We start from the raw sequence: 113735 nt of genomic DNA, 5'->3' as shown, positions 1-113735 counted from the left end.
GGTCTCGGCAAACCCCGAGGCGTAACAGATCGCCCCGCCCGCGTCCTTTGCAGCCAGCTCGGCGACGCAGGTCAGGGTCAGTTCACGGTTCGTCGCGATGAACACCGCGTCCGGGCCGCACGGCAGCTCGGCGACGCTGCGCACACACGGCACGCCTTCGAGGCTTTCGTGCTGCGGGTTGACCAGCCACATCTGCCCAAGGTATCCCCCCTCGGCACAGCGGTTGAGTGCCCGGGCCATGCTGCGGCCACCGACAAACGCCAGGTGGCGCGGCGCGAGCAGGCGTTTGAGGTTGTCACGAATCGTCTGCGACATACGTATTCTCCAGGCTGATCAGCGCAGCAACGGCCGCAGCAGTTCGCGGGAAATGATGTGGCGCTGGATCTCCGACGTGCCTTCCCAAACGCGCTCGATCCGTGCGTTACGCCAGATGCGTTCCACCGGGCATTCATCCATCAGGCCCATGCCGCCAAAGATCTGCACCGCTTCATCAGCCACCCGACCGAGCACTTCACTGGCGAACAGTTTGGCCATGCCGGCCTCGCCATCGGTCATGGTGCCCTGGTCCATTTTCCAGGCGGTGTGCAAGGTCAGCAGTTCGGCCGCGCGGATCTGCGTGACCATGTCCGCGAGCTTGAACGAGATGCCTTGATAGGTGCCGATTGGCTGGCCGAACTGCTTGCGATCCGCCGCCCATTGCAGCGATACGTCGAGCGCACGCTGCGCCTGACCGACGCAGTTGGCCGCCACCATGACACGCCCGGCGGTGAGCCAGGCGTTGGCCACTTCCCACCCCTTGCCGACTTCACCCAGCACTTTGGACGTCGGGACACGGCAGTCGTCGAAGAACATTTCGTAGGTGTGATAACCGCGATTGCTCACACACTTCGGACCACGGCGGATGGTCATGCCCGGCGTTTCTCGATCCACCAGGAACGAGGTCACGGCGTTGCGCTTGCGGCCGTTGTGCTCGTAGGTGTCGGTGACCGCGAAGACAATGGCAAAATCGGCGTGCCCGGCATGGCTGATGAAGTGTTTGCTGCCATTCAGAACAAAGTCATCACCCTCGCGCACGGCACGGGTCTTGATCGCGTTGGCATCGGAACCGGCGCCCGGTTCGGTGAGCGCGAAACAATCGATTTTCTCGCCCTGGATGCATGGCAGCAGGTAGTCGTTGATCTGATCCCCTGTGCAGGCCATGAGGATTTTCGACGGCCGCGCGACGAACACATGCAGCGCCCATGACACCTTGGACAGCTCACGTTCGATCAGCGCCTGGGACAGGTAATCCAGACCTCCACCACCCACTTCTTCAGGCATGTTGAAGGCATAGAAACCCGCCGCAATCGCCTTGCCGCGTATCTGCGCGGCCAGCTCCGGGGAGACTTCGTCAGCGCGATCGACCGCTTCCTCATGGGGTAGCAGTTCCTTGGCGACAAAGCTACGTACCGCGTCCACCAACATTTCTTGTTCTTGGGTCAGTTGGAAATTCATGGTGCTACCTGTTGTTCGTTCACGGGTTAGAGGTGCGTGGCAACTGCGGGCTTATTTGCCGACAAACCGTGCCGGGCGTTTTTCGATGGCGGCGCGCAAGGCTTCGGCACCGTCTTCGCTGCGACCGCAGAGCAGACCCGAGGCCAGTTCGGCTTGCAGTTGTACCGGCAGGCTGCGCTCGGCGCCTTCGCGCATGAGTTTCTTGGTCTGGGCGAAGGCGAAAGTCGGGCCGTTGGCCAGGCGCGTGGCCAGTTCAGTGGTCACCTCGAGCAGTTGCTCATCGGCACACACTTCGCCGACAAGGCCAGCGGCCAAGGCCCGGTCCGCGCCCCACAACTCATCGAGAAACAGCAAACGCTTGGCCTGTTCGGTGCCGATCAGCCGTGGCAAATGCCAACTGGCACCGGCATCCGGCGAGTAGGCCATGCTGGTGTAGCCGGCCTTGAATCGTGCCGACTGACCCGCGATGCGCAAGTCGCAGCACAGCGTCAGGTCCATTCCGGCGCCGACGGCGGTGCCGTTGATTGCAGCGAGGGTGGGTTTTTCCAGGCTGTACAAACGGCTCATCAAGGCGTGTGCGGTTTCGGTCCAGCCGTAGGTTTCCAGAGCACCACGGGCTTCGGCTTCGGCCCACTCGGCGAGGTCGGCGCCAGCGCAGAAACTGCGGCCGCTACCGGTCAGCACCACGACCCGAACAGCGGGATCGGCGTTGAGGTCGTCAAGCAAGACGTGAAGGTTTTTCAGGGTCGGGATGTCCAGCGCATTGCGCTGAGCAGTGCGATTGAGGGTGATCCAGGCAACACCGGCTTCAACCTGACTGAGCAGAGAAGATTGAGTAGTCATGCGAATCCTCGAATTATTGTGTTTGGCGTGAGGTGATGCGACTGGAGTCCATACTAAACGAGTGTTCAGTAAGGCGGCAATCGGTGGTCGACAGGGCTGTAACAACTTACAAACAAAGATATGTTGTTGGTTTTAAACGGTTTATTTCTTGATCGAGGAAATGTGAGGGAAAGGCTGTTACAACTTTGAACAACTGGGTACAGGATGGGTTTGGTTTGTTGGGGTTGGAGTTGGGGGCATATCCATTTCTTCGGTAGCGGCCGCTACCAAAAAACGGATATACACCCAATCAAGTCGCCTACCGCTAAATCCGAGACAAACTAGGCGCCAAAGCCGCCTGACGCTTACGATGAATCACGAAATAAGCGCCATAGCACAAGGCAATAAACCCAAACCCCCAATACAGGGAGGGACGCTGAGTCTCATCCAGCGCGAGGAATACAAACAGCGAGCAGCACAACGCAATGCACATTAGCGGCAGCAGCGGAAACCACGGCGCCCGGTATTTCAAATCGCTGAGCTTGCCGCCATCACGCAGGTAAGCCTTGCGGAACTTGTACTGCGCCAATGCGATAACAATCCAGGTCACCGTTCCCGACATCCCGCTCACAGCCATCAACACCATGAACAGCGTGTCCGCCGCGACAAAACTGGTCATCAGCGACACCAGCGCAAAGCACAAGGTGATGCTCAACGCCCGCAATGGAACACCACGCTTGCTCAACGGCGACAGGCTTTTGGGCGCCATGCCCGTCTTTGACATGGCCCACAGAATACGCGTCGAGGCGTACAGCCCGGAGTTACCCACCGACAGAATCGCCGTGAGAATCACGAAGTTCATCAGGTCGGCGGCGTAGGGAATGCCGACCATGTCGAACACTTGCACGAACGGACTTTCCATCAGCCCGGCCTGCTGCCACGGCACGATCGCCGACAGCACAACAATCGCCAGCACATAGAAAATCAACACACGAAACACCACATTGCGAACCGCGCGCGGAATGCTTTTTTCCGGCTGATCGGTTTCGCCAGCCGCCACACCCATGATCTCGCAACCCTGGAAGGCGTAGACCACGGTCATCATCACCGCGAACACCGCCGACAGTCCGTTGGGGAACAACGAGTCGCCGATCAGGTTGCTCATCATCGGCGCCGGCGCACCGCTGTTCAGCGGGATCGCACCGAAAATCACCAAAACTCCGATCACGATGAAACCGAGAATCGCCGCGACCTTGATCCCGGAGAACCAGTATTCCGCTTCACCGAAGGCGCGCGTCGCCAATGCGTTCAGGCCGAACAACACCACCACGAACAGCGCTGACCAATACCAGATAGGAATCGTCGGGAACCATCTCACCATCAACATGCCCGCCGCCGTGAACTCCAGACCCACGGTGGTCGCCCAGCTCATCCAGTACACCCAACCGATCATGAAGCCGGTGGCCGGTCCGATAAATTGGGTGGCATGGGTTTGAAACGAACCGGATACCGGCATCTGCACGGACAGTTCGCCCAGGCAGACCATCACCAGGTACATCAGGAAACCGGCGACCAGGTAGGCCAGAATCGCCCCCACCGGCCCGCCTTGGTTGATCGTCACGCCGGAGCCCATGAACAGCCCGGTGCCGATCACGCCGCCGAGCGACAACATGAAAATGTGCCGGCTTTTCAGGGCGCGGGTAAGTTGGATGCCTTTGCGTTCGGTAGTGTCGTTCATGTCCGCACCTCAGGAGTCAGCGAGGTACGCGGCATGGCGCAGGGAGGGATAAGCTTTACGGCCGTCATTATTATTATCTCCAATAAGCTTCGAAGACCGCGCTTGTGGCGGTTGCATCGATTATTGGAAGACCATGTAAGGTCTCGTTGACCGTAAAGATCGAAGTTGTAAAAAGTCGTAACGAACTTGTACGTCAGGTGTGCAACAGGGACGCCAGCGTCTGTTGCGAACGAAGCAGTTGTTCATGAACCTGCGGCGCCAGAGCCACCAGCGCCGACTCATCGTTGGCCATCGCTGCCTCTTCCAATGCTCTTGACACGTTAGCCAATGCGCGAAAACCCAATGAGTCGCTGCTGCCAGCCAAACGGTGTGCCAGGTGCACGACCTCGGTGCAATCGCCGGCCTCGATCGCTTCGGTGATTGCTTCGCGATGTTGAAGGATCGAGTCGCGCAACACCGCCAGCAATCCTTGAAGTTTCTGTTCACCGAGCAAGGTGCGGTGGGTGTGTAACAGGGGCCAGTCGATCGCCTCGTCATCGTGCTGCGCAGAGGGCATCGCTGATTGTCCAGCCAGCGCCTGTCGCAGAGTGTCGAGCTTCAGGGGTTTGGCAAGAATACCGTCCATTCCGGAGTCCAGATAACCGCGCACCAGTGCCGGCTGCACACTCGCGGTCAGGGCGAATATCCGACTGTGACGGTTCGGGCCCGCGATGCTGCGAATCAGTTTGCACACTTCGACGCCGCTAATGCCCGGCAGATGCACATCCAGCAGGATCAGATCGAAGGTCTGCACCGAACATTGCGTCAGCGCCTGTTCGCCGTCTTCAGCGAGCCAGACCTGATGCCCGTCCCGTTGCAGCAAGCCACTGACCACTTCACGGTTCAGCGCCACGTCCTCGACCACCAGAATACTCAGTGCCCGGCCGGGTTCACTGCTCATCGCCACACCGGGCACACCGGCCACGCCGGTCGCCGATTGCAACGTCAGGTCGAACCAGAAACAACTGCCCCGCCCGACTTCACTTTCCACACCGATCCGCCCATCCAACTGCTCCACCAGATGCTTGCTGATGGCCAGCCCGAGCCCGGTTCCGCCAAAACGTTGCGCCACCTCTTCGCTGGCCTGGGTGAAACGTTCGAAAATCTTTTGCTGCATCTGTGGGGCAATGCCGATGCCATTGTCCTTCACACTCCAGCGCAACCGCTGCCCGGTTTGCCCAGGGGCTTGAACAAGCACAACCACCTCAACACTGACCTGCCCGCCCTCCGTGAACTTGATCGCATTGGCCAGCAGGTTACTCAATACCTGACGCAAGAATTGTTCGGCGCCGTGATGCAGGTCGGCGACCTGCGGATCGATACGACATTGCAACACCGTATCGTTGCCGAGTGCACGCGGCTCCAGCAGCATCAGCACTTCGTCGAGCAATTGGTGAACTGAAAAGTCGACCGGTTCAGGGTGGCTGACACCTTCCTCCAGTCGAGCGAAATACAGCACTTCATTGAGAATCGACAGCAACCCTTCGCCAGCCTTGTACAACGCATCCAGACGTTTGCCGTCGCGCTCATCCAGTCGGGCGTCGCGCAGCAGTTCGGCCATGCCGAGGATGCCGTTGAGCGGCGTGCGCAACTCATGGCTCATGGTCGCCAGGAACCGCGACTTGGCGAGGTTGGCCGCTTCGGCTTCGTCCTTGGCGCGCATCAGGCTGGCGGTGCGGCGCTCGACCATTCGCAGCAGTTCATCGCGATTGTCTTGCAGCGCCAGTCGATCGGTTTCCCTACGGTCAATGTCATTGAGGATCGCCCGGCGCATGTCGTCCAGGGCATGCGCCACGGTGTCGATTTCGTCCTCGTTACTGCTGCGGCTTTTGTCCAGGTGCAAGGGCTCGTGCCAGTCACCGGCGGCGATGCGCCGGGCGAACCCGGCCATGACTTGCAGGTGACGCGTAACCAAGCGGTAAAACAGCCCCGACAACGCCACCGCCAGCCCGCACAGAAACACACTCATCCATAGCAGGCTGGTCAAACCGGTGGCGTACAAGCGTTGATGCACGGCGCCCAGGTCGGTGCTCACTTTCAACTGCCCCAGATGCCGCACGGGACCTGACGGTGGTTGATAGTCCAATTCAAAACGGTCGATGCGCAACGGCCCCACCGGGTCCGGATTACCTTGCATCACATCGAAATCGGGGCTTGTCAGATGAACCCGCGCCACATCGGAGAAGTCCACCAGACCCCGTAATTGCACATTCAATTGTTCCAAATTCAAGTCCCACAGGCTGCGCTCGAGGCTGGCCAGGTAACCGGCGCGAATCAGCTCCATCCGCGAGTCGATGTCGCGCATCTCGCGGCGGTATTCGAAATACAACTGCACGGTGCTCGCCAACACAGTGAAGCACAGGCTGAACAACAGAATGAACAGCAGCAGACGCCGCAACAATCCACCGGGCCGAGCGCGGATCATTGCGTATCCGCCGGCAGGTTGATCATGTCGCGGTAGATGACTTCACTTTCATTGAGCAAACGGTCGACCTCCCCGCTATCGACCATGCGCTTCAACTGCGCATCGATGTCCGGCATGCGGCTAGCCAACGGCGATTTGCGCGAGACTGCAACCCGCAGGTAGTCAACGCTCAAGGAAGTGGGCAACGCGACGATGTCGCGCGCGCCCGGCAGGTTCTCGACGTAAAGCTCCCCGGTGCGTCGCTCCGAGGTGATGAAGTCGATGCGCCCACGAATCAGTTTGCCGAAGTTCTGGCGGCTGTCAGAGACCCATTCGATGTTCTGGTGCTGAGCGACGAAGCGGTCGAAGTCCACACCATAACTTTCACCGAACAACAGCCCACCACGGTAATTGGCCAGGTCCTCCAGACGTTCGAATTTCACCGGACGCTGACGGTTGACGAACAACGCGACCTCCTCACGCAACACCGGTACCGTCGAGAACACCATGCTCTGTTCCCGTTGCGCGGTGCTGTAGGCCAGCACGACATCGACCCGGCCTTCGGCGGTATCCAACAGGCAGCGTTTCCAGTTGCCAAGCACGATGACATCGACCTCGTAGCCCAATCGCCCAAAGAGGTTTTTCACCACGCCCGGGGCCAGACCGCGCACTTGCTTGCCGTCGCTCCAGGAGATCGGCGGGTACACCGGATAGTCGCAATAGCGAATTTTTTCCGCCGCCGTCACGCTGTTCGCGACCAACGCCAACAAAAGTCCGAACACACGCTGCATAGACTTCAGGCCGCCACACTGGCGGTGAACAGATACCCGGCGCCGTGGATGGTGATGATCAACTGAGGCTCGGCGGGGTCGTCGTGCAACTTGCGTCGCAAACGGCCGACCAGTACGTCGATGGAACGATCGTTGGGCACCCATTCGCGATTGCGGATCTGATCCATCAACTGATCGCGGCTTAAGGTGTGGCCGCTGTTGCGCAAGAACACACTGAGCAACTGGTACTCGCCGTGGGTCAGCAGGGTTTCGCTGCCGGCGGGGTCGATCAGGCGTCGACGGTCGGTGTCCAGCGCCCAGTCTGCAAATTGTTTGACAGGCCGGGAGACTGCCGCCACCGGTTGCGGTAACTGCGCGTAACGAACCCGGCGTATCAGGTTTTTCGCCCGGGACACCAGCTCACGTGGATTGAGGGGTTTGATCACGTAGTCATCGGCGCCGCACTCGAGGCCGACGATGCGATCGATTTCATCGTTGCGCCCGGTGATCAGAATGATCCCGACTTCGGAACGGACCCGCAGCTCACGGGTCAGCGTCAGGCCGTCCTTGGCGGGCAAACGGATATCGAGCATCACCAGATCGACTGTTTGGCTCGCCAGAAAGGTTTCGGCCAGCTCCGCCGTGGCGGCGCAATGCACCTCATACCCTTCCTGGGACAAGTAGGCGTGCAGCAGTTCGCGAATCAGCGGATCGTCATCGACGATCAGTACCCGAGGAGTCATCGCTTGGTGTCCCGCGTATGCCCGAAGGCGTGTTTCTTATTAGAGTGATTGACCGCATTGGCGCCAGAGAGTATCGACAGCTGAACGATCGATCAACAGCCCGTCGTCTGGATACAAAACCGTTGGCGACCGCCCGTCTGCAAACCGTCGACCCAGGCTTCGCAAATCTGAATGCCTTGTTCCGGGGTGAAGGTTCCGGGGTTGAGCCCCGACTCCAGCCACAAACCGTCGAGCAACGCGCTGAGGCTGATGGCAGCCAGATCGGCGTCGAAGTTTTCCCAGCCCTCCTCCTGCGCCAACTCGGTCAGCACCTTGCGCAAGATGCCGCGATACTCACCGTAGGAGTGCTCATGCGCGAGATTGATCGACTCCGCTGTCCTCACCGCCCCCCAGAATGCCAGCCAGGCATCGATCAATTGGGGGTCGAGCAATTCGGCGGAAAACGACCCTCGGAAGAATGCCGACAAGCGCTCGCGTGCGTTGGGCGCGGCCTGCTCCATGGCATCGCGCAACAAGCTCATGACCCGACCGGTAATTGACATATAAGCCTCGGCCACCAGTTCATCCTTGCCGGAATAGTGATGGCTGATCAGCCCGACCGACACCCCGGCCTCGGCGGAAATCTTGCGGATCGACGCGCCCTGGAAGCCGTGGCGCCTGAGGCACACCAGCGTGGCCTCGATCAGGTTGGCCTTGCGCAGCTCCGGCTCCATGCGGGAAAAACGGGCTTCCTGACTCATGGGCGACACTCTCCGTGGATCAATCGTTAAGGACGCGGCTGTGAAGTTCGCGAGCTGAACGACTGTACAGCAAGAGTGTGGCAAGTCTCCAGTCAGTCGCACGTTTGAGCAGGCTCCCACAATTGATCTCCAGCGCACACAAAATGTGTGTACGACAGAGATTCCCTGTGGGAGCTGGCTTGCCTGCGAAGGCGCCAGCCCACTCACAGAAAGATTCAGATCAATCCCGATAGCCCGCAGCAACACGATCGAGCAATCGCAACAACGCGGCCCACGCCAGTTGCATACCATCCGGGTCGCTCAACTCGCCTTCGTCCAGCGGTCGGCCGGGGTCGTTGAACTGGCGTTCGGTGTGTTCGCACACCTCGACCGGCGGCAAAACCAGCTCACCGGCAGCTTGCGCAGCCAACTGGATTTCGCAGGCTTTTTCCAGGTAATACATGCGCAAAAACGCCTGGCTCACGGATTCACCGACGGTCAGCAAACCGTGGTTGCGCAGCATCAGTACCGACTTGTCGCCGAGGTCCTGCACCAGGCGCCGCTGCTCACTCATGTCCAGCGCCACGCCTTCATAGTCGTGGTAGGCAACCCGACCGTAGAACTCCATCGAGATCTGGTTCACTGGTAACAATCCGCATTTCAACGCTGCGACCGCGCAACCCGATTTGGTGTGCGTGTGCAGCACGCATTGCGCGTCTTTACGAGCACCGTGAATGGCGCTGTGAATCACGAAACCTGCTGGGTTCACTGGGTACGGCGACGGCTCCACGGCCCGACCGTCCAGGCCGATCTTCACCAGATTGGAGGCAGTGATTTCTTCGAACATCAGCCCGTATGGATTGATCAGGAAGTGATGCTCGGGCCCCGGCAGGCGCACCGAGATGTGGGTGAAGATCAGATCGGTCATGCGAAAGTGCGCGATCAATCGGTAGCAGGCGGCCAATTCTTCACGCAGGCGCTGTTCGGTTACGCTGCGCTGAGGTGTCGCACCAAGGTTCGTGACGATCTCGTTCATTGTTTTGGTTCTCCAGGCTGATCGACTGCGCGTCACAGTAAGGCTGGACGCGTTATTGCGTCCAGCCAATGGCAATTACTTACTGGCCCAGGCGTTGAAACGCTCTTCAAGTTCTTCGCCGTGATCGACCCAGAACGCTACGTCCATCGACAGCGCGCCTTTGAGGTTTTGCGGCGCGGTGGGCACCCATTGGGCGAGTTGGCTGTCCAGTTTGGCGGCGGCTTCGGTATTGGTCGGGCCATACGGGATCTGCTCGACGTACTTGACCTGAGCGTCCGGTTGGTTGGCAAACGCGATAAAACGCTTGGCCTGATCGACATGTTTAGAGCCTTTAATGATCGCCCAGTAATCCATGCCGTACAGGCTACCCGGCCAGACCAGGCCGAGGTGGCTGCCGTTTTGCGCGGCGGCGGCCACACGTCCGCTGTAGGTCGAAGTCATCACCACGTCCCCGGCTGCCAGCCACTGCGCCGGTTGCGCCCCGGCTTCCCACCACTGGATATAGGGTTTGAGTTCAGTCAGTTTGGCGAAGGCACGGTCGACACCCTGCGCAGTGTTCAACACCGAATACACGTCTTCGACCTTCACGCCGTCAGCCAGCAACGCGAATTCCAGGTTGTACACCGCACGTTTACGCAAGCCGCGCTTGCCCGGAATTTTCTTTACGTCCCAAAAGTCGGCCCACGAGGTCGGGGCCTGTGCCAGCTTTTGCGTGTCGTACGCAATCGCCACGCTCCACACCAGCGCCGCCGAGCCGCACGCCTGCGCCGCATCGGGAATCAACTGCTCGGCGCGGCCCAGGGTTTTCCAGTCGAGCTTTTCGTACATGCCTTCGTCGCACCCGCGCATCAGGTCCGGGCCTTCGATCTGCACGACGTCCCAATCGGCGTTGCCGGTGTCGACCATCACTTTGATCCGGGCCATCTCGCCGTTGTATTCACTCTGGATCAGCTTGCTGTGATCCGCGACGCTGAACGGCTGGAAAAATGCCACATCCTGGGCTTTCTGGCCGGCGCCGCCGTAACCCACCACTACCATGTCCGGTGCTGCTTGAGCGCTGCCCAGGCCCATGGCCAGGGACAACAACAAGGGATAAAAACCTTTCTTGAGCGTGTTCGATTTCATCAGGTGGTTCCTCTTGCAGGTGCCACTCGACGAAACGCCGCGTGACCCTTTTTATTGTTGTGAGGTTCGCCCCAGGTTCGGACGCAAAACGAATCTACTGCTAGCACTAGTAAAAAAACAAGTTGATTTTTTACTAATGGTAAATTTCTATAGGGAAATAATAACAACGCCGAAAACCCGGTCTTTCGGTGTCAGCCTGCCTGGAGTACCCGTACCATGCCGACCTCGTCCCCCGCTTTTGCACACCTGTTCGAACCCTTGCAGCTGCGAGGCAAACGGCTGAAAAACCGCATTATGTCCAGTGGTCACGACACCTCGATGCCCACTGACAACCTGGTCAACGACCCATTGATCGCCTATCACACCGCGCGGGCCGAAGGCGGTGTCGGACTGATCGTGCTGCAAGTGGCCGGGGTGCATGACAGCGCGCGGTACACCTCCCATGTGCTGATGGCCACCGACGACGCCTGCATCGAGGGTTACCAGAAAATCGCGCAAAGCTGCCACGCTCACGGCACGGTGGTGTTGTCGCAGATCTTCCATCCGGGGCGGGAAATCATGGAGTCCAGCGATGGTCTGCTGGCCGTCGCCTACTCGCCGTCGGCGGTGCCCAACGAACGTTTTCGGGTGATGCCGCGTGCGTTGGATCAAGCGATGATTGATGAGATCGTCGCCGGTTATGGCGCCGCAGCCCGGCGTTTGCATCAGGCCGGGATCGACGGCGTGGAAGTGGTCGCCAGCCACGGTTACCTGCCGGCGCAATTCATCAACCCGCGCGTCAACCGTCGCACCGACGGCTACAACGGTGACCTGGAGAAACGCCTGCGCTTCTTGCGCGAAGTGATCGCGGCCGTGCGCGCCAGCACCGATGAACACTTCATCATCGGCCTGCGCATTTCCGCCGATGAGCGCGACCCCGAAGGCCTGACCGAGGACGACTCCCTGCAAGCGGTCCAGTCATTGCAGACGCAGCTGGATTACGTGCACATCGTCGCAGGAACCTCGGCATCGTTGGGCGGCGCGGTGCATATCGTGCCGCCGATGGCGATCGAGGCCGCCTACTTGGCCAAGGAAGCCGGGACCTTCAAGGCCAGCCTGTCGATTCCGCTGTTCGTCACCGGGCGCATCAACCAGCCGCAAGAAGCCGAGTTGATTCTGGCGCGCGGCCAGGCGGATGTCTGCGGCATGACCCGCGCCCTGATTTGCGACCCGCAAATGCCCAACAAAACCGACACTGGGCACGTCGAAGATGTGCGGGCCTGCATCGCCTGCAATCAGGCGTGCATCGGCCACTTCCACAAAGGCTTGCCGATTTCCTGCATCCAGCACCCGGAAACCGGCCGCGAGCTGATCTTCGGTCAGCGGCAACCGACAGGGCAACGCAAACGCATCATGATCGCCGGCGGCGGCCCAGCCGGAATGAAAGCCGCTGCCGTCGCCGCCCAGCGCGGACATGACGTGACTCTCTACGAGGCCAGCTCACAACTCGGCGGCCAAGTGTTGCTCGCGCAACTGTTACCCCGACGCAGCGAGTTCGGCGGTGCCAGCACCAACCTGCAACGCGAGATGGAACTGGCCGGCGTGCGCGTCGTGCGCAACACCCGCGTCGACCGGGCGCTGGTCGAACGCGAGCGCCCGGACAGCGTGATCGTCGCCACGGGTGCCGAGCCTTATTGGCCGGCGTTCGAACGCGGAGGTGAATTGCAGGTTGTAGACGCCTGGCAAGTACTGCGCGATGAGGTGCAGATCGGCCGTTCAGTGGTGGTAGTCGACTGGCGCTGCGACTGGATCGGCCCCGGCATTGCCGAACGTCTGGTGCGCGCCGGGCATCAAGTGCAACTGGCGGTCAACGGCACCCATTGCGGGGAAAACCTGCCGCTGTACGTGCGCGATCAACTGGCCGGCGAACTGCACAAACTCGGCATACCGATCACGCCATACGCCCGGCTGTATGGTTGCGACGACAACACCGTCTACCTGCAACACACCGCCAGCGGCGAACCGATGCTGTTCGAAAACATCGACACGCTGGTGCTCTGCCAGGGCCATCAACCGGTCGACACCCTGGGCGCAGAACTGCAAGGCCTGGTGGAGTTTCGGCGCATCGGCGACTGCCTCGCACCGCGTACCGCCGAGGAAGCGATTTACGAAGGGCTGAAAGTCGCCTGGGAGCTTTGAGGCTGTTTTATACTCCGGGGCTTTTACGCACTGGCTTGAGCGAAATGAAGCGCTCGAGCCTCACCCCGGTTCGGAGCACGCCATGAGCAACAGCAGCAAGATGCCGCCTGCCACCAGCGCGCCCACACAGGACAGCGCCACAGCGGAACCGCATTTTCTCGGCACCCGCATTCGTGGCCTGCGCAAACGTCGGGGCATGACCCTGGCGGAACTGGCGCAGATGAGCGAACTGACGGCGGGCTACATCAGCCAGCTGGAACGTAACCTCGCTTACCCCTCCATTCCCGCGCTATTCAACATCGCCCGTAGTCTTGGCGTGACCATTCAGTGGTTTTTCGCCAGCGAAGCGAATACCGCGCCTGAAGATAACGGCGTTGTGGTGCGTAAGAACACTCGGATGAGCGTGCATTACGAAGACGGGATTGTGGATCAATTGCTGACGCCGCAGCCGAATCGGCAACTGGAGATGCTTCACTCGCGGTTTCCTCCGGGGACTTACAGCCAACAGAGTTACAGCCATGAGGGGGAAGAGGCTGGGTATTTGCTGTCGGGGAGTTTTGAGTTGTGGGTGGGGGATCGGTATTTTCAGCTGGGTGAAGGGGATAGCTTTAGTTTTTCGAGCCAGGAGCCGCATCGGTATGGGAATCCTGGGGATGTGGATGCGGTGGTGATTTGGGTGATTACGCCGCCTACGTTTTGAGGGGCTGGCATCCGATTCATTGGTCAGTAGGTAGGGTCCCACACTGCACAAAAAAACCGACACCTGGCCAAATGCCGGTCAGTTAAGCAATTTCAGCAGCAACGCATACCTTGTAGATACCGTCTTGAACCTCACCGGGCAAGCGCAAGTTTCGGGTCATAGGGTTGACCCGACTTGAGCACGCCGTAAACAAAGTGCAGCAGCTTGCGCATCGCTGCACAGATGATCTGCTTGGGGGCCTTGCCGTTGGCCTTCAAGCGGTCCTTCATGGCTTTGATCGCCTTGTTATGCTGCAACGTTCAGTTACTTGTTCAACCGCGAAGTCATTACTAACGCCTCCGCGGCAACTCGAACATACCTCCGATCAATTTCGGACATATCTGCGTACGAAGTAAGAAGATTCGCATCTTTGTGGATCAGTTCAGAGTTTTCCCTGTGGGATCCGTCCATGCGGTTTTTTCGAAGCTGACTAACGTCAGTTCACTGCGGTTTCTGCTGAGCTGAATCGTCAGCAGGCAAAATGAGTGGCTGTTCCGCTGCTAGCCCCGCATCGGTCTCAAGTTCTGCTTGAGGTTGGGGGATGACCGGGTCAGGAGGAGCCAAGAAAACCCGTACAACCCTTTCAATCAGTGAAAGGAATGCATAGATGATGAAGCCAAAGGTCAGCCCGACAACCACAATGCTCAACGGGTGAATCTGTGCTGCGTCGGGGCTTTCCAGCATGTAGAGAAAAGCCTGAACAGCAGCGGTCACGCAGGCCGCAACGGCTGCCATCAGCTTCAAAAACAACCAAAGCCGTCGCCATCTGTTCATGCGTTTCCCCGTCATCCGGTGATTTGCTCTGTATTGCATAATAGCTAATGACCTGGATGCGTCTTACTTTCTGAATCCGTCCGCGCTACCCCGACCGCTCATCGAGATGAAAAACTAAAACTCCAGAAACGAAAAAGCCCCGTAACTTTTCAGCTACGGGGCTTTTTCTATGTAATGGCGGAGAGATAGGGATTCGAACCCTAGGTACCGGTGAAGGTACAACGGATTTCGAATCCGTCCCATTCGGCCACTCTGGCATCTCTCCAACGGCGCGCATCATAACAACACTTTTGCCGGAAGCGAACCCCCTAAGCGAAATTTTTCCGTGCTATCAGATGCTTGCGTCGATTAAAGCGGTACGCCCAAACGATTGGCGACTTCTTCGTAGGCTTCGATGACGTCACCGAGGCCCTGACGGAAGCGGTCTTTGTCCATTTTCTTGCCGGTGGCTTTGTCCCACAGACGGCAGCCGTCCGGGCTGAACTCGTCGCCCAGGACGATGGTGCCGTCGGAGAATACGCCGAATTCAAGTTTGAAGTCGACCAGCAGCAGGCCAGCGTCGTCGAACAGTTTGCTCAGGACTTCGTTGACCTTGAGCGACAGTTCTTTCATGCGGACCAGTTGCTCGGCGGTGCCCCAACCGAAGGCCACGACGTGGGATTCGTTGATGAACGGGTCGCCCTTGGCGTCGTCCTTCAGGAACAGTTCGAAGGTGTAAGGGTTAAGCTTCATGCCTTCTTCGACGCCCAGGCGCTTGACCAGGCTGCCGGCGGCGTAGTTACGCACGACGCACTCGACCGGGATCATGTCGAGTTTTTTCACCAGGCATTCGTTGTCGCCCAGCAGTTTGTCGAATTGGGTCGGCACGCCGGCTGCTTCGAGTTTCTGCATGATGAAGGCGTTGAACTTGTTGTTCACCATGCCTTTGCGGTCGAGCTGCTCGATGCGCTTGCCGTCGAACGCCGAGGTGTCGTTGCGAAACAGCAGGATCAAGCGGTCAGCGTCGTCGGTCTTGAAAACCGATTTGGCTTTGCCGCGGTAGAGTTCTTCACGTTTTTCCATGATGGGCTCCGCTTGCTAAGTAGGTGGGCTAGGCGATGTGTCGCCAGTCGAGCCCTGAATCTTGATCGGCCAGTTGCAGCCAGTCCGGGTCGCACCCGAGGGTGTCGACAAAACATTGCCGGGCCAGCTGCGGCAGGTTGTTTTTGCTGCTCAGATGGGCCAGGACCAGGTGTTGCAGGCCTTGCCAGCCCAACTCAGACACCAGGAATGCCGCCTGATGGTTGTTCAAATGTCCCAATTCACCGCCCACCCGCTGCTTGAGAAAGTACGGGTAGTGACCGCGAGCCAGCATGTCACGGCAATGATTGGACTCGATCATCAACGCATCGAGGTCCCGATAGCCGTCCAGCACCTTGTTGCAATACGAGCCCAGGTCGGTCAACAGGCCGAAACGCCGCTCACCGTCACTGAATACGTATTGCGTCGGCTCCTGTGCATCGTGTGCCACGGCAATAACGCCGATGCTCAGTGCGCCGATCTGCAGTTGCTCGCCGCCGGCCAGAAGGCCAGCCGGTTCAATTGGTTTGCGCATCCCGCGCAGGGTGCCGCGACTGAGGTAGACAGGCAGATTGTAGCGCCGAGACAGCAAACCCACGCCATGCACGTGGTCGGCATGTTCGTGGGTCACGAGTATCGCGCTCAGCTGCGCAGGGCTCACACCCAGGCGCAGCAAGCGTTTTTCGGTTTCCCGCAGGGAGAAACCACAATCCACCAGCACATACGTGTCAGCGCTGGCTATCAGCGTGCCGTTCCCTTGGCTACCGCTGCCGAGAACGGCAAAACGCATGTGATCAGCCCAGGTTGTCCTGAATCACGCTCAACACTTTGCGCGCCACATCTGCCGGCGCCACGGTATTGATGTTTTTCTCGACGGTGACCTGGACGTTCTCGCCAACCTTGCTCAGGCGAACCTGATAACGCTCGGCACGGGATTCAACTTCTTCCTTGCTCGGCGCGCTGCCAAACAGGCTACTGAAGAAACCAGGCTTCTCGTCTTTCTTCTCGGCTTTTTCAGCGAGGTTGATGTAGTACAAGCCCAGGCTACGGTTGATGTCTTCAACACGCCATTCGCCCTGTTCCAGCGCACGACCGACGCTCGACCAGGCACGATCCAGGTCGGTGCCGACGTTCAGAACCGGGTTGCCGCTGCCGTCTTCGCTCAGGCTGACACGGCTTGGCGTATCGGAATCACGTGAAGCCAGCATGGAGACCGAACCGCCCTTCTCCGAGGTGCGGCTCATGCTCGCGAGCATGTCGTCGACCAGTGCCGCGTCCAGGCCCGTGTTGACCGAACGGTTGGTGAAGGCCACGTCGGAGGTGCTACCGGCAGGACGCTCGGCGCTGACCACGTAGACTTCACTGGTGTTGCGCTGCACGCCTGGCTCGATGCGGACCCGCACGCGGGTTTCGCTGTCAGCGCCGACACCGGCCGCGCTCAGGCGCTTGGCCATGGCGGCGGACAGTTCGTCGGAATGTTGCCAGGTGGTGGTGAATTCGCCGGTTTGCGGGCGCTGTTCGTCCAGACGGAAACCGTTGTCCTGGAAGAACTGCACGGCCACTGGCCAGACTTCGGCCGGCGGGTTCTGGGCGACGATCCAACGCGAATCACCGGTCTTTTGCAGGGAGTAGGCGCTGGCGTCAGCCGCTGCCGACAACGGCTGCGGACGAGGAACGATGTACTCGCCCTTGACGGTGTCATCGGCCACATTGCGCGGGATCGGCAACAGCGGATCCAGACGTTTGGCGGTGCTGACATCCGGCGGCAATTGCATGGGTGCAGTCTGTTGCGCTTCCAGGTAATCGCTACCACGGTCACGGAAATAACCTTCCGGGCCCCAAACCCATCCGCAGCCACTGGTGCTGGAGATGATCAAGGCAAGTGCGGAAAGTCCGGCCAATCGCTTCATGCGTAGTACTTCCTCAATTAAACCAGGACGCCGGACTGGCGCATGGCCTGCCGCAGCGGTTCGTGACAGGCAGCGCTGAGCCAGGTGAGCGGCAGACGGATACCGTCCGGCATCAAGCCCATTTCATGCAGTGCCCATTTCACGGGGATAGGGTTGGATTCGATAAACAGGGTTTTATTGAGCGGCATCAGCTTTTCGTGAATCGCGCGGGCCGTAACGGCATCGCCCTTGAGAGCGGCGTTGCACAGGTCGCTCATGTCGCGCGGCGCAACGTTGGCGGTCACCGAGATGTTGCCCTTGCCGCCGAGCAGGATCAGCTCGACTGCGGTGGCGTCGTCACCGGAGAACACCAGGAAGTCCTTGCTGACGCCATCGATGATGGCTTTGGCACGCGCCAGGTCGCCGGTGGCTTCCTTGATGCCGATGATGTTTTTCACGGTCGACAGGCGGATCACGGTTTCGGCCAGCATGTCGCACGCCGTGCGGCCGGGCACATTATAAAGGATCTGCGGGATGTCGACGGCTTCGGCGATGGCTTTGAAGTGCTGGTACAAGCCTTCCTGGGTCGGCTTGTTGTAATACGGCGTCACCAGCAGGCAAGCATCGGCGCCGGCAGTCTTCGCATTGGTGGTCAGCTCGATGGCTTCGCGAGTCGAGTTGGCGCCGGTACCGGCGATCACCGGGATGCGCCCTGCAACCTGCTTCACCACGTAACGAATCACTTCGATGTGCTCGTTCACGTCAAGGGTGGCCGATTCACCTGTGGTGCCGACCGCCACGATGGCGTGGGTGCCGTTTTGCAGGTGAAAGTCCACCAGTTTGCTCAGGCTGTCCCAGTCGAGACGACCTTGTGCATCCATGGGTGTGACCAGTGCCACCATACTGCCCGCAATCATGCAACCGCTCCTGCCGGAAAAAGAGAGCGGTAATGGTACTGGCGCCAAGATGCTTGTACAAGCGAAGTACTGCGCTGCTGCCATTCCCCTTGGCGCTGCTTTTCGCTACCCTTCAGACTTTGATCGGTACTGATAAGCTCGTACGCCGGGTTCCAGCCTCCTTTTTCGGCATCACAAGCCCCGATCCAGCGTTGCCACCCCTCGCTCTTGCCACACTGGAGCACGTTGCAACCTTGCGGCTCGGGTATTCTGAATTCGCATCCGCAGGCTCGCTCCCGGTAAAAAAAGCCCGTAGAAGTATCGACCGCTCATCGCTTTAGGAATGCTGCATGTCCACCCCCACAGTTCGCGAACAATTCCTTGTCATCAGTGCCCTCGGCGCCAACCCCATGGAGCTGACTAACGTCCTGTGCCGCGCCAGCCATGAAAACCGCTGCGCCGTGGTCACCTCTCGCCTGACGCGTCATGGCGAGTGCAGTGCGCTGATTCTCGAGATCTCCGGCAGCTGGGACGCCCTGGCGCGCCTCGAAGGCAGCCTGTCGAGCCTTGCCAAGAAGCACGCCTTTACGGTCAACGTGGTGCGCAGCGCGGCATTGGAGAATCGTCCTCAGGCCCTGCCGTACGTCGCCTATGTCAGCTCGGCTTACCGCTCGGACATCATTAACGAGCTGTGCCAGTTCTTCATGGACCACAACGTCGAGCTGGAAAACCTGACCTGCGACACCTATCAGGCTCCGCAAACCGGCGGCACCATGCTCAATGCCACGTTTACCGTGACCTTGCCGGCCGGTGTGCAGATCAGCTGGCTGCGCGATCAGTTCCTGGATTTCGCCGACGCGCTGAACCTGGATGCCCTAATCGAACCGTGGCGCCCACAAAACCCAATGTAAGGAAGCTTTCATGGCCGTTGCCATCGACCAACCGGTTGCCGACTTCGAAGCACCCGCCACCAGCGGGCAGACCGTCAGCCTCGCGAGCCTCAAAGGCAAGCAGGTGGTGATTTACTTCTATCCGAAGGACAGCACGCCAGGCTGCACCACCCAGGGTCAGGGCTTTCGCGATCAGCTGGACGCTTTTAAAGCCGCCAACACCGAAGTCTTCGGTGTGTCCCGCGACAGCCTCAAATCCCACGAAAACTTCAAGGCCAAGCAAGCGTTCACCTTCGAGCTGATCAGCGACAAGGAAGAGGCGCTGTGCCAGTTGTTCGATGTGATCAAGCTGAAAAAGCTCTACGGCAAGGAATACATGGGCGTTGATCGCAGCACATTCCTGATCGACAAGGACGGTGTGCTGCGTCAGGAATGGCGTGGTGTGAAGGTGCCGGGGCATGTGGATGCGGTGTTGGCTGCGGCTCAAGCGCTGAACAAGGCCTGAATAGTTGAATTCTGTGGGAGCCCGCTCCCACAGACTGCTTACAACAGCGGCGCCACCACTGGCTCCTTGCGCGGCCACGCGTCCAGCACGGCCTTGAATAGCGTCGCCAGGGGAATCGCAAAGAACACCCCCCAAAAGCCCCACAGCCCGCCAAACAACAATACCGCGCAGATGATCGCCACCGGATGCAGATTGACCGCTTCCGAGAACAACAGCGGCACCAGCACGTTGCCGTCCAGTGTCTGGATGATCCCGTAAACCGCCATCAAATAGATGAACTGATCGCTCCAGCCCCACTGGAACAGCGCAATCAGCAGCACCGGCACGGTCACCACCACCGCCCCGACATAGGGCACCACCACCGACACGCCCACCAGCAACGCCAGCAGCGCCGCGTAGTTCAGCCCCAGGGCGACGAAAGCGATGTAAGTCACGCCACCGCAAATGAAGATTTCGATGACCTTGCCGCGAATGTAATTGGCGATCTGCCGATTCATTTCCTGCGCGACGCGGGTGATCAGCGCCCGCTCACGGGGCAAGTAACCACGCACCCACTGACCGATCATCTCCCGGTCCTTGAGAAAGAAAAACACCAGGATCGGCACCAGCACCAGGTAGATCATGATGTTCACCAGCAGCGGCAGACTCGACAGAGAGAACGTCAGCGCCCACTGACCGAACTTGCCGATCTCGCCCCGCGCCACTTCGATGGCCTGCAGCACCTGCTCGTCGGATACCAGATGCGGGTAGCGCTCGGGCAGCAGCAATAACAGCGACTGCCACTTGGCGAGCATCCCGGGTAACTCGTTGAACAAGGTGATCAATTGATGCCAGAGCAACGGCACCACGACAATAATGAATACCAGCAAAACCCCCATGAACAATGCGAAGACCAGCCCCACCGCAACCCCACCGGGCATGCGCAGGCGTTCGAGAGTTACTACCAACCCTTGCATCAGATACGCCAGCACCATCCCGGCCAGCACTGGCGCGAGCATGCCGCCCAGCGTAAGCACGGCGGTAAACGCCAGAAACAGCAGGACAGCCAGCACCACGGCTTCTTCATCGGAGAAGTAGCGCTGAATCCAGTCGCGTAACACCTTGAACATCAATAATCCCTTAGAACGAACGCTGCAGAATTCAGGCTTTTTTCAACCAGTAGCGGTAAACGCCCGCTTCATCTTCTTCACGAAGCAGCGTATGACCGGCCAATCGGGCAAAGGTGCGGAAATCGCGCTGTGAGCCCGCATCGGTGGCGATCACCTTGAGCACTGCGCCGCTGGCCAGTCGATTGAGTTCCAGCTTGGCCTTGAGCAACGGCAACGGGCAATTCAAGCCGCTGGCGTCGAGTTCGGCGTCATGGGCTACAGCGTCGGTCATTGCATCACTCCGGGGTCAGGTGGTTGAGCGGCTAGAATATCTGGTCCGAAGCGTAGTGTCCGGCTACAGTAAGGTCTTTGTCGACTAAGGCTTTGTGCATGACTTTTTTGCGCCCTACCCTGCTGACGCTCGCTTGCCTGCTCGCCTCACCGGGCTTCGCCGACGACCTGCCGTCACTCGGCGACGCCAGTTCTGCCATCGTCTCGCCGCAACAGGAACACCAGTTGGGCCGTGCCTGGCTGGCGCTGTTACGTAGTCAGGTTTCCCAGCTCAACGATCCGCAGCTCAAGGACTACGTTGAGTCCAGCGTCTACCGGCTGGTGGAGACCAGCCAGGTCAATGACCGACGACTGGAGTTCATCCTGATCAACAGCCCGCAACTCAACGCCTTCGCGGCACCCGGCGGAATTGTCGGGGTCAACGGCGGCTTGTTTCTCAATGCCCAGACCGAGGGCGAATACGCCTCGGTACTCGCTCACGAATTGGCTCACTTGTCGCAACGCCACTTCGCCCGCGGCGTCGAAGCCCAACAGCGCATGCAGGTGCCGATGATGGCCGCGCTGCTGGCCGGGATCGTGATTGCCGCAGCCGGTGCCGGCGATGCCGGGATCGCGGCGATTGCGGGCACGCAGGCGGCGGCCATTCAGGAACAGCGGCGTTTCTCTCGCCAGAACGAACAGGAAGCCGACCGCATCGGCATCCTCAATCTGGAAAAGGCTGGTTACGACCCGCGCTCGATGCCGACCATGTTCGAGCGATTGGCGCGCCAATACCGCTTTGATGCCAAGCCACCAGAGTTTCTGCTGACTCACCCGGTTACCGAGTCGCGGATCGCCGACACCCGTAACCGCGCCGAACAGTCAAAACCGGGCGGCATCGAAGACACCCTCCGGTATCAACTGATTCGTGCACGGGTCCAGTTAATCTATGAAGAAACCCCTGGCCTGGGCGCCAAACGCTTTCGCGCCCAGCTTGATGAAAACCCGAAAAACGACGTCGCGCGCTATGGCCTGGCCATCGCCCAGATCAAGGGCGGCCAGCTGAATGAAGCTCGGGAAAACCTCAAGTCGCTGCTGGCCAAGTCGCCGAACGAAATCATCTACAACCTGGCTCAGGTCGATCTGGACATTACCAACAATCGTCTACCGGACGCTCAGTCCCGGGTTGACCGGATGCTTGCCCAGTATCCAGGCAACTATCCACTGAATCAGGTACGTGTCGACCTGCTGCTCAAGCAGAACCGTGCACCCGAAGCGGAAAAAGCACTGGAAAATCTGCTCAAGAGCCGTCCGGACGATCCGGACGTCTGGTACATGGTGGCCGAAACCCGTGGTCTGTCAGGCAACATCATCGGCCTGCATCAGGCTCGCGCCGAGTATTTCGCGTTGGTTGGGGACTACCGTCAGGCCATTCAGCAACTGGACTTCGCCAAGCGCAAGGCAGGCACCAACTTCCCGCTGTCGTCGCGGATCGACGCACGGCAACGTGAGCTGATGGAGCAAGAGCGCATGATCAAGGACATGATGGGCTGACTCTTTTCAGCAGACACAAAAAAACCGCCTCTTTCGAGGCGGTTTTTTATTCAGCCAACAACCCGGATTATTCAGCCAGCTTGAAGGTGATGAAGCTGGCGCGATTTTGACGCAGAACCCGCATCGACACCGAGCGGTTCTTCGGCAGCGCCTTGGCGATATCCGTGAACTCCTTGGTGGAACCGATCGCCTGATTGTTCAGGTGAGTGATCACATCGCCTGGCTGCAGGCCAATCAGAGAAGCAGGACCGTCCTGGACTTCCTTGATGACGACGCCGCCTTTGAGGTCGTAGGTTTTCTTCTGTTCATCAGTCAGCTCGGCCACGGAAACACCCAAGCGGTTGCTACTGCGCTCGGTGCTGGATTTTGGCAGGGCGTCGAGCTCTTTGCCTTCTTCCGGGATAGCGCCAACAGTCAACTCGACATTCTTGCGCTTGCCTTCACGTATCACTTCCAGATCAGCTTTCGAGCCGGCCTTCAGCGCGCCCACCAGGTGCGGAAGATCGGCGGACATGACGATCGGTTGGCCATTCATGCTCAGGATCACGTCGCCTACTTGCAGGCCACCCTTGGCAGCCGGGCCGTCATCCTGGATCTGAGCCACCAGCGCACCGGCCGGCTTCTCCAGACCGAACGACTCGGCCAGGTCCTTGTTCACTTCCTGAATCACCACACCCAACCAGCCACGGCTGACTTTGCCGCCGCTTTTGAGCTGATTGGAAACGTCCATGGCTACATCGATAGGGATCGCGAACGATACGCCCATGAAGCCGCCGGAACGGGTGTAGATCTGCGAGTTGATGCCAACCACTTCACCGTTCAGGTTGAACAGCGGACCACCAGAGTTACCTGGATTGATCGGCACATCGGTCTGGATGAACGGCACATAGTTTTCGTTCGGCAGGCTACGACCGATGGCACTGACGATACCTTGGGTCACGGTATGGTCGAAACCGAATGGCGAGCCAATAGCCACGACCCATTGGCCGGCTTTCAGATCTTGGGATTTGCCAAGTTTCAGGACCGGCAGATCCTTGCCTTCGATTTTCAACAGAGCCACGTCGGAACGTGGATCGGTACCGACCAGCTTCGCCTTCAATTCGCTGCGGTCAGCGAGTCGAACGAGAATTTCGTCGGCATCGGCGATTACATGGTTGTTCGTCAGGATGTAGCCATCAGGCGAGATGATGAAGCCCGAACCCAAGGATTGGGCTTCACGCCGATCACCGCGAGGCGTGCGCGGCTGTGGCATGCCACGCTCGAAGAACTCGCGCAGCATCGGCGGCAAGCCTTCAAGGTCAGGCATCTGCTCGCTCGACACTTTGCGGTCCGGCAGTTTCTGCGTGGTACTGATGTTCACTACCGCGGGCGAGGCCTGCTCGACCAACTGTGTGAAGTCAGGCAACTCGGCCGCTTGAACAGCGACCGCCTGACCAAGCACCAGCACGGTGGCAAAAATAGAGAGATAAGACTTCAAGCATGGTATCGACATACGGCTCCCGTTACGACGAGCATGGTTAAGCGATATGGAGCAAGGAACACCGGGAACGATACGCCGGTATTTTTGTTCCGGGAACAACAAACAAGGCCAGAGCCGAGGGGCTCTGACCTATAGAAAAATTCGGAGATATTTGCAAGTTGAAATGCTCACCAAACATTTCGATACAGCTCACTACTTGGTTGCAGTGGCGTCGGAGCGCATGGATAGCGCAATCCGCTCAGCGGTGCCAATCGGAATCTCACCGACCACGGTCACCATCATGTCACCTTGCGGGGTAGTCAAGCGTCGGGAAACTGCAACGGTCGGCCCCAACTGGGTGCGAGTATCAGTGACTGTTGCGCCATTCAACGGTTCCAGGAAAACCGAGAAACGGGCCAGACCATCGTCATACATCAGACTGTTGACTTGGGTTTTGGTCTCTGGATCCTTGCGCGATGTACTACTCGTCAGCTCGAAACCAGGCGGTAACCAGTCCGAACGCCATACCTGAGCCGTCTTGATCGCAGAAGCCTTGTCGCTGTCGAGGGCAACAATTTTGCAATCGGCGCCAGGCTGCAAGTCGCTGTCGGACGGAACATCGGCGGTATCCAGTTGGGTGAACTGGAATCGCTCCAGCAATTGCCCTCTTTCATTCAGAAGCAATGATTTGAGAGGCAGGCCGGTTTCTTTATCCAGATGCAATTCAAAACCGTAACGGTGTTGGTCGCGAGGTGTCAGTGAAACGATCACTGCCGCACGCCCGGCCACACGCGATTTGCCAATAACGGCAAGATCGTACCAATTCTTTAGCTTTTGTGGATCGAGTGCACGAGCAGCGGAATTGGGGGAATCCCCAAGCCCTGCTATCAGGGTGCCGCTGACGCATTGAGTATGCCCATCAATGCGCACGACTTCCTGTGCCGAGCCGTCGAGCTGGAGTAAACGCTCGCGGACCTTGCCATCCTGGACGCGGTGCCAGATGTTGTGGGTAGAAAAACTACCGTTACGCTCGTAGACGAATGTACCGTGAAAGCTTTGCTGTTGCTCGGCTTGGCCCAGACGGGTCAACCAGTCCTGGGCTTCATCAGCATGGGCTGGAACAATAAACCAGCCACCGAGCAGAAGCGTAAGTAGAGGTATGGCGCGCATGATCCTCCTTAACGGTTTTCCAGACTTGCTGCACGAGCATAAGGCAGAGCGCTCTCAGTACCTTTCAGTGCAGCCTGTTGAGCATGTTGGCGCAAGTAGCCTGGCATACGCTGATCGTGCCAGCCTGGCTGACCTTGCAATACGCCGTTGGCCATAGGACCAGTGGCTTCCGAACTCTCATTGTAGCCTGCCAAAACAGCTGGACCCTTGACCTGAGGAACGGCCAGACCCGGTTGACTGGATTGCTGAGCCAACTCGACACCAGCGATCTCGTCCTGGTTATACAGACGAACACCTGCCAATACGGCGACGGTGACCGAAGCTGCGACTGCCAGACGACCCAGGCTGCGCCATGGACCACGGGAGGCTTTTGCCGGTACGGCTTCGTCAGCCAGCGCAGCGGAAACTGCCGCAGCGATATCCAGACGTGGAAGCAGCAGATCCTTGTGCATCACTGCCCGAGCGATCTGATAACGAGCCCATGTTTCACGGGTTTCAACATTGTCAAAGGCATTCAATACCCGACGCAATTCCAATTCGTCCGCTTCGTTATCCATCACTGCGGACAGCGATTCCTGCAGGGCTTCACGACTCATGGCGTTCCTCTCTTGGCTGTCGCCGCTGTCTCAGTTTTCCTGCAACAACGGCTGCAGGGCTTTATCGATGGCCTCCCGAGCGCGGAAAATCCGGGAGCGCACGGTACCCACCGGACATTGCATGACGGCCGCAATGTCCTCGTAACTCAGACCATCGAATTCACGTAAAGTTAACGCCGTACGCAAATCTTCTGGCAGTTGCTGAATGGTTCGATGGACGGTGCCTTCGATCTCATCCCGCAGCAATGCACGCTCTGGCGACTCGAGATCCTTGAGGCCATGATCGCCATCGTAGAACTCTGCATCCTCGGAACTGACATCGCTATCCGGCGGCCGACGGCCGCGTGAAACCAGATAGTTTTTCGCCGTGTTGATGGCGATGCGGTAAAGCCACGTATAAAACGCGCTGTCTCCGCGAAAATTTCCAAGTGCACGGTACGCCTTGATGAAGGCTTCCTGCGCCACATCCTGGGCTTCATGGGTGTCGTGCACGAAACGCACGATCAACCCGAGAATTTTGTGCTGGTATTTCAGCACTAACAGATCAAAAGCTCGCTTGTCGCCGCGCTGAACGCGTTCGACCAGCTGCTGATCCTCTTCCTGGGTTAGCATGAACACTCCTCGATAAGCTCGGAGGAGGCTTGCATACCTAAACGACCAGACTTGCAAACATAGACTCGGGCTTTTCGCAAAAGTTCTCCCCCTCCAAGCAAGTTTCCTGCGGGCTCTGATTTGGCACGCACGAAAAGCGCAGCTCGGGTTAACCCGGCTGCGCGAATAATCTTGTCATCGGATTCGCCGGCAAGGATCAATCCACAGATCCCGCGTTGAAGCCGACACTGTCCCTTAAATCAGGCAACGGTCTATTGATCTTGGGCCTTTGGCAAAAGTTCCAAATATTTATAGCTGCGCAAGACCGACATTGTGCAACCGTGAAGAGAAAAAGACTGTTAAATCCACGATACAGTCTTCTTGTCGCCGAACCGGTGAAAAAAACATCCGACGAAGCGTCCAGTCTTTTCCGTCACAGTAGTTTCACAATGCCATGTGGGCTCGGCTATTGTGCCGCTCCCCCCCTCTATATACTAGTGGGCTGTGTGGCTGTCTTGACTCGCCGATCCAGGTGTCTTGCGCCAACCCCGACCCAGGTCGCTTTGAGCGGAATCCTGAAATGAGCCAACAGTTTCAACACGATGTACTGGTCATTGGCAGCGGTGCTGCCGGCTTGAGCCTTGCGCTGACCTTGCCCGGTCATTTGCGCATTGCCGTACTGAGCAAAGGCGACCTCGCCAATGGCTCGACTTTCTGGGCCCAGGGTGGCGTCGCCGCCGTCCTGGATGACACCGACACCGTTGAGTCACATGTCGATGACACCCTCAATGCCGGCGGCGGCCTGTGCCACGAAGACGCCGTGCGCTTTACCGTCGAGCACAGTAAAGAGGCGATTCAATGGCTGATCGACCAAGGCGTGCCCTTCACCCGCGATGAACAGTCCGGAACCGAAGATGGTGGATTTGAGTTTCACCTGACCCGCGAAGGCGGTCATAGTCATCGGCGCATCATCCATGCCGCCGATGCCACGGGTGCAGCGATTTTCAGAACCTTGCTCGACAAGGCCAGGCAACGACCGAACATCGAGCTGCTGGAGCAACGAGTCGCGATCGATCTGATCACCGAAAAGCGCCTTGGCCTTGAAGGTGATCGCTGCCTCGGCGCCTACGTCCTCAATCGCGGGACCGGTGAAGTCGATACCTACGGCGCTCGCTTTGTGATCCTCGCGTCGGGTGGCGCAGCAAAGGTCTACCTCTATACCAGCAACCCCGACGGCGCCTGCGGTGATGGCATCGCCATGGCCTGGCGTTCGGGCTGCCGGGTGGCGAATCTGGAGTTCAACCAGTTCCACCCCACTTGCTTGTATCACCCGCAAGCCAAAAGCTTCCTGGTCACCGAAGCCCTGCGTGGCGAAGGCGCACACCTGAAGCTGCCCAACGGTGAACGCTTCATGCAGCGCTTCGACCCTCGCGCCGAGCTGGCGCCACGGGACATCGTCGCCCGGGCCATCGACCATGAAATGAAGCGTCTGGGCGTCGACTGCGTCTATCTGGACATCAGCCACAAGCCGGAAGCGTTCATCAAGACTCACTTCCCTACGGTGTACGAACGCTGCCTCGAATTCTCCATCGACATCACCAAGCAACCGATTCCGGTGGTGCCAGCGGCGCATTACACCTGCGGCGGTGTGATGGTCGACCAGCATGGTCGCACCGACGTGCCGGGGTTATATGCCATTGGCGAAACCAGCTTCACCGGCCTGCACGGCGCCAACCGCATGGCCAGCAACTCGTTGCTGGAGTGTTTCGTTTATGCGCGCTCGGCGGCGGCGGACATTCTTGAGCAGCTTCCACAGGTTTCGATTCCGATCGCCCTGCCCGTCTGGGATGCGAGCCAAGTCACCGACTCCGACGAGGACGTGATCATTGCGCACAACTGGGACGAACTGCGGCGATTCATGTGGGACTATGTCGGCATCGTGCGTACCAACAAGCGCTTGCAACGGGCACAGCACCGCGTGCGGCTGCTGCTGGACGAAATCGATGAGTTCTACAGCAACTACAAGGTCAGTCGCGATTTGATCGAATTGCGTAACCTGGCGCAAGTGGCCGAGCTGATGATCCAGTCCGCCATGGAGCGCAAGGAAAGTCGCGGCCTGCATTACACCCTCGACTATCCGAACATGTTGCCGGTCGCCCTGGACACTATTCTGGTGCCGCCCACCTACGTCGACTGAACGTGAGCCGAACCCGCAGGCGTCGGTGCAGATCCGTCGCCTGCGAGTCGCGGGGAACGCAGATTGATCTGACCCGCCGCTCGTCTCGCAGTCGAAAACGCAGCACCACAATCAATGGCAAGGCCAGGCTGTCCGGTCGCAACTGCACTGGCTGCCAACCTGAAGCCTGATTCCATAACTGCCAGCCATCGGCATCGCGACGCAAGCCGCGGAATGCCTGTGGGTGCGTCAGCAGAATCTGCCTCGGAAATGCCCAACAGCCATGAGCCACGCACAGAACAACGCCGAGCAGACTGGCCCAGACTGGAATAGCGAGAAGAAACAGCGAACCCAACGCGAATAGCTGGGCCAGCAGATACGCCGCCAGCAACTGCCGTGAGGCATGCCAGCGGCATTCGAACGCATTACTTGGGCTGGACACGATCCAGGATCATGCGAACCATGCGTTGAAGCTCCGGATCTTCCGATTCGGCGCGTTCCATGAACCAGCCGAACATGTCCTGATCTTCGCATTCGAGCAGCTTGCGGTAGCAATCGCGGTCGACATCATTGAGGTGCGGATAGACCTCTTTCACGAACGGCACCAGCAACACGTCAAGTTCAAGCATGCCGCGGCGGCTGTGCCAGTAGAGGCGATTCAGTTCAACATCTTCGACCATGGAGCGCTCCTCAAATAGGCGGCAAGTATACAGCCCCAGGCAGAGTCGGACACTCGGCTTTGGTCGGGCACAACGATCCTTTGTGAACTACCCATTTCAAGAGCGCCCCCTTATGATGTCCCCCAGACTCTTTACCCTGCGATGACCCATGGCCGATTCTGCTTTTTTCTGCACCCTGTCTCATGAAGGCGTTCTCGCAGTACGCGGCGCGGATGCCAGCAAATTCCTGCAAGGCCAATTGACCTGCAACCTCAATTACCTGAGCGAAACCCAGGCCAGCCTCGGCGCCCGCTGCACACAGAAAGGCCGGATGCAGTCGAGCTTCCGCATCCTGCTGGAAGGCGATGGCGTTCTAATGGCCATGGCCACCGAGTTGCTGGAGCCGCAACTGGCGGACCTGAAAAAGTACGCGGTGTTCTCCAAATCCAAACTGACCGACGAAAGCGCTGCCTGGGTCCGCTTCGGCGTCGATCATGGTGAGGCTGTGCTGATCAGCCTGGGACTTGAGCTGCCGGCAGACACCGACAGCGTCGTGCGCAATGACGGCCTGATCGCCATTCGCGTCTCTCCGGATCGTGCCGAACTCTGGGTCGCCGCCGACCAGGCCGACCTCATCAAGGGCAAGCTATCCGCCCTGTTGGCCGAAGGCGATCTGAATCAATGGCTGCTAGGCCAGATCCGCGCAGGGATCGGTCAGGTCATGCCGAGCACTCGCGAGTTGTTCATCCCGCAGATGCTCAATCTGCAAGCCGTTGGTGGCGTGAGCTTCAAGAAAGGTTGCTACACCGGCCAGGAAATCGTCGCGCGCATGCAGTACCTGGGCAAGCTCAAGCGCCGCTTGTATCGCCTGAAACTGGATGCCAACGAGTTGCCTGAACCTGGCACACCACTGTTCTCCCCAACCCACGGCAGTTCTATTGGTGAAGTGGTGCTGGCCGCCCGCGCCGAGCACAACATTGAACTCCTGGCCGTGCTGCAAGCCGAAGCCGCAGAAGCCGGCGACATCCACGTGGGTGTGCTCGAAGGTCCCGCCCTGCACCTGCTCGACCTGCCTTACCAACTGGATCGCGATCGCGAAATCCAGCGTTAATTGCCGTATTTGTTGCAACACCCTAGAGAAAAGAAATGAGCGAGCTGGCGGAAAAGGTCCAACAGGATTTGGTTGAGGCCATCGATAACGATGACCTGGTTCTGCCAACGTTACCGGAAGTGGCCCTGCAGATTCGCAAGGCCGCAGAAGACCCGGAAATCAGTGTCAGCACCTTGAGCAAAGTGATCGGCCGCGATACCGCGCTGTCGGCGCGCCTGATCAAAGTGGTCAATAGCCCGCTGTTGCGCGCGACCCAGGAAGTCACTGACCTGCACACCGCGATCACTCGACTGGGCGTCAATTACAGCAGCAACCTGGCCATCGGTCTGGTCATGGAGCAGATTTTCCATGCCCGCTCCGAGGTGGTGGAACAGAAAATGCGCGAAGTCTGGCGCAAAAGCCTGGAAATCGCCGGAGTCAGTTACGCCCTGTGCCGCCGCTACACCCAACTAAAACCCGATCAGGCAGCCCTTGGCGGACTGGTGCACCAGATCGGTGTGCTGCCGATCCTGACCTACGCCGAAGATCACTATGAACTGCTGTCTGACCCGGTCAGCCTCAACCATGTGATCGATCAGATTCATCCGTGGATCGGCGACAAATTGCTCAGGGTCTGGGAGTTTCCGGAAATGCTGGTACAGGTGCCGGGGCTTTATCTGGACTTCAAGCGACAGTCCAAGCGGGTCGATTATGTCGATCTGGTGCAAGTGGCCAGCCTGTATTGCCACAAGGACACCGACCATCCCCTCGCCCGTATCGACACATTCAGCGTGCCGGCGTTCAAGAAGCTGGGGATTGATCCGGAAAACGAGGCGATGTGCCGCGATCTGGAAGAGTCGCGGTCGATGTTTTATTAAAAGCTTCGCGGGCAAGCCTCGCTCCTACAGGTCATCACAAACCTGTAGGAGCGAGGCTCGCCCGCGAAGAGGCCATAACAGGCACCATCACTCCCCGGCAATGAAACTCACCCGCACCTTCAGCCCCGCCTGCTCTCCATCGTGCAGGCTGATCTGCGCCAGGTGTGCGCGGCAGATCTCGCCGACAATCGCCAGCCCCAACCCCGAACCGGCCACCTGCTGGTTGCGCCGGTAAAAGCGCTCGAACACCCGATCGCGCTCTTCAAGAGGAATCCCCGGGCCATCGTCCTCGACCTCCAACACTGCCGGTGCCGTGACCCGAAGAATGACATTGCCACCCGGCGGTGTATGGGCCAGCGCGTTATCCACCAGATTGCTCAACAGTTCGTTTAACAGCGTTGGCTCGCCACGTAACCACACCGGTTCGTCCGCTTCCAGCGCCAGCGCCACACCGCGGGCGTGGGCCAGCGGCGCCATGGCCATGCCGAGTTCGCGAGCCAGCTGACTGAGGTCAAGCAACTGCGCGCCCCCCTCGGCGATGGCCCGGGCGCCATTTTCGACCCGTGCCAGCGAGAGCAATTGATTGGCAAGGTGGGTCAATCGGTCCGTACCTTGGGCGGCGGTTTCCAACGTGCTGCGCCAGGTTTGGGGTTCGCTCGAACGCAGACCCAGCTCGAGTCGCGCCTTGAGCGCCGCCAGGGGCGTGCGCAATTCATGGGCGGCATCGGCGATGAACTGCGCCTGACGCTCGAACTGCCCGCGCAGGCGCTCGGTAAAGTGATTGAGCGCGCGCACCAGTGGCCACAATTCGTGCTGCACTTCCACCAGCGGCAACGGCCGCAGATCGTCCAACTGCCGCTCCTCCACCGCCGTGCGCAAGCGTTCCAGCGGACGCAGCGCCGCGCTGACCGCAAACCACACCATCAACAACGCGCCGACCGCCAGCATGCCCAGACGCAACAGCGTGTCCGCTGCCAGGCTGCGGGCCATGCTGACCCGCGCTTCATCGGTTTCCGCCACGCGAATTTCCGCCATGCCGTTCATGTTCGGCTCGCTCACAGGTTTGAGCAGGCTCACCACGCGTACGTTCTGCCCCTGGTATTTGGCGTTATAGAAACGCGCCAGTGCCGGATAGTCATCGGTGCGCGGCGTCCCTGGTGGTGGTGGCGGAAGGTTTTCGTAGCCCGAGATCAACTTCTGATTGATGTCATTGACCAGGTAAAAAATCCGCCCCGCGCTGTCGTACGCGAAGGTATCGAGGGCGACGTACGGCACGTCAGCGCTCAGCGAGCCGTCGCGCTGGGAGACACCGGCGGCGATAGTCCGCGCCGACGCCAGCAAGGTCCGGTCATAGGCGGTGTCGGCGGCTTCGCGGCCGTTCCAGTAAGCGCTCAAACCACTGGCCAGCATCAACACCACCAGCAACAGCGCCAGATTCCACAGCAACCGCCAGCGCAGGCTGCTGGGCTTATGCATCGCGGCTTTCCAGCAAGTAGCCGAGACCGCGGAAGGTCACGATGACGACCGGTTGACCGTCGAGCTTCTTGCGCAGGCGATGGACATAGATCTCGATGGCGTCGGGGCTGGCCTCTTCGTCCAGACCGAACACTTGGGCAGCCAGTTGCTCCTTGCTCATCACCCGACCGGGACGGGCGATCAGGGCTTCGAGCACTGCCTGTTCGCGAGAGGTCAGGGTCAGCAGTTCTTCGCCGAGGGTGAAGCGCCGAGTGTCCAGGTCATAGGCCAGCACGCCGCAGCGTTGCTGGCGTTCACCGCCGAGCACACTGCGGCGCAGCAAGGCTTTGACCCGGGCCTCGAGTTCGGTCAGTTCGAAAGGTTTGGCCAGGTAATCGTCAGCGCCGAGGTTCAGGCCGTGGACCCGATCCTTGACGTCGCTGCGAGCGGTCAGCATCAACACCGGCAGGTTCTTGCCCCGCGCCCGCAGGCGCGCCAGCACTTCGAAACCATCCATGCGCGGCAGGCCGACGTCGAGGATCGCCATGGCGTATCCCTCGCTGCTCAACGCCAGGTCGGCCGCCACACCGTCGTGCAGCACATCCACGGTCAGCCCGGTGCTCTTGAGCGCCTGGGCGACACTTTCGGCGAGCTGCAGATGGTCTTCGACGAGCAGAACACGCATGGATCTTTACCTCATTCAGGGATGGTCGACGCCATTCTTTAGGCGCGGAGTTTACAGCGGCATCCGCCACTGTGAAGCCTGAAAATCCGTGAAAGCCAGCTGAAAGGTTAGTGAAAGGTTCGACCGTTAGAGTCGACCCACGGATGGTTTCGTCTGCAAGCCATCCAATCGTGCTTTGAAATGTAGCTCCCGAAAAACGCCTTGATGCGTTTTCGCCAATAAGAACAATAACGAGGTACTGCACCATGCTATCCATACAGCTTCAGGCTTGCCCGCCCCACCCCTTCTTCCGATTCCCATCGTTTATGCGTGCCGGCGCCGAAGCCGGCTGCACGGCGCGAAATCGTCGCACCTGAATCATCCCCAAAAACAATAACTCCCGTGGAGACCACCATGAATCGATCGATGCGCCGTTTCGCCCTCGCCGCCAGCTGTATGCTGTTCGCCGGCCAACTGATGGCCGAGCCCAAACGCCCGGAATGCATCGCCCCGGCCTCGCCAGGCGGCGGTTTCGACCTGACCTGCAAACTGGCGCAAAGCGCGCTGGTCAATCAGAAGCTGCTGACCAAACCGATGCGCGTGACCTACATGCCCGGCGGTGTCGGCGCGGTGGCGTACAACGCGGTGGTCGCTCAGCGTCCGGCCGACGCCGGCACGCTGGTGGCGTGGTCCAGCGGTTCGCTGCTGAACCTGGCCCAAGGCAAGTTCGGTCGTTTCGATGAAAACGCCGTGCGCTGGCTGGCGGCGGTTGGAACAAGCTATGGCGCCATCGCGGTGAAAAGCGATTCGCCTTATAAGACTCTGGACGATCTGGTTCAGGCGTTGAAGAAAGATCCGAGCAAAGTGGTGATCGGCTCCGGCGGCACCGTCGGCAGCCAGGACTGGATGCAAACCGCCCTGATCGCCAAGGCTGCCGGGATCAACCCGCGCGACCTGCGTTACGTCGCCCTCGAAGGCGGTGGTGAAATCGCCACCGCCCTGCTCGGCGGTCACATCCAGGTTGGCAGCACCGACATCTCCGACTCCATGCCGCACATCCAGAGCGGGGACATGCGCTTGCTGGCCGTGTTCTCCGAGAAGCGTCTGGACGAGCCGGAAATGAAAGACATTCCGACCGCCAAAGAGCAAGGCTACGACATCGTCTGGCCAGTGGTTCGCGGCTTCTACCTCGGGCCAAAAGTCAGCGACGAAGACTACGCCTGGTGGAAAGACGCCTTCGACAAACTGTTGGCGTCCGAGGAGTTCGCCAAGCTGCGCGATCAACGTGAGCTCTTCCCGTTCGCCATGACCGGCCCGGAGCTGGACACCTACGTGAAGAAGCAGGTCGCGGACTACAAAGTGCTGGCCAAAGAGTTCGGCCTGATTCAGTGATCGCCTCTGTCTAGCGGCTGCGCCCCCCGTTCTGCGGGGCCGCGGCACAGGAGTTTCCCATGCTTTTACAACGCATTTTCGCTTCGGTGCTGTTGCTGGCCTGTGTTGGCCTGGCGCTGATGGCGTGGCCGTATCAAGCGTCTTTTTCCTACGAACCGGTGGGGCCGCGAGCCTTCCCGCTGTTGATGCTCGGCCTGATGGGCCTTGGTCTGCTGTACATGGTGTTTCGTCCGACGCCGATCGTGCACAGTGACGATGACCCGAAACTCGATCGTGAAACCCTGAACAAAATTGGCATCTGCGTCGTGCTATTGCTGGTGTTCGCCGGGACCTTCGAACCCCTTGGTTTCATCGTCGCCAGCATTCTGATTGGAATCCCGATGGCACGCCTGTATGGCGGCCGCTGGCTGCCCAGTACGGTGATCATCAGCCTGATGGCGATCGGTCTTTATCTGCTGTTCGACAAGGTGATGGACGTGCCACTGCCGCTGGGCGTGCTCGACGTTCTGGAGAACTGATATGGATACTCTTGGCTATTTGGGTCAGGGCTTCGGCGTCGCGCTGAGCCCGTACAACCTTGTGACCGCGCTGTGCGGCACCCTGATCGGCACCGTCGTCGGGCTGTTGCCAGGCCTGGGCCCGATCAACGGCGTGGCGTTGCTGATTCCGATCGCGTTCGCCCTCGGTCTACCACCGGAGTCGGCGCTGATCCTGCTGGCGGCGGTGTACCTGGGTTGTGAATACGGTGGCCGGATCAGCTCGATCCTGCTGAACATTCCGGGCGAAGCCTCCACCGTCATGACCACCCTCGACGGTTATCCGATGGCCCGCAAAGGCCTGGCCGGTGTAGCGTTGTCGCTGTCGGCGTGGAGTTCGTTCATCGGTGCGTTCATCGCGACTTGCGGCATGGTGCTGTTCGCCCCGCTGCTGGCGAAATGGGCGATTGCCTTTGGACCGGCGGAGTATTTCGTGCTGATGGTGTTCGCGATTGTCTGCCTGGGCGGCATGGCCGGTGATCGACCACTGAAGACCTTTATCGCCGCGCTGATCGGTTTGTTTTTGTCGACCGTCGGGATCGATGCCAACAGCGGCGTGTACCGTTTCACCGGGGACAACATCCATTTGACTGACGGCATTCAGTTCGTTGTGCTGGTACTGGGCTTGTTCTCCATCAGTGAAATCCTTCTGCTGCTGGAAAAAACCCATCGCGGCCAGGAAGCGGTGAAAGCTACCGGCCGGATGATGTTCAACTTCAAGGAAGCGTCGGCGGTGTTCGTGGTGAACATTCGTTGTGGTGTGCTGGGCTTCATCATGGGCGTGTTGCCGGGTGCCGGCGCGACGCTCGCCAGCGCCGTGGCCTACATGACCGAGAAACGCATCGCCGGTGCCAAAGGCACGTTCGGCCAAGGCGACATGCGTGGCCTCGCGGCGCCGGAAACCGCCATCGGTGGCGCAGCCTGCGGTGCACTGGTGCCGATGCTGACCCTCGGTGTTCCGGGCTCGGGCACCACGGCGGTGATGATCGGCGCTCTGTCGCTGTACAACATCACCCCGGGGCCGCTGCTGTTTCAACAGCAACCCGACATCGTCTGGGGCCTGATCGCTTCGTTGTTCGTCGCCAACATCATGCTGGTGATCCTCAACATCCCGATGATCCGCATCTTCACCCGCATCCTTGCCGTGCCGAACTGGGCGCTGGTGCCAGTGATTGCGATCATCACCGGGATCGGCGTCTACGCGGTGCATGCCACCACCTTCGACTTGTTCCTGATGATCGGCATCGGCATCTTCGGTTATATCCTGCGCAAGCTGGACTTCCCGTTGTCGCCGGTCCTGTTGGGCTTCATCCTCGGAGGTCTGATGGAGCAGAACCTGCGTCGCGCCCTGTCGATTTCCAATGGTGCGCTGGAAATCCTCTGGTCGAGCCCGATCACCTTCGGTGTCTGGGTGCTGACTGCAATCATGTTGCTAATGCCGATCCTGCGGATCTGGCGCAAACGTTCAGTCACCCGGCGCGCCATCGCCGATGTCTGATCGAACACCCTTCAAAGCCTGGTGGGGAACCCCGCTGATCGGTCTGCTGGGCGGTTACCTGGCCAGCCAGATTGGCTGGCCACTGCCGTGGATGGTCGGCTCTTTGCTGGCGATCATCCTGGTGCGCTGCCTGACACCCTGGCAATTGGCGGAAATCCCTGGCGGCCGCAAGTGCGGCCAGTGGATTGTCGGTATCGGCATCGGCCTGCACTTCACCCCGGTGGTGATGGAGCAGGTCCTGAGCCACTTCGGTCTGATCTTCTTCGGTGCGTTGGTCACCAGCCTGTCGGCCGTGGTCGGGGTCTGGTTGATGCGGCGCACCGGTGAAGATCGCGCTACGGCGTTCTTTTCCAGCATGCCGGGCGGTTCCGGGGAGATGGTCAACCTCGGCGCGCGTAACGGCGCGGCGCTCAGTCGTGTTGCGGCGGGGCAAAGTCTGCGGGTGTTGGTGGTGGTGCTGTGTGTGCCGGCGGCGTTCAAGTATTTGCTGGGCAGCGGCACGCCGGTTTTTCATCCGTCCGCCGTCAATTGGTGGTGGCTGGCCCTTCTCTTCCCGGCGGGCGCCTTGGCGGCGTGGCTCTGGGAACGTCTTCGTCAACCCAATCCATGGCTGTTCGGCCCATTGCTGGTGAGTGCGGCGGTGAGTATCGGTTGGGACCTGCACATCGGTTTGCCTAACGGCGGCAGCCAGATCGGCCAATGGCTGATTGGCAGCGGGTTGGGGTGTCACTTCAATCGGCAGTTTTTCCGGCGTGCGCCGTCGTTCATGGGCCGGACCTTGATCGGCACGGTGTTGACCATGTTGATCGCCACGCTGGCGGCATTGGGGTTGAGTGCGCTGACCCACCTGGATTTGCGTTCCCTGACGCTAGGCATGATGCCCGGCGGGATTGCGGAGATGAGCCTGACGGCGCAGACCCTGCAATTGTCGGTGCCGCTGGTGACGGCGATGCAGGTGATGCGGCTGTTGTTTGTATTGTTTCTGGCGGAGCCGTTGTTCAAGTATTGGAATCGGCAACCCGACGCCCGCTAACCTGATCGTTCCCACGCTCTGCGTGGGAATGCCTCAACGGACGCTCCGCGTTCGGCTTTGGATGGGACGCAGAGCGTCCCGGGCTGCATTCCCACGCGGACGGTTCGACGCCTCGACGTGGGAACGATCATTACGCGACCGGCGGCAACCGCCATTCGATCGGCGTCTCGCCATTCTGCTCAAGGTACTTATTGGTTCGGCTGAAGTGCCCGCAGCCGAGGAAGCCGCGATAAGCGGATAACGGTGATGGATGCACTGAGGTCAGCACCAGATGCTTGGTGGCGTCGATCAGTTTTTGCTTGCTCTGGGCATGCGCGCCCCACAGCAGGAACACCAGATGTGGCTGGTGTTCGCTGACCACTTCGATAATCCGATCGGTAAAGTGCTGCCAGCCTTTGCCCGCATGGGCGTTGGCGTTGGCGCGTTCCACGGTCATGGTGGTGTTGATCATCAGCACGCCCTGATCGGCCCAGCTTTGCAGGCAGCCGTGACTCGGGATGTCGATGTTCAGGTCGCGTTTCAACTCTTTATAGATGTTCACCAATGACGGCGGCGCCGGTACGCCCGGTTGCACCGAGAAGCACAAGCCGTGGGCCTGTCCCGGACCGTGGTACGGATCCTGGCCGAGAATGACGACTTTGACCTTATCCAGCGGCGTCGAATTGAGCGCATTGAAAATCATCGGTCCTGGCGGGTAAATTTCCTTGCCTGCCACGCGCTCTTCTTGCAGAAAGTTGCGCAACTCTGCCATGTAGGGCTGGTCGAATTCGGCACGCAGTGCCTCCTTCCAGCTCGGTTCGAGTTTGATACGGTCGTCAGCAGTCATGGTTACATCCGGCAAAAACAATGGAGCGAACCCTAGGAAAGCCCATCACGCTTGTCAATTGATCTGACGCAGATCCGGCACTTTCCTGCATAGCGATCATACTGAACGCTCAAATTCCCGATCGAGGTCACGATGAATCTGCACTTCGAAGAACTCACCGGCACCGACGGCGCACGCATCGGCATCGCCAGCCTGGATGCCGAAAAATCCCTCAATGCCCTGTCCTTGCCGATGATCAACGCCTTGCGCGATCAACTGGAGGTCTGGGCCAAAGAGCCGCAAATCGTCTGCGTAGTGCTGCGCGGCAACGGCGCCAAAGCCTTTTGCGCCGGCGGTGAAGTCCGCAGCCTGGTGGAAGCCTGTCGCACCCATCCAGGCGAAGTGCCACCCTTGGCCGCGCACTTCTTTGCGGCGGAATATCGCCTGGACTTCAATCTGCACACATACCCTAAACCGCTGATCTGCTGGGGGCATGGCTATGTGCTCGGCGGCGGCATGGGGCTGCTGCAAGGGGCGAGCATCCGGATTGTCACGCCGAGCAGCCGCCTGGCAATGCCGGAGATCAGTATCGGTTTGTACCCGGATGTCGGGGCCAGTTGGTTTCTGTCGCGCCTGCCCGGCAAGCTCGGATTATTCCTCGGCCTGACCGGTGCCCATATGAACGGTCGCGATGCGATCGATTTGGACCTTGCCGACCGTTTCCTGCTCGATGAACAGCAAGAAGAGCTGATGGAAGGCCTGCTGCAATTGAACTGGCAGGAACAGACGCCGATGCAGCTCAACAGCCTGCTCAAGGCGTTGCAGCAGGAAGCGCTCGCGCAAATGCCCGAAGCCCAGTGGCTGCCACGACGCCAGCAGATCGATGAGCTGCTGGATGTCAGTGAGGTACGCTGCGCCTGGAAGGCCATCAGTCAGTTGCGCGACAACACGGATCTGCTCCTCAGCCGTGCCGCGAAAACCATGAGCGAAGGCTCGCCCCTGACCGCTCATCTGGTGTGGGAGCAGATTGCCCGCGCCCGGCACCTGTCGTTGGCTCAAGTCTTTCAGATGGAATACACCATGAGCCTCAACTGCTGCCGTCATCCGGAGTTCAGCGAAGGTGTGCGCGCGCGATTGATCGACAAGGATCACAAACCTCACTGGCACTGGCCGGACATCAACAACGTGCCGGATGCGGTGGTGCAAGCGCATTTCCACAAGGCTTGGGAAGGTCGGCATCCGCTGGCTGACCTGTAGGAGTACTGAAATCCGGGCATAAAAAAGCGGCGCTTCATGCGCCGCTTTTTTATGAGCGTTTAACGGTGGCCGCCTCGGCCATCGTGATCGCCTCGTCCATTGCGATCACCGCGACCGTTGTGGTCGCCCCGTCCGCCGTGATTGTTGCGCCCGCCATTGCCACGGTCGTCGTTGTTCCAGCCGCCGCGGTTACGGCCGTCCCAACCGTGATTCTGATGGGCCCGATAGTCGCCTCGTTGCGGCTGGTAATAGCGTGGTGCCGGTTGATAAACCCGCGGCTGGTGGTAATACCGCGGCGTTGGCTGGTAGTACCGAGCTGGCGGTGCGTAGTACCGGCGTGGTTGTGTGTAATAACCGCCGCCGCCTGAATAGTAAGGTCCGCCATCATAATAGGCTGGCGAGGTATAGACCTCGGAACTGTAGTAGCTGGCTCCTCCATCGGAATAAGGCACGCATGCACCAAGAGACAATCCCAATACAGCAATCAGAAGAATTCGCAGATACATGGCGGCCTCCTGGACCGCGAGTGAGCCACACCAGCGACGCTGGCAGGCGACAGTCAATTATTCGGTGACTGTCGAAAGATCAGACATCGTTTTCCAAATCTGGTGCGTTCTTGAAACACATTGAAACAAGTCGCCGATGAAAGGTTTTTCATCCATTCACCCGCTGATTAATGGTGGCCACCACGATATCCACCTCCGTAATAACGTGGCGAATGCCCGCCCCAATAGTAGTAGCGATAGCCGCCATAAAAGCGCGGGCCGTAGTAATAGCGCGGGCCGTAATAGTAGGAATAGGGCGAATAGCCGGGGTAGTAATAAGGCGCGGAATACACATCATAGCCACCGGCATAGTAGTAGCAGCCGGATAGCCCAAGACCCAGAACAACACCAAGCAACAGTCGACGAAACATGGCGGCCTCCTGAAAGACCCACAGCCGGAACAGGCCGGCTGACACCTGTTTTGACTGGAAATGCTCCATCGAGTGCCGGGCGGCGCCAACCTTCAGATCGGCGGCCGATACGTCCCATTGAGGTGCACCCGCGCACCATCACAAGGCAACGCCGTCACCTCTTCCCAGCGCGCCAACTGCGTAATCGCCCACGCTAGAGCGCTCAAGCCGACTTGGCACGGCTCTCGCTTTAGCAAAGACGTGCAGGAGTCATCACAGGTTCGCGGCACCACAATTTGCAATGGCTGACTAGGGTTCCGGCTCGCTAAGGCGAGTGGCTGGTCCGAGAGTTGGCGACCTCCAGTTGAGGTTACACGGCGGGACAAAAGCCCGGGAGACAAGCCACCGTTCGCGGTGCCGCGTTGACTCCTGCCCGCCCTTGATCAACTGGAGAACCACCCATGCTCAAGCTTCGTTTACCCGCCCTGCTCGCCGCTGCTTTCGCAGCCCTCGTGAGCGTTTCGTCCCAAGCAGCCCAGAAAGACCACTTCAGCGTCTGTTGGACCATCTACGCCGGCTGGATGCCCTGGGAATACGCAGGCAGCCAGGGCATCGTCGATAAATGGGCGAAGAAGTACGGCATCAAGATCGATGTCGTGCAGCTCAATGACTACGTCGAATCCATCAACCAATACACCGCCGGCCAATTCGATGGCTGCACCATGACCAACATGGATGCGCTGACCATTCCGGCGGCCGGTGGCGTCGACAGCACGGCGCTGATCGTCAGCGATTTCTCCAACGGCAACGACGGCATCGTGCTCAAGGGCGACGGCAAGAAAGTCACCGACCTCAAAGGCATGGACGTCAACCTGGTGGAGCTCTCTGTCTCCCATTACCTGCTGGCCCGGGCGCTGGATTCGGTTGATCTCACCGAGAAAGACCTGAAAGTGGTCAACACCTCCGACGCCGATATCTCAGCCGCTTTCAACACCGATCAGGTCAACGCCGTCACCACCTGGAACCCGATGCTCTCGGACATCAAGGCCAAGCCCGGTGTGACCGAAGTCTTCAACTCCAGCCAGGTCCCCGGCGAAATCATGGACATGATGGTGGTCAACTCATCGACCCTCAAAGACAACCCGGCGCTGGGCAAAGCGCTGACCGGTGCCTGGTTTGAAGTGGTTGAGTTAATGAACGCGAAAAATGCCTCCAGCAAAGCCGCACTCGAACACATGGCCAAAGCCTCGGGCACCGATCTGGCCGGTTTCCAGTCGCAACTGGACACCACCAAATTGTTCGCCACCCCTCAAGAAGCCCTGGCGTTCTCCACCAGCAAGCAACTGCCGCAAACGATGCGCAAAGTCGCCGAGTTCTCGTTCCAGCACGGCTTGCTCGGTGAAGGCGCCAAAGACACCAGCGCGGTCGGCATGGCGTTCGCCAATGGCGTGACCAGCGGCGACAAGGCCAACCTCAAGCTGCGCTTCGACCCGACCTACGTGCAGATGGCCGCCGACGCCAAGCTGTAATCAGGAGGACCTGGCCATGCGTCTGATCAATCGCCACCCGGATCGCCCGAGTCGCCTGCTGTTGGTGATCCTGCCGTTCGCCCTGGTGCTGTTCGCCTACTTCATGGGCTCGGCCGAGCGGCTGACGGACAACCCCAACGACAAGCTGCTGCCGAGCGCCGTGCAGATGACCGACGCGGTGAAACGCCTGGCGTTCACCGCCGACACTCGCACCGGCGAATACGTGCTGTGGCAAGACACCGCGTCCAGCCTGCGACGCCTGGCCATCGGCCTCGGTATCAGCGCGTTGGCCGGGCTGTGCCTGGGTATCGCCGCCGGTACCCTGCCGCTGTTCGGCGCGCCGTTGTCGCCGTTGCTGACGGTGCTGTCGATGGTGCCGCCGCTGGCGATTCTGCCGATTCTGTTCATCGTGTTCGGGCTGGGGGAGTTGTCGAAAGTGATGCTGATCGTCATCGGCATCACCCCTTGTCTGGCGCGGGATCTGGAGCAGCGCGCCCGGGAAATTCCGGTCGAGTTGCTGATCAAGGCCCAGACCCTCGGTGCTTCGACTTGGACGCTGATGCTGCGAGTGGTGCTGCCGCAACTGTTGCCACGCTTGTTGATCTCGCTGCGGCTGATGCTGGGCTCGGCGTGGCTGTTCCTGATCGCCGCCGAAGCCATCGCCTCTACCGACGGCCTCGGCTACCGGATTTTCCTGGTGCGCCGTTACCTGGCGATGGACGTGATCCTGCCCTATGTAGTCTGGATCACCCTGCTCGCCTGGCTGATGGACTGGGGCCTGAAACGCCTGACCCAACGGGCGTTTCCTTGGTATGAGGGGGCCCGCGCATGAGCTTTATCACGGTGAAAAACGTCTGGCAGCAATACGCCGATCAGGTGGTGCTCGAAGGGCTGAACCTGAACGTCAACGAGGGTGAGTTCTGCACACTCGTCGGTGCGTCAGGTTGCGGCAAGTCGACCTTCCTGCGCCTATTGCTGGGCCAGGAACGCGCCAGTCGCGGCGTGATTCTGCTCGACGGCCAAGCCCTGGCCGGTGAACCGGATGCCAGCCGTGGCGTGGTGTTTCAGCGCTACTCGGTGTTCCCGCACCTGACCGTGCTGGACAACGTCGCCCTGGGCCTTGAACTGCCGCGCTCACCGTTACTCGGGCGGTTGTTCGGCAGTTCAAAAAAAGGCGCACGAGAACAGGCCTCGACGCTGCTGCACAAAGTCGGTCTCGGTCACTCGCTGGACAAATACCCGGCGCAGCTCTCCGGCGGCATGCAACAACGACTGGCCATTGCCCAGGCGTTGATCATGAAACCGCGCGTGTTGCTGCTCGACGAACCGTTCGGCGCCCTCGACCCAGGCATCCGCAAAGACATGCACGGCCTGCTGTTGGAGTTGTGGCGCGAGACGCAACTGACAGTGTTCATGGTCACCCACGACCTGTCCGAAGGCTTCAGCCTTGGCACGCGCCTGCTGGTGTTCGACAAGGTCCGCATCGACCCGCACGCCCCTGGCGCCTATGGCGCGCGCATCACCTACGACATCCCTTTGAACAGCGACCGCCGCGCCCATAGCAAAGCCATCGATGCCTTGCCGGCTGAGCTGGCAGGCACACTTCGTATCGCTTAAGGATTTTGCACATGACTGATTCGATCCAACTGTTCCCACCCTTCGCCGAAGAAATGCTCCCCGGTGGCGGCCATCGTTCTTTCGTGTTGAAACGCGGTCAACTGCTGCGCCTGACCGACCTTCGCGGCGGCGCCAACGTCAGCCTGACGCTGCTCAACGCCAACGAAAAAACCGAACGCCTGAACCTGCCCGACAGCCTCAAATGCCAACACACCGCCAAGCTCACCACCGGCCATTGCCTGTATTCGGACATGGGCCGCGTGCTGGCGGCGATCACTGCCGACACCTGCGGCTGGAGCGACAGCCTCGGCGGTGTGCTCTGTGCTGAAGAAGTCGCGGAAAAATACGGCCAGGGCCGCTATCAGGAACTGCGCAACGGCTTCTTCCGCAACGGCACCGACAACCTGTTGGTGGAGTTGGGTAAGTGGGGTTTGGGCCTGTCCGACCTGCTGATGACGCTCAACCTGTTCAGCCGCGTGAACGTCGATGAGGCTGGGCAGTTCCACTTCGTCGAAGGCAATTCCAGGGCCGGCGACTACATCGAGCTGTATGCGCCGATGGACACGCTGGTGGTGCTCACCGCGCTGCAACATCCAATGGACCCTTCGCCTGAGTACGCGCCAAAACCGCTGAAGCTCAGCTGGATGAACGCCGACGCCAGCGTCGCCGAACACTGCCGCACCTCGCGCCCGGAAAACGAGCGCGGCTTCATCAACACCGACCGTCTGTTCGCCTGAGGATCGCTGCCATGTCACTCGCAATTGCTACCGCTGCCGTTATCACAAACAGGCTGCCCGAAACCGCGATCTACCGCGCCACCATCCCGGCCGGCGAACCGTGGCTGATGGAAGTCAAGGCTGGCCAGACTTTGCGCATCCTCGATCTGGAAGGCAATCAGGCCGTCGACACTTTGTTCTACAGCGTTGCCAATCCCAAGGAACGCTACGACGTGCAACGCACGTTGCGCCGACAGAACAGCGTCTACCTGAGCACCGGCAGCGTGCTCTATTCCAACCTCGGCAAGCCGATGCTGACCATCGTTGCCGACACCTGCGGCCGTCACGACACCCTCGGCGGTGCCTGCGCACAAGAGAGCAACACTGTGCGTTACGCGCTGGAGAAACGCTACATGCACAGCTGCCGCGACAACTACCTGCGCGCCTGCGTGCACGATGGACGACTGGGCAAGGGCGACATCGGGCCGAACATCAACTTCTTCATGAACGTGCCGGTCACGGCGGATGGCGGGCTGACGTTTGAAGACGGCATCTCGGCGCCGGGCAAATACGTCGACCTGCGGGCCGAGATGGACGTGATCGTGCTGATCTCCAACTGCCCGCAACTGAACAACCCGTGCAACGCCTACAACCCCACCCCTGCGGAGCTATTGGTATGGAACTGAAATTCGCGCGGTTGCGTCGATGGTTGTTTCTCTTGTGCCAGGCGCGGTCCGGCCAATGCCTCAAACAGTGAGACCACCACAACTCCAATGTGGGAGCGAGCCTGCTCGCGATAGCGGTGTGTCAGTCGACATCAATGTCGAATGTGCTGGCCCCATCGCGAGCAGGCTCGCTCCCACAGGGGTTCGGTGGTGGTTTGGAGTGAAGTGATTCTGCCGTCGGGGACGACCTCGGCGCTTATCGAAAAACTGCGGGACGGCCCGCATCCCAGGTCGAGGCTGATGCGTTATCGCCTCCAGGGGTTATGCCATGTTCGAAAAAGTCCTGATTGCCAACCGTGGCGCCATCGCCTGCCGCATCCTGCGTACCTTGCGTGAAGTGCAGGTCCAGGGCGTCGCCGTTTACTCCGAAGCGGATGCCGCGAGCCTGCACATTCTGCAAGCCGACGAAGCCCACAGCCTCGGTGAAGGCGCAGCCGCCGGCACATATCTGGCGGTCGACAAGATTCTCGCCATTGCCAAATCCACCGGCGCCACGGCGATCCATCCCGGCTACGGTTTTCTCTCGGAAAACGCCGCGTTCGCCGAAGCTTGCGAAGCCGCCAACATTGCCTTCATCGGCCCGACGCCAGAGCAGCTTCGAGTCTTCGGTCTCAAGCACACTGCCCGCGCATTGGCTAAACAACACGGCGTACCGATGCTCGAAGGCACTGAGTTACTCGATAGCCTCGACGCCGCACTAATCGCAGGTGAGCAGGTCGGCTACCCGGTGATGCTCAAAAGCACCGCCGGCGGTGGCGGCATCGGCATGCGCGTGTGCCGCAGCGCGGACGAATTGAGCGAATCCTTTGACGCCGTCAAACGTCTCGGCCAGAACAACTTCAGCGACGCCGGGGTGTTCATCGAGAAGTACATCCAGCGTGCTCGCCATCTGGAAGTCCAAGTGTTCGGCGACGGCCAGGGCGAAGTGATTGCCCTCGGCGTGCGCGACTGCTCGGTGCAGCGGCGCAACCAGAAAGTCCTCGAAGAAACCCCGGCGCCGAACCTGCCTGACGGCATGGCCGATGAGCTGTGTGCAGCGGCGATCAAACTGGCCAAAGCGGTGAATTATCGCAGCGCTGGCACCGTTGAATTCGTCTTCGACAGCGAGGCTCAGCGCTTCTACTTTCTCGAAGTGAACACCCGTTTGCAGGTGGAGCACGGCGTCACCGAGCAAGTCTGGGGTGTGGATCTGGTGCGCTGGATGGTCGAACTGGCGGCGGGTGATTTACCGCCGTTGAGCGAGTTGAGCCAAGGCTTGAAAGCCTGCGGCCATGCGATTCAGGCACGGCTTTATGCGGAAGATCCAGGTCGTGATTTCCAGCCAAGCCCTGGCTTGCTGACCGCCGTTAACTTCCCTGCCGCCGACGGCAAAAAATTGCGCATCGACACGTGGGTCGAGGCCGGTTGCGAGATTCCACCGTACTTCGATCCGATGATCGCCAAGGTCATCAGCTGGGCGCCGACCCGCGAAGAAGCCGCTGCCGACCTGTATCAGGCGCTGGGTGACAGCCTGCTCTACGGAGTGGAAACCAACCGCGATTATTTGCGGCAGATACTGCTCGATGTGCCCTTCGCCAGCGGCCAGCCGTGGACCCGTTGCCTGGAGGGTCTGGTCTATCAGGCCAACACATTTGAAGTGCTCAGCGCCGGGACTCAAACCAGCGTTCAGGACTATCCCGGCCGCCTCGGTTACTGGGCCGTGGGCGTGCCGCCGTCAGGGCCGATGGACAGTCGCGCGTTGCGCTTGGGCAATCGTCTGCTGGGCAACGATGAAGGTGCCGCGGCGCTGGAAATCACCATGAGCGGGCCATTGCTGCGCTTCAATTGCGATGCGGTGGTGGCGGTCACAGGCGCAATCATTCCATTGGCACTGAATGGTGAAACCGTGCCGATGAACACCGCACTGCTGGTTCCGGCGGGGGCGACATTGAGCCTCGGCACGATTGCCGGTGCGGGCGCCCGCAGCTACCTGTGCCTGCGCGGTGGCCTTCAGGTTCCAGATTATCTGGGTAGCAAAAGTACCTTCACCCTCGGCCAGTTTGGTGGGCATGGTGGTCGTGCATTGCGTGCCGGCGATGTGTTGCACATACCGACCTTGAGCGATCGCAGCGCGGGTCAACAACTGGAAGAAGAACAGGTCACCGCGTTACCTGCAGTGCGGCAGATCCGGGTGATCTACGGCCCTCATGGCGCACCGGAATACTTCACCGAAAACTACATCGACACCTTCTTCGCCACCCAGTGGGAAGTGCATTTCAACTCCAGCCGAACCGGTGTGCGGTTGATCGGGCCGAAGCCTGCATGGGTGCGTGCCGATGGTGGCGAGGCGGGTCTGCATCCGTCGAATATTCATGACAATCCGTACGCCATTGGTGCGGTGGATTTCACCGGGGACATGCCGGTGATCCTCGGTCCCGACGGCCCGAGCCTCGGCGGGTTTGTTTGCCCGGTGACGGTGATCGAGGCGGACCTCTGGCAGTTGGGACAGCTCAAGGCGGGGGACAAAGTGCAGTTCCTCCCAATCGACCTCAAAACCGCCCGCAACCTCACCTTGAAATGGGATACCTGTGGGAGCGGGCTTGCCCGCGATGAGGCCCGACCAGACACCGCATCAACTTCATCGCAGGCAAGCCAGCTCCCACAAGAACTTGCGTCGCCAGTGGTGTTGGATATTGGTCTGGGAGATACGCGACTCGTTGCGAGATTATCGGGGGACACTCATCTGCTGCTGGAAATCGGCGCCCCCGAACTCGACCTGGTCCTGCGCTTCCGCGCCCACGCCCTGATGCAGGCGCTGGAAAGCCAAAACCTGCACGGGGTAATCGACCTCACCCCGGGCATCCGCTCGCTGCAAGTGCACTACCAACCCGAACAACTTCCACTGGCCGATTTGCTCGGCATCGTCGCCGGCGAATGGGACGCCGTGTGCGCCGCCCAGGACCTGCAAGTGCCCTCGCGCATCGTCCATCTGCCGTTGTCCTGGGACGACCCAGCCTGCCAGTTGGCGATCGAAAAATACATGACCACCGTGCGCAAGGACGCCCCGTGGTGCCCGAGTAATCTGGAGTTCATCCGCCGCATCAACGACCTGCCAAACCTCGACGAAGTGCAGCGCACGGTGTTCGAAGCCAGTTATCTGGTAATGGGCCTGGGCGACGTCTACCTCGGTGCGCCGGTCGCCACGCCGCTCGATCCGCGGCATCGTTTGGTGACCACCAAATACAACCCGGCCCGCACCTGGACCGCCGAAAATTCTGTGGGCATCGGTGGCGCTTACATGTGCGTGTACGGCATGGAAGGCCCTGGCGGTTATCAGTTCGTCGGCCGCACCTTGCAGATGTGGAATCGCTACCGCGAGGTCGCCGCATTCGATGGCAAACCGTGGCTGCTGCGCTTCTTCGACCAGATCCGTTTCTACCCGGTCAGTGCCGATGAACTGCTGCGCATTCGACGGGATTTCCCCCTCGGGCGCTTCGATCTGAACATCGAGCACAGTCAGCTGAATCTGGCGGATTACCAGGCCTTCCTGACGAAAGAAGCCGAGACCATCGCAGCCTTTCGCGATCAGCAAAAAAGCGCGTTCAACGCCGAGCGCGAGCGCTGGATCGCCAGTGGCCAGGCGCATTTCGACAGCGAAGAACTGGCCCCGCAAGTGACCGAAGACGCACCGCTGGCCAGCGGTCAACAGAGCGTCGACAGCCACATCGCCGGCAATCTCTGGCAGGTTCAGGTTGAAACCGGCAGCCGGGTCGCCGCGGGTGATGTGCTGGTGATTCTGGAGTCGATGAAGATGGAAATCCCGCTGCTCGCGCCGATGGCCGGGGTGGTGCGCGAGATTCGCGTGCAACCGGGTTCGGCGGTGCGCGCCGGACAGCGCGTCGTCGTGCTGGAACTCGAGTGAACCCATTTTGAAAAGGATTAACGCCATGAACATCAATCTGCAACTCGACGCCTTGCGCAACGCTTACTGCGACGCCAGCATCACGCCTCGGCAACTGCTGCTGAGCCTGCGCGATAAAGCCGCGGCGCTGAACCCCGATTATCACCTGTTCATCCACTTGCTCAGTGTTGAAGAACTGGAACCGTACCTCGCCGCACTCGACGGTCGCGATCCCGACAGCTTGCCGCTGTTCGGCGTGCCGTTCGCGATCAAGGACAACATCGACCTGGCGGGTATTCCCACCACCGCAGCGTGCCCGGCGTTTGCCTACGTGCCGGAACGTTCGGCGACCATCGTCGAGCAGTTGCTGGCGCTGGGGGCGATTCCGTTGGGCAAGACCAATCTTGATCAATTCGCCACCGGGCTTAACGGCAGTCGCTCGCCGTATGGTGCGTGCCCGAACAGCGTGTTGCCGGAGTATCCGTCGGGCGGCTCCAGCGCCGGCTCCTCGCTGGCGGTGGCGCTCGGCGTGGCAAGTTTTTCCTTGGGCACGGACACGGCGGGCTCCGGGCGTGTGCCGGCGGCGCTGAACAATCTGGTCGGGCTGAAAGCCACCAAAGGGTTGATCTCCACGGCGGGTGTGGTTCCGGCCTGCCGCACCCTCGATTGCGTGACCACGTTCACAGCGACCGCTCGGGAGGCCAGTCAGTTACTGGCGCTCACCGCACACCTCGATCCACGCGATGAGTACAGCCGCAGCAACCCGCTGTGGAATGACGGCTCGGCGTTTGGCACTCCGCGTCCTTTTCGTTTCGGCGTACCTCGTGCGCAGGATCTGGCGTTCTTCGGCTGCCCTGAAGGTCCGCTGTTGTTCGGTGATGCCATCGACCAACTCAAAGCTCTGGGCGGAGAAGCTGTGGAACTGGATTTGTCGCCGTTTCTCGAAGCGGCGCGTTTGCTTTACGAAGGACCATGGGTGGCCGAGCGCTACAGCGTGGCCGGCGAGTTGATGGAGAAAAACCCAGAAGCGGTGCTGCCGGTGATTCGCGCGGTGCTGGCCAAGGCTCCAGCGGTGAACGGCGTGCAAACTTTCCGCGCCCAGTACCGGCTGCAAGCCCTGAAAGCCCTGTGCGACAAGGCCCTGGAAGGTCTCGATTGCGTGCTCACACCCACCCTCGGCCGCCCCGTTACGCTGGCGGAACTGGACGCCGAACCGGTGCTGCGCAATTCGGAACTGGGCTATTACACCAATTTCATGAACCTGCTCGATTACGCCGCCGTCGCCGTGCCCAGCGGTTTCATGGGTCATGGTTTGCCTTGGGGCGTAACGCTGTTTGGCCGGGCCTTTACCGATCAATATTTGTTGAGCGTGGCGGATGCCTTGCAACGCCAGCAAGGTTCGGCCGCGCCTGCACCGACAGCTGCCGCGCGTAATGACCGGGCGCGATTGGTGGTGTGTGGCGCGCATCTGGATGGGCTGGCGTTGAACTGGCAGCTCAAGCAGCGCGGGGCTCGGTTGGTCGAGACGACGTTCAGCTCACCGAACTATCAACTGCATGCCTTGGCCGGTGGCCCACCGTTTCGTCCCGGGATGGTTCGGGTGAAGGACGGAGGTGTGGCGATTGCGGTGGAGGTTTGGGAATTGCCGAGCAGTGAGTTGGGTTCGTTTTTGACCGCGATTCCGGCGCCGTTGGGGTTGGGCAAGGTGCAATTGGCGGATGGGCGTTGGGAGAGTGGGTTTATTTGTGAGGCGTACGGGCTGGAGGGGGCGGTGGATATTAGTCACCTTGGTGGATGGCGGCGTTACCTCGCTCAATGATCGTACCCCACGCTCTGCGTGGGAATGCATCCTGTGACGCTCTGCGTCACGCTCGCGTAGGGACGCGGAGCGTCCCGGGCGGCATTCCTTTGCTGCGCGTGGGAACGATCATTCGCCTTGCACATAGAGCAGTTATTTCCCCGCAGTGCCATTAGAATGCCTGCCATCGGGTCACTGCCAACGGAATCGTCATGCCGCTTCGCTCGCCGCTGTATTCGCAACGTTCGTTGGTCCTCACGCTGATCGCGCTGCTGGGCGCAGGTTTTCTTGCCACGTCCTTCCTCAGTTACTACGCCTCTCGAGCGTCGATCCGCGACAACATCATCAACACCGAACTGCCGCTGACGTCGGACACGGTCTACTCGGAAATCCAGAAAGACCTCGTCAGACCGATCCTGATTTCCTCGATGATGTCCCGCGACACCTTCATGCGTGACTGGGTGGTAAATGGCGAAAACGACCCCGAGAAAATGACTCGCTACCTCAACGAGGTCATGACCCACTACGGCGCCTACACCGCATTTTTCGTTTCCAACAGCAGCCTGACCTACTACCACGCCAAAGGCGTACTCAAACAGGTCAAAACCACTGAGCCCCGCGATGCGTGGTATTTCCGCGTACGAGACATGGCCGATCCCTACGAAATCAATGTCGACCCAGACCTTGCCAACAAGGACAACCAGACCTTCTTCATCAACTACAAGGTCTACGACTACAACAACCGTTTCATCGGCGCGGCGGGCGTCGGTCTGACAGTCGATGCGGTGATCAAGCTGATCGACAAGTATCAGCAGCGTTATCAACGCAGCGTGTTTTTCGTCGACAACTTCGGGCGTCTGGTGCTTACGGGCGCCGAGGGTGGCCCAGAAGGCGCGCGGATCGGGCGGACCCTCGGCGAGCTCGACAGCATGAAGGACCTGGTCAGCCAACTGCCCAAACCTCACAGCGGCAGCTACGAATATTCCGTCCGGGGCCAGGGACATTTCCTCAATGTGCGTTTCATTCCAGAGCTGAACTGGTACTTGTTCGTCGACAAACGCGAAGACGGCGCCCTCAGTGAAATCCGCCAGTCGCTGTACCTCAACCTGTTGATCTGCCTGATCGTCACGCTGATTGTGCTGATCCTGCTCAACCGGGTGATCAAGCGCTATCAGGGCAAGATCCAGGCCCAGGCGATCCTCGACAGCCTGACCGAGTTGCCGAACCGTCGCGGCTTCGACCTGCTGGCGGCGCAAGCCATGCATGAAGCCCAGCGCGAGCCCAAACCTCTGACCGCGTTGTTGCTGGATCTGGACCACTTCAAGGCCTTGAACGACACCTACGGCCACCTTGCCGGCGATCAGGTGCTGATCGGTTTCGCTCGGGATCTGGAGAGCTGTCTGCGGCACTCCGATATCGTCTGCCGCTGGGGCGGTGAGGAATTCATCGTGCTACTCAAGGACACTGCCGGTGAGACCGGTCTGATGATCGCCGAGAAAATTCGTCAGCATGTCGAGCAACAGCGTTATGCCTACAAGGATAAGGCCTTGCAACTGACCGTAAGCATCGGCGTTACCACCCTGCAGACCGATGACACCTTGCACACGCTGCTCTCGAGGGCTGATCATGCGATGTACCGGGCCAAGCAAGCCGGCCGTAACCGCACCTGCGTGGAAATGCCTCACTCCAGTTATGCATAACCCTACATGAGTAAGCCTGACCTCTGCCCGGCGTGCGGCGCCTCCAACGACTGTACGCTGGCCGACCCGCGAACCGCCGATCGGGACTGCTGGTGCTACGGCGTCAGCATCGACCCGGCAGTGCTCGAAGCGCTGCCGGCCGGCCTGCGCGACACATCCTGTTTGTGCCCCGGCTGCGCTCGGGTCGAGGCGCAGTTGCAAGCATCCGCCCGGCCGATCACGTAAGATGCGCAGCCCCTTTCCCACCGACCACTAGCCATGCGTGTTGACCGTTTCCTCAGCAACCTGCCGCGCTTCAACCGTAAGCAGGTGCGTCTGTTGCTGGTGGAAAAGCGCGTCAGGATCGACGGAAAAATCGTCAGTGACCCTCACGCCGAAGTACGCGAGTTCAGTCGTGTCGACGTCGATGACGAGGTGCTGCAAGTCGGCAAACCGGTGCGTCACTTCATGTTGCACAAGCCAGCCGGTTGCGTCAGCGCTACCCGTGATCCGGAGCACCCGACTGTACTCGACCTGATCCATGAGCCGGACAAGGATGAGCTGCACATCGCCGGCCGGCTGGATTTCAACACCACCGGTCTGATGCTGATCACCAACGACGGCAGCTGGTCGCGACGCCTGACCCAACCACAGACCAAACTGCCCAAGGTTTATTACGTCGAGACCGAGCAAGACATCGGCCCGGAATATGCAGTCGCGTTTATCGAGGGCCTGTACTTCGCCTTTGAGGATCTCACTACCCAACCCGCCGAGTTGGTGCTACTCGGGGAAAAATCGGCGCGGCTGAGCATCGTCGAGGGCCGTTATCACCAAGTGAAGCGGATGTTCGGTCATTTCGACAACAAGGTGCTGCGCCTGCACCGCGAAAGCATGGGCCCGCTGGTGCTCGACAGTGCGCTGAAACCGGGCGAGTACCGCGTATTACGCACCGAAGAGATCCAATTGATCTAAGCAGGCGACCGCTCAGCAGAAGTTGTCGAACAATTTGCCAAAGATACTTGCGCGATGACGTGACCCCTGCTTGAATCAGGACGTCGGCCGAAATGTGACCGATGAGTCACAACATACTTCTAAGAAACTTTTTGCCGGTAGAGAACCCTCAGGTTCCGCTTTCCCCCGGCAGTCTGCCCGCCAATAACAATACCCGTCGACCGGACTGCAATGGATCGACATGGGCCTCTCAAATTCCAGGCGTATGCCTACCTGTCACAAAGCTCGTGCAATCTGATTTGCACGCATACCCGCTTGCCAGGAGTCTTATGACATGAGGCCAGAAATCGCTGTGCTGGATATACAGGGTCAGTATCGGGTTTACACGGAGTTCTATCGCGCAGACGCCGCAGAGAAGACCATTATCTTGGTCAACGGCTCGATGGCCACGACTGCGTCGTTTGCACAAACCGTGAAAAACCTTCACCCGCAGTTCAATGTGGTTTGCTACGACCAGCCCTACGCGGGCAAGTCCAAAGCCCACAACCTGCATGAGAAAATGCTGTCCAAGGAAGTCGAAGGGCAGATCCTCCTGGAGTTGATCGACCACTTTGGCGCCGAACACGTGCTGTCGTTTTCCTGGGGTGGCGCCGCAACCCTGGTCGCCCTGGCCCACCAGCCACGGCGAATCGAAAAAGCCGTGATCAGTTCGTTCTCCCCGGAGATCAACGCGCACATGCTCGACTACCTCGAACGCGGTGTCGATTACCTCGGCAGCCGGGACGGGGACCGGGTCGGCAACCTGGTGAACAGCACCATCGGCAAACACCTGCCGACACTGTTCAAGCGCTTCAATTATCGGCACGTCAGTTCCCTGGCCGAGCATGAATACGGGCAGATGCACTACCACATCAGCGACCTGCTCAACAGCGATCGCCAGTGCTTTCTGAAAGCCGCGGAGAAAATCAACGTGCCAGTGCTGTTCATGAACGGCGAATGGGACGAATACACCGCTGCCGACGGCGCTCAGTTGTTCGCCAACCATGTGCAACACGCCACCTTCACCACCCTTGAGGCCACCGGCCACTTTCTCGACATGGAGCACAAAGCTGCTTGCCGAGACAGCCGCAACGCATTGCTGGGCTTTCTGAAACCTTCGCAACACGAAAGCCGACCGCGTTACCACTACGTCCAGGACCAACATGCATTGGCCATCTGAAACAGAGTCATCGCGAGCAAGCCCCGTCCTACAGCACTAACGCAATTGTGTAGGAACGAGGCTTGCCCGCGAAGACCGCTAAGCGGTCTCTGCTTTCGTTTCACCTGCGCTAAAGCCATCGCGCACAAAGAAAAACTTCATTTCCACGGCCACATCTGGTACAAAGTCAGCCGCTCTGAGCGGGTGTCGTATAATGGCATTACTCCAGCTTCCCAAGCTGATAACGAGGGTTCGATTCCCTTCACCCGCTCCAATCGAATTTGGTCTCACGTCGTTTTTTGACGGGGGATGCAGTAAAGAAAAAACCGGCCTTGATGGCCGGTTTTTTGCGTCTGGGGTTTGGTGGGATTGGGCTCGTAGGTAATGCGATCATTCTTTGATAAATAAACCGTCCCCAGTTTGTCCGTCCCTTCGTCCATTTTCCGCTGGTCGATGGGTGAGTCCTCCCGGGGCTATGGCAACTACTCTAAAACCTGTTAGCGTTTTTCTTCGAAATCACTGTTTCAGTATCAAATTTCAACCAGCATTAGCATTTTGACGCCTACGAAAATTATCGTTTTCGCATAAGATCGACACTCTGTTAGCGTTTTTCTCGCCCCAATAAAGGATTTCGTCAATGCAAGTCGGTTTCAAGACCCTCGCGAGCCGTTACAGCATTGAATTGGCACAGCCTCTACGCGTCGAGTCGATGATTGGCACTGTTCGTGTCAGCCGCGAAAGTGGCGGGAATGTGGAGAACCGGTATCCGTCAAAATACCGACCGGCAGACGATTTCGCAGGACATTTCGAATTCGGCCTCAAGTACGAAGAGATTCATCTTGAGTTCTTCGCTCGCCTGTTTGCGGCAACAGGCCCGCAGCCTATCGAAGACTGGTGTCGACGAGAGCCTTTCGGCCTGTACGCCCGTCGCACCGGATTCCTCTACGAATGGCTGACAGGGGAACGTCTGGATGTGCCTGACGTGACCAATGGCGGCTATGTTGATGCCGTTTCGCCAAAAGATTACCTGACACGTAGCGAGGCACTGCGAGCGCGGCGTTGGCGAGTCAATAACAACCTGCCGGGGACGGCTGAGTTCTGCCCCCTGGTTCGTCGAACGGCGTCAGTCCAGGAAGCTCTGCAATTCGACCTGCGCAAGGCATTGGATGAGTTGGATCAGGCCTTTGGCCCCGACATCCTGATGCGTACGGCCAGTTGGCTGACGTTCAAGGAATCACGCGCGAGCTTTCTAATCGAAAAGGAAGCCGACCAGGCCGATCGCATCCAGCGGTTTGCCCATGTCATTGCCCAGTACTGCGGTCATATCGAAAACCCGTTGAGTAACGACAGCCTGCAGTCCCTGCAAGCCGGCATTCTGGGGCATGACGCCATCGGACTGGGCTTGCGGCGCTCTCCTGTGTTTGTGGGTCAGGCCACGATGCGCGAGGACATCGTGCATTACATTGCCCCCCATTTCGCAGATCTTGCGCAGCTATTGGCAGGACTCAACGAATTTGAGGTCGCAACGCGTGGCGCGGAGTCACTGGCACGTGCCGCTGTGTTGGCATTTGGCTTCGTGTATATCCATCCCATGCGCGATGGCAATGGCCGGATTCATCGCTTTCTGATCAACGACACCTTGATTCGGGATAAGGCAGTGCCCGACGGCGTGATACTGCCGGTGTCAGCCACAATCACAAGTTCGATCGACTTCAGGGCCGGCTACGATCGTACGCTCGAAGTGTTCTCGCGACCGTTCATGCGACGTTACGCGACGGCCTATCGGTTCGGCGAACTCGTGACCTACGAGGACGGTACTCCCAGCAACTTCATCTTCGATGAATACGAGGACGCGTGCTTTGCCTGGCGATATCCCGATCTGACTGAGCACGTCCTGTATACCGCACGCGTCGTCGAGCACACGATTCGAAAGGAAATGGCAGATGAGGCCAGAGTACTGGTGATCTTTCAGCGAGCTCAGGAGCAGCTGAAAGAAGTATTGGAGATGCCTGACCAGGATGCGAACCGCATCATCCGCTCCATCAAGGAGAACGGCTGGATCGTGTCGGGCAAGCTTAAGAAAGGGTACCCGCAACTTGAAGACGAGGGCATGGCGGAACGCGTCGTGGAGGCCGTGCGTTCCGCGTTCGAGGATCGAGATAGGGGGGTCGGCGAAGAGTGATTCTTCGGCGGAAGAATAAAAAAAACCTTGAACTCAACAAGATTTGATCCGAGGTTGAATATCCTGACTAAAGCACAACAACCTTTATAGTCAAAAATAATTAACCTTGCGATCTAACGCAGCCAACATATAAAACATTGCGAACATTACACGGAAAATCATTACGCCAATAATAGATTCCCAAGCTGATAACGATTCCCTTCACCCGCTCTACATCGACTTTCTATGGGCATCCGCATAGATCCATGAAACGATGCAAGTCACTGATCTGAAACGATGGAGGAGCTATCCCCGGGGGATGACCATCGCATCCAACTCTAATTCTGAGGTTGGACACATGCTCCCCGATTTCAAAGTCCAGAGCGAACCCGCATCTCACTGGGTAGCTATCCCGAGCTCTCTTTGCACAACGCCCGTGAATTGCGCGAACAGGCCCGATCGATGGTCGCCAAGCGCATCAATCCCCGTATAGAACGCAAGCAGAAACTCAATGCCATCAAGATGGCAGGTGAGAACACCTTCATGCCGGTCTACGAGAAGTGGGTGGTTCTTCTGCCAAGGAATTGAGTGCAGCGCAGCGCATTGAAGACGCCCATGCTCGACAGACTATCAGCCGTGAGTTAGGGCATGAAAGGACACAAATCACTGCAACGTATCTTGGCAGATAGTTCAGGCTGCGAGAGAGACGGATATTTTGCCACCACCAACGCTTCGAGGCAGTGACCGGCAGAAGTCGATCCAAAGCTGCCCTTTGCGAAAGGCAGTTATCGGCCAAAAGCGGACATCGGGTGTCTACAGATTCAGGAGCGAATCAGTCGGCCATAATCTCGCCACGGGTAAGGGCCCGGGATTTTCGATGGGAAGACGGGCAAGGAGCAATCAACAGCTGGCGCAAACCCAGCGGGTACTCCGTACCATTCTCCGGATGCTTTTTCGAGGACAAACAAAACCCCTACCTGCATACGCAGATAGGGGTTTCGGAATTTAATCTTGACGATGACCTACTCTCACATGGGGAAACCCCACACTACCATCGGCGATGCATCGTTTCACTGCTGAGTTCGGGATGGGATCAGGTGGTTCCAATGCTCTATGGTCGTCAAGAAATTCGGTAGCCGGGTCGTGGGCCTTTGCAGGTTCACGTTCCAGCGAATGGGCAGGTGATAGATTTGTGGGTTGCGTTGCGAATTTTCGACTTGTGTCGTCTTCACACACCGCAATCTGGCCTTTCGACGCAAATTGCTTGGGTGTTATATGGTCAAGCCTCACGGGCAATTAGTATTGGTTAGCTCAACGCCTCACAGCGCTTACACACCCAACCTATCAACGTCGTAGTCTTCGACGGCCCTTCAGGGGACTCAAGGTCCCAGTGAGATCTCATCTTGAGGCTAGTTTCCCGCTTAGATGCTTTCAGCGGTTATCTATTCCGAACATAGCTACCCGGCAATGCCACTGGCGTGACAACCGGAACACCAGAGGTTCGTCCACTCCGGTCCTCTCGTACTAGGAGCAGCCCCTCTCAAATCTCAAACGTCCACGGCAGATAGGGACCGAACTGTCTCACGACGTTCTAAACCCAGCTCGCGTACCACTTTAAATGGCGAACAGCCATACCCTTGGGACCGGCTTCAGCCCCAGGATGTGATGAGCCGACATCGAGGTGCCAAACACCGCCGTCGATATGAACTCTTGGGCGGTATCAGCCTGTTATCCCCGGAGTACCTTTTATCCGTTGAGCGATGGCCCTTCCATACAGAACCACCGGATCACTAAGACCTACTTTCGTACCTGCTCGACGTGTCTGTCTCGCAGTCAAGCGCGCTTTTGCCTTTATACTCTACGACCGATTTCCGACCGGTCTGAGCGCACCTTCGTACTCCTCCGTTACTCTTTAGGAGGAGACCGCCCCAGTCAAACTACCCACCATACACTGTCCTCGATCCGGATAACGGACCTGAGTTAGAACCTCAAAGTTGCCAGGGTGGTATTTCAAGGTTGGCTCCACGCGAACTGGCGTCCACGCTTCAAAGCCTCCCACCTATCCTACACAAGCAAATTCAAAGTCCAGTGCAAAGCTATAGTAAAGGTTCACGGGGTCTTTCCGTCTAGCCGCGGATACACTGCATCTTCACAGCGATTTCAATTTCACTGAGTCTCGGGTGGAGACAGCGCCGCCATCGTTACGCCATTCGTGCAGGTCGGAACTTACCCGACAAGGAATTTCGCTACCTTAGGACCGTTATAGTTACGGCCGCCGTTTACCGGGGCTTCGATCAAGAGCTTCGCGTTAGCTAACCCCATCAATTAACCTTCCGGCACCGGGCAGGCGTCACACCCTATACGTCCACTTTCGTGTTTGCAGAGTGCTGTGTTTTTAATAAACAGTCGCAGCGGCCTGGTATCTTCGACCGGCATGGGCTTACGCAGTAAATGCTTCACCCTCACCGGCGCACCTTCTCCCGAAGTTACGGTGCCATTTTGCCTAGTTCCTTCACCCGAGTTCTCTCAAGCGCCTTGGTATTCTCTACCCAACCACCTGTGTCGGTTTGGGGTACGGTTCCTGGTTACCTGAAGCTTAGAAGCTTTTCTTGGAAGCATGGCATCAACCACTTCGTCACCCAAAGGGTAACTCGTCATCAGCTCTCGGCCTTGGAATCCCGGATTTACCTAAGATTCCAGCCTACCACCTTAAACTTGGACAACCAACGCCAAGCTGGCCTAGCCTTCTCCGTCCCTCCATCGCAATAACCAGAAGTACAGGAATATTAACCTGTTTTCCATCGACTACGCTTTTCAGCCTCGCCTTAGGGACCGACTAACCCTGCGTCGATTAACGTTGCGCAGGAAACCTTGGTCTTTCGGCGTGGGTGTTTTTCACACCCATTGTCGTTACTCATGTCAGCATTCGCACTTCTGATACCTCCAGCAAGCTTCTCAACTCACCTTCACAGGCTTACAGAACGCTCCTCTACCGCATCACCTAAGTGATACCCGTAGCTTCGGTGTATGGTTTGAGCCCCGTTACATCTTCCGCGCAGGCCGACTCGACTAGTGAGCTATTACGCTTTCTTTAAAGGGTGGCTGCTTCTAAGCCAACCTCCTAGCTGTCTAAGCCTTCCCACATCGTTTCCCACTTAACCATAACTTTGGGACCTTAGCTGACGGTCTGGGTTGTTTCCCTTTTCACGACGGACGTTAGCACCCGCCGTGTGTCTCCCATGCTCGGCACTTGTAGGTATTCGGAGTTTGCATCGGTTTGGTAAGTCGGGATGACCCCCTAGCCGAAACAGTGCTCTACCCCCTACAGTGATACATGAGGCGCTACCTAAATAGCTTTCGAGGAGAACCAGCTATCTCCGAGCTTGATTAGCCTTTCACTCCGATCCACAGGTCATCCGCTAACTTTTCAACGGTAGTCGGTTCGGTCCTCCAGTTAGTGTTACCCAACCTTCAACCTGCCCATGGATAGATCGCCCGGTTTCGGGTCTATTCCCAGCGACTAGACGCCCTATTAAGACTCGCTTTCGCTACGCCTCCCCTATTCGGTTAAGCTCGCCACTGAAAATAAGTCGCTGACCCATTATACAAAAGGTACGCAGTCACCCAACAAAGTGGGCTCCCACTGCTTGTACGCATACGGTTTCAGGATCTATTTCACTCCCCTCTCCGGGGTTCTTTTCGCCTTTCCCTCACGGTACTAGTTCACTATCGGTCAGTCAGTAGTATTTAGCCTTGGAGGATGGTCCCCCCATATTCAGACAAAGTTTCTCGTGCTCCGTCCTACTCGATTTCATGACCAAGAGATTTTCGCGTACAGGGCTATCACCCACTATGGCCGTACTTTCCAGAACGTTCCGCTAATCTCAAAGCCACTTAAGGGCTAGTCCCCGTTCGCTCGCCACTACTAAGGGAATCTCGGTTGATTTCTTTTCCTCAGGGTACTTAGATGTTTCAGTTCCCCTGGTTCGCCTCTTAAGCCTATGTATTCAGCTTAAGATAACCATCTTATGATGGCTGGGTTCCCCCATTCAGACATCTCCGGATCACAGTCTGTTTGCCGACTCCCCGAAGCTTTTCGCAGGCTACCACGTCTTTCATCGCCTCTGACTGCCAAGGCATCCACCGTATGCGCTTCTTCACTTGACCATATAACCCCAAGCAATCTGGTTATACTGTGAAGACGACATTCGCCGAAAATTCGCATTCTTACTCATTAAGAGCAACTCACAAATTTTACCTTAGCCTGATCCGTTACCAGTGAAAGTAACGTTCAGTCTATCTTTCTATCACATACCCAAATTTTTAAAGAACGATCTAGCCAAAGACTAGAAATCAATATTCCCAATGGAATATTCATTTCTAAACTCTAACGAAAAAGACAACCTTATGGATGTCTATCGCCTCTACAGTGAATCAAGCAATTCGTGTGGGAACTTATGGAGCAGCTGATGTCGTCGATTAAGGAGGTGATCCAGCCGCAGGTTCCCCTACGGCTACCTTGTTACGACTTCACCCCAGTCATGAATCACACCGTGGTAACCGTCCTCCCGAAGGTTAGACTAGCTACTTCTGGTGCAACCCACTCCCATGGTGTGACGGGCGGTGTGTACAAGGCCCGGGAACGTATTCACCGCGACATTCTGATTCGCGATTACTAGCGATTCCGACTTCACGCAGTCGAGTTGCAGACTGCGATCCGGACTACGATCGGTTTTCTGGGATTAGCTCCACCTCGCGGCTTGGCAACCCTCTGTACCGACCATTGTAGCACGTGTGTAGCCCAGGCCGTAAGGGCCATGATGACTTGACGTCATCCCCACCTTCCTCCGGTTTGTCACCGGCAGTCTCCTTAGAGTGCCCACCATTACGTGCTGGTAACTAAGGACAAGGGTTGCGCTCGTTACGGGACTTAACCCAACATCTCACGACACGAGCTGACGACAGCCATGCAGCACCTGTCTCAATGTTCCCGAAGGCACCGATCCATCTCTGGAAAGTTCATTGGATGTCAAGGCCTGGTAAGGTTCTTCGCGTTGCTTCGAATTAAACCACATGCTCCACCGCTTGTGCGGGCCCCCGTCAATTCATTTGAGTTTTAACCTTGCGGCCGTACTCCCCAGGCGGTCAACTTAATGCGTTAGCTGCGCCACTAAGAGCTCAAGGCTCCCAACGGCTAGTTGACATCGTTTACGGCGTGGACTACCAGGGTATCTAATCCTGTTTGCTCCCCACGCTTTCGCACCTCAGTGTCAGTATCAGTCCAGGTGGTCGCCTTCGCCACTGGTGTTCCTTCCTATATCTACGCATTTCACCGCTACACAGGAAATTCCACCACCCTCTACCATACTCTAGCTCGACAGTTTTGAATGCAGTTCCCAGGTTGAGCCCGGGGATTTCACATCCAACTTAACGAACCACCTACGCGCGCTTTACGCCCAGTAATTCCGATTAACGCTTGCACCCTCTGTATTACCGCGGCTGCTGGCACAGAGTTAGCCGGTGCTTATTCTGTCGGTAACGTCAAAACACTTACGTATTAGGTAAATGCCCTTCCTCCCAACTTAAAGTGCTTTACAATCCGAAGACCTTCTTCACACACGCGGCATGGCTGGATCAGGCTTTCGCCCATTGTCCAATATTCCCCACTGCTGCCTCCCGTAGGAGTCTGGACCGTGTCTCAGTTCCAGTGTGACTGATCATCCTCTCAGACCAGTTACGGATCGTCGCCTTGGTGAGCCATTACCTCACCAACTAGCTAATCCGACCTAGGCTCATCTGATAGCGCAAGGCCCGAAGGTCCCCTGCTTTCTCCCGTAGGACGTATGCGGTATTAGCGTCCGTTTCCGAGCGTTATCCCCCACTACCAGGCAGATTCCTAGGCATTACTCACCCGTCCGCCGCTCGCCACCAGGTACAAGTACCCGTGCTGCCGCTCGACTTGCATGTGTTAGGCCTGCCGCCAGCGTTCAATCTGAGCCATGATCAAACTCTTCAGTTCAAACATCTTTGGGTTTTGAGAAAACCCTAAACTTGGCTCAGCAATCGTTGGTTACATCTTTGATTTCTCGCGGAGTAACTTGTGATGCTGATAATCTTGTTGACTATCAGTCTGACTCCACAAGCACCCACACGAATTGCTTGATTCAGTTGTTAAAGAGCGGTTGGTTAAGAGCTTTCGTCTCAACCGAGGCGCGCACTTTACAGCACACCCTCTCAAATAGCACCCTTAAAAGCTCCTGATTTTATTAATAAAATCAATTACTTAAGCCAAAATCAGCATCAAGCTGCTCGTTAGCGGGAGGCGAATAATACAGGATTAAAATACGCGGTCAACCCCCGTCTAAAAATTCTTTTCCTTCCCAAAGAACCTAGGTTGCCACTATGAAAACTTCTAAGGTCCGTACAAAGCATCAAAGCAGCAGAGAACCCAGACCACATCGTCACTGAAGCACCCCTTATTTCGTGGACGCTGATAAACCGCTTTTGGCCGTTCTCTGCCGATCATGATTACAGAGCCTCTTATCGCGTTCTATCAGACTGATGTGCAGAGATACCAAATTCCACCGACTCCGCCCTGATTAGGTCAGCATCGAAAACCTGCTGAGCCAATTGAACCACCACGCCCAAGCAGCGCGATGTGCTCCGAAACGTGCGCAGGGTGACAAGCTCACGTACTTGATGGGCCTACCGTCGTGGTCCATAATGCGGCCTCACTACCCTAGCGGTGGTGAATTTATCCGCTGTAAATCAATTGGCTGATCATCCCTTCACCCGCTCCAATCGAATTTGGTCTCACGTCAGGATGGTTTTGACGGGAGACGCAGGAACACAAAAACCGGTCCGTTGTGACCGGTTTTTTTGTGGCCAGGATTTGGGGTGCTGGGGAACCTGCCGGGAGATCAGACTGCGTGCATCCCGAACCAATGCCTGGATGCTATGCGGTGCTATACTTTTTTATGGCTTGAATCAAGCGTGCAAGGTTGCCCATAGGTAACTGATACCGACTGCAAATCTCGACGCCAAGCACGAGATGGGAGGTGTGGCATGAATCGACACTATTACATCAGCAACAATCTCGACGATCTTGAAGCCGTTGAAAATGAACTGGAAACCAGCGGCATCAATTCCGAACAAATTCATGTGCTCAGTGAACATGTTGCCGATGTCGAACAACATCACCTCCACGAGGTTAACTCGTTAATGGAACAGGATGTTGTCCACTCTGGCGAAATTGGTGCAGTAATCGGTGTGCCACTCGCGGCGCTGGTTCTTGGCGGCGCCTATTGGCTGGGTTGGACCGAATCCGCCGCAGGCTGGATGCCCTTCATCTTTCTTGCCATTGTTGTATTTGGCTTCTGCATCTGGGAAGGCGGTTTTTTTGGCATTCAGGTACCAAACACTCACTTCCGCAGTTTTAAACAGGTGGTAGGAGAGGGAAAACATATTTTCTTCGTCGATGTCGAGCCGGATCAGGAGTCGGTATTGGACGGGGTTATCGAACATCATCCAATGCTGGAGATCGCCGGTACGGGAACGGCATCCCCCCACTGGACAGTCGCCTGGCTGCACAGATGGCATCAGTTCAAGCGAACGATATAAAGGCATTTATTGCCAATCAATCCCCTGGAGGTTCAAGGCCATCCGGGTGTTTCTCATTGACCGAAGAAAATGACCCGACTGAGAAAAACATAGTCCGCCTCGGTGGCCATCAGTCCGACAAGCACCAGCAAACACAACGGTGGCACCAGTATGGCGTAGACCAAGGCCAACCGTTCCCAGGCCATATGCATGAAGATGGAGACAATTAAACCTGCCTTTAACAACATGAACGTGACAATCAGTGACCACCGAAGGTAACCGTGGAAGTGAAAATAGTCGACAAGATACGACAGCGTGCTGAGGACGAATAACAGCCCCCAAATTTTAAGGTACAAGCTGATTGGATGTTGCTGACCTTGAGCATGCGCCATCATCAGTGCTCCTCTTCAGAACCTGTTCACGCCTTTATGAACGGTCTCCTGGACCTACCATAAATAGAAGAAAGCAAAAATAAACACCCACACCAAATCCACGAAGTGCCAGTAAAGCCCGGCTATCTCGACGTTCTGATAATTTCCGGAGCGCTCATAATCTCCCCGCAATACTTTCCGCGCCACAATGCTGAGGTAGATGGCGCCGATTGATACATGCAGTCCGTGGAAACCGGTAATCATGAAAAAGCTGGCACCAAATTGCGCCGCCCCCATGGGGTTTCCCCAGGGACGTACTCCTTCTGCAATGAGCTTGCTCCATTCAAATGCCTGCATGCTGACGAAGGTCACACCCAAAGCAGCGGTCGCTAGCATCAGGGCTGTGGTTTTCGCGCGATCACGGCGATAGGCGTAGTTAACGGCCATGGCCATGGTGCCGCTGCTGCTGATCAGCACAAAGGTCATGATGGCGATCAGAATAAGTGGAATTTCTCTACCGCCGATGGTCAATGCGAACACTTCACTGGGGTTCGGCCAAGGGACGGTGATGGTCATGCGTACCGACATGTAGCCGGTCAAAAAACAGGTGAATATAAACGTATCGCTGAGCAGGAATATCCACATCATCGCCTTGCCCCAGGGGACCTGCTTGAAAGCCTCCTTATCCGAGGACCAGTCGCTGGCGATGCCCTGCCATCCTGGTGCGGGCGGCGAGCCAGGTGGATTGGATGAACTTGACTCGCTTGGGGCTTGTGGGTGCGATGCCATGGCTTTTCACCTCAAGCCGCAGAGTCTGGCGATGGCTTCATAGGTTTGCGGCGTGCTGGTCAGCAGAGCGAATAGCACGAACCATAGACCCAATAAGTAATGCCAATAGATGGCACAAAGTTCTACGCTGGCGCTGAGTTGCGGCAACGGCACGTGATACAGGAATTTAGCGACGGTTCTGCCCCAGGCAATCAACCCACCCAGCAGGTGGAGCCCGTGCACACCGGTCAACAGGTAGAAGAAACTGTTGGCCGGATTGCTGGCGACAAAGTAGCCCCAGGCGACAAACTGCTGCCAGACCCAGAACTGTCCCGTCAGAAAGGCAATTGCAAATACGCCTCCCACTATAAAGCCAATGACAGTTGCGCTCAGCCGAGCCTGTCGGGCGGCCATGCGCGCCCACTGCAATGCGATACAACTCAAGACCAGAAATGCCGAATTCACCCAGAGCTGCCATGGATTGGCCAGCGGTGCCAAAGGCTCTGTCAGGGGTAGCCAGTCGGTCATTTGTGAACGGGCGATAAAGGCGAGCAAGAAGAGAAAGAACAACGAACTCACCACAACCAGAAACAAGCGCAGGCCTGTTTTGGCGATTTGGTTTCGATCGGGCCCCTCGCCGGCCCCGATACCCTGCGGATCGCGATTCCAGCTGCCGCCGGGGTCAGCGCCGTCGGCGTTTCTCAATAGCAGCCTGCTCATGGTTTAACGTCCGCTATCGTGGTTCCGGCACTGAGTTGCCGCATCTGCTCCAGCTCCTCGGCGGAGACCGTTTGCGCAACGAAATCCTGTTCTATCCCCGGCACACTGTAGTCATAGGCCCAGCGATGCACGACCGGCAGCTTCGCTCCCCAGTTACCGTGTATCGGTGGGGTGTTCGGCGTTTGCCATTCCAGACTGGCCGCGCCCCAGGGATTACTGCCTGCGGGTTTGCCTTTAAACGTGCTCCAGGCCAGGTTAAACAGGAACAGCAACTGGGAAACGCCGACGGCCAATGCAACCACCGTAATGAAGGCATTCAAATCTTGCGCCGACTGCGGGATGAACGCGTAGTTTTCATAAGCGTAGTAACGGCGTGGCATGCCCTGGAAACCCAGGTAGTGCATGGGGAAGAAGATGGCGTAGGTGCCCAGGAAGGTAATCCAGAAATGCAGCTTGCCCAGGGTGTCATTCAACATGCGCCCGGTGACTTTCGGGAACCAATGATAAATGCCGCCGAATACCACCAGTACCGGTGCGACCCCCATGACCATATGAAAGTGGGCTACGACGAAATAGGTGTCCGAGAGCGGAATATCCACGATCACATTGCCGAGAAACAACCCGGTCAGACCGCCGACCAGGAAGGTGACGATAAAGGCCAGGGCAAACAGCATCGGTACGGTCAGATGAATGTCGCCGCGCCACAGGGTCAGCACCCAGTTGTAGACTTTCAGGGCGGTCGGCACCGCAATGATCAAGGTGGTGACGGCGAAGAAAAAGCCAAAATACGGGTTCATTCCGCTGACATACATATGGTGCGCCCAGACCACAAAGCTGAGTACACCAATCGCAATAATGGCCCACACCATCATTCGGTAGCCGAAGATATTTTTACGCGCATGGGTGCTGATCAAGTCAGAGACCAGACCAAACGCCGGGAGAGCAACGATGTAGACCTCCGGGTGACCGAAGAACCAGAACAGGTGCTGGAACAAGATGGGGCTGCCCCCCTGGTGATCGACCGCCTGCCCCAGCGAGATCATTGCCGGCATAAAGAAGCTGGTGCCCAACAGTTTGTCGAACAGCATCATGACCGCACTGACAAACAACGCCGGGAAGGCCAGCAAGGCCATGATCGAGGCCATGAAGATGCCCCATACAGAGAGCGGCATCCGAAACAATGTCATGCCGTGCGTGCGTGCTTGCAACACCGTGGTGACGTAGTTCAACCCGCCCATGGTGGCTGCGACAATAAAAATCGCCAGTGAGACGAGCATCAGGACGATGCCCCACTCGACCCCCGGTGTCCCCTGAGAAATGGACTGTGGCGGATAGAGCGTCCAGCCCGAACCGGTGGGGCCGCCCGGTACAAAGAAACTGGCGAGCAACACCAGTACCGCCACCAGGTAGAACCAGTAACTCAGCATGTTGACATAGGGGAAGACCATGTCGCGGGCGCCCACCATCAGCGGGATCAGATAATTACCGAAGCCCCCCAGAAACAAGGCCGTCAGCAAATAAATGACCATGATCATGCCGTGCATGGTCATCGCCTGATAGTAAGTACTGGCGTCCATGAACGCCAAACTGCCGGGGAAGCCTATCTGTAGGCGCATCAAGTCGGACAACACCACGGCGATAAGACCCACGAACAGAGCCGTCACGGAATATTGAACGGCTATGACCTTGTGGTCCTGACTCCAGATATATTTGGTCAGGAAACTTTTGGGCTCGTGCAGTGCTTCTGTTTCGGTTTGCTCCGCATAGGCCATCACGTCATCCTCCTGCCGAAGTTTCAGTGTATTTCTGGCTGCTTTACGGCGACTTCCCTGGCTCAGCCTTGCTCGCGTCAGCGTCAGCATTCGCTTTGGATTTGATAAAAGCGATCAGTGCGTTCAGCTCCTTGTCGCTCGGAGTAAAGGGCGGCATAACGGCTGCGTAGCCCTTGACGATCTTGGCACCGGGATTAAGAACCGAATCTTTTATATAGTCCTCATCAACCTTTATGCTCGTACCGTCGGCAAGGGTTTCTGCCTTGCCAAACAGGCCCTGCCAGCTGGGGCCGACGCCCTTACTGCCATCGACACTGTGGCAGGCCAGACAGCCGAGTGACTGAGCCAGCCGCTGTCCCTGTGCCGCCAAGTCTTCTCCTGGGCTCGACGCTTCGCCGGGAGAAGGTTCAGCCTCTTGCTGCCCGGAACCGAGTGATTTGATCAGGGCGACGAGCGCACCCAGTTCATCGTCATTGAGAGTATAGGCCACCATGACCGGTGGATAACCCTGTACCAGTCGGGCCTTCGGATCGAGGATCGACTCTTTCACGTAGGCCTCATCGACGAGCACGCTGGTGCCATCGGCAAGCTGTTCAGTGCGGCCGTACAGGCCCTTCCATCCTGGGCCGAGACTGGCACTGCCATCCTCGCTATGGCAGGCACGGCAGCCGTATTTTTCGACCAACAGGCGGCCTTTTTCCAGCACGCTGTCTCGACTGGGCCTGGCAGCTGTCGCTAATGTCTGCGCAAAGGTCGGTTGGCTGTTCAGCCATTGAACGAAGGCGGCCTGGTCTTCCACGATCATATGGCCGCGCATGTTGTAATGACCTACGCCACAATACTCAGCACAAAGGATTTCATATTTCCCGATTACAGTCGGCGTAAACCAAAAGTGCGACACCATCCCTGGCACCATGTCCATCTTGCTGCGAATCTGCGGTATATAGAAATTGTGCAGTACATCTTTGGAACGCAATAAGACTTTCACCGGCTGATCGAGCGGAAGGTGAACTTCATTATTTTTTATAAGTACATCGTCCTGCCCGGCAGGATCATTGGGATCAAGGCCGAGAGGATTAACCGAATCAACAAACTTGATGTCTGACTTTCCCAGCTTTCCGTCCTGGCCCGGAAAACGAAAAGCCCATTGCCACTGCTGGGCGACCACTTCAAGTTCATAAGCATTTTTTGGCACCCGGATGAAATCATTATAAACAACCAGACCGGGTGCCAACATTCCTGCAATGCCTATCGATGTAATGACAATCAACCATAATTCCAACTTTCTATTTTCTGGCTGGTAGGCCGCCTTGACACCTTCCTTGTGACGGAAACGAATCACGGCCACCGCCATGAATAAGGTGATGGCGATGAAAAATATTCCGCTAATGATCAGGGTAATGAACAGGATGTTGTCTATGGAACCCCAGTTAGACGCTGGCGGTGTCGCATGCCAGGGCGCTAATAGATCGAACAGCACAGATGCAATAACGATTAGTACAAGAATAATTGCTATTGCCATTTTGCCTTCATCCTATTCCTGTTACTCATCGGTATGCATAAGCATCGCCACAGAACAACATCGTCAAACTAATCTGACGCCAAAACAGGCTAGACACATACCACCACTCTTCGTGGCAAAGTCCGCAGGAAGTATAGTTCATGGCCGGAACAAACGCTTTTCCTGAAAACGTTATGGCCTGGATATTCCAACTTCAGCATCAACTTGATCACTTAAAATCTATTCGCTATATATAACTGTAACTATTCAGCAACACATCTCCCGGGACTAAGTGGGGCGTAGGGCCACGTCGATCAAGACCGACAAGATGCATCAGAGGTGTACCCATAGCGAGGCCCGGTTGCCAGCTATAATCAGGTCTGATTACGGAAGGCAAAGATCGGCTTAAAGCGCCCGCAAAAGTCCTTGCCTATGCATAGCGGTCAGACACGTGACGGCCAAGAGCGATAGCGTCCAGCCGTCCACAACGGAGATTTCGTCATGAGTGCCTTGACGATCGAAGGCTGGTGCAAAGTCAACGGAGCACAAAAGTCGACCCCGGTGGGTGAAATCCATTTGTACGTCGATGGCCCCCTCCATCTGGGTCTGGAGCAAGCTGAAGAACGCCTGCAGAAGACCCATGAGCGTGAAGCCATGGTCGATGTCGACATGAGCACACTGGAATTGATCTTGCCAGAGGGATACGGCCCTTTGTCCGACTGCCAAATGCGCGTCTATATACACAACGAGCGCGGTCAGTTCCATTTGGTCGGGCATCGAGCGAGTGATGGAAGCTTGATCTATAGCAACGCGGTGTTGATTGATCAGTTGCTTGATTAGCTACGACGGGATGCTCGGCCATTAGTGCGCGCATCAGCGCGTCGCAACGATGAACAACCGTGGGAACGGCAGCAGCACTGAACCATCGGCCAACGGCGGATAGGCCCGCTCGATTGCCGCTTGGTACTGACCCAGATACTGCGCTCTTTGCGCTTCATCCAGCGGATCGAGAAACGGCCGCAAACCGCTGCCCTTGAACCATTCGACCACCCCCGATGCACCGCCCGCGAGCGGGTGATGGTAGGTGGTGCGCCAGATGTCGACCCGTGAGCAGTGCGGGCGCAGCATCGAGTAGTAACCGCTGGCACTCGCCATTTCCGTGCGTTGACCGGCAGCCCCCGGCAGTTTTTCGGCCCACGAGCCATCGGCTGCAACTTCGCGCATCAAGCGATGCGAAGGTTCGTTGAGGTTGTCGGGCATCTGGATCGCCAGGCTGCCACCGGGTGCGAGTTTGCGAACCAGCGAAGGCAGCAGCTGCGCGTGATCAGGCACCCACTGCAACACCGCGTTAGCGAAAATCACATCGAACGGGCCGTTTTCGTTCCAGGTATCAATGTCAGCCGTATCGAATTGCACCTGCGGCAAGCGCTTGCGGGCGGCGTCGATCATATCGGTTGAACTGTCCAGCCCCCGCACCGTGGCACTGGCGAAGCGCTCAACCAGCAACTCGGTCGAATTGCCGGGGCCGCAACCGATGTCGATTGCCGAGCGCGCTTCCACAGCGGGGATCGCGGCCAGCAGGTCACGCGCGGGGCGTGTGCGTTCATCTTCAAAAGCGACGTACTGTTTGGCGGACCAACTCATTGCGTTCTCCTGTCGGTGCATTGTCATGGGCAGGGCAGATAACCGTTCGCTACGATACCCTGACCCATGTGCTCTGCCCTATCCGACCTATGGCGAACGATGTCAGTTGACCCACCCCCCGCGTTGCCAATACCAGCCATTATTACGCTGCTCCCAGTGCGGATGCACATAACGATAGCCCGGTCGTTCCGGCACCCAGTGGCCATGAACAGCAACATAACGCCCACCATCCCAACGCCAGTATCCTCGGGACCAGACGTACCCCGGACGCGCCATAGGCTCTACGTCGATAACGCGTTCCGGTGGCGGCTGCGGAGCAACAACTTCAACGTACTCATGCTGCACCGGACGCCGTTCATGAACGACCCGCTCCTGCACACAGCCGGACGCTGCGAACACCACCGCCAGTAACGCCATATAACGTAACCACATGCTGCCTCCTCAGGCTTGACCGCCACATCGAGTGACTCAGCAAAAAATCGCCCCCCTTTTCCAGCCATGCTCCTGCCTGGCTAATTGATCTTGTAGCAGGTCGTATCTGTCTGTTGCCTGAACTTGCATCACTTGGCGCCGACATAACAACGAGAATTTGAATGAGCGTTTTTAATCGCCAAATGGTCTGAAATCATAACTAAAGCGACCGTTCGTCGAACTAGCAGTAAAGCAATTTTGACAGCCTGAAAATGGCACCTATAGTCCAATCGCGGCCCGTCGGATGGAACCCGACCCGTTAATTTTCACGCAGGGAGCAAGGCCAGTTCATGCCCGTGACAGGTGGGTTCCGCCCGTAGTGTTTTCGCAACGGCCGCAAGGCAAGCAAGCGTTGTTGTGCCTGGAAAGATGCCAGGCATTCACTATGAAAATGGAGCGTTACCATGTCTCGAGTCACGGATGTACTTGTTTCCATCGACACTGAAACCATTCTGAAAAACTACCCGAACATCAGCAAGAATCCTGCGTCGCCAACGCTGATCGACGTCAATCATGTGTACATGGTGACCAATCAGAACAACGTGGTCAGCGGCCAGGCCGGCGGCGAACTCAACTTGAAAGCCCAGGTGGGCGACTTGATTCGCTGGCGTGAAACCAGTCTGTCGCAGAGCTTCGAGACTGCCGTGATTTTCTACAAATTCATTGGCAACGTCGGCAACGAATTGATCTCCACCCCCACACCGCGCAAAGCTACAGCGTGTGTCGCCGTCCCCAACACCAGCAATCCATCGGTGCCGAGCTGCCAGAAAGTCGATAACCATTACTGGTCCTCGGAAACCCTTTCGTGCGGTAGCGTGACCTACCACTTCCATTTCCTGATCGTTGATCGCGATTGCAAGATCGTAGGCTGCTGCTCGTGGGATCCGTTCATTACCATCCATAACTGACGATGGACTGGCCCCTTGGCGACAAGGGGCCAGCAGAGTTCGTTGCCGCCTCGACAGGAACAGGATGTCTTGCATGAATCGAAGCGGCTGCCGTCTTGCATCAACATCATGAAAGGAATCCATGATGACTTCCGAACCGATTGCCTCCCCCTCGACGAGTATCGCGCCAGCCAATAATGTGCTGCTGATCGTCGATGCCGAATCGCTGCTTTCACGTTATCCGCAGCCCAGTCTTGAGCCGCAAAATCCGACCGAGATTGAGGAAGGCTTCATCTTCGCCATTAGCGGCACAAAAACAACACAAAGTACAATAAATGACAGCTTAATGACGCTTACCGCCAATAACGGGAAGAACTTCCAAATCCGTGGCAGGACCGTCAGTTTGCTCGCTGAACACAGTGTGGTGTTCTACGAGATGTCTGTAGGTGATGCCGGGGTACTTTCACCGCCAGAACTGGTGGTCCACGCAAACCTGACTGTCCCCGCCCCCGATCCCGAAAACCCGACCCAACCGGGCAGTCACACGGCCGATGATCATTATTGGCACTGCACGCAGCTCACCGCAGGGGTTGAGGCGTGCGTTCTGAAATTCATGCTGATCAATAAAAGCTGCGAGCCGTTGGGATACTTCAGTTGGGCGGTGGAAGTGAAGTTGGCGGAGTGAACAGAAATCCAAAATCGGCATAGGAGGCGGCCATCTGGCCGCGCCCCTGCCACACCACCCGGCATGCGGGTCCGCACCGGGCGGTTCGAGAAGTTGAGGTCAGCAGAGTCGAGGTAGACCCAACCGGTCGAACCACGCCACCGTAAGCACTCCATGGATCAGACCGACACTGTTGTGCCAGAACCTGTGGCTGTTGCCGGCTATTGCCGCGGCCAAATCAGGGCCTGCTCCAAGTTTGCGTAGTTCACGGTACGTCCTCCTTCCGGTTTTCCATTGTTTGAGCTGGATGGCCCTGAGTCGTCGGCGTATCCATTCATCGAACCGGTGCCAGAGGCGTGGGGTTTGCGATAAACCGAAGTACGCTTTCCAACCCAGTAGGTAGAGCCTCAGACCTTCCACCACTTGCGACAGGCTTCGGCCTCCATTACGAGACGTCAGCTGTCGGATGCGGCTTTTGAACGTCTGTAACGCTTTGCTTGCCACCCAACGTTTGACCTCGCCTTGAGCTGACAGCCAAAAGCCGTAGCCCAGAAACTTGCGGCCAAACGCACTGGCAACCGCGCTCTTGCTCTCGTTCACTTGCAGCCTAAGTCGGTCATAAAGGCGACGGAGCACTGCCATTACCCGCTGGCCGGCCTTGAGGCTGCGAACGTAAACGTTCGCATCGTCCGCATACCTGACGAAGCAGTGGCCTCGTCGCTCCAACTCCTTGTCCACCTCGTCCAGCAATACATTGGCCAGCAAGGGTGAAAGAGGGCCGCCTTGCGGCGTCCCTCGTTCACTGCCTACCACTACGCCATTGATCAACGTCCCGCTGTTCAGATAGGCCCGGACCAGACGCAGAACGCCTCGGTCGGTCACCTTCCTGCTCAGTCGAGCGATCAAAAGGTCATGATCAACGCGATCGAAGAACTGCTCCAGATCGACGTCCACCACAATGTCTCGCCCCGAGTGAATATATTGCTGCGCCGCCAATACCGCTTGGTGAGCGCTGCGACCGGGACGAAAACCATAGCTATGATCGCTGAAACTCGGGTCCAGCAGAGGCTGTAAAACCTGTAAAAGCGCCTGCTGGATCAGTCTGTCCGTCACCGTCGGAATGCCCAGCTTGCGCTCGCCACCTCCCGGTTTTGGAATCAGAACTCTACGCACCGGACTTGGCCGGTACGTTCCCGCCAGCAACTGTGCCCGTATCGCAGGCCAGGCCATTTTCAGATGCTCGACCGTCTCATCGATCCCAAGACCGTCGACGCCCGCAGCACCTTTATTCGACCGAACTCGCTTGAGCGCCAGTTGCAGATTCTCTCTGGTCAGGGCTTCTTGCAGAAGCCCTGACCCCGTGTGGCTCGGGTCATGACGCGGACAACCAGCTTCATCGCTGGACGTTTCGCGTCGGGTTTCACCCGTCGCATCTGCGTCCCGCCCCGATTTCCCGGGCATCTGATGCAAGGCCTGTTGTATCGCCATGGTGAACCTCACTCCTTCTCGTTCAGCCCTTCGCTACTTCGTAGCTACTATGGCCTCTGCTGACTTCTCGCTCCGATTCACATCGTCGCCCTTTCAGGCATGAGGCGAGATCTCCCCAGGTAAGAACGCCATCCTTCACCGCACAACCGCCGCATTTACGTCCCCGGCACTTTGGCCACAAGAGCTTCGCAGTCACTTGGCTGCTCGCCCTGACCGGTGACGCCTCAGATGCGGTTCGTGTACCTCGGCTCGCGGTTTACGCCCCACGCTTCCTTCCCACACTCGGTCGCCCTCATGCAGTTGCGCTTCGCTTCATTTGCTGTGGCCAGCTCAAGAGAGGACTTTCACCTCTAGGATGGCGCCCATGCTGGGCGCACAAGAAACCGGCCTCAAAGGCCGGTTTTTTATCGAACATGGAAATGTAATTAGAAATTCCCACACGCCGTCGCTGTCTGAAAATCAGGCGCATCCCTATAAGGAACACGGCAATGAAATTCGCAAAAGTCGCTCAGAAACTTGCCCTGTGGGCGGGCAGCCCCAAGACGTTCATGGGGGCGATCATTCTGATTTTTCTGTGGGGTCTGAGTGGGCCGATTTTTCACTTCAACGACACCTGGCAGCTGATCATCAATACCTCGACCACCATCATCACTTTCCTGATGGTATTCCTGATCCAGAATACCCAGAACCGCGACACGGACATTTTGCACTTGAAGGTCGATGAGTTGCTGCGGGTGACGAAGGAGGCGCAGAACGCGATGCTGGGGCTTGAGGCGCTGGACCTCAAGCAGTTAGAAGCGCTGAGAAAGCAGTATCGGCAGCTTGGCGAGGGCGAAACGATTTCACTGGACGATACCGTCGTCCAGGACACCAAGAAGCAGGACTTGAATGAATGTTGATCCAGGATTCGCGGGTGACCAGGGTCACCCGCACAACCTGACCGCTATCGGCTAGCTTGCAACGCCCTGGCCATTTGCAGGTGGTTCTGCAGTTTGGGCAGGGTTTCTTCGGCGAAGGCTTTGATTTCAGGCACGTCGGTGATCTGCGCTTCCTGTTGAAGCTGTTCGATGGCTTCCTGGGTGGTTTTCACCTGACTGGCCGCGTAGGCCTGGTCGAAGCTCGCGCCGTCCTTCACTTCCGGCATCAAGGCTTTGGCTTTATCGACGACCTCTTCGCGCGGGGCCACCGGCAAATCGAGCTGTTTGGCGATTTTCGCCAGATGCTGGTTCGCGGTGGTGCGGTCGTTGATGACGACGATGGTGTAGTCCTTGACCTCTTTGGATTCGGTTTTCTGGTGCGCCAGGCGGCTGGCTTCGATATCGGCCATGCCTTTGGCCGACGCATCGTTGATGAATTCGGCGGGAGACTGGGCAAAGGCACTGCTGGCACACAGGCTCAGTAACGTGGCAAAACTGGCATTGCGTAATCGGGTGGCCATCCGGCTCATGGTCGCGCCCTCCTCGTAAAAAATTCAAACGGGAGCTTACGCTCCCGCCTCTCAATCAAAACTACCTACATCACTACTTCGACTTCTGACCACCTTTGCGGCCCATATCTGGTTTCGCAGGTTCTTTATCGACAGTCGTGGTGGTAGTTTTCCCACCTTTGCGACCGGCTTCAGACGCCTTCGTTCGATCGTTGGCGGAGTTTCCCGCGTTCGAGTTTCTTGAATTAGGCATGATTATCTACCTCTTGGTGATGATCGCGGCGAGCAGGAGCCCGCATAAGATCAGAATTTCCATGACCAAAAAGGTTTAGAAAACCTGGCATCGCCGCGACGAACGGTGGCGAAACTCAGACCCCGGTGCGCAGGTGATGCTGGCGTTTGGCGGTGTACATCGCCTCGTCGGCGTGTCGGAACAACTGCTTTTCTTCAGTGCCGTGGTCGGGGTATCGCGCAACGCCGATACTCGTCTGGATGATCAGGCTGTGGCCGTCCAGACGCAGGGGTTGAGCCAGGACCTGACGGATTTTTCCCGCTACGCTGTCGGCGTCTTCCGAGGCGTGGATGCTGTGCAACAACACCACAAACTCATCACCGCCGATGCGCGCCACCGTGTCAGATTCGCGCACGCAGCCTTTGAGCCGATTGGCGACTGCTTGCAGCAGCATGTCGCCCACCGCATGGCCGTAGGTGTCGTTAACTTCTTTAAAGCGGTCGAGGTCGACGTACAGCAATGCCATTCGGCCGCTGTCCGCTCGGGCCAGAGTCAGCGAGGCTTTGAGCCGGTCACGGAGCAATTCGCGATTGGGCAGCTGGGTCAGTTGATCGTATTGCGCCATGCGCTGCAGTCGGGCATGCAATTGCTTGCGCTCGATGGCGGTCGCGACCTGGGCGCACACGTATTGCAGCAACTCCTTGTCCTGCTCGGTGTAGCGCTCGCCACCGGGCACGCTTTTAACGATCAGCGCACCGATGGTGCCGTTTTGTGAACTCAACGGCACGCCCAGCCAGCAGGGCGAATGCTGGCTCGCGACCAGCGCCTCAAACCCTTCCGGCAAATTGTCCTGATCCGGGGTCAGCAGAATCGGCTGGCCACTGCGAATCACCTCGGCGCAGAGACGTCCAGTGATAGTCCCAGGCTGCTCGGGTTGCAGCTCATGGTCGTCGACGTGATAGGGGAAACTCAGCTGCTCGCAGTGTTCGTCATACAGCGCCACGGAGAAATTCAGTGCCGGCAGCCATTCACCGATGATCAAATGAACGCGCTTGAACAGCGCCAGCAAATCTTCCGCCGCGTGGGCGGCTTCGGAGATCGCATACAGCGCCGCTTGCCGGGACTCGGCCTGCTTGCGCTCGGTGATATCGCGCGCCACGGCGATGCGCAATTGGTCGACCTCCGACCAGCGTGCCGACCAGAGGATATGCACCACTCGGCCATCCTTGCGCAGGTAGCGGTTTTCGAAATTGAGCTTGGGTTCGCCGCCCATGATCTCCTGCGCGGCGTCGAGGGTGCGCTGACGATCGGCGGGATGCACCAGATCGATCATCGGCTGGCCGATCAGCTCTTCGGGGGTATAACCGAAAATACGCTCGCAGGCCGCGCTGACAAATACGAAGCGACCTTGTGTGTCGACCGCACAGACGGCGTCCAGCAAGAGATCGATGTAACTCGCCGACGGCGCGGAATTTCTGGTTGCCATGGTGCAGAGCACATGTCCGAACAATGCAGCAATAAAAAACCATCCCTGACCGGTCATACGCCCGTGCGATGACGTTGCAACTGACGCTTCCCTGCGATCAGTGTCAAGCCTTGTCCGTTACCAGCCCCGGCAATGCATGCGCCAGGGCGTTGATGGCGAAACCGATAAACATCACCCCGCACAGCCGGGTGATCAACAGCTCATGGCGCTGGTACACGTTGCGCACCTGTTGCGCACCGACAATGCCAATGAGGATAGCGTAGGCCATGAGCCCACCGACGAAGCTCAGGACAATCAACCACGGCAGCATCGACCAATGAAGCAATTCGGCGCGGCTGGAAAGCAGCGCAGTAAAAGTCGCTACCGCCACCGGGTAAGCCTTCGGATTGGTCAGGCCAAACAGAATGCCGTGCCAGAACGGCTGCCGCGCCGGCCCCTGTGGCGCTTCGACACTGCTGCGACGAGCGCGAACCGCGCGCAGGCCGAGCCAGAACAGGTAGAGCCCGCTGAGCACGCCCAGCACATCGAACGCGGTACTGCCGATTTCCCGCGCACCGACAATCGCGATCAGCGCAGTGCTGCACCAGACCACGTCGCCCAGCAAATGCCCGCAGAGAAACCCCGCCCCTGCCCTCCGACCACGCGCCGCACCGATGCCGAACACCGCCAACACACCCGGCCCCGGCGTGATGCCGTAGATAAAGCCCGAGGCGAGAACGGCCATTAGCAGCGATGGGGTCATGGGGAGTCCTTTTGAACCACTGGGTGAATGCACGCAAGTCTATCTCAGGTCTCCGGGGATCGACTCACTGATCGTCGAAGAACTTCATCCCCGCATACGGACGTTGTCGACAGGCTGCCAGTCGGGATGACAGATCGCCGACATGGGCTTCGAGCTTGTGCCCGTCCGGGTCGAGGAAATAGAAGGATGCGCCTTCGCTCCGGTTATCACGCCACTCCTGGACGTCGGCGGATCGCAGGTGTTCGACGAAGAGCGGGAAGTCTGTTGCGCTGATGCTGAAGGCGTAATGGGTGTAATCGGCGGCGGGTTCGGAGTTGCACAGTGGATCGAGGGAAAGGCACAACCAAAGGCCCGGCAGCGAGAGGTAGGCACCGTTGTCCCACGTGGCTTCAAGCTGAAGTTGCAGCAGATCGTGATAGAACGCCACGCTGCGGTTCAGGTCGGTGACGGCGAGGGTCAGGTGGTTGAGGCCTGTTAGCAATTTTATTTCCTCACGGGTATGTTCTGAACCAACGGTATCTGGAGTGTAAAACAAGTGGAAAAGCATAAAACCAAAAGACACAGCGATGCGCTTCTTACAACAGACATATCGCGCGGGCACTCAGCACACCAGGCCTTGATGTTCGACGAAATCCAGCAAGCGCTGAGTGAAGCGAATAGCGGTGATTTCGCAAGCCCCAAAGAAATGAAAGCGGTTGTAAGCAAATGGGTGACGAATATCAGCTGATGCAAAGTTTTCAAAGCCAAAATGCTCAACCGCAATGCTGTCCGCTTAAGAAAATCTTGAGGTAAGAGAGAAATCTGTGGCGAGGGGCAAGCCCCCTCGCCACAGATGCGGGTATGCCTAAAAAACCGCGTTTAAGTGGACACCATTGCTTTGGGTGGCGCTGGATCACTTGGGGTTGGTGGCGCGGCAGATGACTTTATCGCGCGAGGTTGGGGCGGGGTTGTTGATCGCCGGTGTGGTGTTGATTCAGTTCGGTGCTTCACCGGCCAAAGCGGTGATCGCGACATCCTGATCGTTCCCATGCTCTGCGTGGGAATGCCTCTAGGGACGCTCCGCGTCCAGTGACGCGGAGCGTCACGGGCTGCATTCCCACGCAGAGCATGGGAACGATCGCCATCTTGCGATCGCAGCCTTCGCCAGCCCCCGCAAGGATGCGTGGTCGATGCAGGGACCGGCGTAGCCTGCGATCTTTTAAAACTTATCGAGCGTGCGCAGCTTCTGCGGCAACCCCCACATCAGCAGCGCAACGGCGATCAGCGCAGCGACGCCGATGACATACAGCGCCGGCGTGGTGCTGCCCGTCAGGTCCTTGATCCGCCCTACCATCACCGGGCTGACAATGCCGCCGAACTGGCCGAGGGTGTTGATCACCGCGATCCCGCCAGCAGCCCCTGCGCCGGCACCGGCCAGCAGTTTTGGCGGCAGGGTCCAGAAGCTCGGGATGGACGCGATGATCCCGGCACCGAGCAAGCCCAGCGCGACAATCAGGAAGGTCGTGTGGTTAGCGAAGATCCCTGCACAGAAGAACCCCACCGCGCCCACCGCCACCAGACCTGCAACAAACTTGCGCCGCTCACCGGTCGAGTCGGACAACCGCCCGATCACCACCATGCTGATGGCGCCGCAGATGTAAGGGATGGCGGTCAGCAAACCGATCATCACCGGGCTCTCGGTGCCGGCACTGCGAATCAGTTGCGGGGCCCAGAAGTTCAAGCCGTAGGACGCCACTTGAATCAGGAAGTAGATCAGCCCGAGGGTCAGGAAACCCGGGATCCGCAGCGCGGCGAGCAACGAGCCGCCACTCTTGTGCGGTTCATGGTGCGCGATGCGACTGGCCAGCAGCGTTTTCTCTGACGGCGTCAGCCAATGGGCGTCTTCGATGCGGTCCTTGAGCAACGTCAGCACCAGCAAGCCAAGGCCGATGCAAGGCACGCCGCCCAGCAGAAACAGCCAGTGCCAGCCGCGCATATCCATAAAGCCGTCGAGGTGTTGCAGCACCAGACCGGAGAAGGGTGCGCCGACCAGGCCGGCAAACGCCGACGACAGAAACAACATCGAAGTAATGCGCCCGCGATAGTGCTGCGGGAACCACAGCGTCAGGTAATACAGCACGCCCGGCGCAAAACCCGCCTCCATCGCGCCGATGACGAAGCGCAGGGCGTAGAACTGCCATTCACTGTTGACGAAAACCATGGCGGCGGTGGCGAGGCCCCAGGACATCATGATCCGGGCGATCCAGCGCCGGGCGCCGACCTTGTAGAGCATCATGTTGCTCGGCACTTCGAAGATCACATAACCAACCACAAACAGCCCGGCGCCGAGGCCGTAAGCGGTGTCGCTCAGGCTCAGGTCGGTCTGCAACTGGAACTTGGCAAAGCTGATGTTGATGCGGTCGAAAAACGCGAACAGGTAGCAGACCATGATCAACGGCATCAGGCGCCAGGCGACTTTGCTGACCAGGGCTTTTTCTTCGTCGTGGCTAACGGACGGGCTCGTGCCCGCCTCCAGTACATTAAGGCTCATGATGTTCCTCCAGGCGGACTTCCTGTGGGTGTCCGATTGTTTTTGTTGTCTGGTGTGGGATTACAACGTTGTGATGGACTGCGGGGTCGGATGCAGATCGCAATTGCGTCCAGCCTTGGCCAGCTGACCGGGCACTTCGTGGCCGAGCAGCGCCGGCAACCCTCGGGATAGCTTCAGCAACAGCGGCAGATCGATGCCGGTATGAATGCCGATTTCATCGCACAGGTTGACCAAATCTTCGGTGCAGATATTGCCCGAGGCGCCCGGCGCGAACGGGCATCCGCCGAGCCCGCCGAGGGCGGCGTCGAAGCGTCGGGCACCGGCCTCGTAGGCGGCCAGCACGTTGCACAGACCGAGGCCGCGAGTGTTGTGGAAATGCAGGGTCAGATCAGCGGGCGAAACTCGCTGCAAGACCCGCCGCACCAGACGATCAACCTGCCGCGGATTGGCCATACCGGTGGTGTCGGCCAGGGTAATGCCCTGGATCCCGAGCTCCTGATAAGCCTCGACGATTTGCAGCACGCGATCCTCATCGATCTTGCCTTCAAACGGGCAGCCAAAGGTCGTGGCGATGCTGCCGTTGAGGCGCACCTTCGTCCCGGAAACGTATTGCACGATCTCGCCGAACGCGGCCAGCGAGGCTTCGCAACGCATGCGCATATTCGCCAGGTTGTGGGTCTGGCTGGCGGACATCACCAGATTCAGCTCGTCGGCCTTGGTCGCCAGTGCCCGTTGCGCGCCTTTCAAGTTGGGGATCAGCGCGACGTAGATCACCCCCGGTTGCCGGACGATGCCCTTGAACACCAGCTCACCATCGCGCAGCGCCGGTATCGCCTTGGGGGAAACGAACGAGCCTGCTTCGATGCGGCTGAAACCGGCCAGCGACAGCTGATCGATCAAGGCAATCTTGTCGACGGTTTCGACCCAGGTTGGCTCGATCTGCAAGCCATCGCGGGGGGAGACTTCCTGAACAATCAGGGTCTCGGAAAAGTCAGTGATCATTGCACCACCCCTTCAGCTTTCAGCCGTTCGATGTCCAATCCCGTGAGGCCAAGCCCCGCGAGGATGCCGTCGGTGTGTTGACCCAACGTAGGTCCGGACCAGTTCACGCCACCGGGCGTCTCGGACATTTTCGGCACAATGCCGGGCATCTTCACCGTGGCACCGCCGGGCAGGTCAGCGTTGAGCAGCATGTCCCGCGCCTGATAGTGCGGATCGGCGACGATGTCGGCCACCGAATAGATGCGCCCGGCCGGGACTTCGGCAGCTTCCAGCGCCGACAACACCTCGTCGATCGGCAGGCTGCTGGTCCAGTGAGTGATCGCCGCATCAAGCACGTTGCTCTTGGCGGCACGACCGTCGTTGTGGGCAAACTCCGGCGCATCGGCCAGATCACGGCGACCGATGACTTCCATCAAGCGCTTGTAGATCGGGTCGCTGTTGCCGGCGATCACCACGTAGGCGCCATCGGCCGTCAGGTACGTATTGGACGGCGCGATGCCCGGCAAGGCCCCGCCGCTGCGTTCACGAACATGGCCAAGCATGTCGTATTCCGGCACCAGGCTTTCCATGACGTTGAACACACTTTCAGCCAGGGACACATCGACGACTTGCCCACCGCCCTGCCCGGTCTTGACCCGCAGCAGCGACATCAAGGCACCGATCACCGCGTGCAGCGAAGCCAGGGAATCGCCGAGGCTGACGCCAACCCGAGCCGGTGGTGAACCGGGGGTGCCGGTGGTGTAGCGGATCCCGCCCATGGCCTCGCCGATCGCACCGAACCCAGGACGATCACGGTACGGGCCGGTTTGGCCATAACCGGAAATGCGCACCAGGGTCAGATTGGGGTTGAGGGCGTGCAACACGTCCCAGCCCAAACCGAGCTTTTCCAGGGCGCCGGGGCGCAGGTTTTCGATCAGCACGTCGGCGCTGGTCGCCAATTGCTTGACCAGTTCGATGCCTTCGGGGGATTTCAGATTAAGTGCCAGGGACTTCTTGTTTCGCGATTGCAGGTACCACCACAGCGACGTGCCTTCGTGCAGCTTGCGCCATTTGCGCAGGGGGTCGCCCTGACCCATGGCTTCGATCTTGATCACTTCGGCGCCGAACTCGGCGAGCATGCGCGCGGCGAACGGCGCGGCGATCAGCGTGCCGATCTCGATCACTTTGATTGCACTTAAAGGGGCAGTCATCGCGGGGTACCTCATGTTGTTCTTGGAATATGAGCCAAGGCTAGAGGACCACGGGACCAGGAATCCAACCTTCAGTTGGCAACGAGCGTTCGCGAAACGCGAACGCCTTGAAGATTACCGCGACCTCAAGTCAGCCTTCGCGAGCAGGCTCGCTCCCACAGTTGATCTGCGGCGTATACAAAACCCCTGCTCGCGAAGAGGCCGGCCCTGCCAACACATCTCTCAGACCTGTTCACGCAACTGCTCAAACAACATCCGGCTCACCGGCGACAGCGCCGCTTCATCGCGCACCACGATGATCAACGCACGATCCGACCAGTCATCCGTCAGCGGCACCGCATGCAAACCCAACGCCTGGCCAAATAATTCATAAGCCTTTTGCGGCAGGATGCCGATGCCCATGTTGGCCTGGACCATCCGGCACATGGCGTCGAAACCCGGCACATGAATCCGTAACCGCAGCACTTTGCCGGCCTGGCGCGCGGCTGCGTGGGTGCGCATGTTGATCGAACTGGCGGCATGCAAACCGACGTAGTCGCTGTCCAGCGTATCAGCGAAGGCCAGGCTGGGACGACTCGCCAACGGATGATCGGGCAGCATCAACACCACCAGCTTGTCCTGTCGATAAAGCACGCTGTGCAGACCTTTGACGTCACTGTCACTGGAGCAGATCCCCAGGTCGGCCACGCCATCCAGCACACCCTGAATCACCCCGCTGCTGGGGCGTTCTTCGAGGTCGGTCTTGACCTGAGGATGACGCTCGGAAAAGTCTCGCAGGTCCTCAGGCAGAAACTGAATGATCGCCGACAGGTTGGCGAGCATCCGCACATAGCCGCGCACGCCGTGGCTGTGCTCGCCCAGTTCGAGCCCCATTTTCTCGACGTTGAACAGCATCTGCCGGGCATGGTGCAACAAGGTTTCACCGGCCGGCGTCAGGGTCATGCCTTTCGCCTGGCGCACGAACAGGCTGATGCCCAGCGCTTCCTCCAACTCCATCAACCGCTTGCTGGCCGCCGACACGGCGATTGCTTCACGCGCGGCGGCACGGGTCAATGTGCCCTCCTCATGAACGGCGACAAACAGCTGGAGAGTGATCAGGTCGAGGCGGCGGATCAGGCTTTTCTGCAGCATGGGAGGGCTCGATGCTTGGGTTCGGCTGAGTCGGCAGGATAGCCCGGTTTCCAAGCAATTGGCCCACAACATCACGAGACATCGAAGAGGCTCATTGCGCCGACATGGAGCCGGCGCTGATCCGACACTTTTGTGAACCCATCACCGAGCTTTTACGCACGCGTGGTCGGAAAATCGGCTGCTGAACTAAAACCCGGGAAGCCTCGCAAGTTTCCCGGGGCAGCAAAACCTCCTAAAACGCGCTGCGGAAAATCTCCTCGATCTGGCGCTGATCCGCCGTTCGAGGATTGGTCACGCCACACGCATCTTTCAAGGCATTGGTGGCGAGGATCGGGATGTCGTTGAGCTTGGCGCCGAGCTCACGCAAACCAGCGGGAATGTCCACGTCCTTGGACAGGCTGCGGATTGCCACGATGGCTGCCTGGGCGCCCGCTTCCGGGGTGAAGCCGTGAACATCGACGCCCATCACAAGGGCTACATCAGTGAGTCGATCGGCGCACACCAGCGCGTTAAACCTTTGTACGTGGGGCAGCAATACCGCGTTGCACACACCATGAGGCAAGTCGTAGAACCCGCCCAACTGGTGAGCCATGGCGTGGACATAACCCAGGGATGCGTTATTGAACGCCATGCCCGCGAGGAACTGCGCGTAAGCCATGTTTTCGCGCGCGGCCATGTCACTACCGTCACGGACAGCCGAGCGCAGGTTGTTGCTGATCAACGTGATCGCCTTCAGTGCGCAGGCATCGGTGATCGGATTGGCCGCCGTGGAAACGTAGGCTTCGATGGCGTGAGTCAACGCGTCCATGCCGGTGGCAGCCGTCAGGCCCTTGGGCATGGCGACCATCAGCGCCGGGTCGTTGACCGACAGCAGTGGCGTGACGTTGCGATCGACAATGGCCATTTTTACGTGACGGGATTCGTCGGTGATGATGCAGAAACGGGTCATCTCGCTGGCGGTGCCGGCGGTGGTGTTGATGGCGATCAGCGGCAGTTGCGGTTGGGTGGATTGATCGACGCCTTCGTAATCGCGTATCTGCCCGCCGTTGGTCGCGCATAACGCGATGCCTTTGGCGCAGTCATGGGGCGAACCGCCGCCCAGGGACACCACGAAATCACAGCGGGTTTCCTTGAGCAGAGCCAGACCACTTTCGACGTTGGCGATGCTCGGGTTAGGTTTGGCGCCGTCGAAAATCACCGAATCGATGTCCTGCATCGCCAGTTTCTCGGCAATCATCTTCGCTACGCCCGCCTTGGCCAGCCCGGCGTCGGTGACGATCAGTGCCTTGCGAAAACCGTATTTGCGAATGGCGTCCATGGCTTCGTCCAGGCAACCAATGCCCATGATGTTCACGGCGGGGATGAAAAACGTGCTGCTCATGAGCGAGTCTCCTGGCTGAGGCCGAATCGGCAGCGCCGATCCAGCAGGTACCCACAGGATCGACCTATCGGTCATGCAGTAACTTGATCTGGCTCAAGTCTTGGTCGTGATAAAGTCGCCGCCCATCAGACCTTTTGCTTTGAGACTTTGACCGCAATGACCGATTTCCAGGATGTTGATGCCCAACTTGAAGACTGGAACGCCTTGCGCGCCACCGCCTCGTTCAGCGGCCTGCTGGTGGGCAACGGCGCCAGCCGCGCCGTGTGGGACGACTTCGGCTACGACTCGCTGTTCGAAAACGCCCGCACCGTAGAAGAAAAACCCTTGAGCCAGTCCGAGCTGAGCGTGTTCGACGCCCTGCAGACGCGCAGCTTCGAGCAGGTGCTCAGCGCGCTGAAAACCACCAGCCGGGTCAACAAGGCCCTGGCCGTGAGTTCCGCCGCACCGCGCAATCGTTACTACGCGATCAAGGAAGCGCTGATCAACACCGTGCACGCGGTGCACATCCCGTGGCGACTGGTAGTGCCTTCGACACTGGCGACGATCAATCAGGAGCTGGGCCGCTACCGGACGGTGTTCACCACCAACTATGACCTGCTCAATTACTGGGCGATTCAGCATCAGCCTGACGCGATCACCGACCTGTTCCAGGGGGCGGAGCCCAGCTTCGATCTAAGCGCCACGGCGACCGATAGAACCCGCCTGCTGTACTTGCACGGCGGCCTGCATCTGGTGCGCAATCAGGACGGCACGGCGCGCAAACTGATGTCGACCGAAGGCACGTTGCTCGGCAGTTTCGCAATCAACAACACGATCAAGACCCTCGACGACGTGCCACTGTTCGTCAATGAAGGTCCGGCGCAGGACAAGCTCAAGACCATTCGCAGCTCGGACTATCTGTCGTTCTGCTACGACCAGCTACTCGGTCATGGCGACGGGTTGTGCCTCTTCGGTCACGCCCTGGGTGAGCAGGACAGCCACATCATCCACGCCTTGCGCCAAGCGAAACCGCAGGTGGTGGCGATCTCGATTTATCCGCGCAGCAAGGCGTTCATTCAGCATCAGAAGCGGCATTACGCGAAGGTGTTTGAGGGCACTGGTGTGGGGTTGCGGTTTTTTGATTCGAAGACCCATGCGCTCGGCAGCCCGAAGCTGACGGTGCCGGTAGAAGTCTGAAGATCGTTCCCACGCTCTGCGTGGGAACGATCAGCGGTGAGTTCAGAGCACCGGCAAGGTCTTGTCCTTGATCACCGTCGTCGGCCCGTTAGCCTTTACGCTGGCGATGCCTTTATCCATCGCGGCAGGTGAGGCGTAAGCCTCGCTGCTACCGATGATCTCGTGGTTACCGGCCTTGAGGTTGAAGTAAGGATGGCCATCCTTGGTGGTTTTCTTCTCGTAGCGTTCATCCTTCGGGCTGTTGCTCTGAACCGACGCGATGCCTTTGTCGGCGGCAGCGCGGGTGGTGTACAGCTCGCCGGTCAGAATGGTTTCCGCGTTGGCGGCCTTCAGTACAAATTTGAACTGACCATTGCTGCTTTTGCTCACTTCATACCATCCAGACATGCTCTTTCTCCTTGGCAATTGAGAGGTTTCGCGCTTCAGAGTAAAGACCAACCTGCCCTACTTCACCACCGCGCGCACCACCGATAACTCCGGCGCCTGCACCCGTCGCTGACTCAGGTACCGCGTACAGCTGACCCGCAAAAACGAGGCGAAATTCACCACCTCGCCGCGGTAGTCCATCACCTCTTCATACAGCTTGGCGATCAACTGGTTGGTGGTCATGCCGTCGACCTCGGCGATTTCGCTGAGGATGTCCCAGAACTGATTCTCCAGCCGCAGGGTGGTGACCACCCCGCAGATGCGCAGCGAGCGGGAGCGCGATTCGTAGAGAATCGGGTCGGCTTTGACGTAGAGCTCGCACATGGACAGGTCCCTCGTTACAGCGTGATTTTGGTGCCCAACAACCCGAGGAAACCGGCGAGCCAGCTCGGGTGCGCCGGCCAGGCCGGAGCAGTGGCCAGATTGCCTTGAACGTGACCTTCCGTCACCGGGATATCGATGAACGTACCACCGGCCAGGCGCACTTCCGGAGCACAGGCCGGGTAAGCGCTGCACTCGCGACCTTCAAGAATCCCCGCTGCCGCCAGCAATTGTGCACCGTGACACACGGCGGCAATCGGTTTGCCGGCCTTGTCGAACGCTCGCACCAGTTCCAGGACTTTTTCGTTCAGGCGCAGGTACTCCGGCGCACGACCGCCGGGGATCAGCAGCGCGTCGTAGTCGGCTTCCGCGACCTTGGCGAAGTCGAAGTTCAGGGCAAACAGGTGGCCGGGTTTTTCGCTGTAGGTCTGGTCGCCTTCAAAGTCGTGGATTGCCGTGCGTACGGTCTGACCGGCGGTTTTGTCCGGGCAAACGGCGTGCACCGTGTGGCCGACCATCAGCAGCGCCTGAAACGGCACCATCACTTCGTAGTCTTCGACGTAATCGCCGACCAGCATCAGAATTTTTTTAGCCGCCATGGGGAGGACTCCTCTGGGAAATATGGGGTCATGCAGGAGTATTCAAGGTAGTCCTTATCCGCGGGGTCGGGTAATAACCGGTTACTACCTGATAGAACGCGTCATCGTTCATCGCGGGCAAGCCCGCTCCCACAGGTCTTGTGTCGTTCTTGCGGCTGATGCAAAACCTGTGGGAGCGTGGCTTGCCCGCGATGGCGTCCTCAAACTGTACGGATAACTCTGCGGCTAGCTGTAACAGCGCGATCCCTGCGGTTTATGGCTAGATGAAGACTCTTCCCGCCACCCTCGATTCTGGTCCCCCTCATGTCCTCGCGCGAAAACACCGGCATGGCCCTCGGCCTGCTCGGCGTTGTGATCTTCAGCCTCACCCTGCCCTTCACACGGATCGTCGTGCAGGAGCTCCATCCGCTGCTCAACGGCCTGGGCCGTGCGCTGTTCGCGGCGGTTCCGGCGGCGTTGTTGTTGCTGTGGCGTCTGGAAAAATGGCCGACCTGGAAACAGGTCAAAGGCCTGACCCTGGTGATTGCCGGGGTGATCCTCGGCTTCCCTGTGTTGTCAGCCTGGGCCATGCAAACCTTGCCGGCGTCTCACGGTGCGCTGGTCAACGGCCTGCAACCGCTGTGCGTTGCACTGTATGCCGCGTGGTTGTCCCACGAACGACCGTCGAAAGCCTTCTGGGCCTGCGCCGCACTGGGCAGCGCGCTGGTGCTCGGTTATGCGCTGATCAGCGGTGCCGGCAGCATTCAGGCCGGTGATTTGCTGATGCTCGGGGCAATTGCCGTGGGTGGCCTGGGTTATGCCGAGGGCGGCCGATTGGCCAAGGAGATGGGCGGCTGGCAGGTGATCTGCTGGGCGCTGGTGCTGTCGACGCCGTTGCTGCTCGGGCCGGTGGTGTACCTGGCGTTGCAACATCAGGGCGAGATTTCGGCCAAGACCTGGTGGGCGTTTGGCTACGTCTCGCTGTTTTCGCAATTCATCGGCTTCTTCGCCTGGTACGCCGGGTTGGCGATGGGCGGCATTGCACGGGTCAGTCAGATCCAGCTGTTGCAGATTTTCTTCACCATCGCCTTTTCGGCGCTGTTCTTCGGTGAACACATCGAGCCGATCACCTGGCTGTTTGCCGCCGGGGTGATCGTGACCGTGATGTTGGGACGCAAGACCGCGGTCAAACCCGCTCGGGTCGCCACAGCATAGTCTTGTAGGAGCCAGGCTTGCCGGCGAAGGCGATCGTGAGGACGCTTTCGCCGGCAAGCCTGGCTCCTACAGGGTTAGAGGTAACCGTCAGCCCGCAGCAGGGTTTCGAGGCAATGCTCGGTGATCTGATAGAAATCCTTCAGCTCCTGAATCTTCACCAACAGCTGAGTCGGGTCCACCGGCTCGGCACGTTTGACCGCCAGGATCATCTTGTTCTTGTTGGTGTGGTCCAGTGAAATGAACTCGAACACCTTGGTCTCGTAACCGCAGGCTTCCAGAAACAACGCGCGCAAACTGTCGGTGACCATTTCCGCCTGCTGCCCCAAATGCAGACCGTATTGCAGCATCGGCTTGAGCAGCGCCGGGCTCTGGATTTGCAGGCGGATCTGCTTGTGGCAGCACGGCGAGCACATGATGATCGAGGCGCCGGAACGGATACCGGTGTGAATCGCGTAGTCGGTGGCGATGTCACAGGCATGCAGCGCGATCATCACGTCCAGCTCGCTCGGCGCCACGCTGCGCACATCACCGCACTTGAACACCAGCCCCGGATGCTCGAGCTTTGCGGCTGCGGCGTTACACAGGTTGACCATTTCTTCGCGCAGCTCGACACCCGTCACCACGCCTTCGGCCTTCAAGGTGTTGCGCAGATAGTCGTGGATCGCGAACGTCAGGTAACCCTTGCCCGAACCGAAGTCCGCCACCTGAACCGGCTTGTCCAGCGCCAAGGGCGAGGTGGTCAGTGCATGGCTGAAGACCTCGATGAATTTGTTGATCTGCTTCCACTTGCGCGACATTGCCGGGATCAGCTCATGCTGCTTGTTGGTCACGCCGAGGTCGGCGAGGAACGGTCGGCTCAGGTCGAGGAAGCGGTTTTTCTCGCGGTTGTGCTCGGCGGACGGCACCTCGCGCAATTGCTGAGGTTTGCTCTTGAACAGCGAAGACTTGCCCTTTTTGCTGTATTCGAGCTGGGCTTCGTCCGTCAGCGACAGTAAATGCGCATTTTTGAACGACGCGGGCAGCAACGCGGCGATGGTCGCTACGCCCTCGGCAATCGGCAGGTTCTTGGTGATATCGCGAGTCTTGTAGCGGTAGACGAAGGACAGGCAGGGCTGATCCTTGACTGTCAGCTGTTTGATGATCAGCCGCTGCAGGTCCGCCTCAGTGCCGACGTACTTGGCCAGCACCAGTTTGATGAAGGCGTTATCGTCGAGGCTGGATTGCAGCAGGTCGATGAACTGGGCGTGATGATCCGGTGCGAGGCTGGCGGGAGTGGCGGTGACAGACATGGAAAAAACGGCCTCGGGCGGTGCGGATCGGGGGATGGCGGGTATTTTAGGGGGGATGGGGATTGAGGGCACGGGTAATTTCCCGAACGGTGCAGAATCAAAAGATCTACCCTAAAACCACCAACCGATTCGGCAACTCATTCCTCACATGCGTCACCGGCACATGCACCTTAAGCAACTCGCCGCACGCCTCCACACACGTCACAAATCCCTGCAACGTCTGCCCCTGCTTCACCTGTTGAGTGAACGCCGCGACAATCGCGTCCCAGTTTTTGTTATCCAGGCGCGTCGAAATCCCCTCATCGACCAAAATCTCCACATAGCGCTCGGCTTCGCAGACAAATATCAGCATGCCGGTGCTGCCCACCGTGTGGTGCAGGTTTTGCTCCAGAAACTGCCGGCGCGCCAGGTTCGAGGCGCGCCAGTGACGCACCGAGCGCGGGATCAGGTGCGTGGTGATTTTCGGAATCCGGAACACCAGGCACAGCACGATGAACGTGATCCATTGCACCAACAACAAACTGTGCAGGGTCAGCCAGCCCGTCAGGTAATGCACGATACCCGGCACCACCAGCGCCAGCAGGCTGGCCCAGAGCAGCGGGATGTACGCGTAGTCGTCGGCGCGGGCCGCGAGCACGGTCACCAGTTCGGCGTCGGTGTCGCGCTCGACCCGGGCAATCGCCTCGGCGACTTTGCGTTGTTCGTGTTCGGTCAGTAATGCCATGTTTAAGAATGCCCACTCGCTATTGTTGTGTGATCACCAGCCGCCCGAGGAACCGCCTCCCCCGAAACTGCCCCCGCCGCCGCTGAAGCCCCCGCCTCCACCGCCACCAAAACCTCCACCGCCGAACCCGCCGCTCGAACCGCCTCGACCACCGCCGCCGCTGGGCAGAATCCCGAGCATCTGGCAGACAAACATCGTCAGGATGAACAGCATCACCAGAAACACGAAGATCCCAGGATGCCGTGAGACAAAGTCGCCTTCCTGATTGCCGCCAGAGTCATACACCGTGGACGGCTCATCCAGCGGATTGCCACCCAGCACCACGAGCATTGCCGCGACCCCGTCGCTGATGCCCTTGCTGAAGTTGCCGGTCTTGAACGCCGGGGTGATCACCTGATTGATGATCACAGAACTCTGCGCATCGGTCAGACGATCTTCCAGGCCATAACCGACTTCAATCCGCAGCTTGCGATCGTCACGCGCAACGATCAGCAGGGCGCCAGTGTTTTTGTCCTTCTGACCGATGCCCCAGTAGCGCCCCAGCTGATAACCGAAGTCCGCAATGTCGGTGCCCTGTAAATCCGGCAACGTGACCACTACCAACTGCTCGCCGGTGGCTTTTTCATGGGCCTGAAGCTGTTGCGTCAGCTGCTCGCGTACCGCAGGCTCGATCATCTGGGCGTTATCCACCACCCGCCCGGTCAGTTCCGGAAACTTCAACGCGGCCTGGGCCGTCAGGGCAAACACCCAGAGCAACAGCACCAGGCCAACTTTCAACACGCGCATTGGCAACCTCATCCGTGGTGATGCTTCAAGCCCCTTGCGGCGCTTACTGGAACTTCACTTGAGGCGCTTTTTCCGCATCGGGGCTGGTGGCCTCGAAGGTTTCGCGGATCGGCAAATCGCTGTACATCACGCTGTGCCACAGGCGACCAGGGAAGGTACGGAGTTCCGTGTTGTATTTCTGCACGGCGAGGATGAAGTCACGACGCGCCACGGCGATGCGGTTCTCGGTACCTTCAAGTTGCGATTGCAACGCCAGGAAATTCTGGTTGGCCTTGAGGTCCGGATAGCGCTCGGACACCACCATCAAACGGCTCAAGGCCCCCGTCAGCTGATCCTGCGCCTGTTGGAACTGTTTGAGTTTTTCCGGGTTATCCAGGGTCTTGGCATCGACCTGGATCGAAGTGGCCTTGGCCCGGGCTTCGATCACGGCGGTCAGGGTTTCTTCTTCGTGCTTGGCGTAGCCCTTGACGGTTTCCACCAGGTTGGGAATCAGGTCGGCGCGACGCTGGTACTGGTTCTGCACCTGGCCCCAGGCGGCCTTGGCCTGTTCGTCGAGGGTCGGGATCGTGTTGATGCCGCAGCCTGCCAGCAGTGTGGTCAACAACATCAAGGCTGCAACCTGCAGGCTCGACCGATAGTGGTGTCGTACATTCATCTGGTTGACGCTCCCTTGCCCATTCCGTTGAAAAACAACCTTCGAACTTTGAACCCGGCTCTTGGGGCATAATCTGCCGCCGCCACTGGATTGCATCGAGCCAATGGGCTAAAAGATGCCCCTGCGCTAAAACACTGCGCAAGTGTGCCTGCATTTACCTGAACAACAATAGTCGCTCCCTAATTTTTGGCTGACCGGCGCGTATTCACTGCCGTTTAGGCTTTTGAGAAAACTATTCATGAAGAAGCTGTGTTTGCTGGGCCTGTTCGTCAGCCTGGCCAGTCATAACGTATTGGCCGCCACGACGCCCGCACCTCTGGAAAACAAGGACGCGTTCATCAGCAACCTGATGAAGCAAATGACCCTCGATGAAAAGATCGGCCAGTTGCGCCTGATCAGCATCGGCCCGGAAATGCCTCGGGAGCTGATCCGCAAGGAAATCGCTGCCGGCAACATCGGTGGCACGTTCAACTCGATCACCCGCCCGGAAAACCGTCCGATGCAGGACGCGGCCATGCGCAGCCGGCTGAAGATCCCGATGTTCTTCGCCTATGACGTGATCCACGGCCACCGCACTATTTTCCCGATTCCGATAGCCCTGGCTTCGAGCTGGGACATGGACGCCATCGGCCTGTCCGGGCGCATTGCCGCCAAGGAAGCCGCGGCTGACAGCCTCGACATCACCTTCGCGCCAATGGTCGACATCTCCCGTGACCCGCGTTGGGGCCGGACTTCCGAAGGCTTCGGCGAAGACACATATCTGGTTTCGCGCATCGCCGGCGTCATGGTCAAAGCCTTCCAGGGCACAGGCGCGAACGCGGCCGACAGCATCATGGCCAGCGTCAAGCACTTTGCCCTGTACGGCGCGGTCGAGGGCGGTCGCGACTACAACGTCGTCGACATGAGCCCGGTCAAGATGTTCCAGGACTACCTGCCACCGTACCGTGCGGCTATCGACGCCGGTGCTGGCGGGGTGATGGTCGCGCTGAACTCGATCAACGGCGTGCCGGCCACCGCCAACACCTGGCTGATGAACGACCTGTTGCGCAAGCAATGGGGCTTCAAAGGCCTGGCCGTCAGCGACCACGGGGCGATTTTCGAGCTGATCAAACACGGCGTCGCCCGTGACGGTCGCGAAGCCGCGAAGCTGGCGATCAAGGCCGGCATCGACATGAGCATGAACGACACCCTCTATGGCAAAGAACTGCCAGGGCTGTTGAAGGCGGGTGAGATCCAGCAAAGCGACATCGATAACGCGGTGCGTGAAGTGCTCGCCGCCAAGTACGACATGGGCCTGTTCAAGGACCCGTACCTGCGCATCGGCAAGGCTGAGGATGACCCGGCCGACACCTACGCCGAAAATCGCCTGCACCGCACCGAGGCCCGTGATGTTGCGCGCCGCAGCATGGTGTTGCTGAAGAACCAGGGCGAAACCCTGCCGTTGAAGAAAACGGCAAAAATCGTCCTGGTGGGCCCGCTGGCCAAGGCACCGATCGACATGATGGGCAGCTGGGCCGCCGCCGGTAAACCCGCGCAATCGGTGACGCTGTTCGACGGCATGACGAGCGCATTGGGCGCACAGTCGACGCTGATCTACGCCCGTGGCGCCAACATCACCAGTGACAAGAAAGTCCTCGACTACCTGAACTTCCTCAACTTCGACGCACCGGAAGTCGTGGACGATCCGCGTTCGGCCCAAGTGCTGATCGACGAAGCCGTGAAAGCCGCCAAGGACGCTGATGTAGTGGTGGCAGCGGTCGGCGAGTCCCGTGGCATGTCCCACGAATCGTCGAGCCGCACCGACCTGAACATCCCGGCCAACCAGCGCGATTTGATCAAGGCCCTGAAGGCCACCGGCAAACCGCTGGTGCTGGTGTTGATGAACGGCCGTCCGCTGTCGATTCTCGAAGAGAAAGAACAGGCTGACGCGATTCTGGAAACCTGGTTCACCGGTACCGAAGGCGGCAACGCCATCGCCGACGTGTTGTTCGGCGACTACAACCCGTCGGGCAAATTGCCGATCACCTTCCCGCGCTCGGTGGGTCAGATTCCGACCTACTACAACCACCTGAGCATTGGCCGACCATTCACCCCAGGCAAACCGGGCAACTACACCTCACAGTATTTCGATGACACCACCGGGCCGCTGTTCCCGTTCGGCTTCGGTCTGAGCTACACCGAGTTCAGCCTGAGCGACATGGCCCTGTCATCCACCACGCTGAACAAAACCGGCAAGCTCGACGCCAGCGTCATGCTGAAAAACACCGGCAAGCGCGACGGCGAAACCGTGGTGCAGTTGTACATCCAGGACGTGACCGGGTCGATGATCCGCCCGCTCAAGGAACTGAAGAACTTCCAGAAAATCATGCTGAAGGCCGGCGAACAGAAAGTCGTGCACTTCACCATCACCGAGGATGACCTGAAGTTCTTCAACGCCCAGCTCAAGTACGCTGCGGAACCGGGCAAGTTCAACGTGGAGATCGGCCTGGATTCCCAGGACGTGACGCAGCAGAGCTTTGAACTGTTGTAACCCCCGCGCGGACTGATCGTTCCCACGCGCAGCAAAGGAATGCAGCCCGTGACGCTCCGCGTCACTGGACGCGGAGCGTCCCTTGAGGCATTCCCACGCGGAGCGTGGGAACGATCTGGCGTCACTAGCCGCGTCGATCCAGCAGATTCACCACCAGCCGATCCACCCATCCCCATACCCGTTGCTTCACCCGCCGCCACAGCGGTCGGCGTTTCCATGCCTCCAGGCTGACTTCCTGGCTCTGCGCAAAGTCCTTCTCAAAACTCGCCGCCACCGCCCGCGTCAGCCCAGCGTCCAGCGCCTCAAGGTTGGCTTCCAGGTTGAAACGCAAATTCCAGTGATCGAAATTGCACGAGCCGATGCTTACCCAGTCGTCGATCAGGACCATTTTCAAATGCAGGAAACACGGCTGGTATTCGAAGATCTTCACCCCGGCCCTGAGCAATCGCGGGTAGTAGCGATGCCCGGCATAGCGCACCGACGGGTGATCGGTGCGCGGCCCGGTCAGCAGCAGTCGCACATCGACACCCCGGTCAGTTGCCCGGCGCAATGAACGACGGACTTTCCAGGTCGGTAGGAAATACGGCGTCGCCAACCAGATCCGCCGCTGGCCACTGTTCAGCGCGCGAACCAGCGATTGCAGGATGTCCCGGTGCTGGCGGGCGTCGGCATAGGCGACCCGGCCCATGCCCTCGCCCACGGACGGCACGCGTGGCAGACGCGGCAAGCCGAAATGCGAAGCGGGTTTCCAGGCACGCCGATGCCGGTTGGCGATCCATTGGCGGTCGAACAGCAACTGCCAGTCGATGACCAAGGGGCCGGTGATTTCCACCATCACTTCGTGCCATTCGCTGGTGTCTTCACCCGGCGTCCAGAACTCATCGGTCACCCCGGTGCCGCCCACCACGGCCATGCTTTGATCGACCAGCAACAGCTTGCGGTGATCGCGGTAGAAGTTGCCGACCCAGCGCCGCCAGCTCAGGCGATTGTAGAAACGCAGCTCCACACCCGCCGCCATCAAACGCTGACGCAAGGTCAGGGTGAACGCGAGGCTGCCGTAATCATCGAACAGGCAGCGCACACGCACGCCACGTTCGGCAGCCTGGACCAACGCCTGAACCATCGCCTCGGCACAGGCACCTGCCTCCACCAGGTACAGCTCCAGTTCGACCTGCTCTTCGGCGCGGGCAATCGCGACCAACATCCGCGGGAAAAACTGTGGACCGTCGATCAGCAGTTCAAAACTGTTGCCTTCACGCCAGGGGAAAATTGCACCGGCCATGTCAGCGCGCCGTGAAAATCAGTACCGCACCCACCGGCACCGACAGACTGATGGCCGACAAACCGGCGACCTTGCGCAAGTTTTCCAGGCCGGGGGCCAGGTCGAAATCCGCAGCGTTGATGATCAGCGGTTCGAGGGTCACCACCTGGAAGCGTCGGTCATCGAGACGGGTTGCCAGCAGTTCGGCGTTGTATTCGTGCTTTTTACCGTGAAGGTTGACGGTCACTGGCAAACGCAATTCAAGTTGCGCACCGGGCGCGAGGTCGTTGATCGGCCGCAGATCGATTTGCGCGGTGATCAGCGCTTCGGGGAAGACCTGGATGTCAAACAGATCCTTGCGCATGCGTTCATCGCGCAGCGGGATGCCGCTGTTGACCGAGTCCACCTCGACTTCGACCTGCGCCAGCCCCTTGGGATCGACCTTGCCGTGCAGCACCAAAAAGCGCTGCACTTCGGAAATGTTGGTGTTTTTGGTGCTGATGAACGACAGCCGCGAGGACTCGCCATCCAGATACCAATCGGCGTGGGCCGACAGGGCGGCACTGGCCAACAGCAGAAAGGCGAGGGGTTTGGAGAGAAAGCGGTTGAACATAGAGACTCGTGGGGCAGATAAACCTGCACGAACCTTAACCGCCCGTGAGCGCATTGCAAACCGCGAAGATCAAAAGATCGCAGCCTGCGGCAGCTCCTACAGGGGAATGCGCTCACATGTAGGAGCTGCCGCAGGCTGCGATCTGTTATGCCTTACGCCAACGCGTGCTGCACATCGCCGATGGTGGCGGCCAAACTGTTCAGGTGCAGGCTCAGTACCCGTTCCACCGGTGCCTGATCCATCGGCCAGTGCAGCGCCATGCTGCCGACCAGTCGGCCGTCGGCATGGATCGGCAAGGCCACCGCGCGAATCAGAAACGGCAGGCGCACCGGGTATTCCCAGTAACCTTCGGTGCGCTGGCCGAAGCCCTGATGCAACGCCTGCTCGCTGGCGCTGAAGAGACTCTCATCGGGCAGCCGTTCACGACCGGCCAGTCGTTCCACTTCATGGGTATCCAGCTCGCCCAGGCACGCCCGGCCCATGGCCGAATGAAACAGGCTGGCGTGCTGGCCGACGATCTGGCAGTTGTTCGGGTAACGCTTGCGCAGCACCGTGGGTATCGCGCTTTCCATGACTTCCACCCGCTCGCCATCGAAGCTCGACAGGTCCGCCACCAGTCCGGTGCGCTCGCTCAACTCCAGCAACAGCGGCGCGGCGCTTTCGACCAGTCGCCGTTTGAAACGCTGCTGGCTGTCGCCAAACAAGCGCTTGGCGCACAGCCGATAACGCCGGTCGCTCAAGCCACGATAAATCCAGCCTTGCTCCTGCAAGGTCAGCAACATGCGCGACACCGTGGCCTTGGGCAGGGTCGTCAGGTAGTGCAACTCCTCCAGACCCAACGCCTGATGCTCGCCCAGCAGTTCGACGATGGCCAGGGCCCGTTCGACGGAACGTACGCTGCCGGTTTCTGCCTTGCTGTCCATGGTTTCGATCTCCCTAAGCCCTGATGGAATAGCCCGGATGGGTGATCGCTTTATGCAGCAAGATGCGGGCCCGCTCGGTGAGTTCAGGCATTTTGCAGACAGCTCGGAGGCCGGCGCTTGACCCATTGAGTCAGCTGTTCATGGGCGTAAGCCAGTTGCAGCACCGCCCGATCGGCCTGGGCCGGGCCGATGATTTGCAGGCCCATCGGCAACCCGGCCGGGCTGAATCCCACCGGCACATTCATGCTCGGCAAACCGGCCAGGGTCGGCCCAATCACCACCTCCATCCAGCGGTGATAGGTGTCCATGGACTGCCCGCCGACGATGCGGGGCCAAGGGGTTTGTGCATCGAAAGGGAACACTTGGGCGGTGGGCAACAGCAGAAAATCGTAACGCTCGAACAACTCGCTCAAGGCCCGATACCAATCGCTGCGACTGACCGACGCCTGGTAAACATCCGCCGCCGTCAGGCGCAGGCCACCCTCGATTTCCCATTGCGCCTCGGGTTTGAGCAAGTCGCGTTTTTGCGGGTCGGCATACAACGCGCCGAGGCTGCCCTGCACCAGCCAGTGGCGGTGCACCAGCCAGGTCTGCCACAGGCGTTCCATGGAAAAGTCCGGCTGACAGGCCTGGACCCGGCAACCCAGCGCCTCGAAATCCTCAAGTGCCGATTCGCACAGGCTCAACACGCCGTCGTCCATCGGCAAATAGCCGTTGTAGTCCCCCAGCCATCCCAGCCTCACGTCACTGAAATCCTGCACCAGCGTGTCGCTAAAAATCTCCGGGCTCTGCGTGAGCGACAAAGGCACGCGCGGGTCATAACCGGCCTGAGTGCCGAGCAAACGGGCGACATCGGTCACGCTGCGGCCCATCGGCCCTTCGGTGGCCAGTTGCTGGACGAATACGTCCGGCGCGGGCCCGTGAGGCACGCGACCTTGTGATGGACGAAAACCGAACACGTTGTTGAACGCCGCCGGGTTGCGCAACGAACCCATCATGTCGCTGCCATCGGCCACCGGCAGCATGCGCAATGCCAGCGCCACCGCCGCCCCGCCGCTGCTGCCGCCGGCGACTAACGTCGGGTCGTAGGCGTTGGTGGTGGTGCCGAACACGCTGTTGTAGGTCTGTGAGCCGAGGCCGAATTCCGGGACGTTGGTCTTGCCGATGATGATTGCCCCGCAATCGCGAACCCGCGCCACGCTGATCGCGTCGTGTTGCGGGATCTGCTCGGCAAACAGCGGCGAGCCCAGGGTGGTGCGCAAACCGGCGGTGGCCGCCAGGTCCTTGATGGCTTGTGGCATGCCGTGCATCCAGCCGCGGGACTGGCCCTGATCCAACTGCCGGTCGCAGGTGTCGGCCTCTGCCAGCAACTCATCGGCCGGGCGCAGCGAGACCAGCGCGTTGACCTGCGGATTGAAGCGCTCGATCTGCGCCAGATACGCCAGCATCACTTCACGGCAGGAAACCCGGCGGGCATGAATCGCCTGCGACAACGCATCAGCGTCCATTTCAACAATCGGATTAAGGCTCAAGGTTTCACCTCAAGGTTAAGTGCAGCGGATGTCTTGCTGCGGGGTGCCTCGTGCATGCAGTAAGTGCCCAATAACGTCAGCACGCAAGCGAACAGGACATAGAAGGCCGGCGCCACGGGCGTCGCCATAACCTTGCTGAGCCAGGTAACGATCAACGGGGCGAAACCGCCGAAGACCATGACCGCAACGTTGTAGGCCACCGACACCCCGGTGGAGCGCACTTCGATCGGAAACTGTTCGGCCAGTGCGGTCGGCGCCGGGCCGAAGAACCCGCCGATGGCGCTGCACAACAACAGTTGCATCACCAGCAAACGTTCCACCGATGGCGCCGTCGCAACCCACACGTACAGCGGATACACCATCACGAAAAACGCCAGGGTAAACGCCATCAATACCGGGCGCCGTCCGAGCCGGTCCGACAGCGCGCCGGACAGTGGAATGATCACGGTCATCACGGCAACTGCGAGCATTTGCACCAGCAGCACCTGATCCAGCGGCAGGCCGAGGTTTTTATGGGCGAAGGTCGGCATGTTCACCAGCACCACATAAAACGATACCGTCGCACCGCACGCCAGGCCCATCGACACCAGAATGCTGCGTCGATGTTCGCGAATCACTTGCAGCAAGCCCGGGCTCGCGCCTTTGGCCTGTTTGCGCGATTCGAGAAACTCTTCCGGTTCCTCCATGTGCTTGCGAATCCACAGCCCGACCGGGCCGATCAACAAACCGATCATGAACGGAATCCGCCAGCCCCAGCTATCCAGCGCCTCGGGGGAAAGCAGATGAGTAAACAACGCCACCATCCCCGCCCCGGAAAACACCGCCAGGCATTGCCCCACCAACTGCCATGAACCGTACAAACCCTTTTTATGCGCGGGTGCACTTTCCACCAAAAACGCCGTGGCGCTGGCGTATTCGCCGCCCGTGGCGAAGCCCTGGAGCATCCGCGCGACCACGATCAATAACGGCGCGCCCATGCCGATGGCGGCGTAGTTCGGTGCGAACGCGATCAGCGCGATGGACACCGTCATCAGGCGGATGATCATCTGCATCGCGGCCTTGCGCCCTTTGCGATCGGAATACATGCCCAACAAAATGCCACCCACCGGGCGCATGAAAAACCCGACGCCAAAGGTTGCCAGCGCCATCAACAGGGACGCGTATTCGTCCTCGGACGGGAAAAATTGCCGGGCGATGATGCTCGCCAGAAAGCCGTAAACGATGAAGTCATACCATTCCAGGGCATTACCGATAACGGCGGCGACCACCTGCCGGGTGCGCGAAACGCCTGTGCTCGAAGTCTGCATGGGGAACTCTCCAAAAACCTGTTGGGCGATAACGGACGCGACGTGGCGCGCCCGGTCCAGCGGCAGTAGAAAGTGAGGTCGTCAGGCCGGCTTGAGCCAGCGCTCGGTCAGCGCCCCCCAATACGCCGCGCCCGTCAGCAGGATGTCGTCGTTAAAGTCGTATGACGGGTTGTGCACCATCGGCCGCGAAACGCCATTGCCGATGAACAGATAGGCGCCGGGGCATCGTTGCAGCATCCAGGCAAAGTCTTCGCTGCCCATCAGTTTGGGTGTGTTGCCGTCCACTGCGTCGGCACCGAGCAGCTCGACGCCGACCTGCCGGGCGAACTCGGTTTCGGCGGCGTGGTTGACCAACACCGGGTAGGCCGGGCGATGTTCGATGCGCGAACTGCAACCGAAACTGCGGGCCTGGGATTCGATGATCGCGCGCACGCGTTCGAGGGTTTTCTCGCGGACTTCGGCGTTCAGGGCGCGCAGGCTCAGGCGCAGAATCGCCTGCTGAGGGATGACGTTGGCGGCCTCCCCGGCCTGCAATGCACCGACGGTCACCACAGCGGCCTGCTGTGCATCGATGTTGCGCGCGACCACGGTTTGCAGGGCCATGACCACACTCGCCGCCGCCACCAGCGGATCCACCGCCAGATGCGGCATCGAGCCGTGCCCACCTACGCCCTCGATGGTGACCGTGAGCAAATCCTGCGAGGCCATCATCGGCCCTTCGCGAAAGCCCAAGTGCCCTGCAGGAAGTCCCGGCATGTTGTGCATGCCAAACAACGCGTCGCAGGGAAAACGTTCCAGCAAGCCATCGGCGAGCATCGCTTCGGCGCCGCCCTGCCCTTCTTCGGCGGGTTGGAAAATCAGGGTCAGGGTGCCGTCGAATTGGCGGGTCGCGGCGAGATAGCGCGCCGCTCCCAGCAGCATCGTGGTGTGGCCGTCATGACCGCAGGCGTGCATGCAGCCCTGATGCCGACTGCTGTAAGCCGCGCCAGTATTTTCGATGATCGGCAAGGCGTCCATGTCTGCCCGCAGCCCCAGTTTGCGTGAACTGCTGCCGCTGCGCAGGACGCCGACCACGCCGGTCTTGCCGATACCGGTGTGAACTTCATAACCCCATTCCTCGAGGGATTTTGCCACCAGCGCCGAGGTGCGGTTTTCCTCGAAGCCGAGTTCCGGATGGGCGTGGATGTCCTGGCGCGTGGCGTGCAGGTCGCTGGCCACGTCGCTGAGCCAGGCAAGGATGTGCTGATGTCGGGTCATGACGATTGTCCTCGGGCCGGGTGTATTCCCGTTCTTTTTGTTCGCAGTGATTTCGCGACACATCAAGGCAGGTCGCGCTCACCGCCAGATAACCGCGAGTTCGGCGCGAGGACAATCGAATGTGGTTCCACTGCGTGGAACCTGATGAGCGCAGGACTGTGGTGCTCAGGGATTCAGGCGGCAGCCTTGGCGCTCGCCGATCCATTGCGCGCTGTTGCTGCGGCCCATGCCGCTGACGGTGACGCGCTTGCGGGCGGCGTCATCGGTAAAGCCACTGGTCGGCAGCCACTGTTTCACATAGCTGTGGCAATACTCGGTTGGATTGTTCATCACGTAACGGCACGAACAATATTCCTTGGCGGTGTAGGCACTGATGATGTCCGGGAACGCCCACAGCGCGACCCGCTCTTGCCAGATCCAACCGAGCAAGGCGATCAGCAGGATCAACAACAGCGTGCTGAACGGTCGGCGACGAACAAGGCTGCGGCGGTTCATGGCTGCACCTTCGCGGCAAATGCCTTGAGCGCGAGCTTGAGCAACGCGTTGTGCTGGTAGCTGGCGTCGCGGTCATCGCCATAGCGCACTATCACCAGGTTTTCGCCAGGCATCACGTACATCGCCTGACCCCAATGCCCCAGCGCCGCGAAGGTATCGTCGGGTGCATCGGGCCAGGGTTTTGCCGCGCCATCCACCGCGCGGTTAAGCCACCAATGGCCGCCGGGCACGGCGTCGTCCTGATGGGCTTGATGGTGGGCGAACGGTTCGCGGTTGAAAGCGGTCCAGTCCTTGGGCAGCAATTGGCGCTCGCCCCAACGGCCGTCGCGCGCCATCAACAGACCGACTCGGGCCAGATCCCTGGCGGTGAGGTAGGCATAGGATGACGCGACGAACGTCCCCGTGGCATCGGTTTCCCAGACGGCGTGACGAATCCCCAAGGGCTCGAACAGAGCGGTCCATGGATAGTCCGGATAACGGGTCGGGCCGACGATGGTTTTCAGCGCGGCGGACAACAGATTGCTGTCGCCACTGGAGTAACGGAATGCCGGACCGGGTTTGGCGTATTCAGCGTGATCGGTGATGAACGCGGCCATGTCCTGGTGACCACGGGTGTAGAGCATCGCGACCACCGAGGATTTCAACGGCGCGTATTCATAGTCTTCCTGCCAGTCCAGGCCCGAGGCCCAGTGCAGCAGATCGGCCATGGTCATCGTCGGGTGCTTTTCCAGCGGTGGATAAAACTTCAGCACCGGGTCCTGGAGTTTGAACAGGCCCTCGCCATAGGCCACGCCGAGGACCGTGGCCATCAGGCTTTTGCTGATGGACCAGGTCAGGTGCGGGGTGTCGGCGGTGGTTGGGTCGGCGTAGCGTTCGTAGATCAACTGCCCGTCGCGGACTACCAGCAAAGCGTCGGTGCGGATGCCTTTTCGGATGGCCTCATCACGGGGTGGGAAGGCGTAAGCCTCCAGGGCTTGAAGCGCCGGCCCGGTGACTGTCGGGGCGGTCGACCATTGCTCGGCAGGCCAGTTTTCGGCGTGGGCCGTGAGGCTGAGCAACAGCCAAAAAATCAGGGACAAGCCTTTGGACATGGCAGGGGCTCGGAGGGATTGGCCTGCTGAGCCTAGTTGAGGTTGATGACAGTTCCGGGATTTGTGTTGTGCATGAGATCGCCTTCGCGAGCAGGCTCGCTCCCACAAGGGAGTGCATTTCAAAATGTGGGAGCGACGGTGCGACGATTCGACCTGCTCGCGAAGGGGCCAGTCAATCCAGTGAAGATCCCGCGACGAGTGCCTTGGCCAACCGCTTCCCCCGCGCACCCGCCGCCAAATCCATCACGCTCTGATCGCGCTGCCACATCGCGGCCCAATGCTGCGGGCCATCGGCCAGTGCCTGAGTCACCTCAGCCTTGAGCCCATCGAACTGCGCAAACAAGCCACCGAGCAACACGTGCCCGGACGGATTATTCGGCGCTTGCCGGCTGACTTCCGCACACCCGGCCAGCAGCGCCAGCAAACGCAGTTGCAAGGCTTGCGGCCAGTCGCTGTCCTGACCGATGCCGTACAGCCAGGCGGTCATGGCGCTCAGCACATAGATGTCTTCAAGGGTGCGGAACGGTTTGATGTAAGCATCCCAGCCATCCCCCGCCAACAGTTCGCACTGAGCGTTATCGAGAAACAGCCGGCCATGGCTGATGTCTGGCATCAACGGGATTGCCGGGAGCTTTTCCAGGCGCACGCCCGGTTCATCGGGATAGACCACCGCCAGGCTCAAGCGCGGTTTTTCGTCGGGGGCTTCACTGCGGGCAGCGATCAGCAGCCAATCGGCGGCATCGCCTGCGGTGACAAAATCCTTGCGCCCGCTCAGACGCAAATCGCTGAGACGGGTCTGCATGTCCGCCACTCTCAGGCTGCGCTGTTCGGTCGCGCATAACGCGCCAAGGCTCAGCGGCGCGCTCGGCCAAAGCATGCGCAACGCCGCCTGATACCCCACCAGAAACGCCAGCCCCGGCGTCGACATCAAACGCCCGCCGGCCACCGCCAGTTCGAACGGCGTGACGTTGCCCAACTGGTGCAACAAGGTTGCGAACCCCTCGCCCAGGTCCGGGTTGGCGGGCAGGCGATCGCGGCGACTCAACAGGTTTTGCCAGGGCATAAGAGGCTACTCAAAGGCTGTCATATAAGCATCACCAAAGCTTCATGGCGATGACACCGGGGCTACATAGCCTGACTTTGCACAACACGGCTGCATAAAGAAAGTCGATCGGCTGCAACCCAAGACGGGTGACCGGCCCGTACGGAGATTCGCAATGACTCAGATCGCCCGCATCAGCGACACCGGCAATGAACGCCGCCTGCAAGCCGAACGCCTGGTGGGCGCCGAGGCCTTGCAGGAAGCCCAGGCCCTGCGCTTCAACGTGTTCAGCGGCGAATTCAACGCCAAACTGAAAGGCGCCGAGCTGGGTCTGGACATGGATGACTATGATGTTCACTGCGCCCACATCGGCGTGCGTGACTTGAACACCGGGCGTCTGGTGGCGACCACCCGTTTGCTCGACCACACCGCCGCCAGCAGCCTGGGCAAGTTCTACAGCGAAGAAGAATTCAGCCTGCACGGCCTGGTCCACTTGAAAGGCCCAATCCTGGAAATCGGTCGCACCTGCGTCGACCCCGCCTACCGCAACGGCGGTACCATTGCCGTACTGTGGGGCGAACTGGCCGAAGTGCTGAACCAGGGTGGCTACAGCTATTTGATGGGTTGCGCGAGCATCCCGATGCAGGACGGCGGCATTCAGGCCCACGCGATCATGCAGCGCCTGCGCGAACGCTACCTGTGCACTGAACACCTGCGGGCCGAACCGAAAAAACCGCTGCCGAGCCTCGCCATCCCGTCCAACGTCATCGCCGAAATGCCACCGCTGCTCAAGGCCTACATGCGCCTTGGCGCGAAGATCTGCGGCGAGCCGTGCTGGGACGAAGACTTCCAGGTTGCCGACGTGTTCATCCTGCTCAAGCGCGACGAACTCTGCCCGCGTTACGCCAAGCACTTCAAGGCGGCCGTTTGATGAGCCGGTTACGGGTGTACGCGCGGATTGCGCGAGTGCTGACGGTGGTGGCACTGGGGTTGAGCATGGCCGGAGTGTTCGGGCTGTTCGAACGTTTGGGGATCGCTCATTCGATGGTCCGCCGCCAACGCTGGTCGCGGTTCTTCATGGCGCGGTTGAGCAATGCCCTGCCCTTTCGCGTGACCGTGCACGGTCAATTGCCGAAAGCGCCGATGCTGTGGGTCAGCAACCACGTGTCCTGGACCGACATTCCACTGCTGGGCATGCTCACGCCGTTGTCGTTCCTGTCCAAGGCCGAAGTGCGCACCTGGCCGGTGGCAGGCTGGTTGGCGGCCAAGGCCGGCAGCCTGTTTATCCGTCGCGGTTCAGGAGACAGTCAGTTGATCCGCAAACAGATGACCCGTCATCTAGAGCAGGAACATCCGCTGCTGATGTTCCCGGAAGGCACCACCACCGATGGCCGTTCGCTGCGCACGTTTCATGGTCGATTGCTGTCTGCGGCGATCGACTCCGAAGTGAAGTTGCAGCCGGTGGCGATTCGTTATCTGCGCGACGGTGAGCTCGATTCGCTGGCGCCGTTCATTGGCGATGACGATTTGCTCTCGCACTTGATGCGCTTGTTTGCCAATGATCGGGGTGAGGTGGAGATTCATCTGCTCAAGCCGATCGCTTGCGAAGGTCGGGAGCGTGCGGCGCTGGCGTTCGAGGCACAGCAGGCGGTGCAGAAGGCGTTGTTTGGGGCGATTCCGGAAACACAGCAAGTCCCAATGCGCCCCGCCATTGCTGCCTGACACCTATCTACTGAAGGAACAAAAATCCCCTGTGGGAGCGAGCCTGCTCGCGAAAGCGGTATGCCATTCAGCATCTTCGTTGAATGTTATGCCGCTTTCGCGAGCAGCTCGCTCCCACAATAGGTTTATGTCGTTGGATAGTTTTGGGCAAAGTCCTGAAGTTGCGGATAGAACAATCTGAAGTCATCGCTCAACGGTTCATACAACACCCGCAACTCCTGCATCGCTGCGGCCAGTTCCTCCGGCCGCGTCAACCGCCGCGAAATCCCCCGCAGCACCTGCTCCAGCACAGCGAACTCCCGGTAAGAACCCAACCAGTCATTGGCCACCATGTGCGGCGCGATCTGCGCCAGACGTTCCGGCAATTGCGGCTCGGCGGACAAAACCCGGTACACGTCCGACGTAAATTGCTCCAGTGGCCGGTCAGAATACAGCGTCCAGTCACGTGCCAGGCAATGGTCGAAAAACACGTCGAGCACGATCCCGGCGTAACGCCTGCGGGTCAGGGAAAACCGCGACAACGAGACGTCCACCAACGGATGGCGGTCGGTAAAGACATCGATGCTGCGATGCAGCTGGATGGCCGCTTCGATCTCCGGATCGAACTGCCCTTGCAGCCGTCCTTTGACGAAATCGCCATACAGACTGCCGAGCAATTGACCAGGGCGCTGGCCACCGAGGTGCAGATGTGCGAGATAGTTCATGCCGCGCAGCTTAGCACTGCGCATTTGTATTTTTACAACCATCATATCGTTATAACTCGATATACCGATTTGCACGGTCGTCAGACCAAAATCATATTGGTATATCGCGAAGTACCGATTTAAAGTTCGCCTCATCGCGATATAGCGTTTTACTCATCACGAGCCCTGACCATGACCATCGACCTCGACGAAATAATAAAAGCCCTGGCACACCCAGTACGCCGAGACATCCTCACCTGGCTGAAAGATCCCAAAGCCCAGTTCCCGGAACAGATCCACAACCACGAGTACGGCATTTGCGCCGGACAGATCGATCAACGCTGCGGGCTGTCGCAGTCGACCGTGTCCGCCCATTTGGCGAACTTGCAACGTGCGGGGCTGATCAGCAGCCAGAAAGCCGGTCAATGGCACTTCTTCAAACGCAACGAGGACGTGATTCAGGCGTTCCTCGACGCCATCGTCAAGGAGCTCAGCGCTCCGACTAGGAATTAAACAATGCCCCTCTCGCTACTCATTCTGGCCTTGAGCGCCTTCGCCATCGGCACCACCGAGTTCGTCATCATGGGCTTGCTGCCCGATGTGGCGGCTGACCTCGGCGTGTCGATTCCCGGCGCCGGCTGGCTGGTGACCGGTTACGCCCTGGGCGTCGCCATCGGTGCGCCGTTCATGGCACTGGCCACTGCTAAATTACCGCGCAAGGCTGCACTGGTAGTGTTGATGGGCATCTTCATCATTGGCAACCTGCTCTGTGCAATGGCGACCGACTACAACGTGCTGATGTTTGCGCGTGTGGTCACCGCCCTCTGCCACGGTGCGTTCTTCGGTATCGGTTCGGTGGTCGCGGCAGGTCTCGTGCCGGCGAACAAGCGCGCTTCGGCCGTGGCTTTGATGTTCACCGGCCTGACGCTGGCCAACGTGCTCGGCGTCCCGCTGGGCACCGCGCTCGGTCAGCAAGCCGGCTGGCGTTCGACTTTCTGGGCAGTGACCGTGATGGGTGTGATCGCGTTGATTGGCCTGATCCGCTTCCTGCCGGCCAAGCGCGATGAAGAAAAACTCGACATGCGCGCCGAACTGCGCGCCCTCAAAGGCGCCGGGATCTGGCTGTCGTTGAGCATGACCGCGCTGTTCGCCGCGTCGGTCTTCACCCTGTTCACCTATGTCGCCCCACTGCTCGGCGATGTCACAGGCGTCTCGCCCAAAGGCGTGACCTGGACACTGATGCTCATCGGCCTGGGCCTGACAGTCGGCAACATCATCGGCGGCAAGCTGGCTGACAAAGGCATGGCCGCGACGCTGATCGGCGTCTTCATCTCGATGGCCGTGATCTCGACCGTACTGACCTGGACCAGCGTCGCGGTGATCCCGACCGAAATCACCCTGTTCCTATGGGCCACCGCGTGCTTCGCCGCCGTACCCGCCCTGCAAGTGAATGTCGTGACCTACGGCAAGGCCGCACCGAACCTGGTGTCGACCTTGAACATCGGCGCTTTCAACATCGGCAACGCCTTGGGTGCCTGGGTCGGCGGCAGTGTCATCGCCCACGGTTTCGGCCTGACCAGCGTGCCTCTCGCGGCAGCAGCATTGGCGGTACTCGCCCTGCTGGTGACCCTGATTACTTTCCGTCAGAGCGGTAATCCCGAACTGGCCCCTGCTACCAACTGATACCTCACGAGGGTTGTATTCAATGACGACTATTTTCGATCCGATCAAACTGGGCGACCTCGAATTGTCCAACCGCATCATCATGGCGCCGCTGACTCGCTGCCGCGCCGACGAAGGCCGCGTGCCAAACGCGCTGATGGCCGAGTACTACGTACAACGCGCATCCGCCGGCCTGATCCTCAGCGAGGCCACTTCGGTCACGCCGATGGGCGTCGGCTACCCGGACACCCCGGGCATCTGGTCCAACGATCAGGTACGAGGCTGGGCCAATGTGACCAAAGCGATCCACGGCGCCGGCGGCAAGATTTTCCTGCAACTGTGGCACGTCGGCCGGGTTTCCCACGAGTTGTACCTGAACGGTGAAGCGCCGGTCGCACCGAGCGCCATCCAGCAGAAAGGCCACGTCAGCCTGGTTCGCCCACTGGCCGACTACCCAACCCCGCGCGCTCTGGAAACTGCTGAAATCGCCGACATCGTCGACGCTTACCGCGTCGGTGCCGAGAACGCCAAGGCGGCCGGTTTCGACGGCGTGGAGATCCACGGCGCCAACGGTTACCTGCTCGACCAGTTCCTGCAAAGCAGCACCAACCAGCGCACCGACAACTACGGCGGCTCCCTGGAAAACCGTGCGCGCCTGTTGCTGGAAGTGACCGATGCCGCGATCGAAATCTGGGGCGCCGGCCGCGTCGGTGTGCACCTGTCACCGCGCGCCGATCTCCATGACATGGGCGACGACAACCTGTCCGAGACCTTCACCTACGTCGCTCGCGAACTGGGCAAGCGTGGCATCGCGTTCATTTGCTCGCGCGAGAAAGAAGCCGGCGATAGCCTCGGCCCACAAATGAAAGAAGCGTTCGGCGGCCCGTACATCGTCAACGAACACTTCACCAAGGACAGCGCCAACGCCTGGCTCGCCAGCGGCAAGGCCGATGCAGTCGCCTTCGGTGTGCCGTTCATTGCCAACCCGGACCTGCCGGCACGCTTGAAAGCCGATGCGCCGTTGAATGAAGCGCGTCCGGAATTGTTCTACGCCAAAGGCCCGGTGGGTTATATCGATTACCCGGTGATGTAAGCGTCAGCCGTTGAAATATAAAAGCCCCGACTCGAAAGAGCCGGGGCTTTTTTGCGCGGGTCACTCACAAAATCCCTACAAATCAGGTAGCTCACTACCTATCAACCTGGCGAGCGTACGTATATAAAAGCAACCCACTGCAATCAGACGAGCGTCGAGATGATCTTCGTCCGCCTCATGTGTTGACACAACCGGATCCAATTACGCATTTTGTTTCATTTGCGCAGGCTGGGGCTCAAGCGCAGCATGTCCAACCCTGTATCGACCCAGCGCTCGGCATCGATGTGCAGTTCAAAGCTGTCGGGCGCCAACAACCACTGATACAGGATGCCGTCGATGTACGCATGCAGGCTGATGGCCGCGCGGGCCGTGTCGAGGCTTTCCGGTAACTGTCCCCGATTGACCGCATTACTCAGGGCCAGGGCGATTCGCACATTGCAATCAAGACTGACCGCTCGGCGCTGCTGGCGCAGGTCGCACATTTCATCGGTGAATTCGCACTTATGAAACAGAATCTCATTGATGCGTCGGGTTTTCGGGTCCAAGGCAACTTGATGAAACAAATGAATCAGCAACTTGCGCATGCAGCCCAGGGGGTCGGGTTCATCTTCGCTTTCACTGGCCTTGGCCATTTCATCCAGCGGCTCTTGCAAGGTATCAAGCATGGCCTGCACCAGATCCGCCTTGTTGCTGAAATGCCAATAGATGGCCCCGCGAGTGACCCCGGCCAGGGTAGCGATGTCCGCCAGTGTCGTGCGCGCCACGCCCCGCTCAAAAAAGGCTTTTTCTGCCGCTTCGAGTATCTGGCTACGGGTTTCTTGAGCTTCCTCTTTGGTACGACGGACCATGGCAGTACAACCTCAATCAGGATGCCTCAGCGATGTCTGAACATCAGCTGAATAAAAGTGGGACGAACGCTCTTGGGGCGTCGTCCCCGGCCTACAATTCGGATCTTTTAACGGCTTTCGTAACGGTGTGGATACGCGGCCAGGTGTTTACAAACAACCATGAACGTAAGTATATTACTTAGCAAGCTACTTATCCACTCAGCGCACATTTTTTACCTTTCCACATTTCTAGTGCGCTATTTGCGCGCCTGACCCGAGGATTTTCATGCAATTCAAGCCAGCTGTTACCGCTCTGGTCACTGCCCTCGCCTTGGCATCGCTGCTCAGCGGATGCAAAAAGGAAGAGGCGGCACCTGCCCCACCACCCCCTCAGGTCGGCGTCGTTACTCTGCAACCTCAAGCCTTCACCCTGACCTCCGAGCTTCCGGGCCGTACCAGCGCGTACCGCATCGCCGAAGTTCGCCCTCAGGTTAACGGCATCATTCTCAAGCGCCTGTTCAAGGAAGGCGGCGACGTCAAGGCCGGCCAGCAGCTGTATCAGATTGATCCGGCTGTTTATGAAGCCACCCTGAAAAGCGCCGAAGCCAACTTGCAACAGACCAAGTCGATTTCCGATCGCTACAAGCAACTGGTCAGCGAACAGGCTGTGAGCCGTCAGGAATACGACACGGCCCTGGCCAACCGGTTGCAATCGGAAGCCGCCCTGCAAAGCGCCCAGATCAATGTGCGCTACACCAAGGTTTACGCGCCACTCTCCGGCCGCATCGGCCGCTCGACCGTGACCGAAGGCGCACTGGTCACCAGCGGCCAGGCCGACGCGATGGCGGTGATCCAGCAACTCGACCCAATCTACGTCGACGTCACCCAGTCTTCCGTGGAGCTGCTTCAGCTGCGCCGCGAACTGGAAAGCGGTCGTCTGCAAAAGGCCGGCGACACGGCGGCAACGGTCAAGCTGACCCTCGAAGACGGCAGCCAGTACAAACAGGAAGGCAAACTCGAGTTCTCCGAAGTCTCGGTGGACCAGACCACCGGTTCCGTGACCTTGCGTGCGGTATTCCCCAACCCTGATCACACCCTGCTGCCAGGCATGTTTGTACATGCCCAATTGCAGGCCGGTGTGAACAGCGCGGCGATCCTCGCTCCGCAACAAGGCGTGACCCGTGACCTCAAAGGCACCCCGACCGCACTGGTCGTCGGTGCGGACAACAAGGTCGAACTGCGTCAGCTCAAGGCCAGCCGTACTGTCGGCAGCCAATGGCTGATCGAAGACGGTCTGAAGGCCGGCGATCGCCTGATCACCGAAGGACTGCAATTCGTCAAACCTGGCATCGAAGTCAATGCCAGTGAAGCGACTAACGTTGGCGCAAAGAACCCGGCCCCCGCACAGGCAGCTAGCAAGGCTTCCAGCGGCAAAGGGGAGTAAACCATGTCCAGATTTTTTATCGACCGTCCGATTTTCGCCTGGGTAATTGCCCTGGTAATCATGTTGGTCGGGGCACTATCGATCCTCAAACTGCCGATCAACCAATACCCGAGCATTGCGCCTCCGGCCATTGCGATCCAGGTGACCTACCCGGGCGCGTCCGCACAAACCGTGCAGGACACCGTGGTGCAGGTGATCGAGCAACAGCTCAACGGCATCGATAACCTGCGTTATGTCTCGTCGGAAAGTAACTCCGACGGCAGCATGACCATTACCGCGACCTTCGAGCAGGGCACCAACTCCGATACCGCGCAGGTTCAGGTCCAGAACAAACTAAACCTGGCCACCCCGCTGCTGCCGCAAGAAGTGCAGCAACAGGGTATCCGCGTGACCAAGGCAGTGAAAAACTTCCTGATGGTGATCGGCGTGGTGTCGCGCGACGGCAGCATGACCAAGGACGACCTGTCCAACTACATCGTGTCGAACATGCAGGACCCGATCTCGCGGACCGCCGGTGTCGGTGACTTCCAGGTCTTCGGTTCGCAGTACGCCATGCGGGTCTGGCTCGACCCGGCCAAGCTGAACAACTTCAGCCTGACCCCGGTGGACGTCAAGGCTGCCATCGCCGCACAGAACATCCAGGTGTCCTCTGGTCAACTGGGCGGCCTGCCGGCTGCACCCGGCCAGCAATTGAACGCCACGATTATCGGCAAGACCCGCCTGCAGACCGCCGAGCAGTTCAACAAGATCCTGCTCAAGGTCAACAAGGACGGATCGCAAGTGCGCCTGTCCGACGTCGCCGACGTTGGCCTGGGTGGCGAGAACTACAGCATCAACGCCCAGTTCAATGGCGCACCGGCTTCCGGTCTGGCAGTGAAACTGGCCAACGGTGCCAACGCCCTCGACACTGCAAAAGCCCTGCGCAAGACCATCGAAAC

At 58.9% G+C, this 113735-nt stretch carries 107 protein-coding genes, 2 tRNA genes, 3 rRNA genes, 1 pseudogene and 1 riboswitch (2 of these 114 running past the window's edge); of the genes and pseudogenes, 44 read left to right on the top strand and 69 right to left on the bottom strand.

Annotated elements, in window-relative coordinates:
• From ACYZT5_RS32060 to ACYZT5_RS32015, 10 genes are all read right to left on the bottom strand, one after another.
• Nucleotides 1-315, bottom strand: the start of a protein-coding gene (locus tag ACYZT5_RS32060; RefSeq protein WP_462048864.1) for an acetate--CoA ligase family protein. The gene continues 1785 nt to the left of window position 1, outside the view; 315 of the gene's 2100 nt are visible here — the first part of the coding sequence; it begins with the start codon at nt 313-315; its stop codon lies off the left edge, out of view.
• Nucleotides 316-333: 18 nt separating this feature from the next.
• Nucleotides 334-1494 (bottom strand): acyl-CoA dehydrogenase family protein, encoded by a 1161-nt coding sequence (locus ACYZT5_RS32055; RefSeq protein WP_462048863.1) that lies wholly within the window; start codon nt 1492-1494, stop codon nt 334-336.
• Nucleotides 1495-1545: 51 nt separating this feature from the next.
• Nucleotides 1546-2337: an enoyl-CoA hydratase/isomerase family protein gene (locus ACYZT5_RS32050; protein WP_462048862.1), complete on the bottom strand. Its 792-nt coding sequence runs from the start codon at nt 2335-2337 to the stop codon at nt 1546-1548.
• 304 nt (nt 2338-2641) lie between these two features.
• Nucleotides 2642-4054: an amino acid permease gene (locus tag ACYZT5_RS32045; protein WP_462048861.1), complete on the bottom strand. Its 1413-nt coding sequence runs from the start codon at nt 4052-4054 to the stop codon at nt 2642-2644.
• Between the two features lie 193 nt (nt 4055-4247).
• A complete protein-coding gene (locus ACYZT5_RS32040) occupies nt 4248-6518 on the bottom strand; it encodes an ATP-binding protein (RefSeq protein ID WP_462048860.1) in 2271 nt (756 codons plus the stop codon).
• The gene (locus ACYZT5_RS32035; RefSeq protein ID WP_462048859.1) at nt 6515-7288 is read right to left on the bottom strand and encodes a substrate-binding periplasmic protein; all 774 of its coding nucleotides are present in this window, start codon (nt 7286-7288) and stop codon (nt 6515-6517) included. Before ACYZT5_RS32035 ends, ACYZT5_RS32040 begins: the two co-directional genes overlap by 4 nt.
• 5 nt (nt 7289-7293) lie before the next feature.
• The gene (locus ACYZT5_RS32030; protein ID WP_462048858.1) at nt 7294-8010 is read right to left on the bottom strand and encodes a response regulator; all 717 of its coding nucleotides are present in this window, start codon (nt 8008-8010) and stop codon (nt 7294-7296) included.
• 92 nt (nt 8011-8102) lie between these two features.
• Nucleotides 8103-8750: a TetR family transcriptional regulator C-terminal domain-containing protein gene (locus ACYZT5_RS32025; RefSeq protein WP_462048857.1), complete on the bottom strand. Its 648-nt coding sequence runs from the start codon at nt 8748-8750 to the stop codon at nt 8103-8105.
• A gap of 220 nt (nt 8751-8970) precedes the next feature.
• On the bottom strand, nt 8971-9765 hold the full coding sequence (locus ACYZT5_RS32020; protein WP_462048856.1) for a class II aldolase/adducin family protein: 795 nt from the start codon (nt 9763-9765) through the stop codon (nt 8971-8973).
• 75 nt (nt 9766-9840) lie between these two features.
• On the bottom strand, nt 9841-10890 hold the full coding sequence (locus ACYZT5_RS32015; RefSeq protein ID WP_462048855.1) for an ABC transporter substrate-binding protein: 1050 nt from the start codon (nt 10888-10890) through the stop codon (nt 9841-9843).
• Nucleotides 10891-11106: 216 nt separating this feature from the next.
• On the opposite strand from ACYZT5_RS32015, the gene ACYZT5_RS32010 reads away from it, so the two are divergent.
• Nucleotides 11107-13068, top strand: coding sequence for an oxidoreductase (locus ACYZT5_RS32010; RefSeq protein ID WP_462048854.1), 1962 nt, complete (start codon nt 11107-11109; stop codon nt 13066-13068).
• Nucleotides 13069-13168: 100 nt separating this feature from the next.
• On the top strand, nt 13169-13768 hold the full coding sequence (locus tag ACYZT5_RS32005; protein WP_462052345.1) for a cupin domain-containing protein: 600 nt from the start codon (nt 13169-13171) through the stop codon (nt 13766-13768).
• A 131-nt stretch (nt 13769-13899) separates the two neighbouring features.
• Here ACYZT5_RS32005 and ACYZT5_RS32000 read toward each other — a convergent pair whose 3' ends face one another.
• The 7 genes from ACYZT5_RS32000 to dapA form a co-directional block, all read right to left on the bottom strand.
• Nucleotides 13900-14037 (bottom strand): hypothetical protein, encoded by a 138-nt coding sequence (locus tag ACYZT5_RS32000; protein WP_179092130.1) that lies wholly within the window; start codon nt 14035-14037, stop codon nt 13900-13902.
• A 211-nt stretch (nt 14038-14248) separates the two neighbouring features.
• Complete coding sequence (locus ACYZT5_RS31995; protein WP_462048853.1) at nt 14249-14581, bottom strand: hypothetical protein; 333 nt, start codon at nt 14579-14581, stop codon at nt 14249-14251.
• A gap of 175 nt (nt 14582-14756) precedes the next feature.
• Nucleotides 14757-14846 (bottom strand) — tRNA-Ser (locus ACYZT5_RS31990).
• Nucleotides 14847-14929: 83 nt separating this feature from the next.
• Entirely contained in the window at nt 14930-15643 is a 714-nt protein-coding gene (gene purC / locus ACYZT5_RS31985; RefSeq protein ID WP_149417779.1) for a phosphoribosylaminoimidazolesuccinocarboxamide synthase, read from the bottom strand.
• 28 nt (nt 15644-15671) lie between these two features.
• Nucleotides 15672-16430 (bottom strand): MBL fold metallo-hydrolase, encoded by a 759-nt coding sequence (locus ACYZT5_RS31980; RefSeq protein WP_282377197.1) that lies wholly within the window; start codon nt 16428-16430, stop codon nt 15672-15674.
• Nucleotides 16431-16434: 4 nt separating this feature from the next.
• Nucleotides 16435-17550 carry an outer membrane protein assembly factor BamC gene (gene bamC / locus ACYZT5_RS31975; RefSeq protein WP_462048852.1) on the bottom strand — a complete coding sequence of 372 codons (1116 nt, stop codon included), beginning with the start codon at nt 17548-17550 and terminating at the stop codon, nt 16435-16437.
• Nucleotides 17551-17567: 17 nt separating this feature from the next.
• Entirely contained in the window at nt 17568-18446 is an 879-nt protein-coding gene (gene dapA, locus ACYZT5_RS31970) for a 4-hydroxy-tetrahydrodipicolinate synthase (RefSeq protein ID WP_462048851.1), read from the bottom strand.
• Nucleotides 18447-18775: 329 nt separating this feature from the next.
• On the opposite strand from dapA, the gene ACYZT5_RS31965 reads away from it, so the two are divergent.
• On the top strand, nt 18776-19336 hold the full coding sequence (locus ACYZT5_RS31965) for a glycine cleavage system transcriptional repressor (protein WP_046055714.1): 561 nt from the start codon (nt 18776-18778) through the stop codon (nt 19334-19336).
• Nucleotides 19337-19346: 10 nt separating this feature from the next.
• Complete coding sequence (locus ACYZT5_RS31960; protein WP_028621874.1) at nt 19347-19820, top strand: peroxiredoxin; 474 nt, start codon at nt 19347-19349, stop codon at nt 19818-19820.
• A 38-nt stretch (nt 19821-19858) separates the two neighbouring features.
• Here the strand turns inward: ACYZT5_RS31960 and ACYZT5_RS31955 are convergent, their stop codons facing one another.
• Both ACYZT5_RS31955 and ACYZT5_RS31950 read right to left on the bottom strand, forming a co-directional pair.
• Nucleotides 19859-20929, bottom strand: coding sequence for an AI-2E family transporter (locus ACYZT5_RS31955; protein ID WP_461973654.1), 1071 nt, complete (start codon nt 20927-20929; stop codon nt 19859-19861).
• A 31-nt stretch (nt 20930-20960) separates the two neighbouring features.
• Nucleotides 20961-21200, bottom strand: coding sequence for a sulfurtransferase TusA family protein (locus ACYZT5_RS31950; protein WP_020300476.1), 240 nt, complete (start codon nt 21198-21200; stop codon nt 20961-20963).
• Between the two features lie 98 nt (nt 21201-21298).
• On the opposite strand from ACYZT5_RS31950, the gene ACYZT5_RS31945 reads away from it, so the two are divergent.
• Nucleotides 21299-22732: a M48 family metalloprotease gene (locus tag ACYZT5_RS31945; protein WP_462048850.1), complete on the top strand. Its 1434-nt coding sequence runs from the start codon at nt 21299-21301 to the stop codon at nt 22730-22732.
• Nucleotides 22733-22799: 67 nt separating this feature from the next.
• Here ACYZT5_RS31945 and ACYZT5_RS31940 read toward each other — a convergent pair whose 3' ends face one another.
• The 4 genes from ACYZT5_RS31940 to rpoE form a co-directional block, all read right to left on the bottom strand.
• Nucleotides 22800-24224, bottom strand: a complete 1425-nt coding sequence (locus ACYZT5_RS31940) for a DegQ family serine endoprotease (protein ID WP_462048849.1) — start codon at nt 24222-24224, stop codon at nt 22800-22802.
• A 180-nt stretch (nt 24225-24404) separates the two neighbouring features.
• Nucleotides 24405-25361: a MucB/RseB C-terminal domain-containing protein gene (locus ACYZT5_RS31935; RefSeq protein ID WP_462048848.1), complete on the bottom strand. Its 957-nt coding sequence runs from the start codon at nt 25359-25361 to the stop codon at nt 24405-24407.
• Between the two features lie 8 nt (nt 25362-25369).
• Nucleotides 25370-25957 (bottom strand): RseA family anti-sigma factor, encoded by a 588-nt coding sequence (locus ACYZT5_RS31930; protein WP_462048847.1) that lies wholly within the window; start codon nt 25955-25957, stop codon nt 25370-25372.
• Nucleotides 25958-25987: 30 nt separating this feature from the next.
• Nucleotides 25988-26569 (bottom strand): RNA polymerase sigma factor RpoE, encoded by a 582-nt coding sequence (gene rpoE / locus ACYZT5_RS31925; RefSeq protein ID WP_007944079.1) that lies wholly within the window; start codon nt 26567-26569, stop codon nt 25988-25990.
• Nucleotides 26570-27128: 559 nt separating this feature from the next.
• Here rpoE and nadB point away from each other — a divergent pair.
• On the top strand, nt 27129-28745 hold the full coding sequence (gene nadB / locus ACYZT5_RS31920; protein WP_462048846.1) for an L-aspartate oxidase: 1617 nt from the start codon (nt 27129-27131) through the stop codon (nt 28743-28745).
• Here nadB and ACYZT5_RS31915 read toward each other — a convergent pair.
• A complete protein-coding gene (locus ACYZT5_RS31915; protein WP_462048845.1) occupies nt 28714-29166 on the bottom strand; it encodes a protein YgfX in 453 nt (150 codons plus the stop codon). The genes nadB and ACYZT5_RS31915 overlap by 32 nt on opposite strands.
• Complete coding sequence (locus ACYZT5_RS31910) at nt 29150-29404, bottom strand: FAD assembly factor SdhE (RefSeq protein ID WP_007944081.1); 255 nt, start codon at nt 29402-29404, stop codon at nt 29150-29152. The genes ACYZT5_RS31915 and ACYZT5_RS31910 overlap by 17 nt, the downstream gene beginning before the upstream one ends.
• Nucleotides 29405-29552: 148 nt before the next feature.
• Between ACYZT5_RS31910 and ygfZ the strand changes: the two genes are divergently transcribed.
• Nucleotides 29553-30494 carry a CAF17-like 4Fe-4S cluster assembly/insertion protein YgfZ gene (gene ygfZ, locus ACYZT5_RS31905; RefSeq protein WP_462048844.1) on the top strand — a complete coding sequence of 314 codons (942 nt, stop codon included), beginning with the start codon at nt 29553-29555 and terminating at the stop codon, nt 30492-30494.
• Between the two features lie 35 nt (nt 30495-30529).
• Nucleotides 30530-31351 carry an HDOD domain-containing protein gene (locus tag ACYZT5_RS31900; RefSeq protein WP_462048843.1) on the top strand — a complete coding sequence of 274 codons (822 nt, stop codon included), beginning with the start codon at nt 30530-30532 and terminating at the stop codon, nt 31349-31351.
• An 87-nt stretch (nt 31352-31438) separates the two neighbouring features.
• On the opposite strand, the gene ACYZT5_RS31895 is transcribed toward ACYZT5_RS31900, so the two are convergent.
• The gene (locus tag ACYZT5_RS31895) at nt 31439-32827 is read right to left on the bottom strand and encodes a sensor histidine kinase (RefSeq protein ID WP_462048842.1); all 1389 of its coding nucleotides are present in this window, start codon (nt 32825-32827) and stop codon (nt 31439-31441) included.
• On the bottom strand, nt 32820-33491 hold the full coding sequence (locus tag ACYZT5_RS31890; RefSeq protein WP_462048841.1) for a response regulator: 672 nt from the start codon (nt 33489-33491) through the stop codon (nt 32820-32822). The genes ACYZT5_RS31895 and ACYZT5_RS31890 overlap by 8 nt, the downstream gene beginning before the upstream one ends.
• 393 nt (nt 33492-33884) lie before the next feature.
• On the opposite strand from ACYZT5_RS31890, the gene ACYZT5_RS31885 reads away from it, so the two are divergent.
• From ACYZT5_RS31885 to ACYZT5_RS31870, 4 genes are read left to right on the top strand one after another with little or no spacing between them, the layout of a single operon-like run.
• On the top strand, nt 33885-34862 hold the full coding sequence (locus ACYZT5_RS31885; RefSeq protein ID WP_462048840.1) for a Bug family tripartite tricarboxylate transporter substrate binding protein: 978 nt from the start codon (nt 33885-33887) through the stop codon (nt 34860-34862).
• Nucleotides 34863-34921: 59 nt separating this feature from the next.
• Entirely contained in the window at nt 34922-35380 is a 459-nt protein-coding gene (locus tag ACYZT5_RS31880; RefSeq protein WP_462048839.1) for a tripartite tricarboxylate transporter TctB family protein, read from the top strand.
• 1 nt (nt 35381) lies between these two features.
• Nucleotides 35382-36896: a tripartite tricarboxylate transporter permease gene (locus tag ACYZT5_RS31875; RefSeq protein WP_462048838.1), complete on the top strand. Its 1515-nt coding sequence runs from the start codon at nt 35382-35384 to the stop codon at nt 36894-36896.
• On the top strand, nt 36889-37929 hold the full coding sequence (locus ACYZT5_RS31870) for an AbrB family transcriptional regulator (RefSeq protein ID WP_462048837.1): 1041 nt from the start codon (nt 36889-36891) through the stop codon (nt 37927-37929). Before ACYZT5_RS31875 ends, ACYZT5_RS31870 begins: the two co-directional genes overlap by 8 nt.
• Before the next feature lie 130 nt (nt 37930-38059).
• On the opposite strand, the gene ung is transcribed toward ACYZT5_RS31870, so the two are convergent.
• Nucleotides 38060-38755, bottom strand: coding sequence for a uracil-DNA glycosylase (gene ung / locus ACYZT5_RS31865; protein ID WP_462048836.1), 696 nt, complete (start codon nt 38753-38755; stop codon nt 38060-38062).
• 132 nt (nt 38756-38887) lie between these two features.
• On the opposite strand from ung, the gene ACYZT5_RS31860 reads away from it, so the two are divergent.
• Complete coding sequence (locus ACYZT5_RS31860) at nt 38888-39991, top strand: enoyl-CoA hydratase/isomerase family protein (protein WP_462048835.1); 1104 nt, start codon at nt 38888-38890, stop codon at nt 39989-39991.
• A gap of 59 nt (nt 39992-40050) precedes the next feature.
• On the opposite strand, the gene ACYZT5_RS31855 is transcribed toward ACYZT5_RS31860, so the two are convergent.
• Complete coding sequence (locus ACYZT5_RS31855) at nt 40051-40497, bottom strand: hypothetical protein (RefSeq protein WP_462048834.1); 447 nt, start codon at nt 40495-40497, stop codon at nt 40051-40053.
• Nucleotides 40498-40664: 167 nt separating this feature from the next.
• Nucleotides 40665-40907, bottom strand: a complete 243-nt coding sequence (locus tag ACYZT5_RS31850; protein WP_415760700.1) for a hypothetical protein — start codon at nt 40905-40907, stop codon at nt 40665-40667.
• 277 nt (nt 40908-41184) lie between these two features.
• Nucleotides 41185-41285, top strand: a riboswitch (guanidine-I (ykkC/yxkD leader).
• 62 nt (nt 41286-41347) lie between these two features.
• On the opposite strand from ACYZT5_RS31850, the gene ACYZT5_RS31845 reads away from it, so the two are divergent.
• From ACYZT5_RS31845 to ACYZT5_RS31775, 15 genes and pseudogenes are all read left to right on the top strand, one after another.
• A complete protein-coding gene (locus tag ACYZT5_RS31845) occupies nt 41348-42415 on the top strand; it encodes a putative urea ABC transporter substrate-binding protein (RefSeq protein ID WP_462048833.1) in 1068 nt (355 codons plus the stop codon).
• Nucleotides 42416-42431: 16 nt separating this feature from the next.
• Complete coding sequence (locus ACYZT5_RS31840; RefSeq protein WP_033054095.1) at nt 42432-43247, top strand: ABC transporter permease; 816 nt, start codon at nt 42432-42434, stop codon at nt 43245-43247.
• On the top strand, nt 43244-44032 hold the full coding sequence (locus ACYZT5_RS31835; RefSeq protein ID WP_462048832.1) for an ABC transporter ATP-binding protein: 789 nt from the start codon (nt 43244-43246) through the stop codon (nt 44030-44032). Before ACYZT5_RS31840 ends, ACYZT5_RS31835 begins: the two co-directional genes overlap by 4 nt.
• A gap of 11 nt (nt 44033-44043) precedes the next feature.
• Nucleotides 44044-44769 (top strand): urea amidolyase associated protein UAAP1, encoded by a 726-nt coding sequence (locus ACYZT5_RS31830; protein ID WP_462048831.1) that lies wholly within the window; start codon nt 44044-44046, stop codon nt 44767-44769.
• A gap of 11 nt (nt 44770-44780) precedes the next feature.
• Nucleotides 44781-45434, top strand: a complete 654-nt coding sequence (locus tag ACYZT5_RS31825) for an urea amidolyase associated protein UAAP2 (RefSeq protein ID WP_462048830.1) — start codon at nt 44781-44783, stop codon at nt 45432-45434.
• Nucleotides 45435-45741: 307 nt separating this feature from the next.
• Entirely contained in the window at nt 45742-49374 is a 3633-nt protein-coding gene (gene uca / locus ACYZT5_RS31820) for an urea carboxylase (RefSeq protein WP_462048829.1), read from the top strand.
• A 25-nt stretch (nt 49375-49399) separates the two neighbouring features.
• Complete coding sequence (gene atzF, locus ACYZT5_RS31815) at nt 49400-51172, top strand: allophanate hydrolase (RefSeq protein ID WP_462048828.1); 1773 nt, start codon at nt 49400-49402, stop codon at nt 51170-51172.
• A 191-nt stretch (nt 51173-51363) separates the two neighbouring features.
• Nucleotides 51364-52851 (top strand): sensor domain-containing diguanylate cyclase, encoded by a 1488-nt coding sequence (locus tag ACYZT5_RS31810; RefSeq protein ID WP_462048827.1) that lies wholly within the window; start codon nt 51364-51366, stop codon nt 52849-52851.
• A gap of 6 nt (nt 52852-52857) precedes the next feature.
• Nucleotides 52858-53076 (top strand): cysteine-rich CWC family protein, encoded by a 219-nt coding sequence (locus ACYZT5_RS31805; RefSeq protein ID WP_462048826.1) that lies wholly within the window; start codon nt 52858-52860, stop codon nt 53074-53076.
• A gap of 33 nt (nt 53077-53109) precedes the next feature.
• Nucleotides 53110-53802 (top strand): pseudouridine synthase, encoded by a 693-nt coding sequence (locus ACYZT5_RS31800; RefSeq protein ID WP_462048825.1) that lies wholly within the window; start codon nt 53110-53112, stop codon nt 53800-53802.
• 313 nt (nt 53803-54115) lie between these two features.
• The gene (locus ACYZT5_RS31795; RefSeq protein WP_462048824.1) at nt 54116-55000 is read left to right on the top strand and encodes an alpha/beta fold hydrolase; all 885 of its coding nucleotides are present in this window, start codon (nt 54116-54118) and stop codon (nt 54998-55000) included.
• Nucleotides 55001-55179: 179 nt separating this feature from the next.
• Nucleotides 55180-55253, top strand: a tRNA-Gly gene (locus tag ACYZT5_RS31790).
• Nucleotides 55254-55616: 363 nt separating this feature from the next.
• Nucleotides 55617-57161, top strand: coding sequence for a Fic family protein (locus ACYZT5_RS31785; RefSeq protein ID WP_462048823.1), 1545 nt, complete (start codon nt 55617-55619; stop codon nt 57159-57161).
• A gap of 402 nt (nt 57162-57563) precedes the next feature.
• Entirely contained in the window at nt 57564-57728 is a 165-nt protein-coding gene (locus ACYZT5_RS31780; RefSeq protein WP_462048822.1) for a hypothetical protein, read from the top strand.
• Nucleotides 57704-57829, top strand: a pseudogene (locus ACYZT5_RS31775) (integrase); the annotation flags it as partial. The gene ACYZT5_RS31780 and the pseudogene ACYZT5_RS31775, both read left to right, overlap by 25 nt.
• 320 nt (nt 57830-58149) lie before the next feature.
• Here the strand turns inward: ACYZT5_RS31775 and rrf are convergent.
• The 3 genes from rrf to ACYZT5_RS31760 all read right to left on the bottom strand — a co-directional run bounded on the left by rrf (nt 58150) and on the right by ACYZT5_RS31760 (nt 63159).
• Nucleotides 58150-58265 (bottom strand): 5S ribosomal RNA (gene rrf, locus ACYZT5_RS31770).
• Between the two features lie 150 nt (nt 58266-58415).
• Nucleotides 58416-61307: ribosomal RNA gene (locus tag ACYZT5_RS31765) — 23S ribosomal RNA — on the bottom strand.
• A 313-nt stretch (nt 61308-61620) separates the two neighbouring features.
• Nucleotides 61621-63159, bottom strand: a 16S ribosomal RNA gene (locus ACYZT5_RS31760).
• The 16S, 23S and 5S rRNA genes sit together here, the layout of an rRNA operon.
• Before the next feature lie 1046 nt (nt 63160-64205).
• Here ACYZT5_RS31760 and ACYZT5_RS31755 point away from each other — a divergent pair.
• On the top strand, nt 64206-64760 hold the full coding sequence (locus ACYZT5_RS31755) for a magnesium transporter (protein WP_462048821.1): 555 nt from the start codon (nt 64206-64208) through the stop codon (nt 64758-64760).
• A gap of 53 nt (nt 64761-64813) precedes the next feature.
• On the opposite strand, the gene ACYZT5_RS31750 is transcribed toward ACYZT5_RS31755, so the two are convergent.
• From ACYZT5_RS31750 to ACYZT5_RS31730, 5 genes are read right to left on the bottom strand one after another with little or no spacing between them, the layout of a single operon-like run.
• Nucleotides 64814-65131 carry a cytochrome C oxidase subunit IV family protein gene (locus ACYZT5_RS31750; RefSeq protein ID WP_462052344.1) on the bottom strand — a complete coding sequence of 106 codons (318 nt, stop codon included), beginning with the start codon at nt 65129-65131 and terminating at the stop codon, nt 64814-64816.
• A 54-nt stretch (nt 65132-65185) separates the two neighbouring features.
• Nucleotides 65186-65899, bottom strand: a complete 714-nt coding sequence (locus ACYZT5_RS31745) for a heme-copper oxidase subunit III family protein (RefSeq protein WP_462048820.1) — start codon at nt 65897-65899, stop codon at nt 65186-65188.
• A gap of 6 nt (nt 65900-65905) precedes the next feature.
• A complete protein-coding gene (locus ACYZT5_RS31740; protein WP_462048819.1) occupies nt 65906-66598 on the bottom strand; it encodes a cytochrome c oxidase subunit 3 in 693 nt (230 codons plus the stop codon).
• Nucleotides 66595-68370, bottom strand: coding sequence for a cytochrome c oxidase subunit I (gene ctaD, locus ACYZT5_RS31735; protein WP_462052343.1), 1776 nt, complete (start codon nt 68368-68370; stop codon nt 66595-66597). Before ctaD ends, ACYZT5_RS31740 begins: the two co-directional genes overlap by 4 nt.
• A 43-nt stretch (nt 68371-68413) precedes the next feature.
• The gene (locus tag ACYZT5_RS31730; RefSeq protein WP_462048818.1) at nt 68414-69892 is read right to left on the bottom strand and encodes a c-type cytochrome; all 1479 of its coding nucleotides are present in this window, start codon (nt 69890-69892) and stop codon (nt 68414-68416) included.
• Between the two features lie 480 nt (nt 69893-70372).
• Between ACYZT5_RS31730 and ACYZT5_RS31725 the strand changes: the two genes are divergently transcribed.
• The gene (locus tag ACYZT5_RS31725) at nt 70373-70711 is read left to right on the top strand and encodes a hypothetical protein (protein ID WP_462048817.1); all 339 of its coding nucleotides are present in this window, start codon (nt 70373-70375) and stop codon (nt 70709-70711) included.
• 33 nt (nt 70712-70744) lie between these two features.
• Here ACYZT5_RS31725 and tam read toward each other — a convergent pair whose 3' ends face one another.
• On the bottom strand, nt 70745-71515 hold the full coding sequence (gene tam, locus ACYZT5_RS31720; RefSeq protein ID WP_462048816.1) for a trans-aconitate 2-methyltransferase: 771 nt from the start codon (nt 71513-71515) through the stop codon (nt 70745-70747).
• 102 nt (nt 71516-71617) lie between these two features.
• Nucleotides 71618-71947: a YXWGXW repeat-containing protein gene (locus ACYZT5_RS31715; protein WP_462048815.1), complete on the bottom strand. Its 330-nt coding sequence runs from the start codon at nt 71945-71947 to the stop codon at nt 71618-71620.
• Nucleotides 71948-72390: 443 nt separating this feature from the next.
• Between ACYZT5_RS31715 and ACYZT5_RS31710 the strand changes: the two genes are divergently transcribed.
• The gene (locus ACYZT5_RS31710) at nt 72391-72894 is read left to right on the top strand and encodes an inclusion body family protein (protein WP_462048814.1); all 504 of its coding nucleotides are present in this window, start codon (nt 72391-72393) and stop codon (nt 72892-72894) included.
• 124 nt (nt 72895-73018) lie between these two features.
• Nucleotides 73019-73558: an AidA/PixA family protein gene (locus tag ACYZT5_RS31705; protein WP_462052342.1), complete on the top strand. Its 540-nt coding sequence runs from the start codon at nt 73019-73021 to the stop codon at nt 73556-73558.
• Nucleotides 73559-73657: 99 nt separating this feature from the next.
• Here ACYZT5_RS31705 and ltrA read toward each other — a convergent pair whose 3' ends face one another.
• On the bottom strand, nt 73658-75025 hold the full coding sequence (gene ltrA, locus ACYZT5_RS31700; RefSeq protein ID WP_462048813.1) for a group II intron reverse transcriptase/maturase: 1368 nt from the start codon (nt 75023-75025) through the stop codon (nt 73658-73660).
• A gap of 488 nt (nt 75026-75513) precedes the next feature.
• Here ltrA and ACYZT5_RS31695 point away from each other — a divergent pair, with 488 nt between their 5' ends.
• Entirely contained in the window at nt 75514-75924 is a 411-nt protein-coding gene (locus ACYZT5_RS31695) for a low affinity iron permease family protein (RefSeq protein ID WP_462048812.1), read from the top strand.
• 44 nt (nt 75925-75968) lie between these two features.
• Here the strand turns inward: ACYZT5_RS31695 and ACYZT5_RS31690 are convergent, their stop codons facing one another.
• From ACYZT5_RS31690 to fos, 5 genes are all read right to left on the bottom strand, one after another.
• Complete coding sequence (locus ACYZT5_RS31690) at nt 75969-76472, bottom strand: DUF4142 domain-containing protein (protein WP_462048811.1); 504 nt, start codon at nt 76470-76472, stop codon at nt 75969-75971.
• Nucleotides 76473-76545: 73 nt separating this feature from the next.
• Nucleotides 76546-76704 carry a KGG domain-containing protein gene (locus ACYZT5_RS31685; protein ID WP_462048810.1) on the bottom strand — a complete coding sequence of 53 codons (159 nt, stop codon included), beginning with the start codon at nt 76702-76704 and terminating at the stop codon, nt 76546-76548.
• Between the two features lie 115 nt (nt 76705-76819).
• The gene (locus tag ACYZT5_RS31680) at nt 76820-78169 is read right to left on the bottom strand and encodes a sensor domain-containing protein (protein ID WP_462048809.1); all 1350 of its coding nucleotides are present in this window, start codon (nt 78167-78169) and stop codon (nt 76820-76822) included.
• Between the two features lie 103 nt (nt 78170-78272).
• Complete coding sequence (locus ACYZT5_RS31675; RefSeq protein ID WP_462048808.1) at nt 78273-78911, bottom strand: LysE family translocator; 639 nt, start codon at nt 78909-78911, stop codon at nt 78273-78275.
• Between the two features lie 64 nt (nt 78912-78975).
• Nucleotides 78976-79392 (bottom strand): fosfomycin resistance glutathione transferase, encoded by a 417-nt coding sequence (gene fos / locus ACYZT5_RS31670; RefSeq protein WP_462048807.1) that lies wholly within the window; start codon nt 79390-79392, stop codon nt 78976-78978.
• A 54-nt stretch (nt 79393-79446) separates the two neighbouring features.
• Here fos and ACYZT5_RS31665 point away from each other — a divergent pair, with 54 nt between their 5' ends.
• Nucleotides 79447-79638 carry a hypothetical protein gene (locus ACYZT5_RS31665; protein WP_462048806.1) on the top strand — a complete coding sequence of 64 codons (192 nt, stop codon included), beginning with the start codon at nt 79447-79449 and terminating at the stop codon, nt 79636-79638.
• Between the two features lie 471 nt (nt 79639-80109).
• Here the strand turns inward: ACYZT5_RS31665 and ACYZT5_RS31660 are convergent, their stop codons facing one another.
• The 5 genes from ACYZT5_RS31660 to yiaY form a co-directional block, all read right to left on the bottom strand.
• On the bottom strand, nt 80110-81441 hold the full coding sequence (locus ACYZT5_RS31660) for an MFS transporter (RefSeq protein WP_462048805.1): 1332 nt from the start codon (nt 81439-81441) through the stop codon (nt 80110-80112).
• A gap of 60 nt (nt 81442-81501) precedes the next feature.
• Nucleotides 81502-82443, bottom strand: coding sequence for a hydroxymethylglutaryl-CoA lyase (locus ACYZT5_RS31655; protein ID WP_462048804.1), 942 nt, complete (start codon nt 82441-82443; stop codon nt 81502-81504).
• Entirely contained in the window at nt 82440-83633 is a 1194-nt protein-coding gene (locus ACYZT5_RS31650; protein ID WP_462048803.1) for a CaiB/BaiF CoA transferase family protein, read from the bottom strand. The genes ACYZT5_RS31655 and ACYZT5_RS31650 overlap by 4 nt, the downstream gene beginning before the upstream one ends.
• A 222-nt stretch (nt 83634-83855) precedes the next feature.
• Nucleotides 83856-84764 carry a LysR family transcriptional regulator gene (locus tag ACYZT5_RS31645; protein ID WP_462048802.1) on the bottom strand — a complete coding sequence of 303 codons (909 nt, stop codon included), beginning with the start codon at nt 84762-84764 and terminating at the stop codon, nt 83856-83858.
• Between the two features lie 232 nt (nt 84765-84996).
• On the bottom strand, nt 84997-86145 hold the full coding sequence (yiaY, locus tag ACYZT5_RS31640; RefSeq protein ID WP_462048801.1) for an L-threonine dehydrogenase: 1149 nt from the start codon (nt 86143-86145) through the stop codon (nt 84997-84999).
• Nucleotides 86146-86301: 156 nt separating this feature from the next.
• Between yiaY and ACYZT5_RS31635 the strand changes: the two genes are divergently transcribed.
• Complete coding sequence (locus ACYZT5_RS31635; protein WP_462048800.1) at nt 86302-87321, top strand: DUF4917 family protein; 1020 nt, start codon at nt 86302-86304, stop codon at nt 87319-87321.
• Between the two features lie 42 nt (nt 87322-87363).
• Here the strand turns inward: ACYZT5_RS31635 and ACYZT5_RS31630 are convergent, their stop codons facing one another.
• The 3 genes from ACYZT5_RS31630 to ACYZT5_RS31620 are packed head-to-tail and all read right to left on the bottom strand — an operon-like array spanning nt 87364 to nt 88667.
• Nucleotides 87364-87708, bottom strand: coding sequence for a YegP family protein (locus ACYZT5_RS31630; RefSeq protein WP_462048799.1), 345 nt, complete (start codon nt 87706-87708; stop codon nt 87364-87366).
• A gap of 57 nt (nt 87709-87765) precedes the next feature.
• A complete protein-coding gene (locus ACYZT5_RS31625; protein ID WP_008025707.1) occupies nt 87766-88071 on the bottom strand; it encodes a ribbon-helix-helix domain-containing protein in 306 nt (101 codons plus the stop codon).
• A 14-nt stretch (nt 88072-88085) separates the two neighbouring features.
• Complete coding sequence (locus tag ACYZT5_RS31620) at nt 88086-88667, bottom strand: DJ-1/PfpI family protein (RefSeq protein ID WP_201255973.1); 582 nt, start codon at nt 88665-88667, stop codon at nt 88086-88088.
• A gap of 303 nt (nt 88668-88970) precedes the next feature.
• On the opposite strand from ACYZT5_RS31620, the gene ACYZT5_RS31615 reads away from it, so the two are divergent.
• Nucleotides 88971-89861, top strand: a complete 891-nt coding sequence (locus ACYZT5_RS31615) for a DMT family transporter (RefSeq protein ID WP_462048798.1) — start codon at nt 88971-88973, stop codon at nt 89859-89861.
• A gap of 74 nt (nt 89862-89935) precedes the next feature.
• Here ACYZT5_RS31615 and ACYZT5_RS31610 read toward each other — a convergent pair whose 3' ends face one another.
• The 4 genes from ACYZT5_RS31610 to ACYZT5_RS31595 form a co-directional block, all read right to left on the bottom strand.
• Nucleotides 89936-91150, bottom strand: a complete 1215-nt coding sequence (locus ACYZT5_RS31610; protein WP_462048797.1) for a class I SAM-dependent methyltransferase — start codon at nt 91148-91150, stop codon at nt 89936-89938.
• Between the two features lie 106 nt (nt 91151-91256).
• Nucleotides 91257-91874, bottom strand: a complete 618-nt coding sequence (locus ACYZT5_RS31605) for a TPM domain-containing protein (RefSeq protein ID WP_462048796.1) — start codon at nt 91872-91874, stop codon at nt 91257-91259.
• 33 nt (nt 91875-91907) lie between these two features.
• Nucleotides 91908-92660, bottom strand: a complete 753-nt coding sequence (locus ACYZT5_RS31600) for a TPM domain-containing protein (protein WP_462048795.1) — start codon at nt 92658-92660, stop codon at nt 91908-91910.
• 43 nt (nt 92661-92703) lie between these two features.
• A complete protein-coding gene (locus ACYZT5_RS31595; RefSeq protein WP_008152939.1) occupies nt 92704-93315 on the bottom strand; it encodes a LemA family protein in 612 nt (203 codons plus the stop codon).
• A gap of 238 nt (nt 93316-93553) precedes the next feature.
• Between ACYZT5_RS31595 and bglX the strand changes: the two genes are divergently transcribed.
• Complete coding sequence (gene bglX, locus ACYZT5_RS31590) at nt 93554-95845, top strand: beta-glucosidase BglX (RefSeq protein ID WP_462048794.1); 2292 nt, start codon at nt 93554-93556, stop codon at nt 95843-95845.
• A 124-nt stretch (nt 95846-95969) separates the two neighbouring features.
• Here the strand turns inward: bglX and ACYZT5_RS31585 are convergent, their stop codons facing one another.
• The 9 genes from ACYZT5_RS31585 to ACYZT5_RS31545 form a co-directional block, all read right to left on the bottom strand.
• Nucleotides 95970-97127, bottom strand: a complete 1158-nt coding sequence (locus ACYZT5_RS31585) for a phospholipase D-like domain-containing protein (RefSeq protein WP_462048793.1) — start codon at nt 97125-97127, stop codon at nt 95970-95972.
• 1 nt (nt 97128) lies between these two features.
• A complete protein-coding gene (locus ACYZT5_RS31580; protein WP_462048792.1) occupies nt 97129-97719 on the bottom strand; it encodes a YceI family protein in 591 nt (196 codons plus the stop codon).
• A gap of 152 nt (nt 97720-97871) precedes the next feature.
• Nucleotides 97872-98642: an IclR family transcriptional regulator gene (locus ACYZT5_RS31575; protein WP_462048791.1), complete on the bottom strand. Its 771-nt coding sequence runs from the start codon at nt 98640-98642 to the stop codon at nt 97872-97874.
• A gap of 83 nt (nt 98643-98725) precedes the next feature.
• Entirely contained in the window at nt 98726-100150 is a 1425-nt protein-coding gene (locus ACYZT5_RS31570; protein ID WP_462052341.1) for an amidase, read from the bottom strand.
• A 20-nt stretch (nt 100151-100170) separates the two neighbouring features.
• Nucleotides 100171-101481, bottom strand: coding sequence for a citrate-proton symporter (locus ACYZT5_RS31565; RefSeq protein ID WP_462048790.1), 1311 nt, complete (start codon nt 101479-101481; stop codon nt 100171-100173).
• Nucleotides 101482-101562: 81 nt separating this feature from the next.
• Entirely contained in the window at nt 101563-102738 is a 1176-nt protein-coding gene (locus tag ACYZT5_RS31560; RefSeq protein WP_462048789.1) for a M20 aminoacylase family protein, read from the bottom strand.
• 165 nt (nt 102739-102903) lie between these two features.
• Entirely contained in the window at nt 102904-103233 is a 330-nt protein-coding gene (locus ACYZT5_RS31555) for an amidase (RefSeq protein WP_462048788.1), read from the bottom strand.
• Nucleotides 103230-104324 carry a serine hydrolase domain-containing protein gene (locus ACYZT5_RS31550; protein WP_462048787.1) on the bottom strand — a complete coding sequence of 365 codons (1095 nt, stop codon included), beginning with the start codon at nt 104322-104324 and terminating at the stop codon, nt 103230-103232. The genes ACYZT5_RS31555 and ACYZT5_RS31550 overlap by 4 nt, the downstream gene beginning before the upstream one ends.
• 172 nt (nt 104325-104496) lie before the next feature.
• Entirely contained in the window at nt 104497-105387 is an 891-nt protein-coding gene (locus ACYZT5_RS31545) for an acyl-CoA dehydrogenase middle domain-containing protein (protein WP_462048786.1), read from the bottom strand.
• A 154-nt stretch (nt 105388-105541) separates the two neighbouring features.
• Here ACYZT5_RS31545 and olsB point away from each other — a divergent pair, with 154 nt between their 5' ends.
• Together olsB and ACYZT5_RS31535 are read left to right on the top strand one after the other, a co-directional pair.
• Complete coding sequence (gene olsB, locus ACYZT5_RS31540) at nt 105542-106297, top strand: L-ornithine N(alpha)-acyltransferase (protein ID WP_283183319.1); 756 nt, start codon at nt 105542-105544, stop codon at nt 106295-106297.
• Nucleotides 106297-107088, top strand: coding sequence for a lysophospholipid acyltransferase family protein (locus ACYZT5_RS31535; protein ID WP_462048785.1), 792 nt, complete (start codon nt 106297-106299; stop codon nt 107086-107088). Before olsB ends, ACYZT5_RS31535 begins: the two co-directional genes overlap by 1 nt.
• A gap of 125 nt (nt 107089-107213) precedes the next feature.
• Here ACYZT5_RS31535 and ACYZT5_RS31530 read toward each other — a convergent pair whose 3' ends face one another.
• The gene (locus ACYZT5_RS31530; RefSeq protein WP_462048784.1) at nt 107214-107792 is read right to left on the bottom strand and encodes an acyl carrier protein phosphodiesterase; all 579 of its coding nucleotides are present in this window, start codon (nt 107790-107792) and stop codon (nt 107214-107216) included.
• A 171-nt stretch (nt 107793-107963) separates the two neighbouring features.
• Between ACYZT5_RS31530 and ACYZT5_RS31525 the strand changes: the two genes are divergently transcribed.
• From ACYZT5_RS31525 to ACYZT5_RS31515, 3 genes are read left to right on the top strand one after another with little or no spacing between them, the layout of a single operon-like run.
• A complete protein-coding gene (locus ACYZT5_RS31525) occupies nt 107964-108284 on the top strand; it encodes an ArsR/SmtB family transcription factor (protein ID WP_449642596.1) in 321 nt (106 codons plus the stop codon).
• Nucleotides 108285-108287: 3 nt separating this feature from the next.
• Nucleotides 108288-109454, top strand: coding sequence for an MFS transporter (locus tag ACYZT5_RS31520; protein WP_462048783.1), 1167 nt, complete (start codon nt 108288-108290; stop codon nt 109452-109454).
• A 22-nt stretch (nt 109455-109476) separates the two neighbouring features.
• Nucleotides 109477-110526: an alkene reductase gene (locus ACYZT5_RS31515; RefSeq protein ID WP_462048782.1), complete on the top strand. Its 1050-nt coding sequence runs from the start codon at nt 109477-109479 to the stop codon at nt 110524-110526.
• Nucleotides 110527-110741: 215 nt separating this feature from the next.
• Here the strand turns inward: ACYZT5_RS31515 and emhR are convergent, their stop codons facing one another.
• Nucleotides 110742-111374: an efflux system transcriptional repressor EmhR gene (gene emhR, locus ACYZT5_RS31510; RefSeq protein ID WP_462048781.1), complete on the bottom strand. Its 633-nt coding sequence runs from the start codon at nt 111372-111374 to the stop codon at nt 110742-110744.
• A 265-nt stretch (nt 111375-111639) separates the two neighbouring features.
• On the opposite strand from emhR, the gene emhA reads away from it, so the two are divergent.
• Both emhA and emhB read left to right on the top strand, forming a co-directional pair.
• Nucleotides 111640-112797 carry an efflux RND transporter periplasmic adaptor subunit EmhA gene (emhA, locus tag ACYZT5_RS31505; protein ID WP_462048780.1) on the top strand — a complete coding sequence of 386 codons (1158 nt, stop codon included), beginning with the start codon at nt 111640-111642 and terminating at the stop codon, nt 112795-112797.
• Between the two features lie 3 nt (nt 112798-112800).
• Nucleotides 112801-113735: the start of an efflux RND transporter permease subunit EmhB gene (gene emhB, locus ACYZT5_RS31500; RefSeq protein WP_462048779.1), read on the top strand. Its footprint extends 2212 nt past the window's final position; only the first 935 of its 3147 coding nucleotides appear in the window; its start codon is at nt 112801-112803; its stop codon lies off the right edge, out of view.

Source organism: Pseudomonas sp. LB3P14, from assembly GCF_054898045.1.
This window is presented reverse-complemented; position numbering and strand designations above follow the sequence as displayed.

Coding starts and splice junctions, on each gene's coding strand:
- ACYZT5_RS32055 (WP_462048863.1), bottom strand. CDS start 1,494: ATGAATTTCCAACTGACCCAAGAACAAGAAATGTTGGTGGACGCGGTA.
- ACYZT5_RS32050 (WP_462048862.1), bottom strand. CDS start 2,337: ATGACTACTCAATCTTCTCTGCTCAGTCAGGTTGAAGCCGGTGTTGCC.
- ACYZT5_RS32045 (WP_462048861.1), bottom strand. CDS start 4,054: ATGAACGACACTACCGAACGCAAAGGCATCCAACTTACCCGCGCCCTG.
- ACYZT5_RS32040 (WP_462048860.1), bottom strand. CDS start 6,518: ATGATCCGCGCTCGGCCCGGTGGATTGTTGCGGCGTCTGCTGCTGTTC.
- ACYZT5_RS32035 (WP_462048859.1), bottom strand. CDS start 7,288: ATGCAGCGTGTGTTCGGACTTTTGTTGGCGTTGGTCGCGAACAGCGTG.
- ACYZT5_RS32030 (WP_462048858.1), bottom strand. CDS start 8,010: ATGACTCCTCGGGTACTGATCGTCGATGACGATCCGCTGATTCGCGAA.
- ACYZT5_RS32025 (WP_462048857.1), bottom strand. CDS start 8,750: ATGAGTCAGGAAGCCCGTTTTTCCCGCATGGAGCCGGAGCTGCGCAAG.
- ACYZT5_RS32020 (WP_462048856.1), bottom strand. CDS start 9,765: ATGAACGAGATCGTCACGAACCTTGGTGCGACACCTCAGCGCAGCGTA.
- ACYZT5_RS32015 (WP_462048855.1), bottom strand. CDS start 10,890: ATGAAATCGAACACGCTCAAGAAAGGTTTTTATCCCTTGTTGTTGTCC.
- ACYZT5_RS32010 (WP_462048854.1), top strand. CDS start 11,107: ATGCCGACCTCGTCCCCCGCTTTTGCACACCTGTTCGAACCCTTGCAG.
- ACYZT5_RS32005 (WP_462052345.1), top strand. CDS start 13,169: ATGCCGCCTGCCACCAGCGCGCCCACACAGGACAGCGCCACAGCGGAA.
- ACYZT5_RS32000 (WP_179092130.1), bottom strand. CDS start 14,037: ATGAAGGACCGCTTGAAGGCCAACGGCAAGGCCCCCAAGCAGATCATC.
- ACYZT5_RS31995 (WP_462048853.1), bottom strand. CDS start 14,581: ATGAACAGATGGCGACGGCTTTGGTTGTTTTTGAAGCTGATGGCAGCC.
- purC (WP_149417779.1), bottom strand. CDS start 15,643: ATGGAAAAACGTGAAGAACTCTACCGCGGCAAAGCCAAATCGGTTTTC.
- ACYZT5_RS31980 (WP_282377197.1), bottom strand. CDS start 16,430: ATGCGTTTTGCCGTTCTCGGCAGCGGTAGCCAAGGGAACGGCACGCTG.
- bamC (WP_462048852.1), bottom strand. CDS start 17,550: ATGAAGCGATTGGCCGGACTTTCCGCACTTGCCTTGATCATCTCCAGC.
- dapA (WP_462048851.1), bottom strand. CDS start 18,446: ATGATTGCGGGCAGTATGGTGGCACTGGTCACACCCATGGATGCACAA.
- ACYZT5_RS31965 (WP_046055714.1), top strand. CDS start 18,776: ATGTCCACCCCCACAGTTCGCGAACAATTCCTTGTCATCAGTGCCCTC.
- ACYZT5_RS31960 (WP_028621874.1), top strand. CDS start 19,347: ATGGCCGTTGCCATCGACCAACCGGTTGCCGACTTCGAAGCACCCGCC.
- ACYZT5_RS31955 (WP_461973654.1), bottom strand. CDS start 20,929: ATGTTCAAGGTGTTACGCGACTGGATTCAGCGCTACTTCTCCGATGAA.
- ACYZT5_RS31950 (WP_020300476.1), bottom strand. CDS start 21,200: ATGACCGACGCTGTAGCCCATGACGCCGAACTCGACGCCAGCGGCTTG.
- ACYZT5_RS31945 (WP_462048850.1), top strand. CDS start 21,299: ATGACTTTTTTGCGCCCTACCCTGCTGACGCTCGCTTGCCTGCTCGCC.
- ACYZT5_RS31940 (WP_462048849.1), bottom strand. CDS start 24,224: ATGTCGATACCATGCTTGAAGTCTTATCTCTCTATTTTTGCCACCGTG.
- ACYZT5_RS31935 (WP_462048848.1), bottom strand. CDS start 25,361: ATGCGCGCCATACCTCTACTTACGCTTCTGCTCGGTGGCTGGTTTATT.
- ACYZT5_RS31930 (WP_462048847.1), bottom strand. CDS start 25,957: ATGAGTCGTGAAGCCCTGCAGGAATCGCTGTCCGCAGTGATGGATAAC.
- rpoE (WP_007944079.1), bottom strand. CDS start 26,569: ATGCTAACCCAGGAAGAGGATCAGCAGCTGGTCGAACGCGTTCAGCGC.
- nadB (WP_462048846.1), top strand. CDS start 27,129: ATGAGCCAACAGTTTCAACACGATGTACTGGTCATTGGCAGCGGTGCT.
- ACYZT5_RS31910 (WP_007944081.1), bottom strand. CDS start 29,404: ATGGTCGAAGATGTTGAACTGAATCGCCTCTACTGGCACAGCCGCCGC.
- ygfZ (WP_462048844.1), top strand. CDS start 29,553: ATGGCCGATTCTGCTTTTTTCTGCACCCTGTCTCATGAAGGCGTTCTC.
- ACYZT5_RS31900 (WP_462048843.1), top strand. CDS start 30,530: ATGAGCGAGCTGGCGGAAAAGGTCCAACAGGATTTGGTTGAGGCCATC.
- ACYZT5_RS31895 (WP_462048842.1), bottom strand. CDS start 32,827: ATGCATAAGCCCAGCAGCCTGCGCTGGCGGTTGCTGTGGAATCTGGCG.
- ACYZT5_RS31890 (WP_462048841.1), bottom strand. CDS start 33,491: ATGCGTGTTCTGCTCGTCGAAGACCATCTGCAGCTCGCCGAAAGTGTC.
- ACYZT5_RS31885 (WP_462048840.1), top strand. CDS start 33,885: ATGAATCGATCGATGCGCCGTTTCGCCCTCGCCGCCAGCTGTATGCTG.
- ACYZT5_RS31880 (WP_462048839.1), top strand. CDS start 34,922: ATGCTTTTACAACGCATTTTCGCTTCGGTGCTGTTGCTGGCCTGTGTT.
- ACYZT5_RS31875 (WP_462048838.1), top strand. CDS start 35,382: ATGGATACTCTTGGCTATTTGGGTCAGGGCTTCGGCGTCGCGCTGAGC.
- ACYZT5_RS31870 (WP_462048837.1), top strand. CDS start 36,889: ATGTCTGATCGAACACCCTTCAAAGCCTGGTGGGGAACCCCGCTGATC.
- ung (WP_462048836.1), bottom strand. CDS start 38,755: ATGACTGCTGACGACCGTATCAAACTCGAACCGAGCTGGAAGGAGGCA.
- ACYZT5_RS31860 (WP_462048835.1), top strand. CDS start 38,888: ATGAATCTGCACTTCGAAGAACTCACCGGCACCGACGGCGCACGCATC.
- ACYZT5_RS31855 (WP_462048834.1), bottom strand. CDS start 40,497: ATGTATCTGCGAATTCTTCTGATTGCTGTATTGGGATTGTCTCTTGGT.
- ACYZT5_RS31850 (WP_415760700.1), bottom strand. CDS start 40,907: ATGTTTCGTCGACTGTTGCTTGGTGTTGTTCTGGGTCTTGGGCTATCC.
- ACYZT5_RS31845 (WP_462048833.1), top strand. CDS start 41,348: ATGCTCAAGCTTCGTTTACCCGCCCTGCTCGCCGCTGCTTTCGCAGCC.
- ACYZT5_RS31840 (WP_033054095.1), top strand. CDS start 42,432: ATGCGTCTGATCAATCGCCACCCGGATCGCCCGAGTCGCCTGCTGTTG.
- ACYZT5_RS31835 (WP_462048832.1), top strand. CDS start 43,244: ATGAGCTTTATCACGGTGAAAAACGTCTGGCAGCAATACGCCGATCAG.
- ACYZT5_RS31830 (WP_462048831.1), top strand. CDS start 44,044: ATGACTGATTCGATCCAACTGTTCCCACCCTTCGCCGAAGAAATGCTC.
- ACYZT5_RS31825 (WP_462048830.1), top strand. CDS start 44,781: ATGTCACTCGCAATTGCTACCGCTGCCGTTATCACAAACAGGCTGCCC.
- uca (WP_462048829.1), top strand. CDS start 45,742: ATGTTCGAAAAAGTCCTGATTGCCAACCGTGGCGCCATCGCCTGCCGC.
- atzF (WP_462048828.1), top strand. CDS start 49,400: ATGAACATCAATCTGCAACTCGACGCCTTGCGCAACGCTTACTGCGAC.
- ACYZT5_RS31810 (WP_462048827.1), top strand. CDS start 51,364: ATGCCGCTTCGCTCGCCGCTGTATTCGCAACGTTCGTTGGTCCTCACG.
- ACYZT5_RS31805 (WP_462048826.1), top strand. CDS start 52,858: ATGAGTAAGCCTGACCTCTGCCCGGCGTGCGGCGCCTCCAACGACTGT.
- ACYZT5_RS31800 (WP_462048825.1), top strand. CDS start 53,110: ATGCGTGTTGACCGTTTCCTCAGCAACCTGCCGCGCTTCAACCGTAAG.
- ACYZT5_RS31795 (WP_462048824.1), top strand. CDS start 54,116: ATGAGGCCAGAAATCGCTGTGCTGGATATACAGGGTCAGTATCGGGTT.
- ACYZT5_RS31785 (WP_462048823.1), top strand. CDS start 55,617: ATGCAAGTCGGTTTCAAGACCCTCGCGAGCCGTTACAGCATTGAATTG.
- ACYZT5_RS31755 (WP_462048821.1), top strand. CDS start 64,206: ATGAATCGACACTATTACATCAGCAACAATCTCGACGATCTTGAAGCC.
- ACYZT5_RS31750 (WP_462052344.1), bottom strand. CDS start 65,131: ATGGCGCATGCTCAAGGTCAGCAACATCCAATCAGCTTGTACCTTAAA.
- ACYZT5_RS31745 (WP_462048820.1), bottom strand. CDS start 65,899: ATGGCATCGCACCCACAAGCCCCAAGCGAGTCAAGTTCATCCAATCCA.
- ACYZT5_RS31740 (WP_462048819.1), bottom strand. CDS start 66,598: ATGAGCAGGCTGCTATTGAGAAACGCCGACGGCGCTGACCCCGGCGGC.
- ctaD (WP_462052343.1), bottom strand. CDS start 68,370: ATGGCCTATGCGGAGCAAACCGAAACAGAAGCACTGCACGAGCCCAAA.
- ACYZT5_RS31730 (WP_462048818.1), bottom strand. CDS start 69,892: ATGGCAATAGCAATTATTCTTGTACTAATCGTTATTGCATCTGTGCTG.
- ACYZT5_RS31725 (WP_462048817.1), top strand. CDS start 70,373: ATGAGTGCCTTGACGATCGAAGGCTGGTGCAAAGTCAACGGAGCACAA.
- tam (WP_462048816.1), bottom strand. CDS start 71,515: ATGAGTTGGTCCGCCAAACAGTACGTCGCTTTTGAAGATGAACGCACA.
- ACYZT5_RS31715 (WP_462048815.1), bottom strand. CDS start 71,947: ATGTGGTTACGTTATATGGCGTTACTGGCGGTGGTGTTCGCAGCGTCC.
- ACYZT5_RS31710 (WP_462048814.1), top strand. CDS start 72,391: ATGTCTCGAGTCACGGATGTACTTGTTTCCATCGACACTGAAACCATT.
- ACYZT5_RS31705 (WP_462052342.1), top strand. CDS start 73,019: ATGACTTCCGAACCGATTGCCTCCCCCTCGACGAGTATCGCGCCAGCC.
- ltrA (WP_462048813.1), bottom strand. CDS start 75,025: ATGGCGATACAACAGGCCTTGCATCAGATGCCCGGGAAATCGGGGCGG.
- ACYZT5_RS31695 (WP_462048812.1), top strand. CDS start 75,514: ATGAAATTCGCAAAAGTCGCTCAGAAACTTGCCCTGTGGGCGGGCAGC.
- ACYZT5_RS31690 (WP_462048811.1), bottom strand. CDS start 76,472: ATGAGCCGGATGGCCACCCGATTACGCAATGCCAGTTTTGCCACGTTA.
- ACYZT5_RS31685 (WP_462048810.1), bottom strand. CDS start 76,704: ATGCCTAATTCAAGAAACTCGAACGCGGGAAACTCCGCCAACGATCGA.
- ACYZT5_RS31680 (WP_462048809.1), bottom strand. CDS start 78,169: ATGGCAACCAGAAATTCCGCGCCGTCGGCGAGTTACATCGATCTCTTG.
- ACYZT5_RS31675 (WP_462048808.1), bottom strand. CDS start 78,911: ATGACCCCATCGCTGCTAATGGCCGTTCTCGCCTCGGGCTTTATCTAC.
- ACYZT5_RS31660 (WP_462048805.1), bottom strand. CDS start 81,441: ATGAGCCTTAATGTACTGGAGGCGGGCACGAGCCCGTCCGTTAGCCAC.
- ACYZT5_RS31655 (WP_462048804.1), bottom strand. CDS start 82,443: ATGATCACTGACTTTTCCGAGACCCTGATTGTTCAGGAAGTCTCCCCC.
- ACYZT5_RS31650 (WP_462048803.1), bottom strand. CDS start 83,633: ATGACTGCCCCTTTAAGTGCAATCAAAGTGATCGAGATCGGCACGCTG.
- ACYZT5_RS31645 (WP_462048802.1), bottom strand. CDS start 84,764: ATGCTGCAGAAAAGCCTGATCCGCCGCCTCGACCTGATCACTCTCCAG.
- yiaY (WP_462048801.1), bottom strand. CDS start 86,145: ATGAGCAGCACGTTTTTCATCCCCGCCGTGAACATCATGGGCATTGGT.
- ACYZT5_RS31635 (WP_462048800.1), top strand. CDS start 86,302: ATGACCGATTTCCAGGATGTTGATGCCCAACTTGAAGACTGGAACGCC.
- ACYZT5_RS31630 (WP_462048799.1), bottom strand. CDS start 87,708: ATGTCTGGATGGTATGAAGTGAGCAAAAGCAGCAATGGTCAGTTCAAA.
- ACYZT5_RS31625 (WP_008025707.1), bottom strand. CDS start 88,071: ATGTGCGAGCTCTACGTCAAAGCCGACCCGATTCTCTACGAATCGCGC.
- ACYZT5_RS31620 (WP_201255973.1), bottom strand. CDS start 88,667: ATGGCGGCTAAAAAAATTCTGATGCTGGTCGGCGATTACGTCGAAGAC.
- ACYZT5_RS31615 (WP_462048798.1), top strand. CDS start 88,971: ATGTCCTCGCGCGAAAACACCGGCATGGCCCTCGGCCTGCTCGGCGTT.
- ACYZT5_RS31610 (WP_462048797.1), bottom strand. CDS start 91,150: ATGTCTGTCACCGCCACTCCCGCCAGCCTCGCACCGGATCATCACGCC.
- ACYZT5_RS31605 (WP_462048796.1), bottom strand. CDS start 91,874: ATGGCATTACTGACCGAACACGAACAACGCAAAGTCGCCGAGGCGATT.
- ACYZT5_RS31600 (WP_462048795.1), bottom strand. CDS start 92,660: ATGCGCGTGTTGAAAGTTGGCCTGGTGCTGTTGCTCTGGGTGTTTGCC.
- ACYZT5_RS31595 (WP_008152939.1), bottom strand. CDS start 93,315: ATGAATGTACGACACCACTATCGGTCGAGCCTGCAGGTTGCAGCCTTG.
- bglX (WP_462048794.1), top strand. CDS start 93,554: ATGAAGAAGCTGTGTTTGCTGGGCCTGTTCGTCAGCCTGGCCAGTCAT.
- ACYZT5_RS31585 (WP_462048793.1), bottom strand. CDS start 97,127: ATGGCCGGTGCAATTTTCCCCTGGCGTGAAGGCAACAGTTTTGAACTG.
- ACYZT5_RS31580 (WP_462048792.1), bottom strand. CDS start 97,719: ATGTTCAACCGCTTTCTCTCCAAACCCCTCGCCTTTCTGCTGTTGGCC.
- ACYZT5_RS31575 (WP_462048791.1), bottom strand. CDS start 98,642: ATGGACAGCAAGGCAGAAACCGGCAGCGTACGTTCCGTCGAACGGGCC.
- ACYZT5_RS31570 (WP_462052341.1), bottom strand. CDS start 100,150: ATGGACGCTGATGCGTTGTCGCAGGCGATTCATGCCCGCCGGGTTTCC.
- ACYZT5_RS31565 (WP_462048790.1), bottom strand. CDS start 101,481: ATGCAGACTTCGAGCACAGGCGTTTCGCGCACCCGGCAGGTGGTCGCC.
- ACYZT5_RS31560 (WP_462048789.1), bottom strand. CDS start 102,738: ATGACCCGACATCAGCACATCCTTGCCTGGCTCAGCGACGTGGCCAGC.
- ACYZT5_RS31555 (WP_462048788.1), bottom strand. CDS start 103,233: ATGAACCGCCGCAGCCTTGTTCGTCGCCGACCGTTCAGCACGCTGTTG.
- ACYZT5_RS31550 (WP_462048787.1), bottom strand. CDS start 104,324: ATGTCCAAAGGCTTGTCCCTGATTTTTTGGCTGTTGCTCAGCCTCACG.
- ACYZT5_RS31545 (WP_462048786.1), bottom strand. CDS start 105,387: ATGCCCTGGCAAAACCTGTTGAGTCGCCGCGATCGCCTGCCCGCCAAC.
- olsB (WP_283183319.1), top strand. CDS start 105,542: ATGACTCAGATCGCCCGCATCAGCGACACCGGCAATGAACGCCGCCTG.
- ACYZT5_RS31535 (WP_462048785.1), top strand. CDS start 106,297: ATGAGCCGGTTACGGGTGTACGCGCGGATTGCGCGAGTGCTGACGGTG.
- ACYZT5_RS31530 (WP_462048784.1), bottom strand. CDS start 107,792: ATGAACTATCTCGCACATCTGCACCTCGGTGGCCAGCGCCCTGGTCAA.
- ACYZT5_RS31525 (WP_449642596.1), top strand. CDS start 107,964: ATGACCATCGACCTCGACGAAATAATAAAAGCCCTGGCACACCCAGTA.
- ACYZT5_RS31520 (WP_462048783.1), top strand. CDS start 108,288: ATGCCCCTCTCGCTACTCATTCTGGCCTTGAGCGCCTTCGCCATCGGC.
- ACYZT5_RS31515 (WP_462048782.1), top strand. CDS start 109,477: ATGACGACTATTTTCGATCCGATCAAACTGGGCGACCTCGAATTGTCC.
- emhR (WP_462048781.1), bottom strand. CDS start 111,374: ATGGTCCGTCGTACCAAAGAGGAAGCTCAAGAAACCCGTAGCCAGATA.
- emhA (WP_462048780.1), top strand. CDS start 111,640: ATGCAATTCAAGCCAGCTGTTACCGCTCTGGTCACTGCCCTCGCCTTG.